Here is a 110,397-nt window from a genome sequence, read left to right as displayed (position 1 = left end):
TAAAGCGAGAAAAACCCCGGGACCGCCGGCGCCACGTGGTAAACCGGCAGGCACCTGTACCCTGAGTGCCTGCCGCCATGCCCCGCCCGCTCTATCGCCCCCTCGCTTCATCACCGCCGACCCGGCGTCACCTGCGACGAGTGCTCAAGCTCGGGCTGGCGTTTGCTCTGGTTTCGGGACTGGGGCTTGTTTCGGGGCTGTCTTCGGGACTGCTTTCGGGGCGTGTTTCAGGACTGGGGCCCGCTCTCGCCCTGCCCCTGGGCATCGCGCCAGCCCTGGCGGCACGCCCTACCTGCGACACCGTACGCCCGCCCGGTACCTGCGGCCTCTACAGCACCGGCATGTCCTACCCCTCGACCTTGTCCGGCACCACGCCGGAAGGCAACACCGCGGGGATAGCCTCCTTCCACACCACCTACGCCTGCCAGACCGGCAGCGACGGCCGCGTCTATATCCTGCTCGATACCCAGGGTTCCTACGACAGCGCCACCGGTGACGCCAAAAGCGCAATACCGGGCTTCTACTTCGACAAGGCCGACACCAGCATGGGCGGCCATCACCACCAGACCCTGGTCGCTTCCCTGCGCACCGCCAACCATGCATCTGGCTGTGTCTCCGGCAGCGTCACGAAGGAGATACCGATCGTACGCCATGGCGACACCGAACCGGGCAACTACGAACAGTTTACCTACTGGCCTCATACCCACGTGGCGACCAGCACCGGCGCCAGCGACAACTATACCGGTACGGTAGTCGGAGTTGGCGGCGCTTACGTCACCGTGATCGAGAGCACCTGCAAGATGTGGACCCCCTACATCATCCTGCCCGATATCGACCTCAGCGAGCTGCCGGGAGCAGGATCTCGGGGCGGTACCACCACCGCCTACCTGAGCTTCAACGACTGCGATGAGGTCAACATGGCGGATCTGTCCATACGCTCGGGCGGCGCCAGCGTCATCAACGCCCGCCAAGGCATCCTCGGCAACGCCGACACCTCAGGCGGCGGCGCCAAGGGCATCGGGCTGGCGCTGGAAATCGACGCTTTTTCAGCCCACGACTTCGACCCCGTGGACCTGTCTGGCTCGCGAGCGGTTGGCCTGATGGGGGAGGCGCCCAAGGTTCCGTTACGCGTCAGCTACTACCGCTATGCCGAGCAGGCATCCGGTGGGCGCGTCAAGGGACTGCTGGAGGTCACCGCTACGTACAAGTAGCCGGCGGGCTCGTCAGGCTGGCTAGGGCTCGTCAGGCTGGCTAGCCTTCGTGCGCAAGCCAGCCGTCCAGGCGCCGATGGGCCTCGTCGACGCCCTGGCGCTTGAGCGCCGAGAAAAGCTGCACGCTGACCAGGTCCTCCCACTCACGCAGCCGCGAGCGCACCTGCTGCAGGGCATTCTTGGCCGCGCCCTGCTTCAGCTTGTCGGCCTTGGTCAGCAGGATATGCACCGGCAGGTCGCGCTCATCGGCCACATCCAGCAGCGCCAGGTCGAACTCGGTCAATGGGTGACGCACGTCCATCACCAGCACCAGCCCCTTGAGCGAAGCTCGCTTCTGGAGGTATTCGGCCAGGTGGCGCTGCCACTCCAATTTGACCTTTTCGGGCACCTTGGCGTAGCCATAGCCGGGCAGGTCCACCAGCCGGCGCTCGCTGTCCTCGCCCAGCGAAAAGACGTTGATAAGCTGGGTGCGACCCGGCGTCTTGGAGGTACGAGCGAGCGCCTTCTGTTGGGTGATGGTGTTGATCGCGCTGGACTTTCCGGCATTGGAACGTCCGGCAAAGGCGACCTCGACACCAATGTCTTCGGGGCATCGGGCCAGCGTCGGCGCACTGGTGAGGAATCGGGCCAAGGAGTAGTTGAAAGCCATGAGATGGAAGAAATCCTGACGGTGATCAAAGGTAGGGTCGAGGGCCCTGGCATTCCCGCCCCCGGGGTGTTTGGTTATAGTAAGCTTTGAGGCGGCTGCGACCCGGGGAATCATCATAACATTGTGCCGCTGTCGCCAGCGACCGGCCTCAGCGCGGGCGCTTCCCCCTGCAGTGAAGGCCACGCCTTCCGCGGGACCGTGAAAACATTAAAAACGGCATAAGTGAACTAGCGATGAGACAGTTACTGGCAAGCCTGGCAATCTCCATCGGCGTCGTCGGCGCCGCCCATGCCGACCTCCAGAGTGACGCAGACGCCGCCGCAGGACGCGACAAGGCCACCGCCTGCGCCGCCTGTCACGGCCAGACCGGCGCCAGTATCGCGCCGACCTTCCCCAACCTGGCCGGCCAGCAGGCCTCCTACCTGGCCAAGCAGATCATCGACATCCGTGACGGCACCCGTCCGGTGCCGCAGATGGCGGGGCAGGTGGACAACTTCAGCGACCAGGACGCCTGGGACGTGGCCGCCTTCTTCGCCGGCCAGGACCCGGTGGTGGGGCAGGCCAAGGATGACGAGGCGTTGCTCGAGCGCGGCGAGGCGCTCTACCGCGCTGGCGACCTGGCCAAGGGCATCCCGGCCTGCAGCGCCTGCCATGGCCCGACCGGCAGCGGCATCGGCTCGGCGGTCTATCCGGGGCTTTCCGGCCAGCACGCCGGCTATGTGGTCAGCACCCTCCAGGCATTCGCCTCCGGCGCCCGCGCCAACAGCCCCGGTGGCGTGATGGCCGACATCGCCGCCAAGATGAGCGATGCCGACATGGAAGCCGTGGCCAACTACGTCCAGGGCCTGCACTGATCGATTCACCTTTCGATGCGTCCCGCGGGGCGGCCCTTGTGGCCGCCCCGTTGCGTTTACCAGCAAAGATAGACATGCGACGTCTGCCCAATCGGGATATTCGGGAACCCTTCGAACGTTGTAGACTCAAAACAGCGTTCGCTTTGCGGCTCCAGGTTCGTCGCGCCCTCGCGCCGCCATGGCATGCCCGCCTCAATCAAGGAGAAAACATTCTATGCTGAAGTCACTGATGATGGGCCTCGCTGGCCTTAGCCTGTCGACCATGGCGGTCGCCGCCTCGATCACCGAGGGCGAGGACTACACCGTCGCCCCCAATCAGGTCGAGCTGGGCAGCGACGATGGCAAGATCAACGTGACCGAAGTGTTCTGGTATGGCTGCCCGCACTGCTACTCGCTGGAAGATCCGCTCAATGCCTGGGTCGCCGAGCTGCCCGATGACGTCGAGTTCGAACGCATGCCGGCAACCCTGGGCGAGACCTGGGTCAAGCACGCCAAGGCCTTCTATGCCGCCCAGCAGCTCGAGATCCTCGACGAGGTGCACGAGGACTTCTTCGACGCCATCCACCAGGAAGGCGAGCAGCTTACCGAGCCAGCAGACATCGCCGCCTTCTTCAGCGACTACGGTGTCAGCGAAGAGCAGGCGCTCAAGGCGCTGGATGGCTTCGGCGTGAAGTCCCAGATCAATCGCGCCAGCGCCACCATGCGCAACCTCGAACTGATGGGCGTCCCCGCGCTGATCGTCGATGGTCGCTACATCGTCTCGCCGAGCACCGCCGGCAGCCTCGACAACATGCCGCGCATCGCCGAGGCGCTGGTGGAGCAGATCCGCAGCGAACAGGAGTCTGGAGCCCAATGACGTCACTGGCCGAGGAACGCCACCCCACGCTGGACAGAGGCCACCTGAGGCTGGTGACCTTCAACCTGCAGGTGGGTATCCAGACCTCGGCCTACCACCACTACCTCACCCGTAGCTGGCAGCACCTGTTGCCTCACCCGCGTCGGCAACGACGTCTGGACATGATCGCCGAGGTGCTGTCGCACTTCGACATGGTGGGGCTACAGGAGGTGGACGGCGGCAGCTTTCGCTCGAACCAGGTCAATCAGCTCGAGTACCTGGCCATGCAAGGCGGCTTCCCCCACCACTATCAGCAGCTCAACCGCAACCTCGGTCGACTTGCCCAGCACAGCAATGGCCTGCTCTCCCGGCTGGCACCCAGCCGCATCGAGGAGCACCGCCTGCCGGGAACCCTGCCCGGCCGGGGCGCCATCCATGCGCGCTTCGGCCAGGGCCCCGAGGCCCTGCACCTGTTCGTCGCCCACCTGGCGCTGGGCCAGCGCACCCAGAACCTGCAGCTCGACTACCTCAGCGAGCTGATCCAGCCACTCAAGCACGTGGTGGTGATGGGGGACCTGAACTGCACCCCGGACCGCCTGCACGCCCACGACCGCTTCTGCGCCTCGTTGCCGCTGCATCCGGTGCGACCGGCACTGAGCTACCCGTCCTGGCGCCCCAGCCGAGCGCTGGACCATATCCTGCTGTCGTCGTCGCTGGAGGCCGATGAGGCCGAAGTCCTCGACCGACTGTTTTCGGACCACCTGCCGGTGGCCGTCGATATTCGCCTGCCCCAGCCCTGCCTCGCCGCCATCCAGGCCGATCAGCCCGAGCAACCTGCCTGAACCGCTCACCTGAATTTCCCACCTGACCTTCCCACCTGAGCTTCCCGTCTGAGCTACCCGCCTGAGCCACACGCCCGACCCACCCGCCTGAGCCATCCTGTCGGCGGCGGCGGACGCCACGCCAGCGGACCTCGACTTTTGGTGTCATGACAGTGCTACCTCGACTGCCGTATAGTCAGCGTTGACGTGCACCGAGATTCGCTAATGTCTCCGCGTGCCACACTATCCATGACGCCAGGTCCCCCCGGCAAGCCGACGTCCTGCCCTGGCGACGGCGTGCCCGGGCGCCAGCCTGGACAATGATCGCCCTGACACCACCAGCGAGTTCCTAATGTCTACATCTTCCGGCTTGCCGGGGCCACTGGCGGCCCTGGACGCCTTCTCCGAACGCCTTGGCAGGGGCCTTTCCTGGCTGATCCTGGCGATGATGATCATCCAGTTCCTGATCGTGGTGCTGCGCTATGCCTTCAGCGTCAACAGCATCCCCATGCAGGAATCGGTGATGTACATGCACGCCGCCGTGTTCATGCTGGCGGCGGCCTACACCCTGAAGCACGGCGGACACGTGCGCGTCGACATCTTCTATCGAGCGATGTCGCCCAGGCGCAAGGCGCTGGTCGACCTGCTCGGCACCCTGCTGCTGCTGCTGCCGGTGATGGGCTTCGTGATCGCCACCAGCCTCGGCTACGTCGGCAAGTCCTGGGCCATCTTCGAGGGCTCACCCGACGCCGGTGGCATCCCCGGGGTGTTCCTGCTGAAGACGCTGATACCGGCCTTCGCCGTGCTGATGATTGTCCAGGGTATCGTCGAGATCTACCGCAATATCCTGATTTTAAAGGGACGTCTCGACCCCAACGCCCTTCCCCATGACGCCGACGAGGAGCACCTGTAAATGCTGGAGTTCATGCCCCTGGTGCTGTTCGGTGTCATCTGTACGGTATTGATGTTCGGTTTTCCGGTCGCGCTGTCGCTGGCCGGTACCGCCCTGGCCTTTGCCGGGCTCGGCTACGGCCTGGAGTCCCTCGGCATCGATGCCAACTTCGACGGCAGCTACCTCAACGCCTTCCCCAATCGCCTCTACGGCATCATGACCAACACCACCCTGCTGGCGGTGCCCTTGTTCGTGCTGATGGGCGTGCTGCTCGAGAAGTCCAAGGTCGCCGAAACCCTGCTCGACGCCATGGCCCTGCTGTTCGGCTCGCTGCGCGGCGGACTCGGCATCTCGGTGACCCTGGTCGGCATGATGCTGGCCGCTTCCACCGGCATCGTCGGCGCCACCGTGGTCACCATGGGTCTGATGTCGCTGCCGACCATGCTCAAGCGCGGCTACAGCCAGTCGCTGGCCACCGGCACCATCTGCGCCACCGGCACCCTGGGTCAGATCATCCCGCCGTCCATCGCTCTGGTGCTGCTTGGTGACGTGCTGTCCAGCGCCTACCAGCAGGCCCAGCTGTCCATGGGCATCTTCAGCCCCAAGACGGTGTCGGTGGGTGATCTGTTCATGGGGGCGCTGGTCCCGGGCCTGATCCTGGTGCTGGTGTATATCGTCTACGTCAGCCTGGTGGCGCTGTTCAAGCCCAGCGCCGCCCCTGCCGCCGATCGCCAGGAACTGATGGCCGAGCTGGGCCACACCTCGGGCATCGGCCTGTTGCTGCTCAAGGGCCTGGTGCCGCCCATCGTGCTGATCGTCGCGGTGCTCGGCTCGATCCTGGCCGGACTGGCCACCCCCACCGAGGCTTCCGCGGTGGGTGCCTTCGGCGCCCTGGTGCTGGCCCTGGCCTATCGTCGCCTCGATCTGGCCACGCTCAAGGACGTGCTGCGCTCCACCACCCACGTCACCACCATGGTGTTCCTGATCCTGATCGGCGCGGCGCTGTTCTCGCTGGTGTTCCGCGCCTACGGCGGTGAAGAGCTGGTCACCCATCTGTTCGAGAACATGCCCGGCGGGGTAGTCGGCGCCACCATCATCGTGATGCTGGTGATCTTCCTGCTCGGCTTTATCCTCGACTTCATCGAGATCACCTTCGTGGTGGTGCCGATCGTCGGTCCGATTCTGCTGGCCATGGGCCTGGATCCAATCTGGCTGGGCATCATGATCGCGATCAACCTGCAGACCTCCTTCCTGACGCCTCCCTTCGGCTTCGCCCTGTTCTATCTGCGCGGGGTGGCCCCGGAGTCGGTACCGACGTCCGCGATCTACCGAGGCGTCATTCCGTTCATCGTGCTGCAGCTCGGCATGCTGCTGGCCCTGTCATTCTTCCCGCAGCTCGCCACCTGGCTGCCGGAGCAGTTCTGATGCCGTAAACCTCAACGCCGGGCCCTGTCACTCTCGACGCTGGCCCGCAGCTCGCCACCTGGCTGCCGGAGCCGTTCTGATCCGGCGCGTTGGCGATGCGTGGACGGCAGCCCACGCCGGGGGGCGCCCCCGGCGTCTATAGTTGCCCGACGAGCCATCGCCCGCTTCACGGCGTCTCGGGCCATCCCGCGAGACGCCAACTACCCGCCGGCCCTACCCTGGCCGGCAGGTCCCGACAACGCCAATACCATACAAAGGGGACTTACATGCAACGCAGCTCAATCGCCAAGGCCATTACCCTCGCCGGTGCCTCCGGTCTACTGCTGGTCGGAGCCCAGGCCCAGGCCCAGGACACCTTCGAGTGGAAGCTGGTCACCTCCTGGCCGAAGAACTTCCCCGGTGTCGGCCAGGGTCCCGAGCGTCTGGCCAAGCTGGTCGAGGAAATGTCCGACGGCCGCCTGACGATCGAGGTGTTCGGTGCCGGCCAGCTGGTACCGGGCTTCGAGGTCTTCGACGCCGTCGCCGAAGGCACCGCCCAGATGGGCCACTCTGCCTCCTACTACTGGAAGGGCAAGGCGCCCGCCGCCCAGTTCTTCGCCGCCGTGCCCTTCGGCATGAACGCCCAGGAAATGAACGCCTGGCTGCACTATGGTGGCGGCCTGGAGCTGTGGAACGAGCTCTACGATGACTTCGGCGTCGAGGTCATGACTGCCGGCGCCTCCGGCGTACAGATGGGCGGCTGGTACAACCAGGAAATCAATTCTGTCGACGACCTGGACGGCCTCAAGATGCGCATGCCAGGCCTCGGTGGTGAGGTCATGAACCGCATGGGCGTGGCCATCGTCAATATGCCCGGCGGCGAGATCTTCACCTCGCTGCAGTCCGGCGCCATCGATGCCACCGAGTGGATCGGTCCGTACAACGACCTGGCCTTCGGCCTGCACCAGGCCGCCGAGTACTACTACTACCCGGGCTGGCATGAGCCGACGGTGATGTTCGAGGCCATCGTCAACGATGAGGCCCTGGCCGAGCTGCCCGCCGACCTTCAGGCGATCCTGCGCACCGCGGTACGCGACGTGAACCAGGACGTGCTGGACGAGTACACCGCGCGCAACAACGATGCCCTGGCCACCCTGATCAACGAACACGACGTCCAGCTGCGCAAGCTGCCCGACGACGTGCTCGCCCAGGCTCAGGAGATCTCCGCCGAGGTGGTGCAGGAACTGGCCGACTCCAGCGATATCGCCGGTCGCATCTACGAGTCGTACCGCGACTTCCAGGACAAGGTGGTGAACTACCACGCCATCTCCGAGCAGGCCTACTACAACGCCCGCAACCCGGACGGCGGCACTGACTTCGGCCAGGAGTAACCCATCCAGAAGGTGTCGAGCATTGCCGACACAAGCACCCAGGGGCCGCCTCGCGCGGCCCCTGTCCGTTTTCGGGGCACGGGCGGACATCGTGTCGAATCTCGAGCCTTGCTCGAAGCGCTCGCTCTCGAGCAGTGATCAGCCGCAGCTGAAATAGCGTTCGGCAAACCACAGCAGCACCGCGTAGCGCCCGCCCTTGCTGACGACGATCCACAGCGTGGCACGCCACCACGGCAGCCGGGCGATTCCCGCGAGTACCGTCAGCGGATCCCCTACCACCGGCAGCCAGGCCAGCAGCAGACTCGCTTCTCCGCCCTTGCGATACCAGCGCTGGGCTCGTGCCAGTCCCGCCCGGGAGGCGGGAAACCAGCGCCGATCCACATACTGGATGGCGTAGCGGCCCAGGGCGACATTGACCAGACTGCCCAGGGTATTGCCCAGGGTGGCAACCAGCCACAGCGCCAGCGGCGCTTCGCCCCGGCACCACAGCCCAGCCAGCCATAGCTCGGACCCTCCGGGCAGCAGGGTGGCGCTGGCAAACGCCATGACAAACAGACTCAGCATGATGCGCTCGACATTGGCTCTCTCAGCGCCGCCTCTTGTATTCTGTGTCTTCTGCTGACTTTCGGGTGTCTTTCATGTCCCACGCCGTATCCATCCCTCACACGCTGACCATCGCCGGCTCCGACCCTTCTGGCGGCGCCGGCCTCCAGGGCGACCTCAAGACGCTGTCTGCCCTGGGCACCTATGCCACCAACGTCATCACCGCGGTGATCGCGCAGAATACCTGTGGGGTACGCGAGGTGCACCCGGTGGCTGCAGAGAGCATCCGGGTGCAGCTCGATCACCTGCTCGACGACGTGCGCATCGACGCGGTGAAGATCGGCATGGTCGCCAGCCGCGAGGTCGCCGAGACCCTGCGTGAAGCGCTCGAGGCCAGGCGTCCCCGCTGGATCGTGCTCGACCCGGTGATGGTGGCCAAGAGCGGCGACATCCTGGTCGATGAGGCCGGGATCAGTGCGGTACGCGATGTGCTGGTGCCGCTGGCCGACGTGATCACCCCCAACCTGCCCGAGGCAGCGGTACTGCTGGGGGTCGAGCCGCCCACCAGCGCCGATGCCATGGAGGCGATGCTGCCGGCGCTCAAGCAACTGTCCGCCCCCTATGTGCTGCTCAAGGGTGGCCATCTCGATGGTGATAGCTGTCCCGACCTGCTGGCCTCGCCCGGTGGCGATCGCTGGCTGCCGGCGCCGCGCATCGATACCCAGAACCTGCATGGTACCGGTTGTGCCCTGTCCTCGGCGATCGCCGCCAAGCTGGCCCATCTGTCCCAGGACGCCGACGAGTCGCAGGTCATCGACGCCATCGGCGACGCCAAGCGCTGGCTGCACCAGGCGCTCGACGCAAGCCGGCGGCTGTCGGTGGGCAAGGGGCGCGGCCCGGTGCATCACTTCCACGCCTGGTGGTAGCGGCAGGAGCAGTGGCGGGCGATGGCGGGCCGTGAAAGCCACGACACGCCGAGTCTGATCTGATCCGAGCGCAGGACGGGCGCTATCGTGCACTGACAGGGACTGACGACGCCGTTGCTTGCGCGAATCGGCACGTCCGCCCATGCTGAAGGTTCACCCACTGGCGTCGTGAGGGCAGAGCCATGACTCGCACCCTGCTGTTTGCCTGTGACCTGTCGGCAGAAAATCGTTCCGCCTTCGGCCGCGCCATCCGCCTGGCCAACGAGATGGGCGCCCGTCTCGACGTACTGCACGTGCTGGATCCCTATCTGCCCCACCGGGTGCTGCGCGACCTGGAAGGTGCGGTAGTAGATGACATCCACGCCATCGCCACCGACCTGCGCGAGGACTACGCACTGGCCGAACCGCCGCTGCTGGTGCAGACGGTGACCGGCGCCCCCTACGCCGAGATCATCCGTGAAGCCCACGATCGCAACGCCGAGATGATCATCCTCGGCACCCATCGCAAGCGCGGACACCCTGACCTGATCGGCGGCACCACCCTGGCCCGGGTGCTGTTGAGCGCCCCCTGTCCGGTGCTGACCGTCAGCCAGCCCCCCGCAGAGCCGTGGAACGACATTCTGGTTCCGGTGGACTTCTCCCTGACCTGCCGTCGCACCCTGCGCGAGACCCTGCGACACTTTCCGGAATCCCGCCTCGAACTGCTCCACGCCTGGGACGTGCCGGGCGAGCGCGAACTCGGCTCCGATACCGACTTTGCTCAGTGGCGCGATCGTGAGGTCATCCGACTTAGACAGCAGCTCGAACAGGAGATCGACCACCTGATGGCGGAATTCGATCGGGTGCCGGAACTGGAGCTGGTGCTGGAACAGGGCGACCCCCTGGACGTGTTGATCGCCCATCTGCGCCGTCAGCCTCCCGATCTGCTGGCGCTGGGCAACCGCAGTCAGGCGGGCAGACGCAGTCAGATTACCAAGCGTCTTCTGGCGGAGCCCCGTTGCGACATCATGCTGTGCCGCGCCTGGTAGTCACGGGAAGAACGCTCTACAAAAACTGTACATAAGTCATATCTCGCGCCATGATGTGTACAACATCATGTCACGGGAGTTTCATCATGCCTTCGCGACAACCCCGACAGCACCCGCTGGTTCGGCTGCTTGCCGCCGTCAGCCTGATCACCTGTCTGACCCTGACCATGGCCGCGCCCCCCGAGGCCAACGCCCAGACGTCGACGCAGCAGGTCAGCGTCAAGAGCGCTAGCTTTGCCACCCAGATCGACGACGGCCGGCGCTACGAGATGATCGGCCACGGGCTCTTCACCTATCTGGTGTGGGACGCCTACGCCGGCGCCTACTACCAGGCCGCGGGGTACCCCCGCCCCGCTCCCGAATCCGACGTCCCGCGCCGGCTGGTGCTGCACTACTTCCATGCCATCGAGGCCGATGACTTCGCCAGCACCACCCTCGAGACCGTGCGCGCGCAGGTCGGCGCCGTGGACTTTCCGTCGATTCGCCGCCCGCTGACCGCGCTGGTCGACAGCTATCGCTCCGTCGCGCCGGGCGACCGCTATTCGCTGACCTGGGATGGCGAGAGCCTGATCCTCGCGCTCAATGGCGCCCCGCTGTACCGCTCCAACGACAAGGCGCTTGCCAACGCCATGTTCGCCATCTGGCTCGGTGAAGATCCCCTGGACCGCGACTTCCGCGACGCTCTGCTGGGGCGCTGACGCCGGCGCCTCCCTGGCCAGGCAGGCCCGTGCTAGGCTAGCGGGCCCTGCTGTGTGCAATCCCCCACCCGTTGCCAGAGGAAGCCCTGCATGAAAGCCCTGATCCAACGCGTCCGCCGTGCCAGTGTCGAGGTCGAGGATCGCACCGTCGGCGCCATCGACCACGGCCTGCTGGCCCTGGTCGGGGTGGAAAAATGCGATGACGAGGCCTCGGCCGACCGCCTGTTGCACAAGCTGCTGCACTATCGCGTGTTCGCCGACGACCAGGACAAGATGAATCTCAATGTTCAGCAGGCCGGTGGAGGCCTCTTGCTGGTGTCCCAGTTCACCCTGGCCGCGGATACCCGCAAGGGGCTGCGTCCCAGCTTCTCCAGCGCGGCGCCGCCGGCCGAAGGCGATCGTCTGTTTCACTACCTGCTCGACCAGGCCCGCCAGCGCCATGCGCCGGTGGCCAGCGGCGAGTTCGGCGCCAATATGCAGGTGGCACTAATCAACGACGGGCCGGTGACCTTTCTGCTGGAGAGCTGAGAGCCCCCTCCTGGCGCCGAGCGCCAACATGCAGCGAACGCGGCGTCCTGCCACCTTTGTGATCTTCAAAAGCCCGATCGCAACGCGATGTCGGCGGGGCGGTAAACCAGGCTGTCTCGTCTCGCCCCGTCTCGCCTTGATGTTTATGGAAACATTTACCACAATCGCCTGTATACAAAAACAATCGGTGATCGTATCCATGAACAACGCCCGCTACCCCGTCAGCGTCTCGGTCTTCGACTTCCACGGCCGGCCACCACTGAGCCGTGCCCTGCCACTGTCGCTGCAACACATCCTCGCCATGATCATGGGTACCATCACGGTGCCGATCATCGTCTCCGGTGCCATCGGCGCCTCCACCGCCGAAACCCTGCTGCTGATCCAGATCTCGCTGGTGGCCTCGGCGCTGTCGACGCTGATCCAGCTGTTCGGCGTCTGGCGCTTCGGTGCCCGCCTGCCGACCATCTTCGGTGTCGGCTTTGCCTACGTGCCCACCCTGACCGCCGTGGGCGCCCAGTATGGCCTCGGCGGCATCCTCGGCGCCCAGTTGATCGGCGGCACGGCGATGCTGCTGGTCGGGTTCGGTATACGCCCGCTGCGTCACCTGTTTCCGCCGGTGGTGGCGGGGGTGGTGGTGCTGGTGATCGGCCTGTCGCTCTACGACATCGCCATCCACTACATGGCCGGGGGCAAGGGCAGCGCTGGCTACGGTGGCGGCAGGCAGTGGCTGGTGGCACTGGTCACTCTGGCCGTGGTGCTGGCGATTTCCCAGTTCGGGCGGGGCTTCATCAAGCTCGCCGCGATCATCTGCGGCATCGTGGTGGGCTACGCGCTGGCACTCGCGCTGGGCATGGTGGACTTCACTGCGGTGCATCAGGCTGCCTGGTTCAGTGCGCCGCGCCCGCTCCCCGTGACGCTCGAATTCGCGCCGGTGGCGATCCTGTCCATGGTGATCATCTGCGTGGTCAATTCGGTGCAGACCATCGGTGATCTATCCGCTACCACCATCGGTGGCATGAATCGCGAGCTGGGCCATCGGGAGCTGTCCGGGGGCTTGCTGGGCAACGGCCTGTGCACTCTGGTCGGTGCCCTGTTCGCGGCTCTGCCGACGGCGTCGTTCAGCCAGAACGTCGGTATCGTCGCCATGACCAAGGTCATCAGTCGTTCGGTGCTGGCACTGGCGGCGCTGTTTCTGCTGGCGGCGGGACTGATGCCGAAGTTCGGCGCGCTGATGACCACCATTCCCTATCCGGTGCTCGGTGGCGCCACCATCACGGTGTTCGGCATGATCACCATGACCGGTATCCAGCTGCTGACCCGCGACGAGCTGTCCGGGCGCAACATGACCATCGCCAGCCTGGCGCTGGCGCTGGGCCTCGGGCTCGCCGCGGCGCCGCAGGCCATCGCCGCGCTGCCGGACACGATCGAGATGGCGATCGGTGGATCACCCGTGGTGGTGGCGGCGCTCACCGCCGTGCTGCTCAATCTGCTGCTGCCTCACAAGAGCCTGGCCGACGAGCAGGCCGAGCGCGAGCGACTGGCCGCGCGCATGGAAGCCAGCGACACGGCTCCCGCAAGCGTGCCCGCCTCATCCCGGTGCGACTCGCAATAGCCGTTCGCCACGCCCACTCGCCCCGGCTATCGGGCGACCCAGCGACCCGAGGCGCTATCGAACCGAGCGTGGCTCAGCCCGACAGCGCCTCGTTCATTTCCTCGAGCGCCTCTTCGGCGGCGAGCCAGTCGGCCTCCAGCTCCTCGAGGCGCGCCTTGAGCTCGCCCTGGCGCGCCAGACAGTCGGTCAGTTCCTGCTTGCGCGCCGCGTCAGTGTAGAGCTCAGCGTCGCCGAGCTGCGCTTCCACCTCGCCGAGTTCAGCCTGGACCTTCTCCATGGCCTTTTCGGCCTTGTCCCGCTCGCGCTTCAAGGGCCTGAGCTTCTCGCGCAGCTCGGCGGCGGCGCGGCGCGAGGCCTTGCGATCCTCCCGCGGGGCGGCCTGGCCAGCCTCGGCCCTGTCGGCCTTGTCTTCCCTGGCCGCGCGACGATCGCTTTCCAGGCGTGACTTGAGCCAGGCCCGGTAATCCTCCAGGTCGCCATCGAAGGGTTCGACCCGATGGTCGGCGACCTTCCAGAACTCGTCGACGGTGGCCTTGAGCAGGTGGCGGTCGTGGGATACCACGATCACCGTCCCTTCGAACGACGCCAACGCCTCGGTCAGCGCCTCGCGCATCTCCAGGTCCAGGTGGTTGGTCGGCTCGTCGAGGAGCAGCAGGTTGGGCTTCTGCCAGGCAATCAGGGCCAGCGCCAGGCGTGCCTTCTCGCCGCCGGAGAACAGCTCGACCCGGGCAAACACGTCGTCTCCCGGAAAGCCGAAGCCACCCAGGAAGTTGCGGATATCGCTGTCGGCGGCCTGGGGCGACAGGCGCTGCACGTGGGTGAAGGGGGTCGCCTTGAGATCGAGCCCTTCGAGCTGGTGCTGGGCGAAGTAGCCCACCGCCAGGTGCTCGCCGGGCACCCGACGGCCAGAGAGCAACGGCAGATCGCCGGTCAGCGACTTGATCAGGGTCGACTTGCCCGCGCCATTGGGACCGAGCAGACCGATGCGCTGTCCCGGCAGCAGAGTCAGCTTCACGTCGGACAGCTGGGTGCGCTCGCTGCCGTCCTCGCGACGATAGCCCAGGCTGGCGTCATCGATCACCAGCAGCGGATGAGACGTCTTGTCCGCCGCCGGCAGGGTAAAGTGAAAGGGGGAATCGACGTGGGCCAGGGCGATGTCGCCCATGCGCTCGAGCATCTTCAGTCGGCTCTGGGCCTGGCGCGCCTTGGTCGCCTTGTAGCGAAAGCGGGCGACAAACTTCTCGATTTCCTCGCGACGCGCCTGCTGCTTCTCGGCCTGGGCCTGCTGCAGCGCCAGCTTCTCGGCCCGGGTCCGCTCGAAGGTGGTGTAGTTGCCCCGATAGAGCACCAGGCTGCGACGATCGAAGTGCACGATGTGGTCACACACCGCATCGAGAAAGTCGCGGTCGTGGGAGATCAGCAACAGGGTGCCGGGATAGCGCGTCAGCCACTGCTCTAGCCACAGCAGGGCGTCCAGGTCCAGGTGGTTGGTCGGCTCGTCGAGCAGCAGCACGTCGGAGGGCATGAACAGGGTACGCGCCAGGTTGGCTCGCATGCGCCAACCACCGGAGAACGCCGACAGCGGCTTGTCCAGATCGTGCTGGGCAAAGCCCAGCCCGACCAGCAACTGGGCCGCGCGGGCTGGCGCGCTGTAGCCGTCCAGCGCCTCGATGGCGCCGTGAAGTTCGGCCTCGCGGTGATGGTCACCGTCGGCCTGGGCAGAGGCGAGGGCAACCTCGGTACGCCTTAGTTCCGCATCCCCGTCGAGCACGTACTCGATGATGGGGCGAGACAGCGCCTCGACTTCCTGCGCCATATGGGCAATACGCTGGCCGCCACTCATCTCGACCGCGCCCTTGTCGGCGCCGATCTCGCCGAGGATCAGGCCAAACAGACTGGACTTGCCGGCGCCATTGGGGCCCACGATACCGGCCTTGTGGCCGGCGTGCAGGGTCAGGTCGGCACCCTCGAACAACGGCTCGGCGCCGCGTTGCAGGGTTACTTGGCGCAGTGCAATCATCACGGCTCCATCGGGATGAGCCCGCCGGGCCGGGCACCCGCGAGCTTCTCTAATAAAAGAAGGATATCGTCTTGGACCCCGATTCTACCGAATTCACCGCTCGCCTGCGCCCTCGCCTGGCGACTTCGCCGCTATGGGACTTCGCCCTGGCAATCTATGCCCGGCCAGGCGTCGAGCAAGCCTGCCTGACGCTGCAGGATGAGCACGGCTGGGACGTGTGTGAACTGTTGTGGCGATGCTGGCTGTATCAACAGGGCGCCCAGGCAGGTGCACTTCCGTCAGAGGTCGCCGCCTGGCAGCGCGAGGTCACCCAGCCTCTGCGCCGACTGCGCAGGGACCTGAAGCCCCAGGCGCAAGCCGACCCGCAGGTGGCGAGCGTTCGCTCGCGGATCAAGCAGGCGGAGCTCGAAGCCGAGCAACAATGCCTGCAGATGCTCATGAAAATTAGCCTGAACGAACTGGCTTTCTCGCCGATACCCGCCAGACTCCAAGGTCTAGAAAATGTGCTGCTTTCTAGCCAACAACGGCAGAAAAAAACGCAACTTATGGCCATAAGAAGCGTGGAAAGCCAGCTTGACCCTCTTCCGGCAGCGCGCTAGCCTGACGTTAACTGCATGAGAATTCCTGCATTTTTTGCATGATCGATCTTGTTCGCGCCAATAGCACAAGGTCCGAGATTCCGAAGCGAGACACGAAGCAATACAACAGGCGAACGCGATCCGCCCATAGCTCCAACACCTGCAGAGGAACCACAAGAATGAAGGCAACACAGCTGCTGACCACCGCCAGCATCGGCGCCCTGATGCTGGGTCTTTCCTCCACCGCCATGGCCGACAACTGGCGCTACGCCCACGAAGAGTACGAGGGCGATGTCCAGGACGTCTTTGCCCAGGCGTTCAAGCAGTACGTCGAGGAGAATTCCGACCATTCCGTCCAGGTCTACCGCTTCGGCGAACTGGGCGAATCCGACGACATCATGGAGCAGACCCAGAACGGCATCCTGCAGTTCGTCAACCAGTCTCCCGGCTTCACCGGCGCGCTGATTCCCGAAGCCCAGATCTTCTTCATTCCCTACCTGCTGCCCACCGACGAAGAAACCGTGCTGAAGTTCTTCGACGAGAGCAAGGCGATCAACGAGATGTTCCCCGAGCTCTACGCCGAGCACGGGCTGAAGCTGATGCAGATGTACCCGGAAGGGGAAATGGTGGTCACCGCCGACGAGCCGATCACCTCGCCGGAGGACTTCGACAACAAGAAGATCCGCACCATGACCAACCCGCTGCTTGCGGAGACCTACGACGCCTTCGGCGCGACCCCCACGCCGCTGCCCTGGGGTGAGGTCTACGGCGGTTTGCAGACCGGCATCATCGACGGTCAGGAAAACCCGATCTTCTGGATCGAGTCCGGCGGTCTGTACGAGGTCTCCCCGAACCTGACCTTCACCGGCCACGGCTGGTTCACCACCGCCATGATGGCCAACCAGGACTTCTATGACGGCCTGTCCGACGAGGACAAGCAACTCGTCCAGGACGCCACCGACTCCGCCTACGACACCACCATCGAGCACATCCAGGGCCTCGCCGAAGAAGCACTCGGCAAGATCCAGGAAGCGTCTGACGAGGTCACCGTGACTCGCCTGGACGACGAACAGATCCAGGCCTTCAAGGATCGCGCTCCGCAGGTCGAGGAGAAGTTCATCGAGATGACCGGTGAAGGCGGTCAGGAACTGCTCGACCAGTTCAAGGCTGACCTGGAAGCGGTTCAGTCCGGCGAGGAGTAATCCTCGTCTGAGCCATCGCTCCCGAAAGGGGCAGCCCTACCCGGCTGCCCCTTTTGTGTTTCCAGAGCCCTGAATAGCGACCCGACAGTCGCCGCCACGCCAGGCGCGCTGCGTGCATCCAGCGTTGACCAGATGGCTGCGAACCGCGACCCAGAGGGCGTACGCTGCGATACAGGTACGTGCGTTTCTCCCGGAATTTCCGACCAAGGATCCCATCATGACCGAAGAAGAATCCGAACAGCACTACCACTCGGGGTTGCCTGGTTTTCTGGGCACCATCGATACGTGGATCAGCAAGCTGGAAGCCATCATTCTTGCCGTGGGCGTGCTGCTGATGGCGGCCAATACCATCGCCAACGTCGTTGGCCGCTTCGTGCTCGGCGAGAGCATCTTCTTCAGCGGCGAGATCAACCGCATTCTGATCATCATGATCACCTTTGCCGGTATCGGCTATGCGGCGCGCCACGGGCGCCATATTCGCATGTCGGCGATCTACGATGCCCTGCCGGTAGGTGGCCGCAAGGCATTGATGATCTTCATCTCCCTGTTTACCTCTCTGGTGATGTTCTTCCTGCTGTACTACTCGGTGATCTACATCGTCGACCTGTATGACAAGGGACGCATTCTGCCCGCCCTTGGCATCCCGATCTTCTGGATCTACCTGTGGGTACCGCTGGGCTTTCTGATCACCGGTATCCAGTACCTGCTCACCGCCATCAAGAACCTGACCTCCCGCGACGTCTACCTGTCGACCGGCGTGCTGGATGGCTACAAGGATACGGAGACCGAAGTATGAGTGACGCGACGGTGGCAGCAGGAGGACAGCCCCAATGACAACCATAATGGTCACCACCATGATCGCCCTGCTGTTGCTGGGCTTCCCCATGATGATCCCGCTGATCACCGCGGCGGTCATCGGTTTCTTCATGATGTTCAACGGCCTGGACCAGATGGACACGCTGATCCAGCAGATGATGGCGGGCATCCGGCCGGCCTCGCTGATCGCCGTGCCGATGTTCATCCTCGCCGCCGACATCATGACCCGCGGCCAGTCGGCAGAGCGCCTGATCAACATGGTCATGGCCTTCATCGGCCACGTGAAGGGCGGCCTGGCGGTATCCACCGCGGCCTCCTGCACCCTGTTCGGCGCCGTGTCCGGCTCGACCCAGGCCACCGTGGTGGCGGTGGGCTCGCCGCTGCGCCCGCGCATGCTCAAGGCCGGCTACTCCGACTCCTTCACCCTGGCGTTGATCATCAACTCGAGTGACATCGCCTTTCTGATCCCGCCCAGCATCGGCATGATCATCTATGGCGTGATCTCGGGCACCTCCATCGGCGAGCTGTTCATCGCCGGCATCGGGCCAGGCCTGCTGATCCTGCTGATGTTCTCCATCTACTGCGTGCTCTACGCGGTGATCCGCGACGTCCCCACCGAGCCCAAGGCGTCCTGGAGCGAGCGTCTCTCCGCGGTGCGTCAGGCGCTGTGGCCGCTGGGCTTCCCGGTGATCATCGTCGGCGGCATCTACGGCGGCATCTTCAGCCCCACCGAGGCCGCCGCGGCCTGCGTGCTGTACGCGGTGCTGCTGGAGTTCGTGGTGTTCCGATCGCTGAAGATGAACGACATCTACGCCATCGCCAAGTCCACCGGCCTGATCACCGCGGTGGTGTTCATCCTGGTCGCCGTGGGCAACGGCTTCTCGTGGATCATCTCCTTCGCCCAGATTCCGCAGGCCATGCTCGAGGCGGCCGGGATCAACGAAGCGGGTCCCACGGGCGTGCTGATCGCCATCTGCATCGCCTTCTTCGTGGCCTGCATGTTCGTCGACCCGATCGTGGTCATCCTGGTGCTGACGCCGATCTTCGCGCCGGCCATCGAGGCCACCGGACTCGACCCGGTGCTGGTGGGTATCCTGATCACCCTGCAAGTGGCCATCGGCTCGGCGACGCCACCCTTCGGCTGCGACATCTTCACCGCCATCGCGATCTTCAAGCGGCCCTATCTGGACGTGATCAAGGGCACACCTCCGTTCGTGTTCCTGCTGATCCTGGCCGCGGCCCTGCTGATCATGTTCCCGCAGATTGCGTTGTTCCTGCGCGACGTCGCCTTCCGCTAGGCGGCGTCTGTCGGATGCGCGGAGACCAAGCTTGAGGAGAGACCGATGTTCAATCGAATCCTGGTGGCGGTGGACGGCTCCAAGGGCGCCCTCAAGGCGCTGGAGAAGGCCGTGGGGCTGCAGTACCTGACCGGCGCCGAGCTCTACATCCTGTGCGTGTTCAAGCACCACAGCCTGCTCGAGGCCTCCCTGTCGATGGTTCGCCCGGACAAGCTGGACCTGCCCGACGATGCCCTCAAGGAGTATGCCTCGGAGATCGCCGTGCACGCCAAGAACCACGCGGTGGAACTGGGGGTACCGCTGGAAAAGGTGCGCGCCTTCGTCAAGGGAGGCCGCCCCTCGCGCACCATCGTGCGCTTCGCCCGCAAGCGCGAGTGCGACCTGATCGTGATCGGCGCCCAGGGCACCAACGGCGACGCCAGCCTGATCCTGGGCAGTGTCGCCCAGCGGGTGTCGGGGTCGGCGCAGTGCCCGACCCTGGTGGTCTAGCGCCACACTCATCACGGCAACCACAGACGTAGCCGCAACCACAGGCCCGGGTCATGCCCGGGCCTGCCTCGTAGGGGGTAACGCACGGCGGGTGCGGAACCCTTTTGCCCCTGTTACAGTCACAACAACGACATTCACACTACGGCCAACGCGCCAGCCAAGGATTTCCATGAAGACACTGCTGACTTCCGCCTCCCTGATCGCCCTGCTGGGCGCCGCTCCCATGGCCTTTTCCGCCCCCGAGAGCGACCAGGAAAAGCTTAGCTACAGCCTGGGTGTGACCCTGGGCCAGAGCATCAAGCAAGACGTGGAAGACCTCGACACGGATGCCTTCAGCGAGGCGATCAAGGACGTGTTCGCCGACGACGGCCTCGACATGACCGACGAGGAGATCGCCGCCGCCCTGACCAAGTTCCAGGAAGAGGCCATGGCCAAGCGTGCTGAAGAACAGCAGCAACGTGCCGAAGAGATGGCCCAGCAGGCGGACGCCAACAAGCAGGAAGGCGAGGCCTACATGGCCGAGAACGCCGACAAGGACGGCGTCACCACTACCGACTCCGGACTGCAGTACAAGGAGCTCGAGGAAGGTGACGGCGCCTCCCCCGAGGCCGGCGACACCGTGCAGGTCAACTACGAAGGCAAGCTGATCGATGGCACCGTGTTCGACAGCTCCTACGAGCGCGGCGAGCCGGTATCCTTCCAGGTGGGCCAGGTCATCGAGGGCTGGCAGGAAGCCCTGAAGATGATGAACGTGGGCGACACCTGGGAAGTCGTGATTCCGCCGGAGCTGGGCTACGGCGCGCGTGGCCAGGGCCCCATCGGCCCCAACGAGACCCTGATCTTCAAGGTCGAGCTGCTTGACGTGAACCCCAGCGACGAAGGCTGAGTCGATGACTCACCTTAGTCGTGCCAACGCCAGCCTCCTCGCGGGGCTGGCGTTTTTCGTGCTGGCACCTCAGGCCACGGCCGACTCCCCCGACGCCCTGCCCGCGCTGGGTCTCTCGAAGGACCGTCTGGCCACCATCGGCGTCTCGTCCGGCGGCTACATGGCCGCGCAGCTGGCGGTGGCCTGGCCCGAGCGCTTCGATGCACTCGGGCTGGTTGCCGCCGGCCCCTGGGGCTGTGCCCGGGGCGAGCTGGGAGTGGCGCTGGGTCAGTGCATGTTCACTCGCCTTGGCGACCCCGACCTGGCGGCGATCGACAGCCGCCTTGCGGACTACCGCGAGCTCGATCGCGCGGGTAGCGCTGAATCGCTCGACGACCTCAAGGTGTATCTCTGGCACGGTGAGGACGATGGCACCATCGATCCCGACGTCGGACACGCCGCCGCTCGACAATGGCGTGACTGGCTCGCCGACGATGAGCAACTGAAGGCGGTGTTTCAGGACGGCGCGGGGCACGGCTGGCCGGCGCTGGACGCCGCTGGCGAGGCGGACCTGGCCGACTGCGAAGAGGGCGGTGCGCCCTTCCTGCTCGACTGCGGCCTGGACCTGGCCGGCGAGGCGCTGGGCTGGTGGTGGGACGATCTGGCGCCTGCCGGCGAGGCCGACGACCAGCGCCTGCTGGCCTTCGACCAGAGCGAGTTCGACGCCAAGGGACTCGCCGACACCGGCTTTGTCTATCTGCCGAAGCAGTGCGAGAGCGGCGACTGCGCACTGGTGGTGGCGCTGCATGGCTGCCAGATGGGCGTGGACGACGATGAAGGCGCAGCGACGCCATTCACCCGGGCAAGCGGCCTGAACCGTTACGCCAAGAGCAACGACCTGGTGGTGCTCTACCCCCAGGCCGAGGCCAGCCTGGCCAATCCCAAGGGATGCTGGGACTGGTGGGGGTTCAGCGAGAGTACCTGGCAGCGCGACCCTTTGCATGACAGCCGGGACGGTCGTCAGGTCAGCGCCCTGATGCAAATGGTCGACAGACTGCAGGAAGCGCCCTGAGGCGTGGCAAGGGATTTGCCAAGCGCGTGGGCAGGTTGAGCGCCCTCGACAGGCTACAGCAGGCGCCCTGAGGCGCCTGCTTGGCTAGAGGCCTAGGCTTGGCAGGAAGTTAGTTCAACGCCCGATCCAGCGCCGCCGAGAGCGGCCCCGGGGTCGGCGCGTGCAATACCCGTTCGATGATTTCGCCGCTGGCGTCCACCAGATAGAGCGAGGCCGAGTGATCCACCAGATACTCCACGGCGGATTCCGGCGTCTCGACCTTGCGCCAGACGACGCCGTAGCGCTCGCCGATATCGACAAGCTCGGCCTGGCTACCGGTGGCGCCGATGAAGTCGTCGCCAAAGGCCTCAAGGTACTCCGACAACCGCTCCAGGGTGTCACGCTCGGGGTCCACCGAAATCATCAACGGCACCACCCGCCGACGCTGGTCTTCGGGCAGTGCCTGGCGCGCCTGGCGCACCACCGCCAGGCTCATGGGGCAGACGTCGGGACACCAGGTGTAGCCGAAGAAGATCACCGCCAGCTGGTCATCATCGAGATCACTCAGCGCAAAGTCGCCCACGGTCGACGCCAGGCGTATCTCACCAGCGACCAGCCCGTCCTGCTGGGCGGGCTGCCAGGGCTTGAAGGTCCACAACAGGGCCGCCGCCAGCATCACCACCGCCGCCAGGACCAGCCCCAGGGTCCGTCGATCGAAGCCCTGTCGTCGTTGCTGCTGTCGTTGCCGTCGGGTCATGGCAGGCTTCGCTCCACGTCCAGATCGAAGGTACTTCCGAGACGCCCGCGCGGCGCATCGAAGCTGACCCGGGCACGCCAGGTCATGCGTTCACGGGTGCAGATGCCGAGCTGTCCCATCCCCTGAAAGCGGCCCGGTTCGCCGCCTTGCACGGCGTCGAGATGGAAGCGATGCTCGCCCATGTCCATGCCGACCCCTTCGAACACCACCCGTACGTTCTGCGCTTCCACGCCGTCGATGCGTACTTCGAGGGGCAACGACTCCAGCGGGCGAATGTCACCCTCCACCGGGATCGCCAGGGTCAGCCGCTCATTCTCCTCGAGGCCGACGCCGCAGGGCCCCTGGTGCAGATCGCAGCCGGGCGCGGCCGGATACCAGGTCGTCTCCTGGTGATCGCCAAGCTCGTAGCGCAGCAGGTACCATAGGGCGATCAGCAAGGTGACCACGGTCACCGTGATCAGCAGGCGAAGCCGAGGACGACGGGCGCCGCGCGAGGCTGGGGACTGGCGCGAATGCATGTCGGAGGGCTGCCTCCAAAGGGAATGGGCGTAGGGTAAGCTTATCAGCAAAACTCCGACGCCCCCTGCGCGACAATGTCGCAGCCGTCAACGCGCGCTTACTCACGCTCGACGGCGCACTATTCTGCCACCGGCCTCGCCCGGACAAGGAACGTACATGGCCTCCATCACTGCGGCCCTGGGCCCGCTTTTTCTGCTTATCCTGCTTGGCGCCGTGCTGGGTGTCGGACGCATCCCAGGCGGGGACTTCTGGGCGCGCATGGAGCGCCTGATCTACTTTCTGCTGTTTCCCGCCATGCTGGTGGCGACCCTGGCCAGGGCGGACATCAGCCAGGTACCGGTGGCCAGGCTCGCCCTGGTGCTGCTGGGCACCATGCTGGTGCTCTCCGCTCTGCTGTGGTGGCTCAAGCCCCGCCTGAATCTCGACGCCGCCGCCTTTACCTCTGTCTTCCAGGGCGCGGTGCGCTTCAACACCTATGTCGGCGTCGCCGGCGCCGCTGCGCTGCACGGTCCCCAGGGCGCCACGGTGGCAGCGGTGGCCCTGGCGCTGATGATTCCCACGGTCAATGTGCTGTGCGTGCTGACCTTTATCGCCGCAGGCACCCTCGGCCGCTCAGGTCTATGGCGCTCACTGCTCGCCCTGGCCCAGAACCCGCTGATCCTCGCCTGCCTGATCGGCATCGGGCTCAATCTCTCGGGGATCGGCCTGCCGGGCTGGTCGGCGGGAACCCTGGAGCTGCTGGGACGAGCGGCGCTGCCGCTGGGGCTGGTGGCCGTAGGGGTGGCACTGCGACCCCAGGCCCTGCTGAGGCGCGATCTTGGCCTGTGGGTCTCGAGCCTGGTCAAGCTGGTGCTGATGCCGGCGCTGGTGCTGGTGCTGGCGTGGCTGCTGGGCCTCGACCCTGTCAGCCAGGATGTGGCGCTGCTGTACGCCGCCCTGCCCACCGCCACCTCCGCCTATATTCTGGCACGCCAGCTGGGGGGGGACGCTGAGCTGATGGCCGGACTGATCACCGCCCAGACCCTGGCGGCGATGATCAGCCTGCCGCTGTGGATGCAGCTGACCTGAGGGGCCAGGCGAGGCTTTATTAAAAAAGATTCTCGTTTGTGTTGATGAAACAAATGAGAATGATTTACACTGAGGTTGTCGGCGTTGATGAGTCGCCGGCGCCAGATACCAGACATTGCCAGTCGCTATCTGGTTTCTCCTCCTCATTGCTAGTCACGGTCCTTGCGCCGCTTCCCTCTGGAAGCGGCTTTTTCATGGCCGCTTGGTTCGGTCCCGCGGCCAGCGCTCCTTCGCCTCGTTGCCCACGACGTCCTGCCACCGCTTGATTCCGCCATCCCGAGCCTCTGCCCGGTTTCGCCTGCTGTCTTGGCCCCGCCCCTCGCATGCGTTCCCCTTGGCAGAAAGCCAGCGAGTGTGAGCGGACACACCGCCTTAATAAAAAATATTCTCGTTACGCTTGACGAAGAAAATGAGAATGATTTACGCTGAGGTTGTCGGCGTTGATGAGTCGCCGGCGCCAGATACCAGACATTGCCAGTCGCTATCTGGTTTCTCCTCCTCATTGCTAGTCACGGTCCTTTCACCGCTCCCCCGGGAGCGGTTTTCTTTTTTCTGGCCATCGAGGCTTCTGGTCAACCTCGCCCCAAGGCATTGGCTCCTGTTCGTCGCACCGCTCCCTGCGTCTCACCGCTCTCGTTCATCTCACCCCAGTGCCAGCGGCCTGGCCTCGCGGCTATTCGCAGCCCAGGGGCCTGCACCGCTCAGACGCTGGCGCAAGAGCCCCGCCAGGGCTTCCACCGCCGGCCAAGAGGCTGCGGCGATGCGCCGGCTGAAGTACAGGCAGGCGTCACTGGTACCCAGGTGGGGCAGGCCCTCGGCCTCATCCAGCACGCGCATGCGCGACGTCAGCCGTTGTCGATCGAGGATGCTCACGGCCAGGCCGACTTCCACGGCCTTTTCCACCGCATGGATGCTGGTACTGGTGAAGACCGCGTACCAGTCGCGCCCCTGACTCTCCAGGGCCTCGACCCCGAGCGAGCGGAATGGGCAGTCCAGCGGATGGAGCGCCAGCGGTAACGGCGCCTCGTCGGCGACGCGAAACTCACGGGACGCCGCCCACACCGGCGAGGTCTGCCACAGCGTTTCGCCATTGGTCAGCTGATGCGGACGGTCCAGCGCCACCGCCAGCGACAGCTCACCGCGCTCCAGGCGCCGGGCCAGCTCTCCGCTGGGCGCCGTGACCGCCTCCAGCAGCACATTGGGGTGGCTGGCCAGAAAGTCAGGCAGCACCTGCTCGACCAGATGCGGGGCGTAGCCCTCCGGCATGCCGAAGCGCACCCGCCCGCTGAGTCCCTGTCCGGTCAGTCGCGCCACCAGGCCGTCGTGCTGGCGCAGCAGCTCACGCGCCTCCTGCAGCAAGGCCTCGCCGGCCGGCGACGGCGACACTCCGCGCGGCCCACGGATCAGCAGGCGCGCATCGAGACGCTGCTCGAGGCGCTTGATCTGCATGCTCAAGGCACTGACGGTGCGGTGTCGCAACTCCGCCGCCGCCGCCAGACTGCCCTGCTGGGCCACCGTCACAAAGCTGCGCAGCGCCTCCAGATCCAGCGCCGCTCCCGTGTTCTCGGTCATCGTTACTCCCCCTATGGCGCCAGACCACCCTACCCGAAGACTTCAATATTATTGAAGTCAGCGTGAAAAACGTTTCGCTACTCGAAAGGCTAGCACCACGGCAGACTGCTCATCCAGCGCTTCGTCTATCCAGCGCTGCCGTCATCCACCCGTGCTCAAGGAGGCCCCATGCAGACGCTGCTACCCCGCCTGATCCCCCTGCTCCACCAGCTTCCCCGGCAACTGGGCAAGCACTCGGGTGCCCTGATCGTCGCCACGGGCTTCGTGGTCTGCTGGAGCAGCGGTTTCGTCGGCAGTCGCATGGCGGTGGACCTGGACGTGCCGGTGATGGGGCTCTATGCCTGGCGCTTTGCCCTGGCGACCCTGCTGGCCTGGATGCTGGTCGTCTGTCGTCTGGGCCATCCGGGGCATCGCCCGAGCTGGCGCCAGGCAGGCCACGAGCTGCTGACCGGTGGTCTGACGGTGGGCGTCTACCTGCTGACGATGCTGGTGGCGGTGGCCGAAGGTGTGAGCGCCTCGGTGGCGGCGCTGATCGGCGCGCTGCAGCCGCTGGCGGCGGCGCTACTGGCACGGCACCTGCTCAAGGAGCGCAGCGACAGCGCGCAATGGTGGGGCATGGGGGTAGCGACGCTCGGCGCCATGGCGATGATCGCTGGCGACATGCGCAGCGTCGGCGGCGCCCCCTGGTGGGCCTACCTGCTGCCGCTGGTCGCAGTCGCCGCGGTATCGATCGGCAGCATCCTGACGCCGCCGGCGACCGCCAGGCCCGGCGAGGAGAATGGCGGTGTGGTGCCGCTGTCACTGATCACCCGCCTGGCGCTGCAGCTGAGCGCGGCAACGCTGGTGTTCATGCTGGCGGCGGTGATGCTCGAACCAGGCCTGCCGGCGCTGCCTCCGGCGACGCTGGACGCCTGGCTGACCATTGGCTGGCTGGTGGTGCTGGCCACCTTCGGTGGCTACGGCTTCTTCGTGGCGTGCCTGGGGCGCTTCGGGGTGACCCCGACCTCGGCGCTGATCGCGCTGACCCCGGCGGTGACGCTGTTGATGACGCTTTCGCTGTTCGGCGAGCGCCCGGATGGGCTGGGCCTGGCGGGACTGGTGCTGTCGCTGGGTGGCGCCCTGTGGGCGCTGGCGGCCGGGCGACGCGGCCAGGGCCGCGCCGCCGATGCCGGCGTCAGTCGACGCGGCGGAAGATCAGGTCCCAGACACCGTGACCGAGCCGTTCGCCCCGCGCCTCGAACTTGGTCAGCGGACGAAAGTCGGGACGCGGCACATAGGGCGCCGTCTCCGGGGTCGCGGTATTGAGGTAGCCCGGGGCTGCCTCCATCACCTCGGCCATCCATTCGGCGTAGGCTTCCCAGTCGGTGGCGATGTGCAGGGTTCCACCGCTGGCCAGGCGAGTCCGCACCAGCTCGACGAACGCCGGCTGGACGATGCGCCGCTTGTGATGCTTCTTCTTCGGCCAGGGGTCGGGGAAGAACAGCTGCAGGGTGGTCAGACTGCCCTCGGGCAGGCACTGCTCCAGCACCGCCAGGGCATCCTCGCGGTAGACCCGCAGGTTGGTCAGCCCACGCTTGTCGGCTTCGTCGAGCAACTTGCCGACGCCCGGGGCGTGTACCTCGATTCCGATGAAGTCGGTGTCCGGATGGGTCTCGGCCTGCTCGATCAGCGACGCTCCCATGCCGAAGCCGATCTCGACCACCCTGGGCGCCTGGCGGCCGAACAGCGCATCGAGGTCCTGGCGCCCCTGGGCGAGGGTCAGTCCCAGCCGCGGCCAGACTTCCTCAAGCCCACGGGTCTGCGCCTGGGTCATGCGCCCGGCCCGCAGCACATAGCTCTTGATACCACGGCGATGCAGCGGTGCGTCCGGTCCTTCCGGGCCGGTGGTCTTGCCCTCGTCGGGGCGATCTTGGTCGGTCATGATGATGTCTGGGGGCGTGGTGAAAGTGTCAGGGCGAGAAAGCAGAGCAGGAGCGGCAGGCCGGGCCTTGCCGCTCCTGCCGGCTTCAGGCGTTGATGCGGCCGGCGAACGGCGATGACGCCTCGGCGCCGCGACGCGGCATGCGACCGGCGAGAAACGCCTGGCGTCCCGCCTGCACGGCATGCTTCATGGCCTCGGCCATCAGCACCGGCTGGCGCGCGTGGGCGATGGCGGAGTTCATCAGCACGCCGTCACAGCCGAGTTCCATGGCCAGGGCTGCCTCGGAGGCGGTACCAATCCCGGCATCGATCAGCACCGGGACCTTGGCCTGCTCGATGATCAGGCGCACATTGTGCGGATTCTGGATGCCGTGGCCGGAGCCGATCAGCGAGCCCAGCGGCATCACCGCGCAGCAGCCGATGGCCTCGAGTTCCCTGGCGACGATGGGGTCATCACTGGTGTAGACCATCACGTCGAAGCCATCGGCGACCAGCGTCTCGGCGGCCTTGAGGGTCTCCACCACATTGGGATAGAGGGTGTTGTCGTCCCCCAGCACCTCGAGCTTGACCAGCTTGTGGCCATCGAGCAGTTCCCGCGCCAGCCGACAGGTGCGCACGGCATCCTTGGCGTTGTAGCAACCGGCGGTATTGGGCAGCAGGGTATAGCGCTCCGGCGGCACCACGTCGAGCAGGTTGGGCTCACCGGCCTCCTGACCCAGGTTGGTGCGACGCACCGCGAAGGTCACGACATCGGCGCCACTGGCGGCGATTGCCTCGCCGGTCTCGTCGAAGTCCTTGTACTTGCCGGTGCCCACCAAGAGACGCGAGGAAAAGGCGTGGTCGGCGACCCGCAGCGGGCTGTCCTGAAAGATGTCGGTCATGCTCAAGTCCTTCTCACGAAACGGAACCAGGCCGCCATCGAGCGGCACCTCTAAAGTCGTCGGTATCTGCTGGCGGGTGGTTCGCCTCAGCCGCCGCCGATGGCATGGACGATCTCGATGCGATCGCCATCCGCCAGGCGGGTCTCGCCGTGCTGGCTGCGCGGCAGGATGTCCTCGTTGAGCTCGACGGCGATGCGGCGCCCGCCCAGACCCAGGGCGTCGATCAACTCCGCCACGGTCTGCTCGCGGTCGAGGGCGTGGGGCTCACCATTTAGCTGAATCTGCATGGCCACCTCATTATCAAGATGTCGCGGGGGCAACATTGTAGCGGCTCGGGCCGCCGCGGGGTACGGTTGAGGGCAGATTCCTCTCTCTCGTCGTCAAGGAGCCTCGATGCCGGATCGTCACTGGTGGATCACCCTCGCCCTGTCCGGCGCCCTGGTGGTGGCGCTCGGCGCCTTCGCCGCCCATGGCCTCGAAGGACGCCTGCCTGAGCGTCTGACCGCCGCCTTTACCACCGGGGTGCGCTACCAGGCCTGGCACACCCTGGCAGGCCTGGCGCTGCTGGCCTGGCGGGCCCAGCAGCCGCTGGCCGCCCAGCTGACGGCACTGAGGCTGTGGTCGGCAGGTATCCTGCTGTTCTCGGGTTCGCTGTACGCCATGGCCCTGGCCGGGCTCTACGGCGTCGGGCTCGGGCCGCTGGGGCTGATCACACCGCTCGGCGGCGTGCTGTTGCTGCTTGGCTGGCTGGCGCTGGCCTGGGGACTATGGCGAGCCCGCGTGTGAGATAGCCTCTCAGTCGTTATCGGGCAGTACGTAGGTCGCCGTCACGTGCGCCACCGGCGCCTCGTCTCCGTCAGAGAACAGCTCCACCTCACCCACCGCCAGGCGGCGTCCCAGCTTGATCAAGCGGGCGTTGGCGATCAGATCGCGATCACCCCGGGCGCGCCGTAGAAAGTGGCAGTTGAGGTTGCTGGTGACCGCCATGGGCTCCGGCCCGATCTGGGCCAGGATGGCCACGTACAGGCAGACGTCCGCCAGTCCCATCATGGTCGGGCCGGAGACGCTGGCGCCGGGCCGCAAGTGTTCATCCTCGATGGCCAGGCTCATGGTGGCCCGCATCTCCGAGACGGCTTCGATGGTGCCCATGCGCTGGGGAAAGACGTCGTCCAGAAAATCCTCGATGGCGGCGGCGGTCATCACGGTCATGGTTCTCTCCCTGAAGGCAATCCGGCTCGTGATAGCTTCACCATAACTCAAGCCCGGATACGACGCCTCAACGCCCTCGCTGCTGTGCGCTTTCCCCTCGACACAACGACACACCCCCGGGGAGGCCCGGGGGTGTGTCCAGGGAACCGCCGTCTGGATCGCGGCGTTTGCTTGGCGTACTCGGTGGCGTCCCGAGTGTGTTACTTCGCCTTGTGGACCTGACGCCAGTGGTGCAGCAGCGGCTCGGTGTAGCCGGCCGGCTGCTCACGCCCCTTGAAGATCAGGTCGCTGGCCGCCTGGAAGGCGGTGGACTTGTCGAAGTCAGGGCTCATCGGGGTGTAGGCCGGGTCGCCTTCGTTCTGACCGTCCACCACCTTGGCCATGCGCTTGAGCGTCTCTTCCACACGCGCCGCGTCGACTACGCCGTGGTACAGCCAGTTGGCGATGTGCTGGCTGGAGATCCGCAGGGTGGCGCGGTCTTCCATCAGACCCACGTCGTGGATGTCAGGCACCTTGGAGGCGCCGACGCCCTGCTCGACCCAGCGCACCACGTAGCCGAGGATACCCTGACAGTTGTTGTCGAGCTCCTGCTGGATCTCGTCGTCGCTCCAGTCGGCGGAGGCGACCACCGGCACGGTCAGCAGCGCCTTGAGCAGATCATCGCGCTGCTCGCTTTCGTCCAGCTCCTCGAGTTCGCGCTGGACCTGGGCCACGTCGATCTGGTGGTAGTGCAGGGCATGTAGCGCTGCAGCGGTGGGAGACGGCACCCAGGCGGTGTTGGCGCCCGACTTGGGATGGCCGATCTTCTGCTCGATCATCGCCGCCATCAGGTCCGGCATGGCCCACATGCCCTTGCCGATCTGGGCGCGTCCGCGCAGGCCACAGGCCAGTCCGACCAGCACGTTGCTGCGCTCGTAGGCCTGAATCCAGTCAGCGCCCTTCATGTCGCCCTTGCGCAGCATGGGGCCCGCCTCCATGGCGGTGTGCATCTCGTCACCGGTGCGATCGAGAAAGCCGGTGTTGATGAACACCACTCGACTGGTGGCCTCGTTGATGCAGGCCTTGAGGTTGACCGAGGTGCGGCGCTCCTCGTCCATGATGCCCATCTTGAGGGTATTGCGGGCCATGCCCAGCAGGTCTTCGACACGCCCGAACAGGGTGTTGGCGAAGGCCACTTCCTTGGGACCGTGCATCTTCGGCTTGACGATATAGACGGAGCCGGTGCGCGAGTTACGCGGCTGATCGTCACCCTTGTTGAGGTCATGCAGGGCGATAAGCGACGTCATGATGGCGTCGAGAATGCCCTCGGGCATTTCGTTGCCGTCGGCGTCGAGCACCGCCGGGTTGGTCATCAGGTGACCCACGTTGCGCACGAACAGCAGCGAGCGTCCCGGCAGGGTCAGCTCGGAACCATCCGGCGTGACGTAGTCGCGATCCGGATTCAGGCGACGGGTGAAGGAACTGCCGCCCTTGGCCACCTCGGCGGTGAGGTCACCCTTCATCAGACCCAGCCAGCTGGCATAGACGCCCACCTTGTCCTCGGCATCCACCGCCGCCACGGAGTCTTCGCAGTCCATGATGGAGGTCAGCGCGGCTTCCACCACCACGTCCTTGACGTGGGCCGGGTCGGTCTTGCCGATGGGGTGGCTGTCATCGACCTGGATTTCCAGATGCAGGCCATGGTGGGACAGCAGCACGGCACTCGGCGCGGAGGCGTCGCCCTGGTAGCCCACCAGCTTGCCCGGCTCCTTCAGGCCGGTCTCGCGGCCGCCGTCCAGAGACACCACCAGGTGGCCATCGCGCAGGAAGTACTTGACCGCGTCACGGTGGGAGCCGGTCGCCAGCGGTGCCGCCTGGTCCAGCACATTGCGGGCGTAAGCCACGACCTTCTCGCCGCGCTTGGGGTTGAAGCTCGAGCCCTTCTCGCAGCCATCCTCTTCGCTGATCACGTCGGTGCCGTACAGAGCGTCGTAGAGGCTACCCCAACGCGCGTTGGCGGCGTTCAGCGAGTAGCGTGCGTTGTTCACCGGCACCACCAGCTGGGGGCCCGCCTGGGAAGCGATCTCGCGATCCACGTTTTCGGTGGTCACCTCGACCTTGGCCGGCGGATCGACCAGGTAGCCGATTTCCTTGAGGAAGGCCTGGTAAGCGGCCATGTCATTGACCGGCCCCGGGTGCTCACTGTGCCAGGCCGAGAGTTTCTGCTGCAGCGCGTCGCGCTCGGCCAGCAGGGCCTGGTTGGTCGGCGTCAGGTCGTGGAAGATGGCATCGACGCCCTTCCAGAAGGCATCGGCATCGATCCCCGTGCCAGGCAGCGCCTGTTCGGTGATGAACTGGTCCAGCTCGGCGGCCACCTGCAGGCGATGGCGAGAAATGCGTTGCGTCATTGGGTCTAGCTCCTCGTTGGGCCTTGGGTGCCCCCCTGGCACCTTCCAGCCGGACAGGGGAAAAGGTGACTGCTCCAGAATGATTTTGTGGAAAATCATTCCATTTGTAAACCGAAAACCCCGCTCTACCGCTCAAGGCTAGACCAAATGATGAGCTGTCGAGGGCCTTGTCGATTGGGAAACAGTGGTGCCGAACTCGATGGGTCGCTAGCATGGAACAGGCAAGGAAGCCCAGACAGGAAGGTGTTGACGTGTGCTGGCGACTCCCTCATCTGACGCCGAAGGCCATACCTCCATGGCACAGGTGAGCAACGACGGCCTCCGGACGGTGTCAGAAGAAGCAGGTGGCCAACGATCGGTCAGGGTGCAACCAGGCGCAGGGTGATGACGCTACCCTCCACGCCATCTGGCCGTCCCAGCACAACCGAGTGCCGAGCAACGCACGCCACCGCCCCTTCCCAGCGGAGGACGCTATGACCGACTACACGCCCCTTGAGACCATCGAACGGCTGACCCCGGTGGCAAGACAAGGCGAAGGCTTGGTGGCGACAGCCGCCCCGGCCATGGCAACGACCCTTGAACGCTATCTGGCGCACTATCGGCTCGATGTCCTGCTCACCGAAGGGGTAACGCTGCACGCGGGTAATATCGAGACGCCACGCTTCCGCCTGTGGACTCAGGTATGGCGCCCGCCCCACCCGCGGGGCACCGCGGTGGTGGTTCACGGCTACTACGACCACCTGGGCCTGTACCGCCACCTGCTCGAGCTGCTGCTGGAACTCGAGCTCACGGTGGTGCTGTGGGATCTGCCGGGACACGGGCTGTCCAGTGGGGATCGTGCCGACATCGACGACTTTGCCGACTACGGCGACTGCCTGCGTACGCTTCAGCAGCACCTGAGCGAAGCCGGCCTGGCCCAGGGACCTTGGGTCGGCGTCGGCCAGAGCACCGGCGGCGCCATCCTGGCCACCGATGCCCTGAGCCGGGGCGATGACGGCCACTGGTCGGCGCTGGTGCTGCTGGCGCCCCTGGTCAGACCCTGGGGCTGGACCCGAGCAGCCTGGGTCCATCGCCTGGTCAGCCCCTTTGTCTCCAGCGTGCCGCGCAAGTTTAGGGCGAACACCAATGATGACGACTTCGCCACCTTTCTGCGCGAACAGGACCCGCTCCAGCCCGTGCGCCTGCCCACCGGCTGGGTCAGCGCCATGCGCCGCTGGATGCCCCGCCTGATGCAGCTGCCCCCGTGCCAGCTACCGACCCTGATCCTGCAAGGCGAGAAGGACCTGACGGTGGACGGGCCTTGGAATCTGGCGGTACTCGGCAAGAAGTTTCCCGGCGCTCACATCTGCTGTCACCCGCAAGCCCGCCACCATCTGGTCAACGAGGCCGAGGCCATCCGTCTGGACCTTTTCGCCGAAGTGCGCCAATTTCTGGAACAACAGCTCAGTGAAGGGCCTCTACCGAAAAGGATGTCATCTCAATGCCCAGACGCTTGACCCGACAGACGGTACACCGCGCCGGCAGCCACGCCTCCTTGCTGCCCTGGCTGGCGCTGGTGCTGCTGGTCTGGCTGGCCGGCTGTGCCAGCGCCCCCGAGCGCCCCGAGACGCTGCGCCAGGCGCTGCTGGGCCTTGGCCAACAGGCGGCCGAGCGGGTCGCCGAGGCGCCGGCCCTGGCAGGGGAAACCCTGGCCGATCAGGTGCTGCTGCTGTCCCCGCCCAAGGTCGACGAAAGGCTGGAGCTCGGCGTCGGCCGTGTCCAGGAGAGCCTGACCCGTGGCCTGCTCGCGATCGACGACGGCCCCCAGGTGCTGGACTGGCAGCCCGGTGATACCCCCGCCGCCGATACCAATCAATGGCTGGTCGATAGCCGACTGATCGCCGATGGCCCACGCCTGACGCTGTCTGACCGCGAGCTTCTGCCCTACCGCTTCGAACTCCGCCTGCGCCGCCCAGGCGACGGTGCCGCGCTGTGGTCCACGGTCATTAGCGGCGCCTTCGACGCCGACGCGCTCTAGGGCTTGCTGAAAAGTGCCTGCGCTCGTCGGCTTCTCGGGCAAGGCCTGGACCCGGGCAGGCGCTATGCCTTGCGAAAACAGGTGCATGGAGCGATCGTGCGGCGCCCGTCAGCCCTTGCGCAACAGCCGATCCAGCTGGCGATAGCCGATGGCCTCGATCAGGTCGTCACGGCACGGACGTTCGCGCCCGGCCAGGTCGGCCAGGGTCAGCGCCACCCGCAGCACCCGGTGGTAGGCCCGGGCGGACAGCCGCAGGCGCTCAAGCGACTGCGCCAGCCAGGTGCGCTCGGCCACCTCCAGGGCGCAGGCGCGCTCCAGCGCGGCGCCGGCGAGCTGGGCGTTGAGCGTCCCCCTCTGCTGCTGACGCTGACGCGCCGCCATCACGCGTCGGCGCACCATCTCGGTGCTTTCCCCCGGCTGATGCGACGTCAACTGTTCCACCGGCAGCGCCGGCACCTCCACCTGCAGGTCGATGCGATCTAGCAGGGGGCCGGACAGGCGCGCCTGATAGCGCTGGATCTGGGACGCGGTGCATACACAGTCCTGACGCGGATCACCCAGATGGCCGCAGGGGCAAGGATTCATTGCGGCAACGAGTTGAAAACGAGCAGGAAATCGTCGTTCGTGGCTGGCCCTGGCAATATGGATCTCGCCGCTTTCCAGCGGCTCGCGCAATACCTCCAGCACCTGGCGACTGAACTCCGGCAACTCGTCGAGAAACAGTACGCCGCGATGGGCCAGCGAGATCTCGCCGGGCCGCGGACGCGAGCCGCCACCGACCAGCGAGACCGCGCTGGCGGTGTGGTGAGGCGAGCGAAACGGACGACGGCCAAAGCCATCGGACAGGGGAAGCGCGCACACCGAGCGAATCGCCGCTACCTCCAGCGCCTCGTCATCGCCAAGCGGCGGCAGAAGCCCGGGCAGTCGGCTGGCCAATAACGTCTTGCCAGTGCCGGGCGGCCCGGCAAACAACAGGTTGTGCCCACCCGCCGCCGCCACCTCCAGCGCTCGCCGGGCCTGATACTGGCCACGCACATCGCACAGATCCAGCGCCGCAGGCCCGTCTTGCGGCGGTGCGGCGGGTAGGTGAGCAGCGAGGGGAATGCGCCCGGCCAGGTGGGCGACGACGTCGAGCAGGTGTGCCGCCGGCAGCACCTCCAGGCCATTGACCAGGGCCGCCTCATCGGCGTTGGCCTCGGGCAGGATCAGGCGCCGCCCGGCCTGACGGGTGGCCATGGCGAAGGGCAGCATGCCGGCTACCGGCCGCAACCGACCATCGAGGGCCAGTTCGCCGGCGCACTCGACACCCTCCAGTGCGGCGGCGGGCAACTGACCGGAAGCCACCAGCAGACCCAGCGCGATGGGCAAATCGAAGCGTCCACCCTCCTTGGGCAGATCGGCGGGAGCAAGATTCAGGGTAATTCGACGTAGCGGGTAGTCGAGGCCGCAGGTGGCAAGGGCGCTGCGCACCCGTTCGCGGCTTTCGCGCACTGCGGTCTCGGGCAGGCCGACCAAGGTCATGCCCGGCAGGCCGTTGGCCAGGTGTACCTCGACCTGCACCTCGGGGGCGTCCAGCCCCAGTCCCGCACGGGTGGCAATGATGGCAAGCGTCATGGGCTCCCTGCCTGACGGAAGGCTCATGACCAGTAGAGCACGCCCACCTCACCGGCGCCGCATGCCGGCCCCCCGCCAGGGCGGGCCGGCATATCTTGTGACGTTCTGCGTCCGAAGCCTCAGGCGGAGGGCTTGTCGGCTGAACCGCTCGACGCCTCGTCCTGCTTGCCCTGTTCCGGCACCGGCGGCACCGGTACCTCGGCGGCTTCCTCGGCCACGGCTGGCGCCGCGGTCGTTTCGCTAGCGGGCGCTGCACGTTCCTCGACCAGGCTCTCCAGCGCCGCTACCTGCTTTTCCAGCGCCTCGACCCGGGAGCGGGTGCGCTGCAACACGTCCATGAGGATGTCGAAATCCTCGCGTGACACCAGTTCGAGACGATCGAAGGCGCCACGCACCACCTGCTGGACCCCCTTCTGGATGTCTTCCGGGGCCTGGGAGGCGCCCTGCAAGCGCTCGCCGATCTGCTGTGCCAAACGGCTGATGCGATCCTGACTGACCATGATGGCTCTCCTTGAAACGTCGATGGGAACTCCGTTGCCGACAGGATACGCAAGCCGGGCGCCCAACGCATGCTTCGTGGCCCTTGCCCAGCGACGCCCGGCGCATTGGCGACTCCCTGATACCAGCACGCGACCCATTGCTCCACCCAGCACAACATGCTCGCCAATGACGCACCACCAATACGCGCCAGCACCAAAACAGTGCATTAACTTTGATGCAGTGCCGCAAACTCGCGGGTGTTTTTCGTCTCTAGCTTTCAAGAACAACCACAAGCCATTGTAAACAAAGCTTTTGCCAAATTTATGGCACGTATATCGCTATGCATAGATATCCATGCACCGAGCGGAAACAAGCCGCCACCTTATGCACGTAGGGAGCCATGCCATGAAACTGATCACCGCCATCATCAAGCCCTTCAAGCTGGACGACGTCCGCGAGGCGCTGGCCGACAACGGCGTCCAGGGCATCACCGTGACCGAGGTCAAGGGCTTCGGCCGCCAGAAGGGCCACACCGAGCTATACCGCGGCGCCGAGTATGTCGTCGACTTTCTGCCCAAGGTGAAAGTCGAGGTTGCGATCGACGAGGCCCGACTGGACAGCGTGCTGGAAGCCATCTGCAACGCGGCCAACAGCGGCAAGATCGGTGACGGCAAGGTGTTCGTCACGCCGCTGGAAGACGTCATCCGCATTCGCACCGGCGAGCGCGGCTCCGACGCGGTCTGATCCCCGTCCCCTGACCCGACTTCCGATAAAAATATAGCGAGACACTTCCATGGTCGATATCAGTGAACTCAGCTACGCGCTGGACACCTTCTACTTCCTTATCTGCGGCGCCCTGGTCATGTGGATGGCCGCCGGTTTTGCCATGCTCGAGGCCGGCCTGGTCCGGGCCAAGAACACCGCCGAGATTCTGACCAAGAACATCGTGCTGTTCGCGGTCGCCTGCACCATGTATCTGCTGGTGGGCTACGCCCTGATGTACTCCTCCGACGCCGGCGGCTTCATCCCCAACCTCGGCTTCTTGATCGGCGCCGAAAACAGCGTCGATGCGGTGCTGGCAGGTGGTGAAGACGCGCCCTACTACTCGGCCCGCGCCGACTTCTTCTTCCAGGTCGTGTTCGTGGCCACCGCCATGTCGATCGTCTCCGGCGCTGTCGCCGAGCGCATGAAACTGTGGGCCTTCCTGGCCTTCGCCGTGGTCATGACCGCCGTGATCTATCCGGTCTCCGGCTACTGGACCTGGGGCGGCGGCTGGTTGTCCGAAGCAGGCTTCTCCGACTACGCAGGTTCCGGCATTGTCCACATGGCGGGTGCCGCTGCAGCCCTGGCCGGTGTGCTGGTGCTCGGTCCGCGCAAGGGCAAGTACGGCAAGAACGGCGCCATCTACGCCATCCCCGGTGCCAACATGCCGCTGGCGACCCTGGGTACCTTCGTCCTGTGGCTGGGCTGGTTCGGCTTCAACGGCGGCTCCGAGCTCAAGCTCTCCGACGTGTCTTCCGCCAACAACATGGCCCAGGTGCTGGTGAACACCAACGCTGCCGCCGCCGGGGGTGTCATCGCCGCGCTGATCCTGGCCAAGATCTGGTTCCGCAAGGCTGACCTGACCATGGCCCTGAACGGCGCCATCGCTGGCCTGGTCTCCATCACCGCCGACCCGCTGTCCTCCACGGCCCTCGGCGCCACCCTGATCGGTGCAGTCGGCGGTATCCTGGTGGTGGTCGCCATCGTGGTCCTCGACAAGCTGCGCCTGGACGATCCGGTCGGTGCCATCTCCGCCCACGGTGTGGCCGGTATCTGGGGTGTCCTGGCGGTCCCGCTGAACAACGCCGACGCCACCTTCGGCGCCCAGATGCTCGGCATCATCGGCATCTTCGCCTGGGTCTTCATCGCTAGCCTGGTCGTGTGGCTGATCATCAAGGCAATCATGGGTGTGCGTGTCAGCGAAGAAGAAGAATACGAAGGCGTCGACCTGGCCGAATGCGGTCTCGAAGCCTACCCCGAGTTTAACGTCGCCAAGAAGTAAGCCTGAGCTTACCCGCGACACCAGTGAGCTGGCGTGCTCCTCCTGGCCCCTTCGGGGGCCTTTTTTATTGCTGTTCGCCAGGGGTATGCTTTGTCACACTAGTCAGGACAGGCGCAACGGCGCGCCGCCAACGGGTTGGCGCCAGGCACGACCGACGCCGCCCCCACACGGACAGGATGAGGAACCCGCCATGAAACTGGTGACCGCGATTATCAAGCCATTCAAGCTCGACGACGTCCGCGAGTCGCTCTCCGAGATCGGTGTTCAGGGCATCACCGTCACTGAAGTGAAGGGCTTTGGCCGTCAGAAGGGCCACACCGAGCTGTACCGGGGAGCCGAGTACGTGGTCGACTTTCTGCCCAAGGTGAAGCTTGAGGTGGCGGTCGACGACGGTATGACCGAGCAGGTCATCGAAGCCATCGTCCAGGTCGCCAACACCGGCAAGATCGGTGATGGCAAGATCTTCGTCACCCCGCTGGAACAGGTCATTCGTATCCGTACCGGCGAGACCGACAAGGACGCTGTCTGACCGACGATGGCAGCTGTCTTCAGCCACCCCCCTCGAGCAGGTCATTCGTATCCGACCCGGCGTGACCGACAAGGATGCTGTCTGACCTCGACCGACAAGGACGCTGTCTGACGACGGCGACCGGTTCTCCCCGCCAGGTGGCGCCGCTCAGCCGCGGCGTCGCAACGGCTCCAGCAGGTCGCTCAGGCCGTTGTGGTCGATCTCGTGCATCAGCGCCAGCAGGCGTCCGATCTCTCCGGGGGGAAACCCGACCCGGGCAAACCACGCCAGGTAAGGCCCGGGCAGATCGGCGATCAAGGTACCTTGATGCTTGCCGAAAGGCATCGGCAAGGTAACCAGGCGTTCCAGGTCCTGAGGATTCATCGCTGCTCCTGAGCGGGTGGGTGAGGGAAAGACGCACAGGGTACTGGCCTGCGGGCGGCGTCGCCATCGATTCGCCTCCCCATTGAAAGTCTCCCCGTTGAAAGTCTTCCCCATCGACGCCATGGTTATTTCCAGGTATCGACAAGGAGGCCGACATGACCACACTCGTGATAGGTGCCAACGGCCAGATCGGCCGCCAGGTCTGCGCCATCGCCCACCGCCAGGGACATCCGATTCGCGCCATGATCCGTAGCGCCGAGCAACGCGACTGGTTCGAGCAACAAGGTATCGAGACGGTCGTCGCCGACCTGGAGGGCGACTTCGCCTCCGCCTTCGAAGGTTGCGATCAGGTGCTGTTCACCGCCGGCTCCGGCCCGAACACCGGGCCCGACAAGACGAGACCGGGGGCAACAACCAGATATCCCGAGCCAACGTGGCCCAGGCCCTGGTCTATCTATTGGGGCAACGAAAGATCCGTAATCACGAGACGGTGCTCCTGGACGGCGAGCGCGAGATCGCCGAGGCTCTCGGCGACTGACCACCGCCACACCGGCAGGCGATTCAATCCGCCAGCACCAACGACGACGCCGATGGCAAGTGGCCATCGGCGTCGTCGTTTGCGGCGTCCTGTCGTGGGGTCTTACTTCTCCACGAAGGCACGCTCGATGACGTAGTCGCCGGGCTCGCCCATGCGCGGAGAAATATTGAAGCCGAGCTCGTCGAGCAGTGCGCTGGTGTCGTCGAGCATGGCCGGGCTGCCGCAGATCATGGCCCGGTCCTGCTTGGGATCGATGGGCGGAAGCCCCTTGTCGTCGGTCAGCTTGCCGGTGCGGATGTGATCGGTCAGGCGGCCCATGGTGTGGAAGTCTTCACGGGTCACGGTGGGGTAGTAGACCAGCTTCTCGCTGATCTCCTCGCCCAGGTACTCGTGCGCCGGCAACTCCTTGGTGATGAAGTCGGCGTAGGCCAGCTCGTTGACGTGGCGCACGCCGTGCACCAGCACTACCTTTTCGAAGCGCTCGTAAACCTCGGGGTCCTGGATCAGGCTGAGGAAGGGCGCCAGACCGGTGCCGGTGGACAGCATGTAGAGATTGCGCCCAGGCAGCAGGTCGTCACATACCAGGGTACCGGTAGGCTTGCGGCTGACCATGATCTGATCACCCACCTGCAGGTGCTGCAGGCGAGAGGTCAGGGGACCATCGGGCACCTTGATGCTGAAGAACTCGAGGTGGTCCTCGTAGTTGGGGCTGGCCACGGAGTAGGCACGCATCAGCGGCTTGCCGTTGACCTCGAGACCGATCATCACGAACTGGCCGTTCTTGAAACGCAGGCTACGCTCACGGGTCGTGCGGAAGGTGAACAGGGAGTCGTTCCAGTGATGAACGCTCAGCACTTCTTCCAGGGCAAACTTGCTCATGCCAACTCCTTAAAATGCGTGGGCTTATTCCTGAAGTGAATAAAGCCCGATATCAAGTCTTGCGGATAATTCTAAGACCGGCCATATTATCTGTTAAATGGATTGTATGGATAACGCTTATCCAATTCATTGATATAGATATCCATCGCCGACGTCTTTACCCCTATCGCGCCGGAGAGCCCGTGCCATGCGCTACACCCTTCGACAGCTGGAAGTCTTTGTTGCGGTCGCCCAGCACGAGAGCGTGTCCAAGGCGGCGCGCGCCCTGGCCCTGTCGCAGTCGGCGGCCAGTACCGCGCTGTCCGAACTCGAGCGCCAGTTCGACTGCCAGCTGCTCGATCGCATCGGCAAGCGCCTCAAGCTCAATGCACTGGGCTTCCAGCTGCTGCCCAAGGCGGTCGCCCTGCTCGATCGGGCCGAAGAAGTGGAAGAACTGCTCAGAGGCCAGCAGGGCATCGGCAATCTGGATGTCGGCGCCACCCTGACCATCGGCAACTATCTGGCGACGCTGTTGATCAGCGACTTCATGCAGCGCCACCCCGGCAGCCGGGTAAGGCTGCAGGTCCGCAACACTCGCTCGATCATCGATGCGGTTCGCCATCACCAGCTCGACCTGGGGCTGATCGAGGGGCAGTGCGAGGAGGACGAGGTCATCACCCAGCCCTGGGTCGAAGACGACCTGGTGGTGTTCTGTTCGCCCCGTCACCCGCTGGCCAACCGCGGGCCGGTGGAGCTCGACCGCCTGCTGCGTGAAGACTGGATCATGCGAGAGGAGGGCTCAGGCACGCGCCTGACCCTCGAACAGGCAGCCCGCCATCGGCGTGGTCGCTTCAATATCCTGCTCGAACTGGAGCATACCGAGGGCATCAAGCGTGCGGTGGAGTCGGGGCTGGGAATCGGCTGTGTCTCACGCCTGGCGCTGCGCGACGCCTTTCGGCGTGGCAGCCTGACCCCACTGCCCACGCCGGAACTGGACCTGAGTCGACAGTTCACCTTTATCTGGCACCGTCACAAGTACCTCACCGCAGGCATGCGCGAATTTCTACGCCAGTGCCGGCAGATGACGGAGGGGATCCAGCGCAGCGACGAGATCGATCTGCCGCAGGTGCCCTGAACGGCAACGACTAGCGCTATGCAGGAGAGAGCCCGCCGCGGACGGCGGGCGGCACAGATCAGCGCAGATCGTCGACGGCGTCGGTGATCTTGTCGCAGTCGGCCTTGGTCAGATCCTTGGAGAGGGAGTGGATGACCAGTTTGGCGGTGGGAGCATCGAGCTTGTCGCGCAGGTGGCCAAGAAAGCGCGGCGGCGCCACCATGATCAGCTTTTCCATGCTGTTGTCGACACGGGCACGATACAGTCGATCGGCTACCTCTCGGGCAAAGATGACTTCATGGTGCTGGGTCGCCACCTCCTCGCCGCCAGCCTGACGCGAGGCGGTAGCACTGGATTCATGTACGTCACCGCCCTTGTCGGTCACCAGATCGCCTTCGTGGAGCCGCCCTTCGGCGTGCACCAGGCTCTCGACTTCATTCAGCTTGCGTCCTGTCCGAGTGAAGATTCGCGCACGCGACGCATCGGCTACCACGATATAAGTCGTCGTCATGGTCGGTCCTCGCCTCCCTGTGTTCAGACTTCCCGGCACAATGACCGGTACAAAGTCACCATGGCAACGGACCCCGGCAGCGTCAACTGGTGGTTATTGGCGACACCGGCGTCGCCCTCCACGGACACTGACGAGCCCTGCCTCCTTTGGGGTAGCATGCAGGCATCTGTTACACGCCCCGGCGGCCTGCGGCCCTGTCCGGTTATCGCCTTTGCCTGCGCCGCACCGCTGATACTCGCGGGCCGCCCATCCTGGCGCCCTGCGAGTTCCCCTGCTGGAGGACCTCAACCATGCGCCAGTTCTTCTTTCCCCGCGCCCCACTGGCCCGGCGCACCCTGCTGAGCTGTCATTTCATTGCACAGCTCGGCGTTCTCGCCGCCGGTCTGTGGTGGCTGATCCCCCGCACCCCCTGGGTCGCCATGACCACCTGGAGTGAGAGCTGGCCTCCCCTGGCGCTGGGCGCCGGCCTCACCCTGCTGACCATGGTCGCACTACGCCTGCTGGCCGAGCTGTGGTTGCTGCCCCATCACCTGGGCAGTCAACGGCCCGGCTTCGCCCCCGGCGCGGTGGTCACCCGCTCCTACGATCGTCGTCCGGCGGTGCATGATGACGACAAGGCCTGGACCTCCCAGGCCCGGCCGCTGGAGGACGACGACGCGGTGGTCGGCGATGCTCGGGTGACGCGCAAGGCCGAACCGCTGAGCAAACGCGGACATCGCGAGCCCGGCCTCGACCTGAACCGTTCGTCTACCGGCGAGCCCGAATCACAAAGGGTCCAGAAGCCGAGTCGCCAGGAGCCAAGTCTCTGACGCGGTCGACGCCTTGACCGGGAAGGCAATCAGCGGCGAGCGCGCTGGCGCCCTCGATGCCACAGCCAGACCGCCCCGACACCGAGCCCCGCACCCATGGGAAGTTGGCGACGACGTCCCAGGCATCGCCGCCGAGTCACTTGGGAAGGCAGTCAGCGGCGAGTTCGCGGAAGGGAATCAGCGGCGAGCGCGCTGGCGCCATTGGCACCACAGCCAGACCGACCCGACACCAAGCCCTGCACCAATGGGAAGTTGGCGACGACGTCCCAGGCATCGCCGTCGAGTCATCCGGGAAGGGAATCAGCGGCGAGCGCGCTGGCGCCCTCGATGCCACAGCCAGACCGCCCCGACACCGAGCCCCGCACCCAGGGTATTGGCGACGATGTCCCAGACATCGCCGCCAAGACGCCCGGGTACCGGGATCTGGGCGAACTCGATGGCGACGCCGTAGGCCACCGCCAGTGCCATGGACAGCCCGCTGCGCCCGCTCGCCAACGCCAGCAGTGTTGCCAGGCCGGCGTAGGCGATCAGATGGTTGGCCTTGTCCCAGGGCAGGTCTTCCGGCAATTCGCTGGCAGGCATCAGACTGCCCCAGGCGATGACCAGGGCGGCGGCGGCGGCGGCCAGCCCCCACCACCACCGCCCGAATACAGACCGCCTGCCCGAGACTTCAGCCTGAGGCGATCTGGGCATGATAGGCCGGGCTCAACTCGTGCAGCGCCTCCATGAAGGCGGTGACGTTGTCGGGGTCGGTGAACTGGCTGATGCCGTGGCCGAGATTGAAGATGTGGCCCGGGCCGTGACCGTAGCTGTCGAGGATACGGCCGACCTCGGCACGAATCGCCGAAGGGTTGGCGAACAGCACATTGGGGTCCATGTTGCCCTGCAGTGCCACCTTGCGGCCCACCCGGCTGCGCGCGCTGGACAGTTCAGTGGTCCAGTCCAGCCCCAGGGCGTCGGCGCCGGTGTCGGCCAGATCCTCGAGCCACTGGCCGCCGTTCTTGGTGAACAGGATCACCGGTACCCGGCGCCCATCCTGTTCGCGAATCAGCCCCGCCACGATCTGTTCCATGTAGCGCAGCGAGAACTCGCGATAGGCCGGCGTGGACAGCGTCCCTCCCCAGGTATCGAAGATCTGTACCGCCTGTGCGCCAGCTCGGATCTGCGCATTGAGGTAGTCGGTCACCGCGGTGGCCAGGGTATCGAGCAGCTGATGCATCACGTCGGGGCTTGAGTAGAGCATGCCCTTGACGTGGCGAAAGTCCTTGCTGGAGGCGCCTTCGACCATATAGGTCGCCAGGGTCCAGGGGCTGCCGGAGAAACCGATCAGCGGCACCCGACCGTTGAGCTCGCGACGGATGGTCGAGACCGCGCGCATCACGTAGTCGAGGTCGCGTTCGGCGTCCGGCGCCGTCAGCGCGGCCACGTCTTCTGCGCTGCGCACTGGCTTGCGGAACTTGGGACCCTCGCCGGTCTCGAAGTACAAGCCCAGCCCCATGGCATCGGGGATGGTCAGAATATCGGAGAACAGGATGGCGGCGTCCAGCGGATAGCGTTCCAGCGGCTGCAGGGTGACCTCACAGGCGCGGGCGGTATCACGACACAGGTCCATGAAGCTTCCCGCCTGGGCGCGCACTTCCTTGTACTCCGGCAGGTAGCGACCGGCCTGGCGCATCATCCAGACCGGAGTGCGATCCACCGGTTGACGCGCGAGAGCGCGCAGAAATCGATCGTTCTTCAGTTCCATGCAGGCGTCATCCAGGGAAAATGTGCGACTCATTGTACCGCAATGACTCCCGAACGCGTGGCCTCCTGCGACCCTGTGTCGTCGGCAAGGTGTCGTGAGCCTTGCACGACTTCCTGATAAACTGGGCGCCCCCTTGACGGCGCTGCCGTTGTTTCGACTCCGAGGTACCCCGTGACGATTCGCTTTATCGCCGCCTCTCGCCTGCCCACCCCCTGGGCGACCTTCACCATGCACGGCTTCGAAGACGAGGCCACGGGCAAGGATCATATCGCCCTGACCCTGGGGGAGATCGACGATGGCGCTCCTGTGCTGGGACGGGTGCACTCTGAATGCCTGACCGGCGACGCCCTGTTCTCGATGCGCTGCGACTGCGGCTATCAGCTTCAGGAAGCGCTCAAGCGTATCGCCAGCGAAGGCCGCGGTGTCATCCTCTACCTGCGTCAGGAAGGCCGCGGCATCGGCCTGCTCAACAAGATTCGCGCCTACCACCTGCAGGACCAGGGGGCCGACACCGTCGAGGCCAACGAACGCCTGGGCTTCGCCGCCGACCTGCGCCGCTATGACCTGTGCGTGCCGATGCTCGAACACCTGGGTGTCGAGGGGCTCAAGCTGATGACCAACAACCCGCGCAAGGTCGACGCCCTGACCCAGGCCGGCGTTCAGGTGGTGGAACGCGTGGCCCTGACCACCGGGCTCAATCCCCACAACGAGCACTACCTGTCCACCAAGGCAGGCAAGCTCGGCCACATGATGGCGCTGGGTGACTTTACCCAGGCTGACGACGTGGATATCGAAAAAAAGTCATAGGCCGCGTAAGGAATCCGGCCCACCCTCGACTCAAGATCAAACGCAACATTACGCTCCATTGATCTTGACCTTCGAGGTGCCGACATGAAACTCAAGCTGCTTTCGATTGCCGCCATTGCCGCCGTGACCACACTTCCGCTGACGGCCCAGGCCGACGCCCGTGCCACCGACCTGGCCCGCGCGCTGAACAGCCAACCCCTGTCCATGCGCGACGCCATGCCCCAGCAGGGCCATGAAGTGATCAATGCCCACATCGCCAGCGACAGCACCGAAGCCCTGCGCAAGGCTCGCCTGCGGCTGCAGTCTCGCCATGTGGAAATGACCGACTTCATGCTCAATCTCGACCTCGGTCGCGCCGCCACCAAGTAACAGCAAGAAAAAAATGCCTTTGTTTTTGCACCGCTACAGGCATACGACCGTTTTAATAGAGCCGCATTATCGAAGCCATAAAAGCGATTACCTGGCACTTTCGATAGAACGCTAACAAAATACACACATCGACAGCGGGTGACGCCACCCGCTGAAACCGGAAGGAGCTTCGACATGAAACCCACCTTGATCCTCGCTGCCCTGATCGTCGCCTCTCTGCCCGCTCTGGCCCAGGCTGCACCACCCAAGTACGCCCTGGCCCTGAACGAATCGCCCTTGACCGACCAGGCCCCGTTGGTCGATGACGTGCTGGGGCAGCAAGTCGCCGATGTCGAGCCTCTGGCTATCGGTGGTCAGCGTATCGGCAACACCGCCGCCTCGACCCATGATGGCAAGACGCTGGCAAACGCCAGGCTGCAACTGCATCGCGACCAGGCCCAGGCCACTCGCTTTCTGCAGCTGGACGGACGGCGTGTCGCGGTGACCATCTAGGCTGCGCTGTGTAAAGGCGACTTAGACCAAGGTCGCATCGGTATTTGACATTCCGTTAGCCTGTTAATATTATTGCCGCAAGTTTTCATGCAGTACCCGTTGGATACATCCTTCGAACGCAGGACAGAGTCAGCAAGGTCCAGGCAGACAAGGATGACAAGCTGCAGAAAAGGCAGGCCCTGAGGGGCCAAAAAATGCCACCAAAATTAAAACGACCGTTTTATTTTGAATCGGTCGAATTCAAGAGAGACAAGGGCCACGAGGCCCAATAGGAGAGACACCATGAAAGCCACTACCAAGATCGCCGCTACTGCCCTGCTCGCCGCTGCCCTGCCGCTGACCGCCCAGGCCGACCGCGCCAGTGACCGTGCCCAGGCGCTCAACGCCGAGCCGCTGTCCAGCCTCAGCGTCGCCGCCCTCGACGCCGCCCATCAGGTCGGCAACGCCCATATCGCCGACAACGGCAGCAATGCGATGGCCAACGCCCGCCTGGAGCTGCTGCGCGAACAGGCCAAGCGTACCGACTTCGCCATGAGCGAGCATGACCTGGACCTGGCCCGTCAGGCCACCACCGGCTAATTTTTGCCGACCAGATTAAAACGACCGTTTGACTTGATGATGACCGGCAACGTCCAAATGACGCCCGGCGTCATCTCCAACAGACGATCGCGAAGGCCAGCAACAAAGGCCCTTCGACAAAGACTGCAAGACGACCGCAGAAACCGACATACGCGATGGCCAAGGGCTCACCCAGAAGCCCATCAGGCCTACAGGAGAGACACCATGAAAGCCACTACCAAGATCGCCGCTACTGCCCTGCTCGCCGCTGCCCTGCCGCTGACCGCCCAGGCCGACCGTGCCACTGACCGCGCCCAAGCGCTCAACGCCGAGCCGTTGGCTCAGGTCAGCGCCAGCGCGCTGGAGGCCGCCCATCAGGTCGGCAACGCCCATATCGCCGACAACGGCAGCAACGCCATGGCCAATGCCCGGCTGGAGCTGCTGCGGGTTCAGGCCAAGCGCACCGACTTCGCCATGAGCGAGCACGACCTGGACCTGGCCCGTCAGGCCACCACCGGCTAAGCGCACCGATCCGATGGGTGCCCGCGGGTAAGGACCCCGGGTACCAACGCAAAGGCCCCGCCGACGTGATGTCGGCGGGGCCTTTTTATGTGCCGGGTCTTTTTGTGCTCGGCCTCTTAGTGCCGGGTCTTTTTATGCTCGGCCTGGGGGAGGGTCTACCGGACACGGGGCCAGGTGCGGGACCAGGCACTCGGCGACCCGGCGACCCGGCCGTCGAGCCTGCGTCAGCGTGTCTGAGGCGCGGAATCGACCTGCCGTGGCTGCCACAGCGCCTTCATCACCAGCGCGATGGTCAATATCACTGCGACACCGCTGATCGCTCCGATCCAGGTGGTACCGGTGACACCGGCCACGAAGAAGGCCACCAGTCCTGCGACACCGGCTGTCACCGCGTAGGGCAGCTGGGTGCGCACATGGTCGATATGGTCACAGCTGGACCCCGCCGAGGACAGAATGGTGGTATCGGAAATCGGCGAGCAATGATCGCCGAAGATGCCGCCGCTCAGCACCGAGGCGATGGCCAGCGCCATGGGCAGGTCCATGGCCGCCGCCACTGGCATGGCGATCGGAATCATGATGGCGAAGGTGCCGTAGGAGGTGCCGGTGGTGAAGGCCACCACGGCGCCGATCAGGAACAGCAGCACCGGTACCAGGCTGGGCGGAATGCTGGCCTCGGTCAGGCTGACCAGGTAGTCGGCGGTGCCAAGCTCGGAGGTGACGCTGCCGATGGACCAGGCCAGCGCCAGGATGATGTAGACCAGGGTCATGCTCTTGATGCCCTCGACCACGATATCCATGGCCTCGCGGAAGTCGAACAGCCGCTGACTCATGCCCATGGCCAGCCCCGTCATCACCGCCACCAGGGTGGCGATCAGGATCGACTGACCGCCGTCGGCGTTGCCCACCGCAGTCACCAGGTCATTTTCCGGGAAGTTGCCGGTCCACAGAAACAGCGGCGGAATCATCGCCAGCAACACCCCGATCGGCACCAGCATGTTGCGCTTGCGAGCGGTATCTCCCGGCGCCTTGAGCTCCATGGCGTCGGTCTCGGAAGGCGGCTTGGCGGTGTCTTCCATCAGCTTGCCGGTCTCCCGGGCGCGACGTTCTGCCCGCGCCATGGGACCGAAGTCCCACTGGGTGACGACGATATAGAAGATCATCCCCAGCGCCAGCCAGGCGTAGAAGTTCAGCGGAATCGAGGACAGGTAGATCAGGTACTCCGAGCCGCTCACCTCCATCTCGCCCAGCTGGGTGCCGATCAGCCCCATGACGAAGACCACCCAGGTGGACACCGGGCCCAGCAGGCACATGGGGGCCGAGGTGGAATCGACGATGTAGGCGAGCTTCTCGCGGGAGACCTTCATGCGATCGGTGATCGGACGCATCACGCTGCCCACGGTGAGGGCGTTGAAATAGTCCTCGAAGAAGATCAGCATGCCAAGGCCAAGCGTGCTGCCCTGGGCGCCACGGGCGCTGGCGACCTTGCGCGAGATGGCGCGGGCGATGGCGTGGGCGCCACCGGTACGCTGCAGCACGCTGATCAGCACCCCGAACAGGCCACAGTAGATCAGCACGGTGGCATTCCACTCGTCGCCGATGCTCGGCACGATAAAGTCAGAAAAACTGTTGTAGAGGCCGGCGGCAGGATTGTAGCCGGCGAGCATGGTCGCCCCGAGCCAGACGCCGCAGAACAGCGCGGGAATGACGTTGCGCGTCGCCAATGCCAGCAGGATGGCCAGCAGCGGCGGCAACAGGGATAAGAGTCCGAAGGACATCGGGAGTCTCCTGGGTTCTTGTCGGTCTTGGCCCGAGGGGATGACGCCGGACGGCGTCGTGCGGGCAGCGGGGCATCCTAGGCGCTTGCGGCACAAACGGCAACCGCGCTGTCACATCCCCGCAACCGCCGTTCCAGAAGTACAAGCCAGCGCCGGCCTGCAGCTAGCTGACCACCCTGAAAATTCCCCTCGGACATCGGGTGACGGCGCCGACAGATACCTCCATCACCCCGCGACCCGCCTCCCCAACACCGACAGCCGACACCCTCTCTGGAGATACACCAGGCAACGTCCCGACGGCCCTCGCCTCAGTCAGGACGCCGGGTCTCCACCTCCACCCCCTTCATGCCCTCTGCCGTGTAGCGCTCGCCGGCAACGACGTCAGGCGCAAACCAGTTCTCGAGACGCTGCCTCTCCGTCGGGCTCAACGACAGCGCCAGTGCGCCAAGATTTTCCTCCAGTCGCGCCAGGCGACGGGTACCCGGTATCGGCACGATGTCGTCGCCCTGGGCCAGCAGCCAGGCCAGCGCGACCTGAGCCGTCGTGACCTGGCGTCCCTGGGCGAAGGCCTCGAGCTTTTCCAGCAAGCGACGGTTGAGCGCCAGGTTATGCTCCGTGAAGCGCGGAGCCTGACGACGAAAGTCGTCCTCACTCATGGCGTCGGTGGTACGGATCTGTCCGCTTAAAAAGCCACGCCCCAGAGGCGAATAAGGCACCAGCGACACCCCCAGGCGACGACAGGCTGGCAGTACCTCGGTCTCGACGCCTCGGCTCCACAACGAGTATTCGCTCTGCACCGCCGCGATGGCATGAACGGCGCAGGCGCGCTCCAGGGTCGACGCCGACACCTCGCACAGACCCAGCGCCCGCACCTTGCCTTCCGCCACCAGTTCGGCCATGGCACCCACGGTGTCCTCGATGGGCACCTGGGGGTCGAGACGATGGGCGTAGTAAAGATCGATGGTCTCGACGCCAAGGCGCTTCAGCGAGGCCTCGCAGGCCAGCTTCACGTAGTCCGGGCGGGTGTTGATGGTCCTGGCGTAGGCACCTGGCTCGCGCACGATTCCGAACTTGGTGGCGATGACGGCGTTCTCGCGACGCCCCAGCAACGCTCTGCCCAGCAAGCTCTCGTTATGGCCCTGGCCATAGGTGTCGGCGCTGTCGAACAGGCTGATCCCGCGCTCCAGCGCCTCTTGGATCAGCCGCTGCGAGGCCTTGTCATCGCTCTGCCCGTAGAACTCGGACATGCCCATGCAGCCAAGCCCGAGCGGGAAGACGCGCAGTCCGCTGCCAAGCCGTCGCAAACTGGTCACGGCGGATGTGGTAACGGGGACGGACGCCGTATCGATGGCGGTTGCGGGGGTCTGGCAAGTGTCATTCGAGGACATGTGGAGCTCCTGATCGCGGATGGCGGATACAGCACCACCATCTTCATCTCGGGTGCCGATCAGGAGAATTGCCGATATTTTGATACTCTGAAAGTATCAATCTTGTCCGCCAGGAGCGCCGCCGTGAACCCTGAATTCAGGAACCACCATCTTCTAGTGAGCTTTCTGGCCGTCGCCGATACCGGGCACTTTCGCGAGGCGGCGGCGAGGCTGCACATCTCGCAGCCACCGCTGACCCGCCGCATCCAGGCGCTGGAGCAGGAACTTGGCGTCTCGCTGTTCACCCGTACCACTCGCCGCGTGGCCCTGACGCCGGCAGGCGAACAACTGGCCCGACGCCTGCGGCCCTGCTTCGACGAAATTGAGGCCGCCTGCCAGGAAGCCCGGATGAGTCGGCAGACCACGGCTCCCATGGTTATCGGCATGACCCCGGCACTGGATGATAGCGTGCTTCCCTCGCGCAGCTGGCTGGAGGCTCAGCTGGGACGCAGCGTCGAGATCGAACGACGCTCTTCGCGGGAACTGCTGACAAGACTGGCCAAACAGGACTACGACGCTGCAATCACCTTGCAACTGGCCCTGATCGGCATGCCGAGCCAGCTGCCGGCGCAGGTGGAAAGTGTGGAGGTGGGACGTGACCCGCTGTGGGTGATCCTGCCCGAGGCAGGGCTGGACGGTAAGGGCAGCTACCAGGCCAGTGCCCAGGCGTCGCCAGTCGAGCTATGCGAGTTGGGCGACACTCCGCTGTTCTGGTTTCCCCGGCGCGACAACCCCGAGTACTTCGATCACTGCGAACGTCTGTTTCAACGCGCTGGCTATCGACCGCCACGACGGGAAGAGCCACAGGACCACCACCGGCTACTGGCCCGTGTGGCCGCCGGCGAAGGCATCGCGCTGGTGCCACAGAGTTTTCTGGCCACGCGCCGAGACGGCGTCATCGCCCGGCCCCTGTCGGCCCGCTGGGCGGAACTGACCACCCGCATCGCCATCGCCTGGCGGCGTGACAATGACGATGCCCGGAACATCGCGCTGCGACTGGCCGAGGCTCTGCAAGAGCACACCCCCGTACAGCAATAGCCCCCGCGAGCCAGGCCAGTGCCACTTGGCCCTGGGGCCGTCAGGCCTGACCGCGGGCCTGGCGAATGCGCTGGTAGGCGTTGCCGATCTCGACGGTGCGGGCCTCGGCGACCTCGCGCATGCTGTCGGGCAGGCCACGACTGGCCAGCTTGTCCGGGTGGTTCTCGCTCATCAGCTTGCGGTAGGCGCGCTTGACCTCGGCGTCACTGGCCTCGTCGCTGACACCGAGCACCTTGTAGGCATCTTCCAGCGGGCTCTGGCTCTCCTGGGTCGCGCCGGCACCGTGGGAGGCGCCGCCCCGCAGCATGGCTTCGATCTGGGCGATCTCGGCCTCGCTGCAGCCAAGCCCGCGAGCCACCCGCATCAGCATGCTGTGCTCGGCCGGGTGCAGCACCCCATCGGCGGCGATGGCGGAAAGCTGCACCTGCAGGAAGATCTGGCGCAGCGCGCTGCGCCCGCGCGTCAGCCGGGCCACCCGTGCGATCTCACCGTCGAGATCGAAGTCACTGGCGCGCCCGCGCTCGAAGGCGGCGCGGGCGCTGGCACGGGTGCTTTCCGGCAGACGCAGACGCACCAGCAATTGCTCCAGCACCTGGCGCTCCTCGCCGCTGACCTGACCATCGGCCTGGCACACCGCCCCCATCACCGCGAAGGTGGAGTCCATGAACTGACGCTGCATCTCGGCCAGGCCCTTGCTGAGCATCAGACCGCCACGCAGGCGCCCGCCCAGCCACCAGCCGATACCGCCGCCGATCAGCATGCCCAGCGGCCCACCGGCCAGGAAGCCCACTACCGCGCCAATCACGATGATGGTCAGCATAAAATCCTCTCTTGTGCGCTACGTCGCCAAGCGGCGGCGCCACGTCTTTTTCTGTTTCGGCCCTGGCCAACCGTCGCGGCGATGCCAGGTCCCGCCAAAGGGGTATGAGCAGGCAGCATACCATCGCCGTCGAGCCGGCGGCGAAGGTCCAGCCTTCGCTGTTTCATCGAATGGTCATCTGCAAGCGCGACACTGCACGCCATTTCAAGCCGCTCGGTTCACACTCCCATGCGACTATCGATCACTCGCCTTGCCATCGTCGGCGCCATCGCTTCCGCCAGCATCAGCGTCAGTCTGGCCTCCAATGCTTCGGTATTCCCCTGGCAGGGCTTGCTGGGAGTGGACACGCCGCCATCTGACACTGCCAGGTCCGTCATCGAACGCCTGGTCGAAAGCGCCAGCCATCGCTGAGCCTGCTCCCATACGCCATCGGCCCCCTGGAGCGGGGGCCGATGGCATGACGGACATACTTGCGCCGTGCGCGACGCAGGCACCCTCGCTCAGCGCTTTCGGTGCTTGTCCAGACGGCGACGAATCGCCGCCTCGATACCCTCGGCATCGAGGCCACAGTCACGCAGCAGCTCCGCTGGCTTGCCGTGTTCGGCAAAGACATCGGGCAGGCCCAGGTTGAGCACCGGCACGGCGACACCCTCGGCCAGCAGCAGTTCGTTGACGCCACTGCCGGCGCCTCCGGCCACCACGTTTTCTTCCAGGGTGACCAGCAGGTCGTGGTTGCGGGCGGCCTCTAGCACGGCGTCACGATCCAGCGGTTTGACGCTGCGCATATTGATGTGAGTGGCGTCTAGCCGCTCGGCCACCACCCCGGCGGGGTCATTGAGGCTACCGAAGGCCAGCAGCGCCACGCCCTTGCCCTGACGCCGCGGCTCGGCCACGCCGATGGGCAGCGGCTCGAGGTCGGCGGGAATGGGCACACCGGGACCGGTACCGCGGGGATAGCGCACCGCCGCTGGCCCCGGATGATGGTAGGCGGCGCTGAGCATGGCGCGACACTCGGCCTCGTCCGCCGGCGCCAGCACCACCATGCCCGGTACGCAGCGCAGGTAGGTCAAATCCAGGGCGCCATGGTGGGTCGGGCCATCCTCACCGACCAGGCCGGCACGATCGATGGCGAAGGTCACGTCCAGCTCCTGCACCGCCACGTCGTGGATCAACTGGTCATAGCCGCGTTGCAGGAAGGTCGAGTAGATCGCCACCACCGGTTTCATCGCCTCGCAGGCCATGCCGGCGGCCAGGGTCACCGAGTGCTGCTCGGCGATGGCCACGTCGTAGTAGCGCTCGGGGTACTCCTTGGAGAAACGGATTAAATCCGACCCCTCACGCATGGCCGGGGTGATACCGATCAGACGTTCGTCGGCGGCGGCCATGTCACAGATCCAGTCGCCGAACACGCTGCAGTACTTCTTCTTCGGCGGCGCATTCGACGCGGTCGCCGGGGGCTTGGCCTTGGCGGCCTCCGGCGTCTCCAGCTTGGTGATGGCGTGGTAGCCGATGGGATCGGACTCCGCCGGCAGGAAGCCCCGGCCCTTGCACGTCTTCACGTGCAGAAACTGAGGTCCGTCCAGCTCACGCATGCTGGTGAGGGCATCGGTCAGGGCGTCGATATCGTGGCCGTCGATGGGACCGACATAGTTGAAGCCCATCTCCTCGAACAGGGTGGCCGGACTGACCATGCCCTTGACGTGCTCCTCGGTACGCCGCGCCAGCTCCAGCGCACCCGGCAGGTGGGACAGCACCCGCTTGCCGTTCTCACGCATGCTCAGATAGGGCTTACTGACCAGAATCCGTGCCAGGTAGCTGGCCACGCCCCCGACGTTCTCGGAGATCGACATCTCGTTGTCATTGAGCACGACCAGCAGGTTGGCGTTGACGTGGCCGGCGTGGGCCAGGGCCTCGAAGGCCATGCCCGCAGTCAGGGCGCCGTCTCCGATGACGGCACAGACGCGCCGCTCCTGCTTCTGCGTGCGCGCCGCCAGGGCCATGCCCAGGGCCGCCGAGATGGAGGTGCTGGAATGGCCGACGCCAAAGGTGTCGTACTCCGACTCGGCACGCCGGGGAAAGGCCGCCAGACCACCGTAGCGGCGAATGCTGGTCATGGCCTCGCGGCGGCCGGTCAGAATCTTGTGGGGATAGGCCTGGTGGCCCACGTCCCACACCAGGCGATCGTGGGGCGTGCGGAAGGCGTGGTGCAGCGCCACGGTCAGCTCGACCACACCAAGGCCGGCGCCGAAGTGGCCGCCGGAAACACCGACGCTATACAGCAGGTAGGCGCGCAGCTCGTCGGCCACGCGCTTGAGCTGCTCTGCGCTCATGGCACGCAGCGCAGCCGGGGTATCCAGAGTATCGAGCAGCGGTGTCGCCGGCCGCTCGGTGGGAATCGTGTCGAACAGCTTCATGTTAGCCCTGTGGTCGTCAGTGATCGCGCTCGATCATGTAGCGGGCAAGCCCGGCCAGAGGCGCCGCCGCCTCGCCCAGCGGGGCGATGGCGTCGAGTGCCTCGTCGATCAGCGCACCGGCCTTGGCTCGGGCGCCGTCAAGCCCGAGCAGGGCGGGATAGGTCGGCTTGTCGCGGGCCGCGTCGGCCCCCGAGGTCTTGCCGAGGGTATCGGTGTCGCCGGTGACGTCCAGCACGTCGTCATGCACCTGAAACGCCAGGCCCATGGCCGCAGCATAGGTGTCCAACGCCCCCAGACGCGAATCGTCCTCGGCCACCGCCACCAGTCCACCGAGGCGAACCGCGGCGCGAATCAGTGCACCGGTCTTGTGGCGGTGCATGGTTTCCAGCATCGCCAGGTCGGGACGTTCGCCCACCACCGCCAGATCCAGCGCCTGGCCGGCGGCCATGCCGTCGCGACCAGACGCCTTGGCCAGGGTCGCCACCAGGGCCCCCAGGCGGGGCGAGGGAGAGCTCGCCAGCAGCTCGAACGCCAGCGTCTGCAGGGCGTCACCGGCGAGAATCGCCGAGGCCTCGTCGAAGGCCTTGTGTACCGTGGGCTGGCCACGTCGCAGGTCGTCGTCGTCCATCGCCGGCAGGTCATCGTGGACCAGCGAGTAGGCGTGGATCAGCTCGATCGCGGCGGCAGGGATATCCAGCTCGTCGTCGTCGGCCCCCAGCGCACGCCCTGCGGCGTAGACCAGGATGGGGCGCAGGCGCTTTCCCCCGACCAGCAGGCCGTGGCGCATCGCCGCCTCGAGCCGGGGTTCGACGACGTGGCGCTGTTCGAACAGTCCCTCGAGGCAGCGGTCTACCCGCGCCCGGTCTGCGGCCAAGCGGGCCAGCATGGTGTCAGCGTTCACCCGGTTCCTCCCCGATATCAAAAGGCGACAGCTGCATGCCACCGTCGGCGTTCTCCGTCAGGCTGCGCACCTTGAGTTCGGCCTCGTCGAGCCGCTTCTGGGCATCTCGCGTCAAGGCCACGCCCTGCTCGAAGGCCTTGAGCGACTCCTCCAGCGTCAGCTCGCCGGACTCCAGGCGCTCGACCAGCGTCTCCAGCTGGGTCATGGCCGAGGCGAAGTCGAGCGACTCGTCATCTTTCTGTGTTGGCTGGCGGTCCTGCGTTGCCATGCGCCCCTCCAGGCGGCGGGTCAAAGGCTGACCCGAGATTGCGAGTTCACGGCCGACGATGGGCCACCCGGGAAACGCAGGCTCGCTGACGACGTCCGGCCTTTCCCCAAAGGGCGACAGTATACACGCTCTCCCCCCGGGGTCGTCTGCCCTGGCCCTTATCCGCGGCCCGCGAAACGCCCCTCGGAAGGACGGCGGCACATGCAGATGGCTCATGCTGCGGTGCAAGGATTTTCAACGTGAAAATGCCGCCCTGTGGTACTCTATGGACCCTGATTTTTCGCCTGCCCCACCACACAGCCGCTGGCTGCCGCCAACTCCAAGAGGTTGATTCGACCATGGCCAAAACGTCCCTGGACAAGAGCAAGATCAAGATCCTGCTGCTCGAGGGCGTCCACCAGAGTGCAGTGGACAATTTTCTCAACGCCGGATACACCAATATCGAGCATATGCCGACCTCGCTCGACGAAGAGTCGCTGATCGAGAAGATCCGTGATGTTCACTTCATCGGCATTCGCTCCCGCACCCAGCTCACCGAGCGGGTGTTCGCGGCGGCCGAGAAGCTGGTGGCGGTCGGTTGCTTCTGCATCGGTACCAATCAGGTCGATCTCACGGCGGCGCTGGTGCGCGGCATTCCGGTGTTCAACGCCCCCTACTCCAACACCCGTTCGGTGGCGGAGCTGGTGCTGGCCGAGGCCATCATGCTGCTGCGCGGGATTCCCGAGAAGAACGCCCGTGCCCACCAGGGCGGCTGGCTGAAGAGCGCCAAGAACAGCCACGAGGCCCGCGGCAAGACCCTCGGCATCGTCGGCTACGGCAGCATCGGCTCGCAATTGTCGGTGCTGGCCGAGGCGCTCGGCTTCGACGTCATCTACTACGACGTCATCACCAAGCTGGCCATGGGCAACTCGCGCCAGGTCGCCAGCCTCGAGGAGCTGCTCGCCCGCTCCGACGTGGTCAGCCTGCACGTGCCCGACCTGCCGTCCACCCGCTGGATGATCGGCGAGGAGCAGATCAGCCTGATGAAGCCCGGCGCCATCCTGATCAACGCCGCCCGCGGCAGCGTGGTAGTGATCGAGGCCCTGGCCGAGGCGATCAAGGAAGGCCGACTCAACGGCGCCGCCATCGACGTCTTCCCGGTGGAGCCCAAGGGCAACGCCGACGAGTTCGAAAGCCCGCTGCGTGGCCTCGAGAATGTCATCCTCACCCCGCACATCGGTGGTTCCACCCTGGAGGCCCAGGAGAACATCGGCGTCGAGGTGTCCGAGAAGCTGGTGACCTTCTCCGACAACGGCACCAGCATCACCTCGGTCAACTTCCCCGAGGTGGCGCTGCCGGCCCACCCGGACAAGCACCGCCTGCTGCACATCCACGAGAACGTGCCCGGCGTGATGTCCGAGATCAACCGGGTGCTGTCGGAAAACGACATCAACATCTCCGGCCAGTACCTGCAGACCAATGAAAAGGTCGGCTACGTGGTCATCGACGTCGACAAGGCCTACGGCGGCCAGGCGCTCGAAGCCCTGCGCGAGGTGAACCACACCCTGCGCACCCGGGTGCTGTACTCCGAGACCAACTACGCCGACTGAGCGGCGGACGTAGCGCCTGCTCGCGGCGAGCTATCCCGCGAGGCAGCTATCGCGCTCGGGATGACGATGAGGCGCCGCTCTCCTTCGGGAGGGTGGCGCCTTTTTACTCGCAGGCCTTTTTACTCGCTGCACGCTCACGGCCCCCGTTCCCGACCATCACAAGCCGACGGCCAAAAGCCTGTGGCGCAGCGAGAAAACGCCTATCCTGAGCGTCTTCCCGATGACCTCTTCAAAGGACGCACGATGCCAACCGGACTGGCCTATCTGATCGTGGTGCTGGTGTGGGCCTCCACCCCGCTGGCCATCAAGTGGAGCGCCGAGGCCGGCGCCCCCATCGGCAGCGTGATGCTGCGCATGGGCCTGGCGCTGATCGCCGGCGCTCTGATCCTGCTGGTACTGAGACGCGGCGTCCGCCTCGATCGCCGCGCCCTTGCCAGCTACGCCGCCGCGGTGCCGGGGGTGTTCGGCGCCATGGCGCTGAGCTACCACGCCTCCCAGTTTCTGCCCTCGGGCCTGCTGTCGGTGATGTTCGGCATGGCGCCGTTGATCTCCGGCTTCATCCTGCAGGTCCTGCCCGGCAGCACCCGGCTCAGGCGTTGGCACTGGATCGGCTGCGGTCTGGGGGTGGCGGGGCTGGCGGTGGTGTTCGCCGACAGCCTGACGCTCGGCGGCGGCGCCCAGGTGCTGGCACTGGCCATGATGCTGTCGGCGGTGACGCTGTTCAGCGCCAGCGGCATCGCCGTGCAGCGGGTGGCCGCCGGGCTCGACCCCTTGCAACAGACCGTGGGGGCGCTGGCCGGCTCCATGCCCTGCTTTCTGGTGTTATGGCTCGCCAGCGGTGAACCGCTGATGATTCCCCTCAGCCCCCGTGGGCTGTGGGCGGTGCTTTACCTTGCGCTGTTCGGCTCGCTGATCGGCTTCCTCTGCTACTACCTGATCCTGTCTCGGCTGCACGCCGCCAGCGTCGCCCTGGTGACCCTGATCACCCCGGTGCTGGCGCTGACCCTCGGCATGCTGCTCAATCAGGAAACCCCTTCGCCTTCGATGCTGCTGGGCGCACTACTGATTCTGGTGGCGCTGGGTGCCTACCTGTTCGGGGACCGACTGAGCCGGCGCCGAGCCGCCCGCGAGGCCGCCAGGCCGTGAAGCAGAGGGGCACTTGACAAGCCCTGACGTCATGGCCATTTTGTACACAATAACGGTCATATATTGCGCACCACAATGGTACACAGGCCGCTCGATATCGGTGCAGCGTGAACCGTGAAATTGATGACGCTCACCGCCCTCGGCGGCTGTTTCTGAAGGCACCTGAACCAGGTATCCGCTACGCGACGAGCCCTCGCCCTCCTTGACCAAGGGACGGCGTCGGGAGCAGGGCACGATGCTTGGGTAACCCTTCGCTCGGCGAAGCCAACCCAGGAGAACTGCATGAGCTCACATCCCCCCGTCACTTGGATCAAGCATCCGCTGGCCGCCAGCGACCCTGACGCGGCCGGTGGTGTCGTCGTTCAGGACGGCCGGATCATCGAAGCCGTGGCCGCCGGCCAGACGCCCCGAACCCGCGTCGAGCAGACCTTCGATGCCTCCCGCCACGTGCTGCTGCCGGGCCTGGTCAACACCCACCACCACTTCTACCAGACCCTGACCCGGGCCTACTCGCCGGCGCTCAACAAGGAGCTGTTTCCCTGGCTCACCACCCTTTACGACGTCTGGGCCAACCTCGACGAGGCCCAACTGGCGCTGGCCAGTGAGCTGGCCATGGTGGAGCTGCTGATGAGCGGCTGTACCACCGTGGCCGACCATCACTACGTGTTCTCCGGCGCGCTCGAGCACGCCATCGACGTCCAGGTGGAGACCGCGCGTCGGCTCGGTGTGCGCGCCGCCCTGACCCGCGGTTCGATGAGCGTGGGGCGCGATCAGGGCGGGCTGCCGCCCCAGTCGGTGGTGCAGGATGAGGCGACCATCCTCGACGAGAGCACCCGTCTGATCGACGCCTACCATCAGCGCGGCGAGGGGGCCATGGTGACCCTGGCGCTGGCGCCCTGCTCGCCCTTCTCGGTCAGCCATGAGCTGATGGTCGACAGCGCTCGCCTGGCCGAGCACAAGGACGTGCGCCTGCACACCCACCTGGCAGAAACCGAGGACGAGACGCAGTACTGTCAGAAGCTGTTCGGGATGCGACCGCTGGACTACCTCGAGGCCACCGGCTGGCTCAGCGATCGCACCTGGCTGGCCCACGGCATCCACTTCAACGACGACGAGGTCGCCCGCCTCGGCCAAGCCGGCACCGGCATCGCCCACTGCCCCTCATCCAACATGGTGCTGGGCTCTGGCATGTGCCGCACCCTGGAACTCGAGGCCGCCGGCTGCCCGGTAGGCCTGGCGGTGGACGGCTCGGCCTCGGCGGATCACTCCAACCTGGCCGAGGAGATGCGCCAGGCGATGCTGATCGGCCGCCTGCGCTACTCGCCCAGCCAGGTACGTCACCAGGACGTCATCCGCTGGGCCACCGAAGGCTCCGCGCGTTGTCTGGGGCGCAGCGACATCGGCGGACTGAAGGTTGGCCAGCAGGCCGATCTGGCGCTGTTCCGGCTGGACGAGCCGCGCTTCTCGGGCGCCGAGAACCCGCTGGCCGCCCTGCTGCTGTGCGGTGCCCACCGTGCCGACCGAGTGATGGTGGCCGGCCAGTGGCGGGTGGCCGACGGCCAGCCGCTCGACGTCGATCTGGGCGAGCTGATGGCCCGCCACAACGCGGCGGCGGTGCGGCTAAGGCGCGCGGTCTAGGAGGCTCGGGGCGAGCCTGGACGCAAACCTTCGAACAGGACGACGGGAAGACAAAAGGCAACAACAGCGAACGACGAACGGATCTCGAGCGCAGCGCGGCACCACGGGCCAGGGCCGACGCTGCCGCCCCCTGACAACGGTCGCCGTGCCACGGCAGTCAGCACAGACGGTCTGACACCTGTCACGGTCTCCGGGGTTTCGCCGCCGACGCTCCGACAAGGACGCCGGTGCTACAACGACAACAGGAGAAAACCCTGCCATGCCCACCCACGACTCCTCCGGGGACACCCTGGAAAGCGCATCTGTGCGCTCGACCCATGACGTCAACGCCATGCCGCCCCTGGGGCGCGCCATTCCGCTGGGCCTGCAACACGTGCTGGCGATGTTCGTCGGCAACGTCACGGTGCCGATCATCATCGCCGGCGCCGCCGACCTGCCGGCGGACCAGACCGCCTTCATGATCCAGGCGGCGATGTTCGTGGCCGGTGTCGCCACCCTGGTGCAGTCGCTGGGGATAGGCCCCATCGGCGCCCGCCTGCCCATCGTCATGGGCACCAGCTTCGGCTTCGTCCCGGTGCTGATTCCCATTGCCGTGGGCATGGGGCTACCGGCGGCCCTTGGCGCGGCCCTGTGTGGCGGGGTCGCCATGGCCCTGGTGGGCATGTTTCTGCCGGTGTTCCGGTTTCTGTTCCCGCCGGTGGTCACCGGCACCTTCGTGGTCATGCTCGGCACCCTGCTGATGCCGGTAGGCTTCGCCTACTGGGGCGGAGGCTTCGGCGCCGCCGACTTCGGCGCCACCCACCACCTGCTGCTGGGGGCGCTGGTACTGGTGGTGACCCTGGGCCTGCACCAGTACGGCCGCGGTATCTGGTCCGAAGCGGCGCCGCTGATCGGCCTGATCACCGGTTACGTGGTGGCCACCATGTTCGGCTACATCGACTTCTCCACCATCGGTGACGCCGACTGGCTGTCACTGCCGGTGCCGCTGACCATCGGGCTTGAATTCCATCTGGCGGCGATCCTGCCGGTGGTGCTGCTGGCGGTGGTCACCTGCGCCGAGTCCATCGGCGACATCGTCGGCACCACCGCCGGCGGCATGGACCGCGAGCCGACCCACAAGGAGCTCTCCGGAGGGGTCATGGCCGACGGCCTGTCCAGTGTGTTCGCCGCGATCTTCAACGCCTTCCCCCAGATCAGCTTCAGCCAGAACGTGGGCATGGTGGCGCTGACCGGTGTGGTCAGCCGCTATGTGGTGGCCATCGGCGGAGCCTTCCTGCTGCTGGCGGGCCTGATCCCCAAGCTGGGTGCCATCGTTTCCAGCATCCCCAATTCGGTGCTGGGCGGGGCGGTACTGATCATGTTCGGCATGATCGCCAGCGCCGGCATCAAGATGCTTTCCCATATCGACTTCAACAAGCGCAACATGGTGATCATCGGGGTCTCGCTGTCCGCCGCGGTGGGCCTGCCGGCCCAGGAAGGGCTCTACGCCAACCTGAGCGACAACCTCCAGGCCATCATCGAGTCAGGGCTGATCCCCGGCGCGCTGTTTGCCATCGTGCTCAATCTGGTGCTGCCCAAGGCCGATCGGGTCTTCCGCGACAGCGTCTGACACGCCACACCGTCCCCTCGAGGACACCATGACGCCACTTTCGGGCCCGCCACGCGGGCCCGCTTCGTTTCCCCTGGACAGGGATGCAGCCCAGGCTCAGCAGCTTCTGACCTCACGGTAGCGGTGACGCCTGTAGACCTTCACTCGCTGGCCCTCGAGCGTGGTCATGCCTTCCCACACGAAGCCCGCGTTCTGTGCCACTCGGCTCGACGGCACATTGGTGGGATCGACCACCGCCACCAGCGACTCGCAGTCGGTGATGGCAAAGGCGTGGGCCACCACCGCCAGGGCCACCTCGGTGGCAAGCCCTCTACCCCAATGATGCACGGCGTAACGATAGCCGATGGCCAACTCCCGCTCGCCGTCGAGGATCTCGTGATCGAAGCCGCAAAAGCCCATCAACGCTCGCGATACCGGGTGCACCACCGCCCAGTAGCCAAAGCCCTTGTCGGCGTAGCTCGCGCGACAGGCATCGAGAAAGCGACGGCTACCCGCCATGTCCTGCACACCGTGGAGCGAGTGACGCATCACCCGGGGATCGGCCAGCAGTCGGCTCAAGCCAGGTAGATCATAGCGCTCGAGCGGGCGCAGCCGGCTACGCGGCGTGGCCAGCACGTCGCCCTGCATCGGCCTGGGCCTCAGCCTGTCGTCCTGCATCATGCGCCTCTCGCGTCGTGGATCGCTTGTGCGAATGTACGCCATCCTCCACGGCCATGACCACGGACGCTGGCCGCCAGCAAGCCGCCCTGTCGCTAGCCTGACGCCGCTCTGGCGCCGCCCTGGCGTCAACCAGGGAGGCCAGGCCACTCTTCCCCTTTGGTCGAAGCAGGCCCCGAAAAGGCGTCATCACGCGCTAGGCTTGCGAAGTTTTCCCTCGTTGGAGCCATGACGATGCCCGCCTCACCTTCCGCCCAGCCTGACACCGGTGACCTCGCCGTGGTGCGTCACGATGATCGTGGGGTCGTCCATCTGACCCTCAACCGCCCGGCAAGCTTCAATGCCCTGTCCCGGGACATGCTCACCGCACTGGATGATGCCTTTGCCGCAATCGACCCTGATCCTTCGTTGCGGGCGGTGGTGATCGCCGCCGAGGGCCGCGCCTTCTGCGCCGGCCATGACCTCAAGGAGATGCGCGAGCTCGGCGACGAGGACGCCTATCGACAGCTCTTCGCCCAGTGCTCCCGGGTCATGCAGCGCCTGCAGGACTGTCCGGTGCCGGTGATCGCTCGAATTCAGGGGCTTGCCACCGCCGCCGGCTGCCAGCTGGCAGCCAGCTGTGACATGGCGGTGGCCGCCCGCTCGGCGCGCTTCGCCGTCTCCGGCATCAAGGTCGGGCTGTTCTGTTCCACCCCAGCGGTGGCGCTGACCCGCAATATCGGTCCCAAGCAGGCCGCCGAGATGCTGTTTACCGGTGAGTTCATCGACGCCGACCAGGCGCTGGAGTGGGGCCTGGTCAACCGGGTCGCCGAGGACGACGCCCTCGACGACAGTCTCGAGGTGCTGCTCGACAGCCTGCGCGCCAAGAGCCAGGTGGCGCTGTTCACCGGCAAGGCCATGCTGGCCCGCCAGCGAGCCCTGCCGCTGGGCCAGGCCTATGCCTACGCAGGCGAGGTGATGGCCGCCAACATGATGGCCGAAGACGTGGCCGAAGGCATCGACGCCTTCGTCGCCAAGCGCGCCCCCCACTGGCGCCATCGCTGAGCGCCGGACCAGGCTCAGCCAAGGCAGGGCCGCTTGTGGAAGCCTTTTCCGCAAACGCGACAAGCGGCCGCGCCAACAGGTATGCTAAGGACTGTGCCAAACGGTTGACCCAGGAGATGCAAGGTGACGGAAAGCAAGCGCAGAACGGCCGGCCGACCGGCCAGCGGCAAGGCCAGCGGAGGCCACAGCCAGTCGCTGGTGCGGGGACTCAACCTGCTGGAATTGCTGGCGATGCACCCGGGCGGCCTGGCGCTGTCCGACATCGCCGAGCAGGCCGATCTGGCACCGTCCACGACCCATCGCCTGCTGCAGGCCCTGCTGAGCCAGGGCTTCATCACCCAGGATGAGGAACTCGGCGTCTGGCGCATCGACGTCAAGACCTTTCGCATCGGCAACAGCTTTCTCGAGGCACGCGACTTCGTAGCCACCAGCCGTCCTTACCTGCGCCGACTGACCCGTGAGACCGGCGAGACCGCAAATCTAGGCGTGCGTGAAGGCACCACGGCGGTGTTCCTGGCGCAGAGCGAATCGCCCCAGATGATGCGCATGATCACCCGTCTGGGCTCACGTGCCCCGCTGCACGCCTCGGGCGTAGGCAAGGCGCTGATGGCCTGGCTGCCCGACGATGACCTGGAGCGGGTACTGGCCGAACGCGGTCTGGACCGCGTCACCGTCAACACCCTGTCGAGTCCATCCGAGCTGCGTCGCGCCATGGCCGAGATCCGTGAACGCGGCTACGCCTGCGACCGCGAAGAGCATGCCATCGGCCTGCACTGCGTGGCTGCCTGCATCCACGATGAACTGGGCACGCCGCTGGCGGCCATCTCGGTCTCCGGGCCGGTGGCGCGCATCCCCGACGAACGCCTGTCCCAGCTCGGTGAGCTGGTGCGCGTTACCGCCGCCGAGATCACTGCCCAGCTAGGCGGACGCATCCCCGCCGCCGAGGACTTCAAGCCCTAAGGCCGGGGATCACCGGCTCCCCAAAGAGATCCCCCGATGACCGACGCCTGGCGCAAGTACAAGAGCGCACCGCCGCCCGGGACCGCCGTGCTGGAATCGATCAGCCTGGCCCCGGGCGAGAGCCGCTGCCTCAATCTCGAAAGCGACAACGGCCGCTTCCCGCTGATCCTCGCCCGCCACGCCGATGGCCATGTGCACGCCTACGTCAACGCCTGCCCCCATCAGTACCTGCCGCTGGACGGCCGCGGCAGCAACATCCTCAGCCGCGACGGCGAGCTGTTGATCTGTACCCATCACCAGGCCTGCTTCCGTCTCGACAGCGGCGAAGGCATCTCCGGCCCCGCCCAGGGCGAGGCGCTGGACCCGGTACCGGTGGAAGAGGTCGATGGCTGGTGGGTAATCGGGGAGTGAGGTAGACGTCTCAATTTAAACAACTAGTGCAACACCTAACAGGCGATAGACAGAAGGGGGAACCAGCCCCCCTTCTGTCTTTTGCTACCACGTCAAAGGGTCCAAACCGGACGTTCAGCCATTCAAGCGCTGCGCCAGCACGCCGACATCGTCGAGTTCCAGCACCTTCCACACGTCGGCGATCAGGTCGCTCTGAGCCTGCTCATCGAGAACGCCGTCACAGCAGGAACGCACCTTCAGTTCGACTTCTTCATCGCTCAGCGGATTTTCCGGGCCGCCACGATAACGCTCGTCAGCCCAGCCGCTGACGTCTTCGCGCCCCTTCAGGCGCAGGGTGATGCGCGAGCGCATCTTGTCGAAGCCCTGGGCCTCGATCTGTTCATCGAACTCGGTGCGGATGCGCCGCTGCATGTCCTGCATGGCACTGGAGGCAACAAACTCGTCTGAGAACTCGACCTTGCCCGCCTGACGGTTGAGCGCAATCATCGCCAGTGCAGCGGGCAGCGAGAACTTGGCCTGGAGGTGATTGGCGGCGATCGGGTAGCGGATAGGATTGAGAATGTTGGAGCCGGCGTGGACGATCACCTCCTCGATATCGTCAGCACTGGCGTCGGCCTCGAGCACCAGGCGTAGCATCAAGTCGATGGTCGGGTGGGTCAGCACGCCGCAGGGGTAAGGCTTGATCGACACCCCAGGCTCGACGATGGACCAGGTCTTGCCGAAGCCCTGGGTCAGCTTGTCCTCGCTGGCACCGCCGCCCTGCACCGCCATGAAGCCCCAGGGGCCGTCCAGCGCCTCGGGGTCGGCGGTAAAGCCACGACTTGCCAGCAGTGCCGCAGTCACGCCATTTTCCGCCGCGCGGCCTACGTGCAGCGGCTTGGTCATGGTGCCGAAGTTACAGCGGATACCAGCGGCCAGGCTCGCCGCGATACCCAGGCCATGGCGCAAGGTTTCGCCACTAAGCCCCATCAGCTTGGCCGCACTGGCGAAGGCGCCAAAGGTGCCCACGGTGCCACTTGAGTGCATGCCCTGCATGTAGTGCTGGGGCAACATCCACTCGGATATTTTGCTTTCCACCTCGAAGCCGGTGAGGAAGGCTTCCATGAAGCGCTTGCCATCGACCCCGCCGAGCCGCTGGCTGACCACCAGGCTGGCGCTCAGCGGCGGAATGGTAGGGTGGGTCAACAGTCCATAGATGTGGGCCGGGTCCTTGCTGACCTGGCTATCGTCCCAGTCATGGGCGTGACCGGCGGTGCCAAGGACGCGGGCGGCCTGGGCGACCGGCGCTCGGGCATCTCCTTGTCCCAGAACCAGGGCATCGGCGCGACCGCCGGACTCCACAGCCTCCTCGGCCAGGATCTGGACCGAATGCTCCTCCGAGCCGGCGACAAACAGGCCCACTCCATCCAGTACGCAGCGGGTCCCGATGCGCAGCGCTTCCTCGGGAATCTCCTCGAAGCGGACCGATTCGATGAATTCGGCAGCCTCGGCGGTAATGCGGGTGTTGGTGGGCATCTTGGCAAAGACGTTGGTTGCGACAGACATGACGCAGTCTCCTTATCAGGATCGTCGTGAGCATGAGCTCGAGGATTCGTGAAACAAAGGCAGGCGTGACAAGCGAGCCCACAAGGGCCCTGCGAAAAGGTTTACCGACAGGGCGCGGATGGCATGAAAGCCCGCCACCAGGGCGGCGTTCTGGCCCAGGGCCTGGGCGGTCAGGGTCATCTCGGCCATACCCCCCACGGAAAAGCCGAGCACCAGGGTCTGCCGGCTCTCCTCCGAGCCCGACATCCCGGCCACCAGCAGCGCCGCCACCGCCGCCATCAGACCGATCAGCAGGAGGATCGGAATGCCGCTGGCGATAGCCCTCGGCAGGGCCAGCAAGCTGGCCCGCTGGAACTTGGCTCCCAGGCCAAATCCCACCACTACCTGGGCGGCGATCAGCACCCCCTGGGGCAGATGCAGCACCTGCGGCGGAGACACAGGCAGCAGCTCGGCGCCGGACAACACGCCGGCGACCACCAGCGGCGTCAGGAACCAGGCCGAGGGCATGCCCAGACGCGCGGTCCCCCAACTGGCCAGGGCACACAGCGCCAGCATTCCGATCAGCCACCACGGCCCAAGCTGGACGCCCGAGCCGAACACCTGAGCCACCGGCTGACCGTTGCCGCTTGTCAGCAGCAGTACCGCCGGCAGCAGGGTGACGATCAGCCCGACGCGAATGGCGTGCAAGGCGGCGATCGCCGCCCGGTTGGCGCGGTAGCCCTCACCGATCTCGGCCATCTCGATCACCCCGCCGGGCAGCAGGCAGAAATAGGCGGTGGCCTTGTCGAGCCCGGCCAGACGTGCGAAAAGCGGTGTGGACAGGATCGCCAGGATGACCCCCAGGGCCGCAGAGGCCAGCATCATTGGCAACCAGCCAACCAACTGGCGGGCCACCTCCGGTGTCACCCACAAGCCGACGCTTGCCCCTACCACCATCAGGCCGGCGCGCTGGATCGGTCTGGGAGCCCGGGCCGGCAGGCCCAGCCCCGCCCAGATGCCGATGGCGATGGCCGCCCCCAGCAACCAGCCCAGCGGCAGACCGAGAGCGCTCCAGCTACCGCCACCGATGACGGCAACCATCGCCGGCAGCAGGAAACTGCGCCACCAGTGGGCCATTCGGCCCTGGTCGGGTTCGGGTTTCAGGTAGATGGTCATGGCTTAACCGAGGTAGCTGCCGCCGTTGAGATGGAAGGTCTGGCCGGTGCTGTAGCGCCCCGCCGGCCCGACCAGATGACACACCAGCGCGGCCACCTCCTCGGGCTTGCCCAGTCGGCCAACCAGCGGCCCCTTGCCGCCACTCAACCTGGGCGGCGGCGAGCCTGCCGCCCGTTCGGTATCGATCTGTCCCGGTACGATGCAGTTGGCGGTGACGCCGCGCTCGCCGTATTCCACCGCCAGCGCCCGAGTTAGCCCCACCACACCCATCTTCGAGGCGATCACGTTGGCCCGTTCGGCGGCACCCAGATGAGCGCTGACGCCACCAAAGGTGACAATGGCGGCCTGGTCGGAGGCCAGCAGCAGCGGCAGGCAGGCCCTGGCGGCAAGAAAAGGCCCGTCAAGGTTGACCGCCATGACCCGACGCCAGTCATCGAAGGTCAGCTCGGCGAAGGGTTTATGGGGACGAATGGCGGCGCAGCACACCAGGCTATCGAGCCGGCCGAAGCGCTCACCGACGCTTGCCACGGCGGCATCGACGGCTTCGGGGTCGGCAATATCGGCGGCCAAACCCAGTCCCTGACGTCCCAGTGCCTCGATCTCGGCAAGGGTGTCATCCATCGCCTGGCCGTGATGACTGGCGATGATCACCACATCGGCACCCTGCTCGGCGAGTCCCAGTGCCACCGCACGACCGATATTCCGGCTGCCGCCGGTAACCAGCGCTACACGTCCCGACAAGGGTTCTGTCCTGGGCCCGGTCATGTCATTCACCTCCCGGGGTCGTACTCGGGCCACTGCGTACACGACGCACTGCACCGGACAATGGCTTGTAGAAGATGCTCAGTGCGGCCAGCACGAAGAACAGCAGGGCCACCGGACGCTCGAGGAAGCGGCTTGCGTCCTGATCGAAGATGATCAGCGACTGGGCCAGAGAGTTCTCCACCAGCGAGCCCAGCACCACACCCATGATGATCGGCGCCGCGCCGAAGCCGTAGCGCTTGAGCCAGAAGCCGATGAAGCCGGCAATCAGCATGATGGTGACATCGACCAGGCTCTGGTTGACGCCGTAGGCGCCCACCACACACAGCGCAAACACCGCCGGCCACAGGAAGGTGCGCGGGATCAGCGAAATGCGGGAGAACAGCTTGGCGCCGGCCAGCCCGAAGACCAGAAAGACCAGGTTGGCCACCAGCATGGCGGCAAAGATCGAGTACAGCAGGTGGGGCTGGTTCTCGAACAGATAGCTGCCCGGGCGAATGCCGTGAATCTGCAGGCCACCGAGAATCACCGCCGCCGTGGCTGAGCCAGGGATGCCAAGCGCCAGGGTAGGCACCATGGAGCCACCGGTGGCGGCGTTGTTGGCCGCCTCCGGGCCTGCGATGCCTTCGATCTCGCCGGTACCGAACTTGTCGCCGTTCTTCGACCAGCGGCGCGCCTCGTTGTAGCCGATCATGGCCGCCATGGTGCTGCCCTCCGCCGGCAGGATACCGATGAAGGTGCCGATACCGGACGAGCGCAGAATGGTCTTCCACACCCGCTTGAAGTCTTCCCGGGACGGCAGTTTGATGGCGGTGAGCGAGATGCGCTCCTTGGCCCGGTCGATGATGTCGGACTGGGACAACAGCTCCGACACCGCGAACAGGCCAATCAGGATAGGAATGAAGCTGATGCCTTCGTAGAGCTCCGGCACGCCGAAGGTAAAGCGCTCGACGCCGGTGGTCAGGTCTACCCCGACGGTGGCGATCAACAGCCCCAGAGCCCCGCCGATCAGGTTCTTGACCGGCGACTTGCCGCTGATCGAGGCCAGCATCGACAGCCCGAAGATTGCCAGCGCGAAGTACTCAGGTGGGCCGAAGGAGTGGGCGATTCGGGCCAGCGCCGGGGCCGCCAGCACCATCACGATCAAGGAGATGATGCCGCCGATGACGCTGGATACCGCCGCCATGCCAAGTGCGCGACCGGCCTCGCCCCGCTGCGCCATGGGAAAACCGTCAAAGGCGGTGGCGGCGGCAGGCGGAGCGCCGGGGGCGTTGATCAGAATAGCGGTGATGGAACCACCGAAGGTACCGGCGCAGTAGAGCGCCGCCAGCATCGATATCGCCGGTACTGGCTCCAGATAGATGGTGAAGGGCAGCAGCAGGGCCACCGCCATCGATGAGCTCAATCCCGGCAGCGCTCCTACCAGCACACCGATGATGGTGCCAAGCAGGATGACACCGAGTGAGACCGGGTCGGTGAGGATGCCAAGCCCCGTTAGAATAGGATCCATGGTCGTCTCCTTGTTCAGGACAGCCAGGGGCTCAGCACGCCCTGGGGCAATCTGAGCTGCAAGGCGTGGGTAAACAGCAGGTAGATGCACGCCGGCACGCCGATGGCGTAGATCGCCACGGCCAACCGACGCCGCTCACCCCACAGCAACGGGATGGCCAGGCAGGTCAGCACGGTGGTCAGGGTCAGGCCGAGCACACCGAACAGGAATACCGATACCAGCAGCACCAGCGCAGTGGTCCACATGCGCCAGGAGATGACCGGCTTGGTTTCTTCCTCGTGGCCCCGCCCCTGGATGATCATCACCAACGCAAGCACGGCGATCACTCCCAGGATCAGCTGTGGCATGTCTGCCGCCTGCATGCCTTGGGCGAAGGACGGAGGTACGCTGTCGAAGTCGGTAGTGATCAGGTACAGCCCGCCGGCCAGTACCAGCAGGGCGCACCCGGGAAGCAGATCTCGCCAGTGACGAATCATGTGCGACTCCTTCTTGATGTTGATGCCCCGTGGGCCTGGACCGAAGCCGGGCCTGGGGAAACGACCCCATCGATGGCAGCCGAGACGCTCCCTGTCTCATGCCCTGTTTTCAGCCCTGGTTTCAGCCCTGCCCCGCGTCCAGCCTGACGATTCACTGGAGCAGCCCCAGGTCAGTCATGGTGACCTTGCCCGCCTCGTACATGCGGCGGATCTGCTGGTCCCAGGCCTCGCTACCGGCGACGCTGGCGCTATCCAGGCCAATGCCGTCGAGATACTCCTGATAGCGCTCGCTCTGCATGCCATCGAGCATGGCCTGTTCCAGCGCGTCGACGCGCTCCTGGGGGGTGTCCTTGAGCACCACGTAGCCGCGAACGGTGGAGAAGGACACGTCCATGCCGTTTTCGGCCAAGGTCGGCACCTCCGGCAGGGCCCCCATGCGCTCGTCGGCCATCACCGCCAGAGGACGGAATTCTCCATCGGCAATCTGGTCCTGGGTTTCCGAGATATTGAGACCGGCGGCGTCGATATCACCGCGAGACAGGGCGGCGGCAAACTCCGCACCACTATCGAACGGTACGTAGGAAACCCTGATGTCGGCCTCGTTGGCGAAGCTCATGGCGGCGATATGGTCGACACCGCCAATCTGGGTTCCGCCCCACTTGATCGTGCCGGACCGCCCAGCCTCGATCAGATCATCGATGGAGGCGTAATCGCTGTCGCCGCGAACCATGACGATGATCGGGTCGTCGGTCGCCCGAACTACGCCACGAATGTCATCGATACCGATCGGGGCATTGCCGCGCAGCATGGTGAACAGATGGGTCGGAGTGATGGCCATGAGGGTATAGCCGTCTGCTGGCTTGCCACTGACATAGCTCATCGCCACGGAGCCTCCGCCGCCCTTCTTGTTCTGGACGAAGACATTGCTGTCGAGTTGCTCCTGGGTCGACAGGGCCACCATTCTGGCAGTGGTATCGGTGCCGCCACCGGGCGAGGTGTGTACGGCAATCTCTATCGGATCGACAGGGAAGTCGTCCGCCGCCAAGGCGGAGGCGGAGAGCATGGCGAGGGGGCTCGTGGCGATGCCTACCGCCAGCATGCGGATCGTGAACCAATGGCGCATGGTGGTTCTCCTTTGGAGTCGTTGTTGAGAAGTCACTGCATGACCTGCTGCGTCTGGAGGTACATTGTAAACTGTTAACAGTTTACAGCCTGTAAACTAGCAGAGCGGATCACGTCCCATTAAGTAGACGTTGGTCTACTGCTTATGCGGATTGGTGGGTAAAGGAGCATCGACTCAGCGAGCCCCGCTGGTCGAAGCGATGCCACCTGCGCCTTTGACGCACGCATCACTCGGACCGAGGCGTGAAGCTAGACACCACGAAGCGCTGTCTGCGTGTCGTACTGGCAGATGGCGTTGGTCAGACGTTCCAATCGCGACGCCACTGACTCGCTGGCGATACGCCAATCAGAAGGAACAAGAACGAAAAGGGGCCGATCGACGTCTCAGGCGTCAAGCCTGTCGATCGTCGTCCGGGGCCGCAGCGAGCGCCTGCTCCATCCGGCGCCATCCGGCCATCACGTGATCACGCAGTGCCCTGGACGCCTTATCGGCGTCACGTGCCGAGATCGCCCTGACGATCGTCACGTGCTCGGCGTTCGAAGCCTTCAGGTTGCCGCGTTGCACCAATCCGCGACGACGGAACAGGTGCAGCTGCTTGATCGTGTCGTCATAGTAACGAGCCAGAGCACTATTGCCAGTGTGGGTCATCATGGCGTCGTGGAAACGCAAGTTGAGCTGGTAATAATCATCGAGATCCTCGCGCTCGGCGGCCTCGCCCATCCTGTCCACCAGAACCTCCAGTTCTTCGATCACCTCCTGGGTGGCCCGCTCGACCAGCAGCTCCCCTACCAGAGCGGTCAAGGCACGCCGCACCTCGTACAGTTCGCGGGCTTCGTCCAGACTCATTTCGCGTACGTAGGCGCCGTGATTGGCGACATTGCGGATCAGGCCAGCGTACTCGAGACTGCGGCAAGCCTCGCGAATCGGTCCGCGACTGATATCAAACCTGGCGGCCAACGCACTCTCGTTGATACGGTCGCCGGCGGACAGCTCGCCAGAAATGATCAACTGCTCGATGGCATCGCGGGCAATGGACGTCAGCGTACTGGAGCGTCGCTGGCCAATCCGATCCTTGGTCGAGTCCATATCGGTCTCCGTGCACTCAGTATCGTCAACTGTTAACAGTATCATGTCATCCCAGCCCCGCAAGCTCCGGCTGCCCCTCCTTCGAGGGTTGCTCGTCATGAGGTCAAACGTGAGATATCTCAGCACCGCGCTGACAGCCGAAGTTACTTGAGAACAGTCAGCATCGCCGCCAGCCAGTTGGCGGTGGCGGCATGTCGAGGCGCAAACAGGTATCGAACCGATTGCTGACGTGATGCCCGCCGACAGATCTAGAGGGTATCCATCCACCCGGATGTCATTGAGGTCGGTACCGGGCAAATCTGAAGGGCATCGACTGGGTCGGACGTCGGGGAGTATCTTGTCGACGAGCGCCATTGTATATCGTCGAATGACGGCTGCCAGGGAAAACGGAGCGCCGAGGAGCTCGCGAGAAGACGGTGGAGCGGGGAGCTGCGCCGCTCGTCACGTTAGTGTTTAAGCAGACCTTACACCGACTTACCAAGCTAAAAAGATATTACGCATCTTACAGAGTTCGATGATGGCGAAGACGTGTCCGAAGCCCTCGGCCCGTCCAGGGCTCGGCGCCCCAATCAGTCACAAGGACGGGTCAACGTCGACTTTCCTGTGTGGATGATCGAGTCTCTCGACAAGGAAGCCAGCCGCCCGGGAGTGACTCGCCAATCGATCATCGAGGTGTGGCTGGCCGAGCGCCTGGAGCAGTGCGCGAACTGGCCCTAGGCTCTGTCCGAAAAGTCGGCGAGCGAAGGTTAGACAAGGCAAAAATCGGTGAGACAGCGCAGTTTACGGGGTGTAAATGAGCATGTTGATCCGATTTTTAACGCCGTATTACCGAGCGTAGGCACTTTTCAGACAAGCCCTAGCGATCCTGATCGAGCTCGGGAGAACCCGGTGTCTCCATGGGATCGCCGGAGCGGTCCTGGGACCAGGGGCCACTGCCCTGCTCCAGCCGGTCGAGCTGGCGCTCGAGCTTGCCCATCACGCTCATCAGGTCGCGATACTCGCCGACGGAGAGGGTCGCGACCACATCGGCCTCCCACTGCTGGGCCTCGGGGACCAGTTCGGCCAGCAGGACTTGTCCTGCCTCGGTAAGCCGCAGATCCTGCACACGCTGGTCGCGGCTGGAAGGGGTCCGCTGGATCAGTCCGCGTTCCTCCAGGGACTGTACCGCCCGGGAGATTCGCGCCTTGTCCATGCGGGTGGCCTGGGCGATCTGCTTGGCCGACAGCTCATCCAGGTGCGACAGCCACGCCAGCACCCGCCACTGGGCAATATTGAGCTGATAGCGCTCGGCGTACATGCGCGCCAGCGCCTGACTCAGGCGGTCCGCCAGGCTGTTCAGCCGGTACGGCAGAAACTGCTGGAGATCCAGCTCCGCCTTGGCGGTGGTGGTCGGTGTTTCTCGCTGTCGCGAGCCCATGGCGTCTTCCCCGTCGACGATTCGATCAACGCTCGTCTTTCCAGAATGCATCGATCACCCCGGCCGAGCGGCTGTCAGCTCAGAAACGGCCAATACAGCCACCGTCAGTAGAGCAACCTCGGCAAGAACAGCACAATACCGGGGAATACGAGTACCAGCAACGCACGCACCATGCCCGCCACCCAGAAGGGTGTGACGCCTCGAAAGATGGTGCCGGTGGTCACGTCGGGCAACACCGCCCTGAGCACGAAGACGTTCATGCCCACCGGCGGCGTGATCAGGCTGATCTCGATGACGATGACCACCAGTATGCCGAACCACACCAGATCGAAACCCAGGCCCGCTACCACCGGGAAGAATACCGGCACCGTCAGCAGCAGCATCGACATGCTCTCGAACACGCAACCCAGTGCCACATAGATGGCCAGGATCACCAGAATCACCAGAAAGGGCGACAGCTGGAGACCGTTGACGAAGGCCAGCAGGTCATTGGGCAGTCCCGCCCGGTTGATGAAATTGGCGAAGATCAGCGCAGTCAGCACCACGGCGAACAGCATGGCGGTGGTGCGCACGGTGTCACGCAGCACCTCGAGCAGTAGCGAAAAGGTCAGGGCGCGGCGCAACAGGGCGATAACAAAAGCCCCCATGGCCCCGATACCGGCGGCCTCGGTGGGGGTGAACACGCCCAGATAGATGCCGCCGATGACCAGCACGAACAGCGCAAGGGTGCTGCCCACGCTCTTCAGTGCCGCCCAGCGCTCGCGCCAGGGCACCATCTCCCCTGCAGGCCCGGCGCTGGGGTCACGCCACATGACCCATTTTACCGCCGCCAGGTATAGAAGGATGCCGAGCATCCCCGGAATGAAGCCGGCGGCGAAAAGCTCACGGATACTAGTCTCGGTGAGGATGCCGTAGATCACCAGCATCACGCTCGGCGGGATCAGGATGCCCAGGGTTCCACCGGCGGCGATGGAGGCGCTGGCCAGGGAGTCCTTGTAGCCATACTTGCGCATCTGCGGCATCGCCACTCGCCCCATGGTGGCGGCGGTGGCCAGGCTAGAGCCGCAGATCGCGCTGAAACCGCCACAGGCAACGATGGTGGCCATGGCCTGGCCGCCCTTGCGATGTCCGAGAAAGCCGTTGGAGGCTCTGAACAGGGCATCGGATAGCCCCGCGTGTGAGACGAAGTTGCCCATCAGAATGAACAGCGGGATCACCGACAGGCCGTAGTCCATGGCAGTGTCCACCACCCGTCGCGCGGCCATGGACTCCGCCGCCATGGGATTGCCGGTCAGAAAGTAGAAGCCCAGGGTGCCGACGATGCCCATAGCGAAGGCCAGCGGTACCCGCAAAAAAGCCAGCGCCAGCAGGGCGGCAAAACCATAGAGGGATTCAATCATGATCGGCGCCCTCCTGTTCCCTGGCGCTAGCACCGATGTCAGCGGAAGCGCTCAGCGGCCCGCCCCGATCTATCACCCCGATGCCCTCCAGCAGATAGGCAAGAGCACGCAGCAGCGTCAGCCCGGCCGAGACAAACAGCATCACCGCGATCAAGCAGGTGAGGTAACCGATCGGAATGCGCAGAAACTCGGTGACGTCGCCCCACTCCAGCGAACGCAGGCCCAGCGCCCAGACGCGGCCTGCCACCAGCCACAGCGCCGCCGTCATCAAGAGATTGACGATCAGTTGACGGATCCATACCAGCCTCGCCGGAAAGACACCATCGAGCAGGTCGACGCTGACGTGCTCCTCTCGCCAGCACACCACCGGCATCGCCAGAAAGACCACCGCAGCCAGCATCAGCTGGGTCAGCTCGACGCTGCCGGTCAAGGGCGTATTGAAGAAGTAGCGCCCAACCACATCCACCGTGGTCACACACATCAACACGAACAGGGTGGCCCCCGCCAGCGTCTCGAGACCTCTCTCGAGCGCTGTCGACAGCCACTGTCCCGGAGCATTCGACATGGACATGGTGGGACTCAGCCTTCGGTCGTGACGACGCGATCGACGATGCCAGCCTCGGCGTCGACCTGACCAAGCTGGTCACGGAAGAACTCGAGCGCCTCTCGGGCGTCCAGCTCACCACTCGACACCTTGTCGGCCCACTCGTCGATCAGCCCATCGCTGACCTCCCTGAGCATGGCGATGTCCTCTGCCGTTGCCTCGGTGAAGGTGTGTCCAAGTTCCTCGGCAAAGGCCACGCCTCGCTCGTCGGAAACATCCATCATGTAGCCGAACAGACGCGACAGTGACTCGCCGGAGACATCCTCGATAGCGGCCTTGTCCTCGGCCGAAATCCGATCCCAGAAGTAGGGGTTGACGACGATCGCGAAGCTACCGCGATAGAAGCCACCATCCACCGTCAGGGTGTAGGGCGCGACCTCGGCCACCCGGAAGCTGCGCAGCCCCTCCAGGGTCAGCATGGCGCCGTCGATCACGCCCTGGGACGCCGATTCATAGACGCCGGTGGGCGGTAACGCTACCCCGGTGACACCCATGGCACTGGCCAGGTCACTCATCACCCCGCCTCCGACACGTAGCCGCCGGCCTTCGAGATCGGCGAAGGACTCGGCCTTGTCGGCGGTGAAGATCTGCCCCGGGCCGTGTACCCCCACGGCGAGCACGTCGACGCCGCGATGCTCGCCCTGCTCGGCTAGATAGGTCTCGTAGGTGCGCCAGTAGGCGGCGGAAGCGATTTCCGACGAGAAGTCCTCGAAGGTCGGAAATTCGGGCAGGCGAGTCAGCTCGAAGCGCCCCGCCATATGGCCATGGAAGATCCAGCTGGCATCCGCTACCCCATCGGCTACCAGCGCCATCTGCGCCGCCGGCGGTCCCATATCGTGGACGACGTCCAGCGTCACCCGACCTTCCGTGGCCTCCTCGATCCAGGCCTTCCAGGTCGGCCAGACGATGGTATTGATGCCGTGGTTGGGACCGCCCCAGGAGCTGACGGTCAGAGTCTCGGCGGCGATGGCGGGACCGGCCAGGGCCACACTGGCCAGGCCGGCCGCCAACAGGGAGGTAGGAGCTTTCATGGGGTGTCTCCGTCGTCACGGGTGCCATTGTTGTCGTTGGACGCCACACCCGGAACGTGGAAGAGCTTTTCCTTCCCTGCCAGGCAAGCGTGGTACTCACCTTGCCCGGCATTTAGTATCTACAGCAACTAAACCATCATAAAAACCGGATTAGACATAGGTCGCACAAATTATTTGTCTATTGTTTTTAAATCATTTTTTATCCAAGCAACCAAGCAGGGCACTTGATCTGGCGCAGTGCATCCTGGGAATTTCGTTTCTACTTCAACTATCATGAGAACACATCACGATCTCCCGTGTCGGACATCACCCTGGCCAAAAGCGGTAGGGTCCCTCGCCCCCGCTTGACGCTGCCCCCCACGGCGTGGCGACTTCTGTGCTGGCGACTTCGGCGCGCCCGTTACAGCCAAGGCACCACTGATCGCCGCCCTTCCCATTCAATCGCTGCGCTCAGCTTCCTGAATTCAGGTTTTCCGGCGGCGGCGAGGCCGGATCACTGAGCGGCGAACTCATCAGTACCCCCGCGCAATTGCTGACCGATTCCTCGCACACCACCACTCGGTCCCTGCCTTGACGCTTGCCGGCATAGAGCGCCTCATCGGCGCGTTTGATCAGGGCCTCCAGATCGGCGTCCTCAGGCCGCGCCTCGACGATACCGATAGTGACGGTCAGCGCCAGCGTCTGTCCCTCATCCTGTGGGGGCAGCGCCGCGACCGCGCGCTGCAGGCGTTCGGCCACCGCTCGGGCATCGTCGAGACGGGTGTCGGGCAACACTCCCACGAACTCTTCCCCTCCGAAGCGTCCGATCAGGTCGCTTGGCCGCAGCGACGCCACACAGACCTCGGCGATATCGATCAAGACGCGATCCCCCTGGCTATGGCCCCAGGTGTCGTTGATAGTCTTGAAATGATCGACGTCCAGCATGAAAAGACAAAACGGCGCCTCTTCCACCCGCGCCCGATGGAGCATCACCCGTGCCCGCTTCATGAAGTGGCGCCGATTGGCCAATCCTGTCAGGGCATCGCGCTCAGCCAGCTCGCGCAACTGGATTTCCAGCGACTGACGGTGAGCCATCTCCTTGAGCAGTCGGCGATTGTGGCCGCGCTCCTCATGCAGCAAAGCGAACTGCTTGCGCTGCAAAAGCTCCACTCTCAGCAAGGCAAAGAAACCCACCAGATTGGCCATGACCAACAGCAGGCCAATGCGTAGGGCAACCACCACTGAAATATCGGAGAACACCACCGCGGCAGCCAGAAAGCCGAAGCTCAGGTAGAGGCTAGCCGCCGCCACCACCGTCAGCAGGTTGGGGATTAGCAGGTAGAAGGCCATGATCGCCACGATAACCGCTACCAGTTGCGTCGAAAGGGACTCCGGACGCAGTGGAACGATCAGGATGATCCCCGTGGCCAGCACCCACAGCGGCAATGCATGCAGCCAGGGCCTGCGGGAGTAACAGCCCAGACGGCCTATCGTCAGGGCCAGCAGCAAACAGCTGACGACCACCACGATGCGCATCGTCAAAAGGTAGTAAAACTCTCGGGTCAGTCCGACGTAGAAGTAATCCGACAGCGTGAACATGCCGAAAATCATGGCAGACAGCATAATTGCCAGCCGCGACTCGAGGCGCACTCTACGCTTGATCGTCCTGCGGTATACGGCCTCTCGATCACGCTCGCGAAACTGTCCCGTCATCCAGTGCATCTGACTCGGTGTCTTGACCATCGAAAACATGTGTTCTCCCTGTATAGGTCCCCCGGAGGATACCGATGGGTAACCAGAGGCCAGCTGTTCTCGGTGGCTATCTTCTGAGGGGCGCCGATCCAACGCATCTCAAGGCTCTCTCGCCTTGGAGAACTTATTATTATCATTGAAATAAATATCTACCACGAATCTTTACGTTACCGGCGAAAACCAGATCACTATATTAGAAAATAACAAAATACAGAAATTCTCTGCGCTTCCACTTCGCGACACAGAGACTGCTGGTACAGCTCGATACGCTTGTGCTCGGAGTCCTCGATATCCTTGGCCGGCATGTCCACAGTACGCTGGCCCGGGTCCAGGCGAAGGCGGCATCAACCTCGATACGCACAAGTGATAGTGGCCTGCCCTGCTCCAGGCTCACAAGACGGGCCAGTTCATCGGTTTCTTCCTCGATTCTGCCGGCAACGCGTTCGAGAACGCTGGTGCTCGACATGGGAGATCGCCTGCCGGTCACTGCCAGGAGGCAACACGGGCACAGGCTGGTTACACGGCGCTGAGGGATTCGGCGAAAAAGCACAACGGCGGCTGACACATGACCCCGGAACCCGACAGACAATTAGTCTCCAATGAAACCATGAAGTGAAACAGAGACAGGTAGACCTATGTCTAAAACAACGATAAATCAATGAAATTCCGTCACTAAAACTCCGGAAAGGGCCCCGACATGCTGACATAGGTCAAGACGTGCTGGACTTTTAGTTTCATCAGAAACTATTCTCCTGACACACCGTCCCCATCCCGACAGGGGCGGACCACCGATGACCCCGGAGGACCCATGACCAAGAAGTTCGCCTCACACGCCGACACCGAAGAAAAGCAGGTCAGCTTCGTCAAGCTGGCCGAAGGCCTCTACGCCTACACCGCGGAAGGGGACCCCAATACCGGAGTGGTCATCGGCGACGACAGCGTCATGGTGATCGACACCCAGGCCACACCGATCATGGCCGAGGATGTCATCCGTCGAATCCGCGAAGTCACCGACAAGCCGATCAAGCACGTGGTGATGACCCACTACCACGCGGTGCGCGTGCTCGGCGCCTCGGCCTACAACGCCGAACACATCTACGCCAGCCAGAATACCTACGAGCTGATTCAGGAGCGTGGCCAGCAGGATTACGAGTCCGAGGTCGGTCGCTTCCCGCGCCTGTTCAAGGGCGTCGATTCGGTCCCGGGCCTGACCTGGCCGACCATCGTCTTCGACCGCAAGCTGACGCTGTACATGGGCAAGCGCGAAGTACAACTGCTGCACGTCGGTCGCGGCCACACCAAGGGCGACACCATCGTCTGGCTGCCCGAGGAAAAGGTGATGTTTGCCGGCGACCTGGTCGAGTATGGCGCCACCCCCTACACCGGCGATGCCTACCACGAACACTGGCCGACCACCCTCGACGCCCTGCTCGAGTTCGCGCCCGAAAAACTGGTGCCGGGTCGCGGCGAGGCGCTGGCCACCCCCGAGCAGTGCCGCGAGGGCATCGAAGGCACACGCCACTTCCTGGCCGACATGTACGAGTCGGTGAAGGCCGGCAAGGCAGCCGGCAAGTCGCTGGCCGAGTGCTATTCAGAGACCTACGCCAAGCTCAAGCCCAAGTACGGTCACTGGGTCATCTTCGAACATTGCCTGCCCTTCGATATCACTCGCTGCTACGACGAGGCCGGCGGCGAGCATCCGGATCCCCGCATCTGGACCGCCGAGCGCGACACCGAGATGTGGCACTCGCTGCAGGACGTGGTCGCCGCCCAGTAACCCTCGTCGCCGGACTGGGGAAGCCGCACCCGCGGCTTCCCGGGAGATACTCATGCCCACCACCTACAACAATCCCGTCTACCCCTATCGCCGCGCCAGGGAGCTCGACGCAGGGGCGCCCCGTCACTGCCCGGTGGTCATCGTCGGCGGCGGCCCCAGCGGCCTTGCCGCGGCGGTTGACCTGGCCCAGCAGGGCGTGGCCAGCGTGGTGCTCGACGACAACAACACCGTCAGCGTCGGCTCCCGCGCCATCTGTTTCGCCAAGCGCACCCTGGAGATCATGGATCGGCTGGGCTGCGCCCAGCCGATGCTCGACAAGGGCGTCACCTGGCAGGTCGGCAAGGTGTTCTTTCAGCAGCGCCAGGTCTACGAATTCAACTTGCTGCCCGAGACCGGCCACCGGGTGCCGGCCTTCATCAACCTGCAGCAGTACTACTTCGAGGAGTACCTGGTCGATCGCGCCATGCAGCTCGACGACCTGATCGACCTGCGCTGGATGCACAAGGTCACCGCGGTCGAGAGCCATGACGACCACAGCCTGATCACCGTCACCACCGAAGACGGCGACTATCGACTGCGCTGCGATCACCTGCTGGTGGCCGATGGTGCCAACTCGAAGATTCGCGACATGCTCGGGCTCGAGAGCAAGGGCCAGGTCTTCCAGGACCGCTTTCTGATCGCCGACGTGATCATGCAGGCCGACTTCCCCACCGAACGCTGGTTCTGGTTCGACCCGCCCTTCCATCCTGAGCAGTCGGTGCTGCTGCACAAGCAGCCGGACAATGTCTGGCGCATCGACTTCCAGCTGGGCTGGGACGCCGATCCCGAGGAAGAGAAAAAGGAAGAGAACATCCGCCCCCGCGTCCAGGCCATGCTCGGTGAGGACGTCGAGTTCGAGCTGGAGTGGGCCAGCGTCTACACCTTTCGCTGCCGCAAGATGGATGACTTCATCCATCGCCGGGTCTACTTCATCGGCGATTCGGCCCATCAGGTCTCACCCTTCGGCGCCCGCGGCGCCAATGGCGCCATCCAGAGCGTCGAGAACCTGACCTGGAAGCTGGCCCGGGTGGTCAAGGGTGAAGCGCCGCTGGAGCTGATCGCTACCTACAATCAGGAACGCCAGTACGGGGCGGCAGAGAACATCCTCAACTCCACCCGCGCTACCGACTTCATCACCCCCAAGAGTCGGGTCAGCCGACTGTTCCGCGATACCACCCTGGAGCTGGCAGAAGAGTTCGACTTTGCCCGCAGCCTGGTCAACTCCGGTCGTCTGTCACTGCCCTGCCGCTACAACGACTCGCCGCTCAACGGTGACGATGACTCGAGCTTGCCGCGGGACCGTGCTCCGGGCAGCTGCGCCAGCGACGCGCCGGTCCGCCTTGGCGGCAGGCCGGCCTGGCTGCTCAACCAGCTTGGTGGCGACTTCGTGCTGATGCTCGATGCCCGGCAAACTCAGTCACTGGGCGGCCTGCGCGACCTGCTCGAGCGGCGCGACGATCTGCGTCTGCTGGTCGTGTCCGCGCCGGAGGTCGCGCCGAGCGAGGCGCTAGCCTCGATGCCCCGGACCACCCTGGTCGAGGACTGCGATGGCCTGGTGGCCAGCCGCTATGGTCTCACCAGCGACGGCGCCTACCTGTGGCGCCCGGACCAGCACGTCAGCGCCCGCTGGCGCCGGCTCGATGCCGACCGCGTCGAGGCCTGTCTCGAGCGCGCCCTGGGGCAGTCCCTGTCGATGCCGGAGGTACGTCATGCCAGCGCTTGAACTCGGCCCCAACTTCACCGACGCGGACCGTTTCTACGCCGCGCTCACCGAGCTGCATCGTGACGTCAGCGAGCAGGACAGCGAACGCATCAATGCCCGCCTGATCCTGCTGCTGGCCAACCATATCGGCGACCAGAACGTGCTCGACGAGGCGCTGCGCCTTGCCGGCGAGCTGCCCCGACACGACACCTCATCATCCTGAGCGGAGGATTTCCCGATGTCCCAACGTCTCGACCAGACACCGCTTGCGTATCAAAGCGGTTTTCGTAATCACTTCGCCAACGAAGCGCTACCCGGCGCCCTGCCCCAGGGGCAGAACTCGCCCCAGCGCTGCGCCTACGGGCTCTACGCCGAGCAGCTCACCGGCTCGGCCTTCACCGCGCCGCGCAGCCATAACCTGAGAAGCTGGCTTTACCGCATCCGCCCCTCGGTGGCCCAGAGCGCCTACCGCCCGCTGGAGCACGGCGGTCTCGCCACCGCGCCGCTGTCACGTCCTGCCGCGGACCCCAACCAGATGCGCTGGGACCCGGCTCCCCTGCCCGAGGCGGCCACCGACTTCATCGATGGTCTTGCCACCATCGCGGTCAATGGCGACGCCGGCACCCAGGCCGGCTGCGGTGTCCATGTCTATGCCTGCAACCAGGACATGACCGAACGCTTCTTCTACAACGCCGACGGCGAACTGTTGATCGTGCCTCAGCTGGGCACCCTGCGCCTGCGCACAGAGTTCGGCGCGCTCGAGGTGGGCAACGGCGAGATCGCGGTGATCCCGCGCGGGGTCAAGTTCCAGGTCCGCATCAGTGAGGGCGACCAGGCCCGGGGCTACGTCTGCGAAAACTACGGCAGTCCCCTGGAGCTGCCGGGGCTCGGCCCTATCGGCGCCAACGGCCTGGCCAACCCGCGCGACTTCCAGTCGCCGGTGGCCGCCTACGAGGACCTCGAGGGCGACTTCGAACTGGTGGCCAAGTTCTCCGGGGCACTGTGGGCGACCCGGCTGGACCACTCGCCGCTGGACGTGGTCGCCTGGCACGGCAACGTGGCGCCCTACAAGTACGACCTGGCCAACTTCAACACCATCAATACCGTCAGCTTCGACCACCCGGATCCTTCGATCTTCACCGTGCTGACGTCGGCGTCGGACACCGAGGGCATGGCCAACATCGACTTCGTGATCTTTCCGCCGCGCTGGATGGTGGCCGACAACACCTTCCGCCCGCCCTACTTCCATCGCAACCTGATGAGCGAGTTCATGGGCCTGATCCACGGCGAGTACGACGCCAAGGCCGAAGGTTTCCTGCCCGGCGGCGCCAGCCTGCACAACTGCATGTCGCCCCACGGCCCCGACGCCGAGACCTTCGAGAAGGCCTCCGACGCCAGCCTCGAGCCTCAGTATCAAGGGGCGACCCTGGCCTTCATGTTCGAGAGCCGCTACGTCTTCCAGCCTACCGAAAAGGCGCTGGCCGCCGATTTCCGCCAGCGCGACTACGTGGATGTGTGGAAGGGACTCAAGTCCCACTTCGATCCGACGCGGCCCTGACCGACCTCTGCTTTGACCACAAGGAACCCTCTGATGAAACTGGCCACCCTCAAGAGCGGACGCGACGGCGAGCTGATCGTCGTCTCCCGCGACCTGACCCACGCCGTACGCGTGCCGCAGATTGCCACCACCCTGCAACAGCTCGTCGAAGACTGGGACGAGCTGGCCCCGCGCCTTGAAGATATCTACCAGCGCCTCAACGACGGCGCCGCCGAGGAGGCCTTCGAGCTCGATCTTCAAGCGCTGCACTCGCCGCTGCCGCGTACCTATCACTGGGCCGACGGCTCGGCCTATCTCAACCATGTGCAACTGGTGCGCCAGGCGCGCAACGCCGAGATGCCGGAGACCTTCTGGACCGACCCGCTGATGTACCAGGGCGGCGGCGACAGCTTCATCGGTCCCTATGACGGTATCGAGGCGGTCAGCGAAGACCACGGCATCGACTTCGAGGGCGAGATCGCGGTGATCACCGACGACGTGCCGATGGCGGTGAGCCCCGAACAGGCAGCCGGCCACATCAAGCTGCTGATGCTGGTCAACGACGTCAGTCTGCGCGGCCTGATCCCCGGGGAGCTGGCCAAGGGCTTCGGCTTCTTCCAGGCCAAGCCGGCCTCGAGCTTCTCGCCGATCTGCGTCACCCCGGACGAGCTGGGCGAGGCGTGGAAGGATGGCCGCGTGCACCTGCCGCTGACGGTCCATCTGAACGGCGACAAGTTCGGCGAGCCCGAGTCCGGCCCGGACATGATCTTCAACTTCCCGCAACTGGTGGCCCACGCCGCCCGCACCCGCTACCTGGGCGCCGGCGCGGTGGTCGGCTCCGGCACCGTGTCCAATCCGGACCCGGATGGCGGCCCCGGAAAGCCGGTGGCCGACGGCGGCGTCGGCTACAGCTGCCTGGCTGAGGTGCGTATGGTCGAGAAGATCCTGCACGGCGACAGCAAGACGCCCTTCCTGCGCTTTGGTGACCGGGTGCGCATCGAGATGTTCGACAAGGCCGGCCAGAGCATCTTCGGCGCCATCGACCAGCGGGTGGTGAAGTACCAACCCAAGGACTGAGCCAGCCCCCTTGAGTCCTGGGGCGGACGTCCACCACCGTCGACGCCTCGGCCCTCGACGCCCGCCGTCCCCGGCGGGCGTCCCGCCACCGCTCGGGCCGCCACACGAGCATCGGGCCCGCCCCCGCCAATTTCTGGAACCTGCCATGCAACTCTACGGTTACTTTCGCTCTTCGGCGGCCTATCGCGTGCGCATCGTCGCCAATCTCAAGGGCATCACCCTCGACCATCACCCGGTCAATCTGGTCAAGGGCGAGCAGCGTGATGCCGACAATCTGGCGCGCAATCCCCAGGGCCTGGTGCCGACCCTGGTCACCGACCAGGGACAGGCGCTGACCCAATCCCTGGCGCTGTGCGAATACCTCGACGAGCGCTACCCCGAACCACCGCTGCTGCCCGGCTCCGCCGAGCATCGGGCGCAGATCCGGGCGCTGGCCCAGGTCGTCGCCTGCGAGATCCACCCGCTGAACAATCTGCGGGTGCTCAAGCACCTGACCGGCGAGCTCGGGCTATCGGATGACGCCAGACTGGCCTGGTACCGCCACTGGGTAGCAACGGGGCTGGCCGCCGTCGAGGCGATGCTTGAGCACACCATGGGCGACTTCTGCGTCGGCAACGGGCCGACCCTTGCCGACGTCTGCCTGGTGCCCCAGGTGTTCAACGCCGAGCGCTTCGAGTGTGACCTCGCGCCCTTTGCGCGAGTGCGCGCGGTATCGGAACAGGCGCGGGCGCTGCCGGCCTTCGCCAGGGCGGCACCGGGTGTTCAGCCAGACGCTACCTGAGATCGGCTACAATAAGCCGACTAAGGAAACACTGACGGAACGATGTCTGCCTCCAAGCAGCAGCATCGACACCGCGAAGGGAGCGCGAAAAGCGCTCCCTTCGCTTTCCCTGACCCGACCGTCACCGTACCTGACACCAAGGAGTTGCGTGTGCTGAACCCGACCTCCCGCGCCACCGTGGCCCTGCTGGCGGCGCTGACCGCCCTGGGCCCCCTGGCCACCGACATGTACCTGCCGGCCATGCCCGCCATGCGCGAGGCGCTGGGCACCGGAGCCGATCAGATCCAGCTGACCCTGTCGCTGTATCTGATCGGCTTCGCCATGGCGCAGCTACTGTGCGGTCCGCTGTCCGATCGCTTCGGACGCAAGCCGGTGCTGGCACTCGGGATGGGGGTCTTTCTGCTGGCGAGCCTGGTCTGCGCCTTCGCGCCGAATATCGAGACGCTGCTGGTGGCACGCTTCTTCCAGGCGCTGGGAGGCTCGGCGGGGCCGGTGCTGGGCCGCGCCGCGGTGCGCGACATCCACGGCCCCTTCGAGGCCAGCCGCATCCTCTCCTACATGGCCAGCGTCATGGCGCTGGCCCCGGCACTGGCCCCGGTGGTCGGGGCAGGGCTGCTGGTGTGGTTCGGCTGGGACGCCATCTTCCTGCTGCTGGCGCTCTACGCCGCCGCCATGCTGGGGCTGATCGCGATGATGCCCGAGCCGCTGCCGCGGGACCGACGCCAGTCGATCAAGCCCTCGGCGCTGGCCATCACCTTCCGCTCGCTGCTCGGCCAGCGCGACTTCGTCGGTTATACCCTGGCCAACGCGGCCGCCTTCTCCGGCCTGTTCGCCTTTCTGTCGGGTTCGTCGTTTGTGCTGATCGACTACATGGGGGTCAGCCCCGACGCGTACGGCTACCTGTTCGCCGCCATCGTGCTCGGTTTCTTCATCGGCTCGCTGACCAGCGCCAAGCTCAGCCGTCGCCGCAGCCGCCACCAGCTGCTGGTCGCCGCCAGCCTGATCGCCGCCCTCGGCGGCAGCACCATGGCGCTGCTCGCGCTGGCCGGGGTGCATACCCCCTGGGCGGTCATCGGCCCCCACATGGCCTACATGATCGGCTTCGGCATCATCATGCCACAGACCATGGGCGGCGCCCTGGCACCCAACCCCCACTGCGCCGGCTCGGCCTCGGCACTGTTCGGCTTTATCCAGATGAGCATCGCCGCCGGAGTCGGCGCCCTGGTCGGCCAGTTCCACGACGGCACCTCGCACAGCATGGCCATCGCCATCGGCCTGTCCGGTGTGCTGGCGCTGGTCTGCTACCACTTTATCGTCACCGACAAGGGTGACCTGGAAGCGCTGGCAGCATCGGCCGAGGACTCGAGTCAGGGCAGGACCTCGGCCTGACATCGAAAAAACCGTGGTAAGTAAAAGGGCTGTCAGGCGGACATGCCAGACCGATACCGTCAAGACCACGCGAAGGAGCCTCCAGCAGGCCTCGCCAAGACTCGCTATAGTCGATCCATCCAGCTGCAATGCGCAGCGTCGTTACCTGGATCCATTTCGTCCCTGACAGGCCAGAGCCGATGCGACATTTCGATCCCCAATCCCTGGCACTGTTCATCGCCGTGTGCGACCAGGGCAGCATCGCCGCCGCCGCCGAGCAGATGGCCATCGTCCCCTCGGCCATCAGCAAGCGCATGACGGCACTGGAGGATCAGGTGGGGGTCCGCCTGCTGATCCGCCGCAAGCGCGGTGTGGTGGTGACACCGGCCGGTGAGGTGATGCTGCGTGCAGCTCGCGAGACGCTCTCTTCGATGGAGCGCCTGCAGGCGGAATTAAGTGAATTCAGCCATGGCCTGCAGGGCAACCTTCGTATCCTCGCCAGCCTGTCGGCGGTGTGCCAGTTTCTGCCGAGCCAGATCAGTCAGTTCATGAAAGAGCACCCCCGGGTTCAGGTGAATCTGGAGGAAAAGATCAGCGCGCTGATCACCCGTGGCATCGAGGAAGGCCGAGCCGATATCGGCCTGTGCTGGGAAAACGCTCGCACCCATCACCTGCACCATCGCCACTACCACACCGACCAGCTCGGTCTGGTGGTCAAGCCGGACCACCCTCTGGCCGAGCGACATCAGCTGCGCTTCGAGGAAACACTCGCCTACGACCATGTAGAGATTCTGCCCGGCAGCCTGGTCAGTCTGACCCTGCAGCGCGAGGCGACGCTGTTGGGTCGGGCGATTCGCTTTCGCGTCCATGTCACCACCTTCGACGCGACCTTTCGCATCGTCGATTCGGGTCTGGCGGTGGCGGTGGTGCCCATGGACGCCGCCGGTCTCTACGCCAAGGCCATGGACATTCGTGCGATTCCCCTGGTCGACGAATGGGCCACCCGACGCTTCGTCGCCTTCGTCCGCGACCTCGACGCCCTGAGCGCCCCCGCCCGCCACCTGTTCGACTACCTGACCGAGTCAGCCTCGTCGTCGCCTTGATGCTGACCAGCAATCGATGCCGCGTGTCTCCGGCTCAAGGCCCCAGGTCCAGCATGGTCCCGGGCAACCACAGCGCCAGGCCTGGAAAGACCATCACCAGAGCCAGGCCCAGCAGCATCAACACCACGAAGGGCAGCGAGCCGCGGATGATCTGACCGATCGGCGCCTCGGTCACCGCCTTGATGGTGAAGAGGTTCATGCCCACCGGCGGGGTGATCATGGCCAACTCCAGGTTGATCACCAGCATGACGCCGTACCAGATGGGGCTGATATCAAGCAGCGTCAGCGCCGGTAGCACCACCGGTGAGGTGATCAGGATGATGGCGATGGACTCGAGAAACATACCGAGCACGAAGATCAGTGCCATCATCGCCAGCAGGAAGCCGAAGGTCCCCATCTCCAAGGTCGACACCAGACCCACGATCTGTTGAGGAATCATCAGCTTGGTCAGGGCATGGCTGAAGACTGCGGCGCCGGCCAGAATCATGAACAGCATGGCCGAGGTACGGCTGGCGTCGATGGCCGACGCCCAGATCTGCCGGAGCCCGACGGTGCGGTAGATCAGGCTGCCGACCGCCAGCGCCAGCAGCGCCCCCACCGCCGCCGCTTCAGTGGCCGTGAACACGCCCACGTACATGCCGCCGAGCACCAGGGTCGGCAAGGCCAGCGCCCAGCCGGAACCACGAATGGCGACCAGCGCCTCCTTGAGGCTGGCTCTGGGTTCGCGCTGACGGTGGCGCTGCTGAAAGGCGGTGGACAGCATGAAGATCAGCGCCAGCATCAGCCCCGGGATCAGTCCGGCCATGAACAGCCCACCGATCGAGGTATCGGTGGCCACGCCGTAGATGATCATCGGCCCCGATGGCGGAATCAGGATGCCCAGGGTGCCCCCGGCGGCCACGAGCCCGTAGGCGACCTTGGGGTCGTAGCCGAAACGGATCATCTGCGGTATCGCCACGGCGCCGATGGTCAGCGCCGTAGCCACGCTCGACCCGGAAATCGCAGAGAAGATCATGCAGGCCAGGATGGTGGCGATACCGACGCCTCCCGGCATATGCCGCGTCAGGGTATAGGCCGTGTTGTAGAGGTCATCGATGATCCGTGCACGAATCATGATATGGGCCATATAGGCGAACAGGGGGATGGCCAGCAGCACGTAGAGGCTGATCTTGTGAAAGATGACCTCGGAAACCCCGACCACCCCGGCCCCGGAGCCAATCAGCAGCCCGCCACCGAACAGCGACAGCCCCGCGAAGATGGGTAGCCCGGTGAACAGCAGCAGCACCAGACCCAGCAGGATGGCAGCGACCGACATCATGAGCGCACCTCCCTGGCATGGCTGTGGTCAGCGTCCACGACGACGAAGGCCTGTCCTCCTCCGGCCAGGCGCAGCAGCGACTCCAGCGCTACCATGGCAAGCATTACTCCACCGAAGGGGATCATCAACTGCAGCAGGTACAGCGGCACCTGCACGTAGCCGATGGTGGTCATGCCCAGCATTTTCGAGAACATCGCCGTCTGCCAGCCGTCGATGATCAGAAACAGCGCGACCACCAGCACCGCCACCATCGACCAGGCCTGAACCCAGCGTCGGCGTCCCTGTCCCAGGCGTTCGGTCATCAAGTCGACGCTGAGGTGCCGTCCCTCGCGCAGCGCCGAGGCGGTAGCGCACATGACGATCCCCACCAGCACGAAGGTGACCACGTCATCGATCCATAGCGAAGGACTTCCCAACAGATAGCGGGCGATGACCGAATAGCCGATCAGCAGCATGGCGACCAGGACGCCCAGCGCCGATACCGCCATGAACAGGCTGGTCAAAGCCGCGACCACCGGCGATAGACGGCGGCAAAGGCGCGCCGCTCGATTGTCGAAACAGGGCTCGGTGGAGCCGGTTGATGTCTCGATAGGCATGTCACTCTCCTTTCCGGCGGTGGGCGTCTGCCTCGCCGAAGGCCGTGTCAGCGTTGTTCGATCAGGTCCAACAGTTCCTGCCCGCGAGGAGTTGTCTCGAGGAAGGCAGCGACAACCGCCGGTCGCATAGCTTCTCCCAGAACCCGCTGCTGCGCGTCGTCGAGCAGCGTGATCTGCATGCCGCTGTCTTCCAGCCGCGTGATCTGTTCCGAGGAGATGCCTTCGGAGCGCGGCAGCAATTGTTGCTCGGCCCGCTCCAGCGCCGCCGTCACCACGCCCTTCAGCTCATCCGGCAGCTCGCTCCACCAGCGCGGGTTGACGATGATGTTCTGGTACACGGTGATCAGGTTGGTGCCCACGCCATAGGCCTGCACCTCGAAATAGCGGCGAGCGTAGACGGCACTAGCGCTGCTCATGGCGGCGTCGATGACCCCTGTCTGGAGCCCCTGATAGACCTCAGAACCAGGCATGGTCGACGGAGAGGCGCCCATGGCGATAAGACCGGCGTCGAAGACCTTGCTGAGGCCACGAATCTTGATGCCCTGAAAATCGTCAGGCTCCACCAGCGGCGCCTGAGCCGAGGTGTAGACAAGATTGTTGGCGTCCACCAGCCAGGCGAGATTGGTCACGCCCTTTTCAGCCAGACGTTGATCGAGCCAGGCGGCGGCCTCGGAGTCGGCGAAGTTCTCCAGGTCCTGCGGATGAGTGATCAGGTAGGGAATGTTGAATACCTGCATCTCGGGGATGGTCCCTCCCCACAGCAGGTTGAGCATCGATGCGGCCTCGATCTGTCCGCGAGCCACCGCAGCGTGGAACTGGGTCGGCCCATACAGTTGGGCCCCGCCGAAGATCTCGACATCGAGGCGCCCGTCGCTGCCTGCCTCGACCTCACTGGCGAAGGACTCGAGGGCCTGGGCGACATGATGGGATGCCGGCAACTGATGGGCGAGACGCAAGGTGTAGTCGGCCGCCAGCGACGCATCGGAAGCCCCGAGCAAGGCGATGGCAGCGGCCAGGGTGGTCAGGCGTAGACGATGGATAGTCATGGCTGGGCTCTCTTTGTTGTGGTTTAGCCTTGTCTTGCTGTGCTTCGTGCGTAATCGGCTGATTCGCTGAAAGACCTCGCGGCAGGTAAACAACCGCAGGCAGATCACAGCGATCGGTCGGTAGCGAGGCCGAGCTTTCCCAGCACCTCCTGGGTATGCTCACCGATACGGGCCAGCGGCATCCGCACCTGGGGGCGCTTGCCGCCCATCAGCAGCGGCAGCAGCACGGTCTGGGTAGTTCCCCCCTCGTCGTTGGCAAGTGGCACAAGCCCACCGCTGGCCCTGAGGTGGGGGTCATCGAGCAGCTCGTCGGGCCGGGTGATCGGTGCGTAGGGCAGACCGGCCTGATCCAGCCGGCGGCTGACATCTTCGATTTCCAGTTGCGCCAGGGTCTCGCCGAGGGCATCGAGCAGATCGCGGCGTACCGGCAGTCGCTGCTCGTTGGTGGCCAGCGCCGGATCATCCCGCAGGTCTTCCCGACCCAGCACTTCACACAGCTGAACCCACTGCTTGTCGCTGACCGCACCGATGAAAAGCTGTTCGCCCCTGGCCAGCGTAAAGACGTCGTAAACGGTCCATGGCGACACCCTGGACGGCATCGGCGGAGGCACCTCTCCCGACATCGCGGCCTGCTGCATATGCGAAGCACTGAGAAAGACGCAATTCTCGAAGAGCGCGCTCTGAATTTCCTGGCCGCGCCGAGTGTGGCTTCGCTCCATCAAGGCAGCCAAGACACCGATGGCGCCAAACATGCCGCCCATGATGTCGTTGACCGAGGCGCCGGCCCGAAGCGGGCGACCCTCCGGGCCCGTCATGTACGCCAGGCCCCCCATCATCTGCACCACCTCGTCGAGAGCCAGGCGGTTGTCGTAGGGGCCTGGGAGAAAGCCCTTGTGAGACACGTAGATCAGCTCGGGATAGCGCGCCGAAAGGCTGGCGTAGCCGAATCCGAGTCGCTCCATCAGGCCTGGACGAAAGTTTTCGATCATCACATCGGCGTCTTCCAGCAAGGCATGCAACGCCTCCCGGCCGGCATCCGACTTGATGTCCAGCACCACGCTCTTCTTGTTGCGGTTGTAGGTGCGAAAGAACCCCATGCCCACACCACTCATCCTGCGGGTCTTGTCGCCGCAAGGTGGTTCGATCTTGATGACCTCGGCGCCGAGATCGGCAAGGATCAAGCCACAGGTCGGGCCCATCACCATATGGCTGAATTCGATAACCTTGATGCCCGATAGCGGCAGGCGAGCGTCGGTAGCAGTTGTCATGTCGAGGTCCTTGGCGACGCCCTGCGAAAGCAGAACGAGTGGAAGAATGGAGATCGCAGCACAACGGCGAGGAAGGCTAGGCCAGCGACGACGAAGCGGAGCAAAAGGTTCTTGGCAAGCCCGCCCGCCAAAGGGTTCCATGGGTGGTTTCACCGTCCAGCCAGCCGACGAGATCGGCGCGCAGGTCAAGCAGCCTGTCGATGTCGACACCGGTAGCCAGCCCCATGGCTTCGAGCATGAAGACCAGGTCTTCGGTGGTGGTATTGCCACTGGCACCTGGGGCGTGGGGGCAACCGCCGATGCCGGCCAGCGAGGCATCGAAACGGGTGATGCCGGCGTCGAGAGCGGCCGTGGTGTTGGCCAGGGCAAGGCCCCGGGTATCGTGAAAATGGGCTCGCCAGAGCGCATCGCCGGCCAGTTCTCGAGCCGCGACAAACAATTCTCGAACCCCGCGTGGGTCGGCATAGCCCACCGTGTCGGCCAGACTGACCCGCTCGGCACCTGCCGCCAGCGCGGCTTCCATCAGCCGGAGCACTTCATCTCGCGGGACGTCCCCCTGCAGGGTGCAGCCAAAAGCGGTACCGATCCCCACTTCGATCAGGATGTCGCTCGCCGCTGCGTCGCGCGCTTCACGGATCCGCGCCACTTCCTCGATCATCGCATCCGGCGTCTTGCGCACATTGGCCAGGCTGTGGGCATGGCTGGCCGATAGCGGCAGCAACATCAAATCCGCGCCACTGGCGATGGCCAACTCAGCGCCCTTCAGGTTTGGCACCAGCACCGTGACGAACAGCGCCTCCAGCGTCCTGGCGAACGCCACCAGCTCAGCGGTATCGGCCAACTGGGGCATCAGCCGAGGAGGCACGAAGGAGCCCACCTCGATTTCTCTCAGTCCAGCGTCGTAGGCAGCCTGAATCCAGACGAGCTTGCGCTCGGTGGGCAGCGTCATGGAGAGGCTTTGCAGGCCATCACGCAGGCCAACCTCACTGATGATGGCAGGGCGGTTCGAAGAGGAAGACATGAGAATCTCCGGGAAGTCGTCGTGTTACAGCGACTCTAGGAGCCTCCTCAGACAGGCAACAGTGCACGATCCTCAAGCGAAACATTCCCAAAAGGAACGCATTTTTAATAAATCCTGTTTTTTCAACAAACAAGACGTCAATAAGTCCGCCTCTTGGTGGCTTTTCAGCTACGACTTTCGTCGCTCACCCTTAGACCAATGGCTCACCCACTTCTCCCACCATGGGCCATGTACGCCGCGATAAAGGGCGCTAACCTGCGCCGGAACCTGAAGACGTTTTCGTCCCTTTTTACTGTCACCGTTCCTGTGTGGAACGGCATATCTGAGGACAACGACAGCGTACCTTTTCGAGACATGACCGCGATGTGCCAGGTCGGTGTCCACCCAGGCCAGGCGCCCCATCCTGCGATCCTCGGCATACAACACCGCCACCTGTCACCGATCTAGGTCGTCAGTCCCCGCTGTCTCGGCGAAGGCGGTCAGGGCATCCACTACTTAAACCACGAATGCCTCAAGCTGAAACTAAAAGGCCTGAGCCCCGCACAGTACAGGACTCAGGCCTTGGGCATCGGCTGAATGAACTGTCCAACTATTGGGGGTCAGTCCAGTCTTCAGACGGGGCCGCTGGCGATCCAGCAGGGCGTATCTACTGACGCCAGGCGCGCACGAACATCCAGGTGCCGAGGCCCCAGGCGCCGTTGACCAGAAAGCCGATGGGGAAGATCGCCGGGTCGATGCCGCGCCCCTTGAGCGGGAACACCACCAGCATGGCCATCAGGGTCAGGGCGATGCCGCCGAACAACCCGGCCTTCCACCAGCCACCCTGATCGATCCGCCTGAGCGCGAACACCAGCATCATCACAAGGCCCCAGACGCCGCCCCAGAAGCTTGCCGAGAACCAGGCCGGCACGCCCAGGGGGGCAGCGGGTGAGGTGGAATAGGGGGCAAAGGGGATCACCCCGTAGGCGTGCAACAGCCCCACTACCGGCTGGTGGAAACACAGTACGGCGAGAAAGCCGGCAACGAAGGCCAGGACCAGATGACGGGTCATGCAAGACTCCAGAAAGTGCAGTGACTGGGTGGTAAAGGCACGAGCTTCGGTGACGCCTCGATCACCAAGGACGATGCCTCAGTCACGAGGATAGAGACCGCCCTCGCCCATCAGCACCGCCTGCCCCGCGATCTCGACGGTGACCTTGTCCTTGTCGTCGCGGGTGGCGCGGGCGTGGATCTGGCTTGGGCGGTGCATCGCCTCGCCCTGGTGGATGCGCCAGTTGTTGCCCTGGCTCTTCGACTGCTGTCCCAGAAAGCCCGCCAGCGCCGCCGCCGCGCTGCCGGTGGCGGGGTCCTCGACAAAGCTGCCGGCGTGGCGCGAGAACATACGTGCGTGAATCTCGCCGGATTCCTTGGCCTCGCGCACATAGAAGTAGACCTGCTCCACGGCGCTGGGTGACACATGCCGCTGCCAGGCTTCGCCATCGAGCGCCAGCCGCGCCAGCGCCTGGACGTTGACCAGTTCGACCAGGTGAAACGGCAGTCCGCAGGAGGCCTGGACCGGGTCCGCGGCGACGTCATCGAGCTCGAGCCCGGCCAGCTCCGCTGCGCTGGACTGGCCCAGCGTGCTGGTGCCGACCTCCGGCGCGCGCGCCATCTTGAAGCGTGCCAGGTCGCCCTCGTAGGTCACCTTGAGCGGCCCGCCAGCCAGATCCAGGATGACCGGGCTATCGGCGCTGACCTCGCCAGCATGCACCAGCCCCTGGGCGGCGATCAGATGGGCCACGCCAATACTCGGATGGCCGGCAAACGGCAGCTCGCGGTGAGGAGTGAAGATACGTACCGGAAAATGCCGGCTCGCCTGGGCCCGCCCGACGAAGGCCGTCTCGGCCAGGTTCAGCTCGTTGGCGATGGCCTGCATGCGCTCCCCCGCGATACCGTCGGCGTCGAGAAACACCGCCAGTGGATTCCCGGCGAACGGTTGGTCGGTGAACACATCCAGCAGGTAGTAGCGGGTCAGGGACGGCAGCATAGGCGGCTCCACTTGGACTTGGTAGACCAGGGCCAGGCAACAGGCGCCCGACACCGGTGGCGCCTTCCAGCATAGAGGCCCCGGCGTCCACCTTGCCAGCGCGCGAACGAGCAAACCCCTCTACGGCAAAGTCAACGCAGTGATGTCGAGCCGTCGTCGGCGCCCGCGACGCCAGCACCATTCACCCTTCCGGGCCCACTCATGCCTCCGGCGGAAGGGCCACCTCGGGAATCTCCATGCCCTGCTCGCGGTAGTAGCGCAGAGCGCCGGGGTGCAAGGGAGTGTTGATGTCGAGAAAGGCATCCTCGAGGCGAATGTTCTTGAGTACCGGGATCTGTCCCGCGCGTTCATCGAGCCCTTCCCAGAAAGCCTTGGTCATGCGGTAGATCGCCTCCTCGGGCATATCTTCGCGGGTGACCAGCCCCACCGTCACCCCCACGGTACGGATATCGCCCTTGGCGAGTTGATTGGGGCCATAGGTGCCTTCCGGGATGACGCCCAGCCGGAAGCCGGGACGTTCGAGCACCGGCGCCATCGCCGGATCCTCGAGCTTGTCATCGGGTATCCCCAGCAACCGCACCTGCTGCGTCAACGTCAACTGGGTAATCACCGGACTCGGCGGCAGGGTCGGGTTGAAATAGACATCGATGTGGCCGTCCTGAAAGCTCTGGGCCGCCGCATCCCAACCCAGGCTCACCACATCGTAGTCGTCCTCGGGCGAAAGCCCAGCCATGCCTTCGATGAACATGCGTGAGGTCTGGTAGGCAGCCCCGCCGGGCGGACCCAGAAACACCTTCTTGCCGGCCAGATCGGCAAAGGATTCGATGCCATCGTCGGCATGGGTCACCACGTGGTAGTAGCCCATGGGAAAATTGAACACCGTACGCAGCTTGTCGGCGAACTGCCCCACCCCGGCAACGCTTCGGTAGGGTCCGGTCTCGGTGGCCAGCATGTGAAACAGGTTGGGGGAAGACATGAAGAAGTCCGAACGCCCCTGGGCGGTTTCCACCGCATGTCGAGTGGCAGCACCGGTGGCATTGACCTGTACCTGATACCCCTCCACCTGCTCGTTGACCAGGGTGGCAAAGGTGTTCATGACGATATAGGGCGAGGTGCCGGGCCCCAGCGTGGAAAGGCGCAGATTTTCAGCGGCCAGGGCACTGGAGGACAGCACCAGCGCCGCTCCGAGCGGAGCAAGTAGCGAGAGACGAGACAGCGACATGGGAGACTCCTCGACAGCACGGGTAAAAACGCCCGCATCGCGCGGGCTGAGACGATGAACCAGAGCCCCTCGGCTCATGGTGCGATACGCGGCGGGCTACGGCGGATCAGTCGACGCGGCAGTTCACACGCCAGCAGCGCCGCCGCCACCGCCAGCTGAAGCCAGAACCAGGGCAGCACCAGAACCACCGCACCGACCACCGCGGCGGCGGCCCACCAGACGCCACGGCCAATCATCACCGCCAGCATCCACATCGCGATGCCCAGACGCACCAGCACCCAGCACAGCTCGAGCAGGGAGAACTCGGTGATCAGCAGCAGCGAGGGGCTGTAGGCAAAGGCGAAGGGCACCAGGAAGCCCATCAGGGCCAGGCGTACCGCGCTGACGCTGATACCCATCGGATTGGCGCCGGCGATCGGTGACGCGGCGTAGGCGGCCAGCGCCACCGGTGGGGTGATCGATGACATCACGGCGAAGTAGACGACAAACAGATGAGCGGCCACCGTCGGCACGCCAAGGGCCTGCACCGCAGGTCCCATGACCAGGATGATGATCAGGTAGGCGGGGACCGTCGGCATGCCCATGCCCAGCACCAGGCAGGCCAGCGCCATGACCAGCAATGACAGCAGCAGCGATCCCTCGGACAGCGCCTGGGCCGCCGAGGCAAAGCGCAGCCCCAGCCCGGTCAGGTTCATTACCCCGACCACCACACCGACCGCCGCCACGGCGACCAGAATCTTGGCACTGGCGGTGGCGGCACCCGACAAGGCTTCACCAAAGGTCGACAGCCTGCGTGCCTGGGGGTTGGCAAGGAGCCCCAGCGGCACGGCGACGACCACCGCCCAGAACCCGGCCATGGCCGGTGAGCTACCCGCGATCAACATGACGATGATCAACCCCAGCGGCAACAGGAACACCGCCAGCATGCCGAGGTCGGATCGCCCCATGCGCGGCAACTCGTCGCTGGCCAGGGGAGGAATACCGGCACGCCGGGCTTCGACAGAGATGCACGCAAACAGGCTGAGATAGTAAAGCAGCGCCGGCAGCAGCGCGGCGATACAGATATACAGATAGGGAATACCGGTCAGGTCCGCCATGATGAAGGCCACCGCGCCCATGATCGGCGGCATGATCTGCCCCCCGCTGGACGCCGCGGCCTCCACCGCCCCGGCGAAGCGGGCGGAAAAACCCAGTCGCTTGATCATCGGAATGGTGACCACGCCGGTGCCGACCACATTGGCCACCGCGCTGCCGGAAACCGAGCCGAACAGCGCACTGGCGAGCACCGCAGCGTGGGCCGCGCCTCCTCTGATCCGGCCCAGCCCACGCATGGCCAGCTTGAGCAGCACATCCCCCGCCCCCAGCGCCTCGAGCAGCACGCCAAAGATGATGAACACCACGATGGTCCCGACCACCACCGCAAGCGGCCGGCCGAAGACCCCATCAAAGCTGTACCACAACGTCAGCATCAGCCCACTGAGGTCGACCCCGGCGTGGCCGATGGCGCCTCCCAGCCAATCGCCGGCCAGGGCATAGCCGATGGCCACCAGGCATACCAGCACCAGCGGCAGACCCACCGCGCGCCTGGCCATCTCGAGCAGCACCAGCATCGCGCCGCCCCCCAGCACGACATCGATGGGCACCAGAAAGTAGAGGCCGAATTCAAGCTCGGGAGCGATCATCGCGTAGCGCACCAGCGCAGCGCTGAAGATTGCCGTCAACAGCAGGTCGAACAGCAACCGTGGCAGGGTTCGGTCGGCACCGGGACGAGTCAGCAGCAGCAGGATGCCGAGCCCGAGCCCGCCGACCCGGGAAAGCGTCTCGTTGTAGATGCCGAAGCGCGCGGTATAGAGCGCACCGCCAACCAGCGCGAGGGCAAAGACGAAAAACAGAAAGGCTCTGAGGCGGCCTGCCAGGGGCAGGGCCGTCGAGTGGCGTGCAACAGTCATGGGCTCTCCTGGGACGTATCCCGGGTCATTATCGTTATGCCCTCGACTCTAGCCGCCCGACGACCCCCGTCACAGCCGGTCTTTTCACTGGGTGAAAATTTCGACCAACGTATAATTAGGCGCGACCTCGCCACTCAATAGAGCTGGTGCTCGTAAAATAGCTGGGCCAGTTCCTCGGCGGCGGGCTTCAGCCGCTGTGCATACTGTACCTCGGTCTCCGGCGCCCACTGGGCGGTAGCCAGCCACACAAGGTTCAGGGTGGCTTGCACCTCGCCCAGCACCACGATCGGTACCGCAATGGCACGAAACTCGTCATCCACATCTTCGGCCGCGGTGGCGATGGAAGGGTCCCTGACCGCGAAGCCACGCCGGCGCACCTCCGACAGCGTCCGGGTCACGTAGTCACCATCGGCGGCCAGCACCGCGTCTTCACCGCCCTGCTGGCGCAGACCGGCCAGAATGCTCTCCAGCCGCCTAGGCTCGCAGTAAGCCAGATAGGCGCGCCCCATGGCCGACTTGAGCATACCCGGGCGGTAGCCCACGACTTCTCGATTGACCACCAGCACGCTGCGACGCCGCGACGTCTCGATGATGGTCATGCCACCTCGATGGTAGACGCCGACATCCGACGGCCAGTGCAGGTCGCACTGCAAGCGATCCAGTACCGGCGCGGCCACTTCAGCGATGGCGTCGTGCACGCTGACGCCAATGCCCATGTCGTGCAGCTTGTAGGTCAGTCGATAACATCGATCCCCCATTCCCCGATAGACCCAGCCGGCCTGGGCCAGGGTGGCGAGGATACGCAGCAAGGTCGCTCGATCGATGTCGGTCGCCCGGTGCAGCTCCCCTAGGGACAGCGGCGTCCCGGCGTCATGAATGGCCTGGACCACTTCCAGCCCGCGGGAGAGAGCACGAATCTGCTTGGTCATGACAAGGGGTCCGGCGTCAGCGTTGGATTTCACCTGGTGAAAAGCGAAATTGCACGCGGCGTGATTCAGAGTCAACAGTAGAGCCATGCCCTTCCACTCTATCGCGAGCCTGCCCATGCGTTCACGACCCAACCTGCTTTTCATCATGGCCGACCAGTTGCGCGCCGACTATCTGGGCTGCAATGGTCATCCGAGCATCAGAACCCCCAACATCGATGCCCTGGCAAGGCAAGGCGTCAACTTCACCCGTGCCTACTGTCAGGCTCCGGTGTGTGGTCCTTCTCGCATGTCGTTCTATACCGGCCGTTATGCCAGCAGCCATGGCGCCAGCTACAACAACGTGCCCCTGCGGGTCGACGAACATACCCTGGGCGACTACCTGCGGCCGCTGGACTACCGGGTCGCACTGATCGGCAAGACCCATATGCGGCGCGACGACGAAGGCATGCGCCGCCTGGGACTGGACCCGCAATCTTCCCGAGGCGTCCTGATCAGTGAATGCGGGTTCGAACCCTATGAACGCGACGACGGCCTGCACCCCGACCAGTCGGCGGATCCCGACCTGCCCTACAACGTCTACCTGAGGCGCAACGGCTACGCCGGCGACAATCCCTGGCATGACGCCGCCAACTCCGCCGAGGGAGAGGACGGCGAGCCCCTCAGCGGCTGGTACATGCGCCACTGTCATCTGCCCGCCCGGGTCAAGGAAGAACACTCGGAAACCGCCTATACCACCGATCGCGCCATGGCATTCATTGCCGAGGCGTCGGACCAGCCCTGGTGCCTTCATCTCAGCTACATCAAGCCCCATTGGCCCTATATGGCACCGGCGCCCTACCATGCCCTTTACTCCCCCGAGGACATGCTCCCGGCGGTCCGCGCCGAGCACGAGCGCCAGCAGCCACACCCGGTGCTGGAGGCCTTCATGCAGCATTCGGAGTCCCAGGCATTCGCCCGGGACGAGGTCCGCCAAGGCGTGGTGCCGACCTACATGGGCCTGGTGACCCAGCTCGATGATCACATCGGTCGGCTGATGCGTTTTCTGGACGAACGCGGCGAGCGCGACAATACCGTGATCGTGCTGACGTCGGATCACGGCGACTATCTTGGCGACCACTGGCTGGGCGAGAAGGAGATGTTCCATGAGCCCAGCGCGCGCATCCCGATGATCGTGGTCGACCCCCGCCCACAGGCAGACGGCGGACGCGGTCAAACCTGTGAACGACTGGTCGAGGCCATCGACCTGGTGCCCAGTTTCATCGACTTTGCCGGTGGCGACAGCCGCACCTTCGATCATCGCCTGGAGGGGCGCTCGCTGGCCCCGCTGGTACAGGGCCAGACACCGGCCGACTGGCGCCACTACGCCTTCAGCGAGGCAGACTTCGCCTGGCGACCGGCCAGACGCTCGCTGGCGCTGGAACCAGACCAGGCCCGCGCCTTCATGGTGACCGATGGCCGCTGGAAGTACATTCACTACGCCCACCACCGGCCTCAGCTGTTCGACCTTGCCCAGGACCCGCAGGAGCTCGACGATCTGGGCACGGTAGAGCACCTGCACGAAGTGCGCGAGCAGTTGCACAGGGCGCTGGGAGACTGGGCCAGGCAACGACGTGGTCGTGTCACCGTCAGCAACCAGCTGGTGGAAGAGCGCACCGGCATGGCCCATCAGCGGGGCTATCTGTTCGGCCTGTGGTGATGACGCGAGAACGGGGTCGGGGTCATGAAGTTGGCGACGGGAGGGCGGCCAAGGCTGAACTCAGTGTGCACCAGCGGTACACTAGCGCCCGTTCCCACTGCCGAGGCCGCCGTGATGTCCCACCTGCTCTCCATCGACTCCCTGTCCCGCGACGATATCGATCACCTGATGCGGGTGGCGGCCACCATGGAACCCGTCGCCCAGCGACGCAAGGTCACCCGGGTGCTGGAAGGCGCGGTGCTCGGCAACCTGTTCTTCGAGGCCAGCACCCGTACCCGCGTCAGCTTCCACACCGCCTTCTCGCGGCTCGGCGGCAGCGTCTGCGACACCACCGGCTTCACCTTCTCGTCGATGGCCAAGGGCGAATCGCTCTACGACACCAGCCGCGTGATGGCCGGCTACTGCGACGCCATCGTCATGCGCCACCCGGACCAGGGCTCGGTGGCCGAGTTCGCCAGCGCCACCCACGTGCCGGTGATCAACGCCGGTGACGGCCCCGGCGAGCACCCGAGCCAGGCGCTGCTGGACTTCTACACCATCGACAAGGAATTCAGCCGCCAGGGCAAGACCCTCAAGGGTGCCCACGTGCTGATGACCGGCGATCTGAAGTACGGCCGTACGGTGCACTCGTTGATCAAGCTGCTGGCGCTCTACGCGCCCATGCGCGTGACCCTGGTGGCGCCGCCGGGGCTCGAGATGCCCAACCACCTGATCGAGCGGGTCAGCCGCCAGGGCCTGGACGTGGAGGTACGCGAGAGCCTGGCCGGTGACTTCTCCGATGTCGACGTGGTCTACACCACCCGCATCCAGAAGGAGCGCTTCACCGCCGAGATGAGCGAAGGCTTCAACCTGTCGCGGGACTTCACCGTCCACCGCGCCTTCATGGACAGCCGCTGCAACCCGTCCACCATCATCATGCACCCGCTGCCCCGGGACAGCCGCCCGGAGGCCAATGATCTGGACGTCGACCTCAACGGCGACCCGCGCCTGGCGATCTTCCGCCAGACCGACAACGGCATTCCGGTGCGCATGGCGATCTTCGCCACCCTGCTCAAGGTCGAGCACCTGATCGAGCGCGACCTGCGCGACGTGCCCTGGTTTGTGCCGGGTAGCGTCGGTGTCGACGACGCCAAGTTCTAGCTGCGGCGGTGCCAGGCGGGAGCCTGGCGCCGGCGCCACAGGTTCAGGGGCGCTCCTGCCAGAAGCGCGAGAACAGCTCGGCCTGGGTGTTGATCCCGAGCTTGGCGTACAGGTGCTTCTTGTGGACCCTGACGGTCTCCACCGAGATGGACAGGCGTCGGGCGATCTCCTTTGTCGACCCGCCGCCCAGCATCAGCTGGCTCACCTCGCGCTCGCGATCGGTCAGCCCGAAGCGGGTCGCCGTCTCTTCGACGCCACCTCGGTGCGGATGCCAGGGATGGGGGCCGGGCGTCTCGCCGCAGCGCTCGAAGTGCATGCGCAGTCGCATCAGCTCACCGAGCCAGGGCTCGACCAGATGCAGCAGGCCGATTTCGCTGTGCAGGAAGGTTCGGGTGGAACCCAGCGACAGGCACAGGGTACGACCAGCGCCCAGTGACCGATTGATCTGCACCTCGTCACTGACGATATTGCGCCGGAAGTAACGCCGGTAGTACTCGGTCGCGGTGAACCGTGCCGGGGCCACGTCATCCAGCGTTACCAGGCCATCGAGGCCATTGTCACGGGCGGCGACATAGAAGGGATCCAGCAGATACAGGCCGCGCTGGTAGTCCTCGAACAGGCCTTCATCGGCGCCGTCGTCCTCGTCGCTTTCGGCCAGGATGGTCGGCGGCTGGTCGGCGTGGAAGACCAGCGCCACCCAGGTGTTGTAGACGATGTGGCGCGCCAGGGTGCGGCTGACGGCCTCCCAGAAGTCTTCACTTTCCAGGCGTGCCAGCAGGCGCGCGAAGTCGCGATGCCAGCCCATCGCCTCGAGCATTCCCGTGGTTCCTTCCTCACTGTTCTGCGACATCTGACGGCGCCTCACCCTATGGGGGTAACCCTGCCATGGAATAGGCAGCCTCGGTGAATAGAGGATACTGACATTCTATAAAACGCCAACCGACAACAACGGCTGTGGAGTCTTCCATGCAGATAGCCCTGGCACAACTTCCCGGCATCGAGGGAAACATCGAGGCCAACCTGGACGCCGCCCTGAGCACCCTGGAACGCCACGGCGACCAGGTGAAGCTGGTGGTCTTTCCCGAAACGCATCTCAGCGGCTTCGCCGAACAAGACCACGTCGACGATCGTGCCCTGGCGCTCGATGGCCCGGAGGTGGCGCGTCTGATCCAGGCCAGCCGTGACCACGACTGCGCCCTGGCCATCGGCCTGCTCGAGCGGGCCGCCGATGGTGTCTACAACACCACGCTACTGATCACCCCGGAAGATGGCATCGCCCTCACCTATCGCAAGACCCACCTGTGGCCCGATGAGCGGGAGCTGGTCGGCCTGGGCCAGCGCATCGGTGTCACCCGCTGGCGCGGGCTGACCCTGGGGCTGATGATCTGCTACGACATCGAATTCCCCGAGACCGCACGGGCCCTGGGCGCGCTGGGCACCGACCTGATGCTGGTGACCAACGGCAACATGGACCCCTACGGGCCGGTACACGCCCGCGCCGCCCAGGCCCGCGCCCAGGACAACCAGTGCTTTGTCGCCATGGCCAACCGCTGCGGTGAGGGCGCCGGCCTGACCTTCGCCGGCCACAGCGCGGCGTATTCGCCGCTTGGCGAGACCCTGTTCGAGGCCGATCGCGACGCGGGGGTTCACCGGGTATCGCTCGACCTCGAGCTATTGAATCGTGCCCGGCGGGACTATGACTACCTGGCCGATCGACGCGTCTCGCTGGACCTTCAGCGCGACGACGACTCACGAGGCCCCGGTTTCCGCCTCATCTGACCCGGCCCTCCTGACCATGGTTGCCTGACCCGACTGTCCATCACCAATAACCATAACGCGAGCCCCAAGATGTCTCACTCCAAGCCCCAACTCGGCCTGTGGCAGGTCGTTCTATTCGGCCTTGCCTACATGACACCGATCATCGTCCTCGGCACCTTCGGCGTGCTGGCGGTGGTCTCCGAAGGCGCGGTATCCGGCGCCTACGCGGCGGCACTGATCGCCATGCTGTTCACCGCCCACAGCTATGGCCGCATGGCCAGCGCCTACCCGGTGGCCGGCTCCGCCTACGCCTATGTGCGCCACGCCATCAACGATCGACTGGGTTTCATGGCCGGCTGGGCCATCCTGCTGGACTACCTGTTTTTGCCCATGGTGATCTGGCTGATCGGTGCCGCCTATCTGCACTCGGCCTTTCCGTCCGTGCCGGTGCCGGTGTGGCTGATCGCCTTTATCGCGGTCACCACCTTCATCAACATCATCGGCCTCAAACTAGCAAGCCTGGTCAACAGCGTGCTGATGCTGGTTCAGGTGCTGGTGATCGCCGCCTTCGTCGCCCTGGCGGTGCACTACGTGCTCGGGGACCCCAGCCAGCCGCTGTGGAGCCTGACGCCCTTCCTCGGCAGCGCCGACAGCCCCCAGATGCCACTGCTGATGGCGGGCGCCGCCGTCGCCTGTTACTCCTTTCTCGGCTTTGACGCGGTGACCACCCTGACCGAGGAGACCCGCGACGCCGAGCGGACCCTGCCCCGCGCCATCCTGCTGATCACCCTGCTGGGCGGCCTGATCTTCATCCTGGTGTCCTACTTCGTGCAGCTCGCCGCGCCGGGCTACCAGTTCGCCAATGCCGACGCCGCCGCCTACGAGATCGCCCGCAATATCGGCGGAGACGTCTTCGTCTCGATCTTTCTGATCGGCCTGGTCGTCGGCCAGTTTGCCTCCGGCATCGCGGCCCAGGCCAGCGGCTCGCGACTGCTTTACGCCATGGGCCGCGACGGCGTCCTGTCGACCCGCCTGCTTGGGCGCCTGGGACGCTTCGGCACGCCTACCGGTGGCCTGATACTCAGCGGCGTGGTGGCGCTGCTGGCGTTGACCATGGACGTGCTCTCGGCGGCTTCCTTCATCAACTTCGGGGCCTTCCTGGCCTTCGCCCTGGTCAACCTGTCGGTGATCGCCCACTACTACATCAAGCAGGGCCGACGCGGCCTGGCCGACAGCCTGTACTTCCTCGTCGCGCCGACCATCGGTCTGCTGGCGATCCTGTGGCTGATGGCCAGCCTGGACCGCTCCGCGCTGATGCTGGGCGGGATCTGGCTGGCCTTCGGCCTGGCGTGGCTGGCCTGGCTGACCCGCGGCTTCCGCCAGGCGACACCGGAGCTAAGCCTGGAGGGTTGAACCTGCCTGGGTCGATTGCCCCGAAAAAAGCCCGAGGCCAAGGCCTCGGGCTTTTTGGATGCTTCACAAGTTCGGTGCAACAGTGGCGACCTCAGCGGCTCGGCAACCCTTCCTCCCGGGCAAAGAAACCTTCCAGGATCAGCACCGCAGCGATGCCATCGACGCTTTCCTTGCGCGTCAGACAGGTTCCGCCGGCCCTTGGCGGCTCGGCAACCCTTCCTCCCGGGCAAAGAAGCCTTCCAGGATCAGCACCGCGGCGATGCCATCGACGCTTTCCTTGCGGTAATTTCCCCCGTGTCCCTGCTCCCGGGCGATGGCCTTGGCCTCCCGGGTGGTGCCGCGCTCGTCGAACATCTCGCACTCGACCCCGTAGCGGCCAAACAGCCGCTTGCCGAACTTGCGCGCGCGGGTGCTCATCTCGCTCTCGCTGCCGTCCATGTTGAGCGGCAGGCCGACCACAAAACGGTCGGGCTGCCACTCCTCGACCAGCGCGCTCACCCGTTGCCAATCGGGAATGCCATCCCGGGCCGGCAGCGGCTCGAGCTCCCTGGCGCTGCGCAACAGCTCGTTGCCCACCGATACGCCGATGCGCCGGGTGCCGAAGTCGAAGGCCAGGATCAGGCGCTCGCCCGGCTCACGCTTGCGACTGGCCATCAGCCGTGCCCGGCCTCGCGGGTCATCAGGTTCAAGTCGATCCCGAGGATCCCGGCGCTGGCCGACAGGCGCTGCTCCGGCGGCGTCTCGAACAGCACGTTGGCGCGGCCTTCCACGGTCAGCCAGGCGTTGTCCATCAGCTCGTTCTCGAGCTGACCGGACTCCCAGCCGGCGCAGCCCAGGCACACCAGAAAGCGCTCGGGGCCCTCGCCCTTGGCCAGCGCCTGGAGCATGTCCATGGAGGTGGTCAGGGCGATATCGTCGGTCACCTGGATGCTCGAATCCCAGGGTTCGGCGGAGCCCGAGTGCAGGATAAAGCCACGATCCTTGTGCACCGGGCCACCGTAGTACACCGGGGCCTGGGCGTTGGCCGCTTCTTCCACGCTGATCTCGAGCTGTTCGAACAGGGCGTCGAGGGTCAGATCGGTGGGCTTGTTGACGATCACGCCCATGGTGCCGTTCTCGTCGTGGTCGCACAGGTAGCTGAGCGTCCCGGCGAAGTTCGGGTCTTCCAGATGGGGCATGGCCATCAGGAAATGGTTCTTCAAGCTTTGCATGTGACTCCCAGGCGGTCTTGCGCGCCGTCCAGATGCGTGGCCAGGCCTCAGGGCGAGTCGTCGCCCCGACGGCCCGGCAGGATGCCCCCAGTGTACCATCCGGGGGCATGGCGCTCAGTGACTGTGGGGAAAACTCGACGTGATCGACGGTCTAGCCGCGCGCCGCCAGGCGACGCTCGATAGCGTCCATCAGCAGGCCGGCGATGTCTGTGCCGCGCTGGTCATCAATCTCGCGCACGCAAGTCGGGCTGGTGACATTGATCTCGGTGATGTAGTCACCGATCACGTCGAGCCCGACGAACATCAGGCCCTTCTCCTTGATCACCGGCTTGACCTGCTCGACCAGCCAGTAGTCGCGATCGGTCAGCTCGCGGCTGACGCCGCGACCGCCGGCGGCCAGGTTGCCGCGGGTCTCGCCGGCGGACGGAATCCGCGCCAGACCAAAGGGCACCGGTTCGCCGTCCACCAGCAGGATGCGGGTGTCGCCGTCCTTGATCTCGGGAAGGAAACGCTGAGCCATGATCTGGCGACGGCCGCGTTCGGTCAGGGTCTCGATCACCGCCCCCAGGTTCCGCCCCTCGGGGCCGATGTGGAAGATGCCGCTGCCACCCATGCCATCCAGCGGCTTCAAGATGACGTCGCCGTGCTCGGCCTGGAAGGCGCGGATCTCGCTGTCGCGACAGGACACCAGGGTCGGTGTGCAGCACTGCGGGAACTGCTGGGCGAACAGCTTTTCGTTGCACTCGAACAGCGGCCGGGTCGGGTTGACCACCAGCACGCCCTCGCGCTCGGCGAAGGCCAGCAGATGCACGGCGTTGAGGAAGTGGCCATCCACCGGCGGGTCCTTGCGCATCAGGATGACGTCGAGCTCCGCCAGCGGCCGCGACTCGACCTCACCCAGGTCGAACCAGTGCTGTGGGTCGCGGTGGACCTGCAGCGGGCGCTGGTGGGCATAGGCGCGGCCTTCCTTGAGGAACAGGTCTTCCTGTTCCATGTAGCAAAGCGACCAGCCGCGATCCTGAGCGGACCACAGCATGGCGAGACTGGTGTCTTTCTTGTAGGTCAGCTGGTCGATGGGGTCCATCACCACGCCGACACGAAGGGGGCGATTGGTCATTCGGGGGTCGTCCGCTAGCGGTAGATGCCGTCAAGTATGCCCGACACCCCAGGCACCACCAAGGTCAGTCGCTGTCGGCCGCTTGCCTACACCCGGCGACACGCCGATTCAGACTCACTTCAGTCGCCGTCGCCGTCGCTGGTCGCGGTGGCGCCTGAGTCCCTGGGCGCCAGGCGCACCCCGCTGTCCTCGATGATGATCAAGCGTCGCTTGTAGAGCCGACCGATGGCCTGCTTGTAGGCATTCTTGCTGACGCCCAGGCGCGCCTTGATCTCGGCGGCCTGACTCTTGTCCGACAGCGGCAGGTAGCCGCCAGCGTCGCGCAGTGCCTTGAGCACCTGTTCGCCGACCACGTCCAGACGGGCCGAGCCCGGCGGCAGTAGCGACAGGTCCAGCCGGCCATCCTCGCGCACCCGCTTGACGTAGCCTGTCAGGCGCTGGCCGCGGCGCAGCGGGCGGCTGATCTCATCGTGATAGATCAGCCCCCAGCAGCGGTGATCGACCACCGCCTTGACCCCCAGGTCGGTGGTGTCGGCGATAACCAAGGCGACCTCATCGCCGGCACGATGGTCATCGCTGTGATCGGTGATGTAGCGCTCGAGACGCTGGGAGGCCACCGGCCGCCCGCTGCGGTCCTCGCTGACCTTGACCAGTACACGCCGGCCCACGGCCGGCGTCAGGCGCTGTTCGCTGAGTGGCAGCAGCAGGTCACGCTCGTGGCCCCAGTCGAGAAAGGCGCCGAAGTCGGTGACCTGCACCACCCGCAGATCCGCCACCTCACCCATGGCGACCTTGGGTGAGCCGTGGCCCTGACGAGATCGTCCCGACGAGGTCGACCGCGAGGACTTGCCGGCAGCACTTCGAGAGCGGCTGTTCGCAGGGTCGTTCGAGGCGCTGTTCGAAGAGCGATGCGAAGACGGCTTGTCATTGCTGGAGCGCGGTGGTGTACCACGACGGCGGGAATCTGACATGGGGAGGGGTTCCACAAGAATGTGCAGCCCCATTATGGCGACTGCCGCGGGCATATGATACCGCCCGCGGCACTTGCCTTGCTGACACCTGCAAGCTGACGCCTGCAAGCTCACACCCGCAAGCTCGCACCTACAAGGTCAGGTCCACAGACGGCCTGTACCCTGCCTTTGAGACGAACGCCTGTGCAACGACGCTCAGGTCGGCCAGCTGGGCCCTCGCTTGCTCAACCGCCGGGTGTTGGAGGATGTCTTGCGCCCCAACGGTTTGATCGCCGCCGTCAGCACCTGGTCGGGGCTGCGGCCACTGATCGCCGCCCGCTGGGCGGCCATGGCGGCCTGGGTAAAGGCCGTCATCTTCTCGGTGACCATGCGCAGGTCCTCGCCGGGAGCCACCGACCAGAACCCTTTCATCCCCATCAGTCGCATGCCGATCACCATCTGGGCCTCGACCAGCATCTGGGTCATCTTCATCCCCATCATCCAGTAGCCAAGGGGCGTACCCCATTGAGCCATCGGGGAGGCTGCACGACGTCTCGCCATCATCCTTCTCCTTCATCAGCGGGCAGGAATACCCATTTCAGGGTAGTTGGGTAGACGCTATCCCTTACAAGCTACTCGATCCGGGCGCCCAGCGCTCACCTCAATGACGGTGATTTTCTTCATCGACAGCGACTGATGGGAAAGGCTCAGCTCTCGCGCTTGCCATCCACCAGGCGGCTGACGTTCAGCGGGTTGCCGTCCTTGAGCGCCTGCGGCAGCAGGGCATCCGGCAGATTCTGATAGCACACCGGGCGAAGGAAGCGGTGGATGGCGGCGCTGCCGACCGAGGTGGTGCGCGAGTCAGAGGTGGCCGGATAGGGGCCACCGTGGACCATGGCGTGGCACACCTCGACCCCGGTGGGCCAGCCGTTGGCCATCACCCGACCGGCACGCCGCTCGAGGATCGGCAAAAGGCCACGGGCCGCGTCGATGTCGCCGTCGTCCATCTGCAGGGTCGCGGTCAGCTGGCCCTCGAGGCCCTCGGCCAGTGCCTTGACCTCGTCCAGGTCGGCACACTCGACCACCAGCGAGGTCGAACCGAATACCTCGGCCTGCAGCGCCTCATCATTGAGGAAGTCGCTGGCCTTGGCCACGAACAGGCCGGCCTGGCACTGGTTGGGTCCGTCGCCCTGGGGGCCGCGCGCCACTTCACGGGCCTTGTCGCTGCCGCCCAGGGTGTTGACGCCCTGGGTGTAGGCGTCGTGGATGCCCGGCGTCAGCATGGTCTGTGCACCGGCACCCTTGACCGCTTCGGCGGCGGCCTCGACGAAGCCGTCGAGCGCCTCGCCCTTGACCGCGATCACCAGCCCCGGGTTGGTGCAGAACTGGCCGGCCCCCATGGTCAGCGAGCCGACGAAGG

The 110,397-nt window shown here is 65.2% G+C and carries 110 protein-coding genes and 3 pseudogenes (1 of these 113 only partly in view); 59 read left to right on the top strand and 54 right to left on the bottom strand.

From position 1 onward, the window contains the following. Positions 1-3: the end of an HAD family hydrolase gene (locus tag C9F12_RS15705; RefSeq protein WP_240184269.1), read on the top strand. 756 nt of this gene lie to the left of the window's left edge; only the last 3 of its 759 coding nucleotides appear in the window; its start codon lies beyond the left edge, outside the window; its stop codon occupies positions 1-3. A 74-nt stretch (positions 4-77) separates the two neighbouring features. Then, a complete protein-coding gene (locus C9F12_RS15700) occupies positions 78-1,211 on the top strand; it encodes a hypothetical protein (RefSeq protein ID WP_162816506.1) in 1,134 nt (377 codons plus the stop codon). Positions 1,212-1,251: 40 nt separating this feature from the next. On the opposite strand, the gene yihA is transcribed toward C9F12_RS15700, so the two are convergent. Further along, a complete protein-coding gene (yihA, locus tag C9F12_RS15695) occupies positions 1,252-1,860 on the bottom strand; it encodes a ribosome biogenesis GTP-binding protein YihA/YsxC (RefSeq protein ID WP_108449490.1) in 609 nt (202 codons plus the stop codon). Positions 1,861-2,093: 233 nt separating this feature from the next. Between yihA and C9F12_RS15690 the strand changes: the two genes are divergently transcribed. From C9F12_RS15690 to C9F12_RS15665, 6 genes are all read left to right on the top strand, one after another. After that, positions 2,094-2,714, top strand: a complete 621-nt coding sequence (locus C9F12_RS15690; protein ID WP_045993937.1) for a c-type cytochrome — start codon at positions 2,094-2,096, stop codon at positions 2,712-2,714. Between the two features lie 214 nt (positions 2,715-2,928). Next, positions 2,929-3,570: a thiol:disulfide interchange protein DsbA/DsbL gene (locus tag C9F12_RS15685; protein WP_045993936.1), complete on the top strand. Its 642-nt coding sequence runs from the start codon at positions 2,929-2,931 to the stop codon at positions 3,568-3,570. After that, positions 3,567-4,391: an endonuclease/exonuclease/phosphatase family protein gene (locus C9F12_RS15680; protein ID WP_045993935.1), complete on the top strand. Its 825-nt coding sequence runs from the start codon at positions 3,567-3,569 to the stop codon at positions 4,389-4,391. Before C9F12_RS15685 ends, C9F12_RS15680 begins: the two co-directional genes overlap by 4 nt. A gap of 331 nt (positions 4,392-4,722) precedes the next feature. Continuing rightward, a complete protein-coding gene (locus C9F12_RS15675) occupies positions 4,723-5,283 on the top strand; it encodes a TRAP transporter small permease subunit (RefSeq protein ID WP_108131868.1) in 561 nt (186 codons plus the stop codon). After that, a complete protein-coding gene (locus C9F12_RS15670) occupies positions 5,284-6,687 on the top strand; it encodes a TRAP transporter large permease subunit (RefSeq protein ID WP_108449489.1) in 1,404 nt (467 codons plus the stop codon). It begins immediately after the preceding gene. Between the two features lie 266 nt (positions 6,688-6,953). Further along, complete coding sequence (locus C9F12_RS15665; protein ID WP_045993932.1) at positions 6,954-8,057, top strand: TRAP transporter substrate-binding protein; 1,104 nt, start codon at positions 6,954-6,956, stop codon at positions 8,055-8,057. Between the two features lie 138 nt (positions 8,058-8,195). Here the strand turns inward: C9F12_RS15665 and C9F12_RS15660 are convergent, their stop codons facing one another. After that, positions 8,196-8,621, bottom strand: coding sequence for a YqaA family protein (locus tag C9F12_RS15660; protein WP_108449488.1), 426 nt, complete (start codon positions 8,619-8,621; stop codon positions 8,196-8,198). Between the two features lie 74 nt (positions 8,622-8,695). Between C9F12_RS15660 and thiD the strand changes: the two genes are divergently transcribed. The 5 genes from thiD to C9F12_RS15635 all read left to right on the top strand — a co-directional run bounded on the left by thiD (position 8,696) and on the right by C9F12_RS15635 (position 13,392). Then, on the top strand, positions 8,696-9,526 hold the full coding sequence (thiD, locus tag C9F12_RS15655; RefSeq protein WP_108449487.1) for a bifunctional hydroxymethylpyrimidine kinase/phosphomethylpyrimidine kinase: 831 nt from the start codon (positions 8,696-8,698) through the stop codon (positions 9,524-9,526). A 182-nt stretch (positions 9,527-9,708) separates the two neighbouring features. Then, a complete protein-coding gene (locus C9F12_RS15650) occupies positions 9,709-10,554 on the top strand; it encodes a universal stress protein (protein WP_045993929.1) in 846 nt (281 codons plus the stop codon). Between the two features lie 86 nt (positions 10,555-10,640). Further along, on the top strand, positions 10,641-11,252 hold the full coding sequence (locus tag C9F12_RS15645; protein ID WP_240184268.1) for a chalcone isomerase family protein: 612 nt from the start codon (positions 10,641-10,643) through the stop codon (positions 11,250-11,252). Positions 11,253-11,342: 90 nt separating this feature from the next. After that, positions 11,343-11,780: a D-aminoacyl-tRNA deacylase gene (gene dtd / locus C9F12_RS15640; RefSeq protein WP_108449486.1), complete on the top strand. Its 438-nt coding sequence runs from the start codon at positions 11,343-11,345 to the stop codon at positions 11,778-11,780. Positions 11,781-11,979: 199 nt separating this feature from the next. Then, positions 11,980-13,392, top strand: a complete 1,413-nt coding sequence (locus tag C9F12_RS15635) for a solute carrier family 23 protein (RefSeq protein WP_108449485.1) — start codon at positions 11,980-11,982, stop codon at positions 13,390-13,392. A gap of 73 nt (positions 13,393-13,465) precedes the next feature. Here C9F12_RS15635 and C9F12_RS15630 read toward each other — a convergent pair whose 3' ends face one another. Next, entirely contained in the window at positions 13,466-15,412 is a 1,947-nt protein-coding gene (locus C9F12_RS15630; protein ID WP_108449484.1) for an ATP-binding cassette domain-containing protein, read from the bottom strand. A 71-nt stretch (positions 15,413-15,483) separates the two neighbouring features. On the opposite strand from C9F12_RS15630, the gene C9F12_RS15625 reads away from it, so the two are divergent. The 7 genes from C9F12_RS15625 to C9F12_RS15595 all read left to right on the top strand — a co-directional run bounded on the left by C9F12_RS15625 (position 15,484) and on the right by C9F12_RS15595 (position 21,732). Next, positions 15,484-16,011: a TIGR02444 family protein gene (locus tag C9F12_RS15625; protein ID WP_240184267.1), complete on the top strand. Its 528-nt coding sequence runs from the start codon at positions 15,484-15,486 to the stop codon at positions 16,009-16,011. 158 nt (positions 16,012-16,169) lie between these two features. Then, the gene (gene dctP, locus C9F12_RS15620) at positions 16,170-17,192 is read left to right on the top strand and encodes a TRAP transporter substrate-binding protein DctP (RefSeq protein ID WP_108131873.1); all 1,023 of its coding nucleotides are present in this window, start codon (positions 16,170-16,172) and stop codon (positions 17,190-17,192) included. Between the two features lie 217 nt (positions 17,193-17,409). Continuing rightward, positions 17,410-17,988 carry a TRAP transporter small permease gene (locus C9F12_RS15615; RefSeq protein WP_045993924.1) on the top strand — a complete coding sequence of 193 codons (579 nt, stop codon included), beginning with the start codon at positions 17,410-17,412 and terminating at the stop codon, positions 17,986-17,988. Positions 17,989-18,022: 34 nt separating this feature from the next. Next, positions 18,023-19,306: a TRAP transporter large permease gene (locus C9F12_RS15610; protein ID WP_045993923.1), complete on the top strand. Its 1,284-nt coding sequence runs from the start codon at positions 18,023-18,025 to the stop codon at positions 19,304-19,306. Between the two features lie 45 nt (positions 19,307-19,351). Further along, a complete protein-coding gene (locus tag C9F12_RS15605) occupies positions 19,352-19,795 on the top strand; it encodes a universal stress protein (RefSeq protein WP_045993922.1) in 444 nt (147 codons plus the stop codon). A gap of 169 nt (positions 19,796-19,964) precedes the next feature. Further along, positions 19,965-20,681 (top strand): FKBP-type peptidyl-prolyl cis-trans isomerase, encoded by a 717-nt coding sequence (locus C9F12_RS15600; RefSeq protein ID WP_045993921.1) that lies wholly within the window; start codon positions 19,965-19,967, stop codon positions 20,679-20,681. A 4-nt stretch (positions 20,682-20,685) separates the two neighbouring features. Continuing rightward, positions 20,686-21,732 carry a PHB depolymerase family esterase gene (locus C9F12_RS15595; protein WP_108449483.1) on the top strand — a complete coding sequence of 349 codons (1,047 nt, stop codon included), beginning with the start codon at positions 20,686-20,688 and terminating at the stop codon, positions 21,730-21,732. A gap of 109 nt (positions 21,733-21,841) precedes the next feature. Here the strand turns inward: C9F12_RS15595 and C9F12_RS15590 are convergent, their stop codons facing one another. Together C9F12_RS15590 and C9F12_RS15585 are read right to left on the bottom strand one after the other, a co-directional pair. Then, the gene (locus C9F12_RS15590; RefSeq protein ID WP_240184266.1) at positions 21,842-22,468 is read right to left on the bottom strand and encodes an SCO family protein; all 627 of its coding nucleotides are present in this window, start codon (positions 22,466-22,468) and stop codon (positions 21,842-21,844) included. Further along, on the bottom strand, positions 22,465-22,986 hold the full coding sequence (locus tag C9F12_RS15585) for a hypothetical protein (protein WP_108449482.1): 522 nt from the start codon (positions 22,984-22,986) through the stop codon (positions 22,465-22,467). The genes C9F12_RS15590 and C9F12_RS15585 overlap by 4 nt, the downstream gene beginning before the upstream one ends. Positions 22,987-23,143: 157 nt before the next feature. On the opposite strand from C9F12_RS15585, the gene C9F12_RS15580 reads away from it, so the two are divergent. After that, on the top strand, positions 23,144-24,055 hold the full coding sequence (locus tag C9F12_RS15580) for an AEC family transporter (protein ID WP_108131876.1): 912 nt from the start codon (positions 23,144-23,146) through the stop codon (positions 24,053-24,055). Positions 24,056-24,697: 642 nt separating this feature from the next. Here C9F12_RS15580 and C9F12_RS15575 read toward each other — a convergent pair. After that, positions 24,698-25,627 carry a LysR substrate-binding domain-containing protein gene (locus tag C9F12_RS15575; RefSeq protein ID WP_108449481.1) on the bottom strand — a complete coding sequence of 310 codons (930 nt, stop codon included), beginning with the start codon at positions 25,625-25,627 and terminating at the stop codon, positions 24,698-24,700. A gap of 168 nt (positions 25,628-25,795) precedes the next feature. Here C9F12_RS15575 and C9F12_RS15570 point away from each other — a divergent pair. Beyond that, a pseudogene (locus C9F12_RS15570) lies at positions 25,796-26,743 on the top strand (DMT family transporter); the annotation flags it as partial. Positions 26,744-26,801: 58 nt separating this feature from the next. Here C9F12_RS15570 and trmB read toward each other — a convergent pair. The 3 genes from trmB to thiS all read right to left on the bottom strand — a co-directional run bounded on the left by trmB (position 26,802) and on the right by thiS (position 28,715). Next, complete coding sequence (gene trmB / locus C9F12_RS15565) at positions 26,802-27,548, bottom strand: tRNA (guanosine(46)-N7)-methyltransferase TrmB (protein WP_108449480.1); 747 nt, start codon at positions 27,546-27,548, stop codon at positions 26,802-26,804. Between the two features lie 85 nt (positions 27,549-27,633). After that, complete coding sequence (locus C9F12_RS15560) at positions 27,634-28,428, bottom strand: thiazole synthase (protein WP_045993915.1); 795 nt, start codon at positions 28,426-28,428, stop codon at positions 27,634-27,636. An 86-nt stretch (positions 28,429-28,514) separates the two neighbouring features. Continuing rightward, positions 28,515-28,715: a sulfur carrier protein ThiS gene (gene thiS / locus C9F12_RS15555; protein WP_181248714.1), complete on the bottom strand. Its 201-nt coding sequence runs from the start codon at positions 28,713-28,715 to the stop codon at positions 28,515-28,517. A 106-nt stretch (positions 28,716-28,821) separates the two neighbouring features. Here thiS and C9F12_RS15550 point away from each other — a divergent pair, with 106 nt between their 5' ends. Further along, positions 28,822-29,214: a DUF423 domain-containing protein gene (locus C9F12_RS15550; protein WP_108449479.1), complete on the top strand. Its 393-nt coding sequence runs from the start codon at positions 28,822-28,824 to the stop codon at positions 29,212-29,214. Between the two features lie 9 nt (positions 29,215-29,223). On the opposite strand, the gene C9F12_RS15545 is transcribed toward C9F12_RS15550, so the two are convergent. Beyond that, complete coding sequence (locus C9F12_RS15545; RefSeq protein WP_045993913.1) at positions 29,224-29,637, bottom strand: PaaI family thioesterase; 414 nt, start codon at positions 29,635-29,637, stop codon at positions 29,224-29,226. 200 nt (positions 29,638-29,837) lie between these two features. Beyond that, on the bottom strand, positions 29,838-32,024 hold the full coding sequence (locus C9F12_RS15540; RefSeq protein ID WP_045993912.1) for a malate synthase G: 2,187 nt from the start codon (positions 32,022-32,024) through the stop codon (positions 29,838-29,840). A gap of 473 nt (positions 32,025-32,497) precedes the next feature. Here C9F12_RS15540 and C9F12_RS15535 point away from each other — a divergent pair, with 473 nt between their 5' ends. Beyond that, entirely contained in the window at positions 32,498-33,520 is a 1,023-nt protein-coding gene (locus tag C9F12_RS15535; RefSeq protein ID WP_108449478.1) for an alpha/beta hydrolase, read from the top strand. Beyond that, complete coding sequence (locus C9F12_RS15530) at positions 33,505-34,041, top strand: hypothetical protein (protein WP_240184265.1); 537 nt, start codon at positions 33,505-33,507, stop codon at positions 34,039-34,041. Before C9F12_RS15535 ends, C9F12_RS15530 begins: the two co-directional genes overlap by 16 nt. Positions 34,042-34,149: 108 nt before the next feature. Here the strand turns inward: C9F12_RS15530 and C9F12_RS15525 are convergent, their stop codons facing one another. Both C9F12_RS15525 and C9F12_RS15520 read right to left on the bottom strand, forming a co-directional pair. Further along, positions 34,150-35,655 carry a YifB family Mg chelatase-like AAA ATPase gene (locus C9F12_RS15525; RefSeq protein WP_108449477.1) on the bottom strand — a complete coding sequence of 502 codons (1,506 nt, stop codon included), beginning with the start codon at positions 35,653-35,655 and terminating at the stop codon, positions 34,150-34,152. 119 nt (positions 35,656-35,774) lie between these two features. Beyond that, entirely contained in the window at positions 35,775-36,155 is a 381-nt protein-coding gene (locus C9F12_RS15520) for an accessory factor UbiK family protein (RefSeq protein ID WP_108449476.1), read from the bottom strand. A gap of 385 nt (positions 36,156-36,540) precedes the next feature. On the opposite strand from C9F12_RS15520, the gene C9F12_RS15515 reads away from it, so the two are divergent. The 3 genes from C9F12_RS15515 (at position 36,541) to glnK (ending at position 38,708) form a co-directional block, all read left to right on the top strand. Beyond that, a complete protein-coding gene (locus tag C9F12_RS15515) occupies positions 36,541-36,879 on the top strand; it encodes a P-II family nitrogen regulator (RefSeq protein WP_045993909.1) in 339 nt (112 codons plus the stop codon). A 49-nt stretch (positions 36,880-36,928) separates the two neighbouring features. Further along, positions 36,929-38,179 (top strand): ammonium transporter, encoded by a 1,251-nt coding sequence (locus tag C9F12_RS15510; protein ID WP_045993908.1) that lies wholly within the window; start codon positions 36,929-36,931, stop codon positions 38,177-38,179. A 190-nt stretch (positions 38,180-38,369) separates the two neighbouring features. After that, positions 38,370-38,708, top strand: a complete 339-nt coding sequence (gene glnK, locus C9F12_RS15505; protein ID WP_045993907.1) for a P-II family nitrogen regulator — start codon at positions 38,370-38,372, stop codon at positions 38,706-38,708. A gap of 147 nt (positions 38,709-38,855) precedes the next feature. On the opposite strand, the gene C9F12_RS15500 is transcribed toward glnK, so the two are convergent. Then, positions 38,856-39,071 (bottom strand): DUF3820 family protein, encoded by a 216-nt coding sequence (locus C9F12_RS15500; RefSeq protein ID WP_045993906.1) that lies wholly within the window; start codon positions 39,069-39,071, stop codon positions 38,856-38,858. Between the two features lie 155 nt (positions 39,072-39,226). On the opposite strand from C9F12_RS15500, the gene C9F12_RS15495 reads away from it, so the two are divergent. Then, positions 39,227-39,745 (top strand): NAD(P)H-binding protein, encoded by a 519-nt coding sequence (locus C9F12_RS15495; protein ID WP_345840319.1) that lies wholly within the window; start codon positions 39,227-39,229, stop codon positions 39,743-39,745. On the opposite strand, the gene C9F12_RS15490 is transcribed toward C9F12_RS15495, so the two are convergent. Beyond that, positions 39,712-40,488 carry a ferredoxin--NADP reductase gene (locus C9F12_RS15490; RefSeq protein ID WP_045993904.1) on the bottom strand — a complete coding sequence of 259 codons (777 nt, stop codon included), beginning with the start codon at positions 40,486-40,488 and terminating at the stop codon, positions 39,712-39,714. The two genes, C9F12_RS15495 and C9F12_RS15490, sit on opposite strands and share 34 nt — an antisense overlap. A 187-nt stretch (positions 40,489-40,675) precedes the next feature. Here C9F12_RS15490 and C9F12_RS15485 point away from each other — a divergent pair, with 187 nt between their 5' ends. Continuing rightward, the gene (locus C9F12_RS15485) at positions 40,676-41,602 is read left to right on the top strand and encodes a LysR family transcriptional regulator (RefSeq protein WP_045993903.1); all 927 of its coding nucleotides are present in this window, start codon (positions 40,676-40,678) and stop codon (positions 41,600-41,602) included. A gap of 58 nt (positions 41,603-41,660) precedes the next feature. On the opposite strand, the gene C9F12_RS15480 is transcribed toward C9F12_RS15485, so the two are convergent. After that, positions 41,661-42,092, bottom strand: coding sequence for a host attachment protein (locus C9F12_RS15480; RefSeq protein WP_045993902.1), 432 nt, complete (start codon positions 42,090-42,092; stop codon positions 41,661-41,663). Between the two features lie 290 nt (positions 42,093-42,382). Here C9F12_RS15480 and C9F12_RS15475 point away from each other — a divergent pair, with 290 nt between their 5' ends. After that, positions 42,383-42,901 carry a hypothetical protein gene (locus C9F12_RS15475; protein ID WP_045993901.1) on the top strand — a complete coding sequence of 173 codons (519 nt, stop codon included), beginning with the start codon at positions 42,383-42,385 and terminating at the stop codon, positions 42,899-42,901. Positions 42,902-43,201: 300 nt separating this feature from the next. On the opposite strand, the gene C9F12_RS15470 is transcribed toward C9F12_RS15475, so the two are convergent. Both C9F12_RS15470 and hemE read right to left on the bottom strand, forming a co-directional pair. Next, positions 43,202-43,594 (bottom strand): VanZ family protein, encoded by a 393-nt coding sequence (locus C9F12_RS15470; protein ID WP_108449475.1) that lies wholly within the window; start codon positions 43,592-43,594, stop codon positions 43,202-43,204. Then, on the bottom strand, positions 43,572-44,648 hold the full coding sequence (gene hemE, locus C9F12_RS15465; RefSeq protein ID WP_108131917.1) for a uroporphyrinogen decarboxylase: 1,077 nt from the start codon (positions 44,646-44,648) through the stop codon (positions 43,572-43,574). Before hemE ends, C9F12_RS15470 begins: the two co-directional genes overlap by 23 nt. A 171-nt stretch (positions 44,649-44,819) precedes the next feature. On the opposite strand from hemE, the gene ribA reads away from it, so the two are divergent. The 5 genes from ribA to C9F12_RS15440 all read left to right on the top strand — a co-directional run bounded on the left by ribA (position 44,820) and on the right by C9F12_RS15440 (position 47,396). Next, positions 44,820-45,455 carry a GTP cyclohydrolase II gene (gene ribA, locus C9F12_RS15460; RefSeq protein WP_045993900.1) on the top strand — a complete coding sequence of 212 codons (636 nt, stop codon included), beginning with the start codon at positions 44,820-44,822 and terminating at the stop codon, positions 45,453-45,455. Positions 45,456-45,539: 84 nt separating this feature from the next. Then, positions 45,540-45,824: a hypothetical protein gene (locus C9F12_RS15455; RefSeq protein WP_045993899.1), complete on the top strand. Its 285-nt coding sequence runs from the start codon at positions 45,540-45,542 to the stop codon at positions 45,822-45,824. Positions 45,825-45,998: 174 nt separating this feature from the next. Then, entirely contained in the window at positions 45,999-46,316 is a 318-nt protein-coding gene (locus tag C9F12_RS15450) for a hypothetical protein (protein WP_108449474.1), read from the top strand. 282 nt (positions 46,317-46,598) lie between these two features. Beyond that, the gene (locus C9F12_RS15445) at positions 46,599-46,895 is read left to right on the top strand and encodes a hypothetical protein (RefSeq protein WP_108131883.1); all 297 of its coding nucleotides are present in this window, start codon (positions 46,599-46,601) and stop codon (positions 46,893-46,895) included. Between the two features lie 204 nt (positions 46,896-47,099). Next, complete coding sequence (locus C9F12_RS15440) at positions 47,100-47,396, top strand: hypothetical protein (RefSeq protein ID WP_045993896.1); 297 nt, start codon at positions 47,100-47,102, stop codon at positions 47,394-47,396. A 224-nt stretch (positions 47,397-47,620) separates the two neighbouring features. Here the strand turns inward: C9F12_RS15440 and C9F12_RS15435 are convergent, their stop codons facing one another. Continuing rightward, positions 47,621-49,171 (bottom strand): Na+/H+ antiporter NhaC family protein, encoded by a 1,551-nt coding sequence (locus tag C9F12_RS15435; RefSeq protein WP_108449473.1) that lies wholly within the window; start codon positions 49,169-49,171, stop codon positions 47,621-47,623. Between the two features lie 308 nt (positions 49,172-49,479). Beyond that, the gene (locus C9F12_RS15430; RefSeq protein WP_108449472.1) at positions 49,480-50,559 is read right to left on the bottom strand and encodes an aldo/keto reductase; all 1,080 of its coding nucleotides are present in this window, start codon (positions 50,557-50,559) and stop codon (positions 49,480-49,482) included. A 123-nt stretch (positions 50,560-50,682) separates the two neighbouring features. Between C9F12_RS15430 and C9F12_RS15420 the strand changes: the two genes are divergently transcribed. Further along, positions 50,683-51,636, top strand: coding sequence for a LysR family transcriptional regulator (locus C9F12_RS15420; protein ID WP_162816505.1), 954 nt, complete (start codon positions 50,683-50,685; stop codon positions 51,634-51,636). Positions 51,637-51,676: 40 nt separating this feature from the next. Here the strand turns inward: C9F12_RS15420 and djlA are convergent, their stop codons facing one another. Further along, the gene (gene djlA / locus C9F12_RS15415; RefSeq protein ID WP_045993894.1) at positions 51,677-52,456 is read right to left on the bottom strand and encodes a co-chaperone DjlA; all 780 of its coding nucleotides are present in this window, start codon (positions 52,454-52,456) and stop codon (positions 51,677-51,679) included. A gap of 228 nt (positions 52,457-52,684) precedes the next feature. Between djlA and C9F12_RS15410 the strand changes: the two genes are divergently transcribed. After that, on the top strand, positions 52,685-52,867 hold the full coding sequence (locus C9F12_RS15410; protein ID WP_108131886.1) for a hypothetical protein: 183 nt from the start codon (positions 52,685-52,687) through the stop codon (positions 52,865-52,867). 89 nt (positions 52,868-52,956) lie between these two features. Here the strand turns inward: C9F12_RS15410 and dxs are convergent, their stop codons facing one another. The 3 genes from dxs to C9F12_RS15395 are packed head-to-tail and all read right to left on the bottom strand — an operon-like array spanning position 52,957 to position 56,039. After that, on the bottom strand, positions 52,957-54,870 hold the full coding sequence (dxs, locus tag C9F12_RS15405; RefSeq protein ID WP_108449471.1) for a 1-deoxy-D-xylulose-5-phosphate synthase: 1,914 nt from the start codon (positions 54,868-54,870) through the stop codon (positions 52,957-52,959). Positions 54,871-54,886: 16 nt separating this feature from the next. Further along, complete coding sequence (ispA, locus tag C9F12_RS15400; protein ID WP_108449534.1) at positions 54,887-55,756, bottom strand: (2E,6E)-farnesyl diphosphate synthase; 870 nt, start codon at positions 55,754-55,756, stop codon at positions 54,887-54,889. Positions 55,757-55,760: 4 nt separating this feature from the next. Beyond that, entirely contained in the window at positions 55,761-56,039 is a 279-nt protein-coding gene (locus tag C9F12_RS15395) for an exodeoxyribonuclease VII small subunit (protein WP_045993891.1), read from the bottom strand. Between the two features lie 338 nt (positions 56,040-56,377). On the opposite strand from C9F12_RS15395, the gene serA reads away from it, so the two are divergent. From serA to C9F12_RS15375, 4 genes are all read left to right on the top strand, one after another. After that, on the top strand, positions 56,378-57,628 hold the full coding sequence (serA, locus tag C9F12_RS15390) for a phosphoglycerate dehydrogenase (RefSeq protein WP_108449470.1): 1,251 nt from the start codon (positions 56,378-56,380) through the stop codon (positions 57,626-57,628). Between the two features lie 243 nt (positions 57,629-57,871). Beyond that, positions 57,872-58,774, top strand: coding sequence for a DMT family transporter (locus C9F12_RS15385; RefSeq protein WP_108449469.1), 903 nt, complete (start codon positions 57,872-57,874; stop codon positions 58,772-58,774). A gap of 282 nt (positions 58,775-59,056) precedes the next feature. Further along, positions 59,057-60,412 carry an 8-oxoguanine deaminase gene (locus C9F12_RS15380; protein ID WP_108449468.1) on the top strand — a complete coding sequence of 452 codons (1,356 nt, stop codon included), beginning with the start codon at positions 59,057-59,059 and terminating at the stop codon, positions 60,410-60,412. A gap of 259 nt (positions 60,413-60,671) precedes the next feature. Then, positions 60,672-62,021 (top strand): nucleobase:cation symporter-2 family protein, encoded by a 1,350-nt coding sequence (locus tag C9F12_RS15375; protein ID WP_052704445.1) that lies wholly within the window; start codon positions 60,672-60,674, stop codon positions 62,019-62,021. Positions 62,022-62,117: 96 nt separating this feature from the next. Here C9F12_RS15375 and C9F12_RS15370 read toward each other — a convergent pair whose 3' ends face one another. Continuing rightward, positions 62,118-62,681, bottom strand: a complete 564-nt coding sequence (locus C9F12_RS15370) for a GNAT family N-acetyltransferase (protein WP_162816504.1) — start codon at positions 62,679-62,681, stop codon at positions 62,118-62,120. Between the two features lie 231 nt (positions 62,682-62,912). Here C9F12_RS15370 and C9F12_RS15365 point away from each other — a divergent pair, with 231 nt between their 5' ends. From C9F12_RS15365 to C9F12_RS15355, 3 genes are all read left to right on the top strand, one after another. Continuing rightward, positions 62,913-63,722: an enoyl-CoA hydratase gene (locus C9F12_RS15365; protein WP_045993886.1), complete on the top strand. Its 810-nt coding sequence runs from the start codon at positions 62,913-62,915 to the stop codon at positions 63,720-63,722. A 123-nt stretch (positions 63,723-63,845) separates the two neighbouring features. Then, positions 63,846-64,682, top strand: coding sequence for an IclR family transcriptional regulator (locus tag C9F12_RS15360; RefSeq protein ID WP_108449466.1), 837 nt, complete (start codon positions 63,846-63,848; stop codon positions 64,680-64,682). 36 nt (positions 64,683-64,718) lie between these two features. Next, positions 64,719-65,093, top strand: coding sequence for a Rieske 2Fe-2S domain-containing protein (locus C9F12_RS15355; protein ID WP_108449465.1), 375 nt, complete (start codon positions 64,719-64,721; stop codon positions 65,091-65,093). A 114-nt stretch (positions 65,094-65,207) separates the two neighbouring features. Here the strand turns inward: C9F12_RS15355 and C9F12_RS15350 are convergent, their stop codons facing one another. From C9F12_RS15350 to C9F12_RS15320, 7 genes are all read right to left on the bottom strand, one after another. Then, positions 65,208-66,638: an MmgE/PrpD family protein gene (locus C9F12_RS15350; RefSeq protein ID WP_108449464.1), complete on the bottom strand. Its 1,431-nt coding sequence runs from the start codon at positions 66,636-66,638 to the stop codon at positions 65,208-65,210. Between the two features lie 15 nt (positions 66,639-66,653). Continuing rightward, positions 66,654-67,793 carry an AbrB family transcriptional regulator gene (locus tag C9F12_RS15345; RefSeq protein WP_108449463.1) on the bottom strand — a complete coding sequence of 380 codons (1,140 nt, stop codon included), beginning with the start codon at positions 67,791-67,793 and terminating at the stop codon, positions 66,654-66,656. Between the two features lie 3 nt (positions 67,794-67,796). Continuing rightward, positions 67,797-68,534 (bottom strand): SDR family NAD(P)-dependent oxidoreductase, encoded by a 738-nt coding sequence (locus C9F12_RS15340; protein WP_205254708.1) that lies wholly within the window; start codon positions 68,532-68,534, stop codon positions 67,797-67,799. Between the two features lie 25 nt (positions 68,535-68,559). Further along, positions 68,560-70,065, bottom strand: coding sequence for a tripartite tricarboxylate transporter permease (locus C9F12_RS15335; RefSeq protein WP_108449461.1), 1,506 nt, complete (start codon positions 70,063-70,065; stop codon positions 68,560-68,562). Between the two features lie 14 nt (positions 70,066-70,079). Further along, positions 70,080-70,541 carry a tripartite tricarboxylate transporter TctB family protein gene (locus C9F12_RS15330; RefSeq protein WP_108449460.1) on the bottom strand — a complete coding sequence of 154 codons (462 nt, stop codon included), beginning with the start codon at positions 70,539-70,541 and terminating at the stop codon, positions 70,080-70,082. 151 nt (positions 70,542-70,692) lie between these two features. Continuing rightward, positions 70,693-71,664: a tripartite tricarboxylate transporter substrate binding protein gene (locus C9F12_RS15325; protein ID WP_108449459.1), complete on the bottom strand. Its 972-nt coding sequence runs from the start codon at positions 71,662-71,664 to the stop codon at positions 70,693-70,695. Positions 71,665-72,054: 390 nt separating this feature from the next. Continuing rightward, positions 72,055-72,750 carry a GntR family transcriptional regulator gene (locus C9F12_RS15320; RefSeq protein ID WP_162816503.1) on the bottom strand — a complete coding sequence of 232 codons (696 nt, stop codon included), beginning with the start codon at positions 72,748-72,750 and terminating at the stop codon, positions 72,055-72,057. Positions 72,751-73,278: 528 nt separating this feature from the next. Here C9F12_RS15320 and C9F12_RS15315 point away from each other — a divergent pair. Continuing rightward, a complete protein-coding gene (locus C9F12_RS15315) occupies positions 73,279-73,467 on the top strand; it encodes a CopG family transcriptional regulator (protein WP_240184264.1) in 189 nt (62 codons plus the stop codon). Positions 73,468-73,606: 139 nt separating this feature from the next. Here the strand turns inward: C9F12_RS15315 and C9F12_RS15310 are convergent, their stop codons facing one another. The 5 genes from C9F12_RS15310 to C9F12_RS15290 form a co-directional block, all read right to left on the bottom strand. Beyond that, positions 73,607-74,167, bottom strand: coding sequence for a MarR family winged helix-turn-helix transcriptional regulator (locus tag C9F12_RS15310; RefSeq protein ID WP_240184263.1), 561 nt, complete (start codon positions 74,165-74,167; stop codon positions 73,607-73,609). A 104-nt stretch (positions 74,168-74,271) separates the two neighbouring features. After that, a complete protein-coding gene (locus C9F12_RS15305; protein WP_108449455.1) occupies positions 74,272-75,567 on the bottom strand; it encodes a TRAP transporter large permease in 1,296 nt (431 codons plus the stop codon). Beyond that, positions 75,560-76,138: a TRAP transporter small permease gene (locus C9F12_RS15300; RefSeq protein WP_108449454.1), complete on the bottom strand. Its 579-nt coding sequence runs from the start codon at positions 76,136-76,138 to the stop codon at positions 75,560-75,562. The genes C9F12_RS15305 and C9F12_RS15300 overlap by 8 nt, the downstream gene beginning before the upstream one ends. An 8-nt stretch (positions 76,139-76,146) precedes the next feature. Next, positions 76,147-77,202 carry a TRAP transporter substrate-binding protein gene (locus C9F12_RS15295; RefSeq protein WP_108449453.1) on the bottom strand — a complete coding sequence of 352 codons (1,056 nt, stop codon included), beginning with the start codon at positions 77,200-77,202 and terminating at the stop codon, positions 76,147-76,149. 450 nt (positions 77,203-77,652) lie between these two features. Continuing rightward, positions 77,653-78,933 carry a diguanylate cyclase gene (locus C9F12_RS15290; RefSeq protein WP_240184262.1) on the bottom strand — a complete coding sequence of 427 codons (1,281 nt, stop codon included), beginning with the start codon at positions 78,931-78,933 and terminating at the stop codon, positions 77,653-77,655. An 808-nt stretch (positions 78,934-79,741) separates the two neighbouring features. On the opposite strand from C9F12_RS15290, the gene C9F12_RS15285 reads away from it, so the two are divergent. From C9F12_RS15285 to C9F12_RS15250, 8 genes are all read left to right on the top strand, one after another. Beyond that, positions 79,742-80,710 (top strand): MBL fold metallo-hydrolase, encoded by a 969-nt coding sequence (locus tag C9F12_RS15285; protein ID WP_108449452.1) that lies wholly within the window; start codon positions 79,742-79,744, stop codon positions 80,708-80,710. Positions 80,711-80,762: 52 nt separating this feature from the next. Beyond that, entirely contained in the window at positions 80,763-82,472 is a 1,710-nt protein-coding gene (locus tag C9F12_RS15280; protein WP_108449451.1) for an FAD-dependent oxidoreductase, read from the top strand. Beyond that, the gene (locus C9F12_RS15275) at positions 82,459-82,674 is read left to right on the top strand and encodes a DUF2783 domain-containing protein (RefSeq protein WP_108449450.1); all 216 of its coding nucleotides are present in this window, start codon (positions 82,459-82,461) and stop codon (positions 82,672-82,674) included. Before C9F12_RS15280 ends, C9F12_RS15275 begins: the two co-directional genes overlap by 14 nt. Positions 82,675-82,689: 15 nt before the next feature. Further along, entirely contained in the window at positions 82,690-84,009 is a 1,320-nt protein-coding gene (hmgA, locus tag C9F12_RS15270) for a homogentisate 1,2-dioxygenase (RefSeq protein ID WP_108449449.1), read from the top strand. A 33-nt stretch (positions 84,010-84,042) separates the two neighbouring features. Beyond that, positions 84,043-85,065, top strand: coding sequence for a fumarylacetoacetate hydrolase family protein (locus C9F12_RS15265; protein WP_108449448.1), 1,023 nt, complete (start codon positions 84,043-84,045; stop codon positions 85,063-85,065). A gap of 145 nt (positions 85,066-85,210) precedes the next feature. Then, positions 85,211-85,846 carry a maleylacetoacetate isomerase gene (gene maiA, locus C9F12_RS15260; protein WP_108449447.1) on the top strand — a complete coding sequence of 212 codons (636 nt, stop codon included), beginning with the start codon at positions 85,211-85,213 and terminating at the stop codon, positions 85,844-85,846. A gap of 150 nt (positions 85,847-85,996) precedes the next feature. Then, the gene (locus C9F12_RS15255; RefSeq protein WP_108449446.1) at positions 85,997-87,235 is read left to right on the top strand and encodes a multidrug effflux MFS transporter; all 1,239 of its coding nucleotides are present in this window, start codon (positions 85,997-85,999) and stop codon (positions 87,233-87,235) included. Between the two features lie 179 nt (positions 87,236-87,414). Further along, complete coding sequence (locus C9F12_RS15250) at positions 87,415-88,317, top strand: LysR substrate-binding domain-containing protein (RefSeq protein ID WP_045993878.1); 903 nt, start codon at positions 87,415-87,417, stop codon at positions 88,315-88,317. A 34-nt stretch (positions 88,318-88,351) separates the two neighbouring features. Here the strand turns inward: C9F12_RS15250 and C9F12_RS15245 are convergent, their stop codons facing one another. The 5 genes from C9F12_RS15245 to C9F12_RS15225 all read right to left on the bottom strand — a co-directional run bounded on the left by C9F12_RS15245 (position 88,352) and on the right by C9F12_RS15225 (position 93,566). After that, positions 88,352-89,635, bottom strand: a complete 1,284-nt coding sequence (locus C9F12_RS15245) for a TRAP transporter large permease (RefSeq protein ID WP_205254707.1) — start codon at positions 89,633-89,635, stop codon at positions 88,352-88,354. After that, positions 89,632-90,231, bottom strand: coding sequence for a TRAP transporter small permease (locus C9F12_RS15240; protein ID WP_108449444.1), 600 nt, complete (start codon positions 90,229-90,231; stop codon positions 89,632-89,634). Before C9F12_RS15240 ends, C9F12_RS15245 begins: the two co-directional genes overlap by 4 nt. Before the next feature lie 47 nt (positions 90,232-90,278). Further along, positions 90,279-91,277: a TRAP transporter substrate-binding protein DctP gene (dctP, locus tag C9F12_RS15235; protein ID WP_108449443.1), complete on the bottom strand. Its 999-nt coding sequence runs from the start codon at positions 91,275-91,277 to the stop codon at positions 90,279-90,281. A 104-nt stretch (positions 91,278-91,381) separates the two neighbouring features. Then, complete coding sequence (locus tag C9F12_RS15230) at positions 91,382-92,545, bottom strand: CaiB/BaiF CoA-transferase family protein (RefSeq protein WP_108449442.1); 1,164 nt, start codon at positions 92,543-92,545, stop codon at positions 91,382-91,384. Between the two features lie 76 nt (positions 92,546-92,621). After that, positions 92,622-93,566: a hydroxymethylglutaryl-CoA lyase gene (locus C9F12_RS15225; RefSeq protein ID WP_108449441.1), complete on the bottom strand. Its 945-nt coding sequence runs from the start codon at positions 93,564-93,566 to the stop codon at positions 92,622-92,624. A gap of 486 nt (positions 93,567-94,052) precedes the next feature. Here C9F12_RS15225 and C9F12_RS23110 point away from each other — a divergent pair. Beyond that, positions 94,053-94,142, top strand: a pseudogene (locus tag C9F12_RS23110) (IS3 family transposase); the annotation flags it as partial. Positions 94,143-94,212: 70 nt separating this feature from the next. Here C9F12_RS23110 and C9F12_RS15220 read toward each other — a convergent pair. The 5 genes from C9F12_RS15220 to C9F12_RS15200 all read right to left on the bottom strand — a co-directional run bounded on the left by C9F12_RS15220 (position 94,213) and on the right by C9F12_RS15200 (position 99,692). Then, entirely contained in the window at positions 94,213-94,617 is a 405-nt protein-coding gene (locus C9F12_RS15220) for a hypothetical protein (protein ID WP_108449440.1), read from the bottom strand. Between the two features lie 78 nt (positions 94,618-94,695). Then, the gene (locus C9F12_RS15215) at positions 94,696-95,592 is read right to left on the bottom strand and encodes a PhzF family phenazine biosynthesis protein (protein ID WP_205254706.1); all 897 of its coding nucleotides are present in this window, start codon (positions 95,590-95,592) and stop codon (positions 94,696-94,698) included. Between the two features lie 199 nt (positions 95,593-95,791). Then, positions 95,792-96,814, bottom strand: a complete 1,023-nt coding sequence (locus tag C9F12_RS15210; protein WP_108449439.1) for a TAXI family TRAP transporter solute-binding subunit — start codon at positions 96,812-96,814, stop codon at positions 95,792-95,794. Positions 96,815-96,888: 74 nt separating this feature from the next. Next, complete coding sequence (locus tag C9F12_RS15205; RefSeq protein ID WP_108449438.1) at positions 96,889-98,763, bottom strand: TRAP transporter fused permease subunit; 1,875 nt, start codon at positions 98,761-98,763, stop codon at positions 96,889-96,891. Between the two features lie 134 nt (positions 98,764-98,897). Beyond that, positions 98,898-99,692, bottom strand: coding sequence for a helix-turn-helix domain-containing protein (locus tag C9F12_RS15200; RefSeq protein ID WP_162816502.1), 795 nt, complete (start codon positions 99,690-99,692; stop codon positions 98,898-98,900). Between the two features lie 115 nt (positions 99,693-99,807). Here C9F12_RS15200 and C9F12_RS15190 point away from each other — a divergent pair, with 115 nt between their 5' ends. Together C9F12_RS15190 and pyrB are read left to right on the top strand one after the other, a co-directional pair. Beyond that, the gene (locus C9F12_RS15190; protein WP_108449437.1) at positions 99,808-101,388 is read left to right on the top strand and encodes a sulfatase-like hydrolase/transferase; all 1,581 of its coding nucleotides are present in this window, start codon (positions 99,808-99,810) and stop codon (positions 101,386-101,388) included. A gap of 111 nt (positions 101,389-101,499) precedes the next feature. Continuing rightward, the gene (gene pyrB / locus C9F12_RS15185; protein WP_108449436.1) at positions 101,500-102,528 is read left to right on the top strand and encodes an aspartate carbamoyltransferase; all 1,029 of its coding nucleotides are present in this window, start codon (positions 101,500-101,502) and stop codon (positions 102,526-102,528) included. Between the two features lie 43 nt (positions 102,529-102,571). On the opposite strand, the gene C9F12_RS15180 is transcribed toward pyrB, so the two are convergent. Next, the gene (locus C9F12_RS15180) at positions 102,572-103,378 is read right to left on the bottom strand and encodes a helix-turn-helix transcriptional regulator (RefSeq protein WP_108449435.1); all 807 of its coding nucleotides are present in this window, start codon (positions 103,376-103,378) and stop codon (positions 102,572-102,574) included. A gap of 116 nt (positions 103,379-103,494) precedes the next feature. On the opposite strand from C9F12_RS15180, the gene C9F12_RS15175 reads away from it, so the two are divergent. Both C9F12_RS15175 and C9F12_RS15170 read left to right on the top strand, forming a co-directional pair. After that, a complete protein-coding gene (locus C9F12_RS15175) occupies positions 103,495-104,307 on the top strand; it encodes a carbon-nitrogen hydrolase family protein (protein ID WP_108449434.1) in 813 nt (270 codons plus the stop codon). Between the two features lie 69 nt (positions 104,308-104,376). Continuing rightward, positions 104,377-105,699: an APC family permease gene (locus tag C9F12_RS15170; protein WP_108449433.1), complete on the top strand. Its 1,323-nt coding sequence runs from the start codon at positions 104,377-104,379 to the stop codon at positions 105,697-105,699. A gap of 177 nt (positions 105,700-105,876) precedes the next feature. Here C9F12_RS15170 and ruvX read toward each other — a convergent pair whose 3' ends face one another. The 6 genes and pseudogenes from ruvX to C9F12_RS15135 all read right to left on the bottom strand — a co-directional run. Beyond that, positions 105,877-106,353, bottom strand: a complete 477-nt coding sequence (gene ruvX / locus C9F12_RS15160; protein WP_108449432.1) for a Holliday junction resolvase RuvX — start codon at positions 106,351-106,353, stop codon at positions 105,877-105,879. Beyond that, entirely contained in the window at positions 106,353-106,910 is a 558-nt protein-coding gene (locus C9F12_RS15155; protein ID WP_045993847.1) for a YqgE/AlgH family protein, read from the bottom strand. The genes ruvX and C9F12_RS15155 overlap by 1 nt, the downstream gene beginning before the upstream one ends. 151 nt (positions 106,911-107,061) lie before the next feature. Beyond that, positions 107,062-108,027 (bottom strand): glutathione synthase, encoded by a 966-nt coding sequence (gene gshB, locus C9F12_RS15150; RefSeq protein ID WP_108131902.1) that lies wholly within the window; start codon positions 108,025-108,027, stop codon positions 107,062-107,064. A 119-nt stretch (positions 108,028-108,146) separates the two neighbouring features. Continuing rightward, positions 108,147-108,812 (bottom strand): S1-like domain-containing RNA-binding protein, encoded by a 666-nt coding sequence (locus C9F12_RS15145; protein WP_240184275.1) that lies wholly within the window; start codon positions 108,810-108,812, stop codon positions 108,147-108,149. Positions 108,813-109,193: 381 nt separating this feature from the next. Further along, the gene (locus C9F12_RS15140; protein ID WP_083970522.1) at positions 109,194-109,538 is read right to left on the bottom strand and encodes a hypothetical protein; all 345 of its coding nucleotides are present in this window, start codon (positions 109,536-109,538) and stop codon (positions 109,194-109,196) included. 146 nt (positions 109,539-109,684) lie between these two features. Further along, positions 109,685-110,397 (bottom strand): annotated as a pseudogene (locus C9F12_RS15135) (aldehyde dehydrogenase family protein); the annotation flags it as partial.

Source organism: Halomonas sp. BN3-1 (genome assembly GCF_003056325.1).
Classification (GTDB): Bacteria; Pseudomonadota; Gammaproteobacteria; order Pseudomonadales; family Halomonadaceae; genus Halomonas; species Halomonas litopenaei.
The sequence above is the reverse complement of the archived record's forward strand: the minus strand, read 5'-3'. Positions and strand labels throughout refer to the sequence as shown.

Excerpts from the sequence above, each read along its gene's own strand:
- C9F12_RS15700 (WP_162816506.1), top strand. The coding sequence starts at position 78 with ATGCCCCGCCCGCTCTATCGCCCCCTCGCTTCATCACCGCCGACCCGG.
- yihA (WP_108449490.1), bottom strand. The coding sequence starts at position 1,860 with ATGGCTTTCAACTACTCCTTGGCCCGATTCCTCACCAGTGCGCCGACG.
- C9F12_RS15690 (WP_045993937.1), top strand. The coding sequence starts at position 2,094 with ATGAGACAGTTACTGGCAAGCCTGGCAATCTCCATCGGCGTCGTCGGC.
- C9F12_RS15685 (WP_045993936.1), top strand. The coding sequence starts at position 2,929 with ATGCTGAAGTCACTGATGATGGGCCTCGCTGGCCTTAGCCTGTCGACC.
- C9F12_RS15680 (WP_045993935.1), top strand. The coding sequence starts at position 3,567 with ATGACGTCACTGGCCGAGGAACGCCACCCCACGCTGGACAGAGGCCAC.
- C9F12_RS15675 (WP_108131868.1), top strand. The coding sequence starts at position 4,723 with ATGTCTACATCTTCCGGCTTGCCGGGGCCACTGGCGGCCCTGGACGCC.
- C9F12_RS15670 (WP_108449489.1), top strand. The coding sequence starts at position 5,284 with ATGCTGGAGTTCATGCCCCTGGTGCTGTTCGGTGTCATCTGTACGGTA.
- C9F12_RS15665 (WP_045993932.1), top strand. The coding sequence starts at position 6,954 with ATGCAACGCAGCTCAATCGCCAAGGCCATTACCCTCGCCGGTGCCTCC.
- C9F12_RS15660 (WP_108449488.1), bottom strand. The coding sequence starts at position 8,621 with ATGCTGAGTCTGTTTGTCATGGCGTTTGCCAGCGCCACCCTGCTGCCC.
- thiD (WP_108449487.1), top strand. The coding sequence starts at position 8,696 with ATGTCCCACGCCGTATCCATCCCTCACACGCTGACCATCGCCGGCTCC.
- C9F12_RS15650 (WP_045993929.1), top strand. The coding sequence starts at position 9,709 with ATGACTCGCACCCTGCTGTTTGCCTGTGACCTGTCGGCAGAAAATCGT.
- C9F12_RS15645 (WP_240184268.1), top strand. The coding sequence starts at position 10,641 with ATGCCTTCGCGACAACCCCGACAGCACCCGCTGGTTCGGCTGCTTGCC.
- dtd (WP_108449486.1), top strand. The coding sequence starts at position 11,343 with ATGAAAGCCCTGATCCAACGCGTCCGCCGTGCCAGTGTCGAGGTCGAG.
- C9F12_RS15635 (WP_108449485.1), top strand. The coding sequence starts at position 11,980 with ATGAACAACGCCCGCTACCCCGTCAGCGTCTCGGTCTTCGACTTCCAC.
- C9F12_RS15630 (WP_108449484.1), bottom strand. The coding sequence starts at position 15,412 with ATGATTGCACTGCGCCAAGTAACCCTGCAACGCGGCGCCGAGCCGTTG.
- dctP (WP_108131873.1), top strand. The coding sequence starts at position 16,170 with ATGAAGGCAACACAGCTGCTGACCACCGCCAGCATCGGCGCCCTGATG.
- C9F12_RS15615 (WP_045993924.1), top strand. The coding sequence starts at position 17,410 with ATGACCGAAGAAGAATCCGAACAGCACTACCACTCGGGGTTGCCTGGT.
- C9F12_RS15610 (WP_045993923.1), top strand. The coding sequence starts at position 18,023 with ATGACAACCATAATGGTCACCACCATGATCGCCCTGCTGTTGCTGGGC.
- C9F12_RS15605 (WP_045993922.1), top strand. The coding sequence starts at position 19,352 with ATGTTCAATCGAATCCTGGTGGCGGTGGACGGCTCCAAGGGCGCCCTC.
- C9F12_RS15600 (WP_045993921.1), top strand. The coding sequence starts at position 19,965 with ATGAAGACACTGCTGACTTCCGCCTCCCTGATCGCCCTGCTGGGCGCC.
- C9F12_RS15595 (WP_108449483.1), top strand. The coding sequence starts at position 20,686 with ATGACTCACCTTAGTCGTGCCAACGCCAGCCTCCTCGCGGGGCTGGCG.
- C9F12_RS15590 (WP_240184266.1), bottom strand. The coding sequence starts at position 22,468 with ATGACCCGACGGCAACGACAGCAGCAACGACGACAGGGCTTCGATCGA.
- C9F12_RS15585 (WP_108449482.1), bottom strand. The coding sequence starts at position 22,986 with ATGCATTCGCGCCAGTCCCCAGCCTCGCGCGGCGCCCGTCGTCCTCGG.
- C9F12_RS15580 (WP_108131876.1), top strand. The coding sequence starts at position 23,144 with ATGGCCTCCATCACTGCGGCCCTGGGCCCGCTTTTTCTGCTTATCCTG.
- C9F12_RS15575 (WP_108449481.1), bottom strand. The coding sequence starts at position 25,627 with ATGACCGAGAACACGGGAGCGGCGCTGGATCTGGAGGCGCTGCGCAGC.
- trmB (WP_108449480.1), bottom strand. The coding sequence starts at position 27,548 with ATGACCGACCAAGATCGCCCCGACGAGGGCAAGACCACCGGCCCGGAA.
- C9F12_RS15560 (WP_045993915.1), bottom strand. The coding sequence starts at position 28,428 with ATGACCGACATCTTTCAGGACAGCCCGCTGCGGGTCGCCGACCACGCC.
- thiS (WP_181248714.1), bottom strand. The coding sequence starts at position 28,715 with ATGCAGATTCAGCTAAATGGTGAGCCCCACGCCCTCGACCGCGAGCAG.
- C9F12_RS15550 (WP_108449479.1), top strand. The coding sequence starts at position 28,822 with ATGCCGGATCGTCACTGGTGGATCACCCTCGCCCTGTCCGGCGCCCTG.
- C9F12_RS15545 (WP_045993913.1), bottom strand. The coding sequence starts at position 29,637 with ATGACCGTGATGACCGCCGCCGCCATCGAGGATTTTCTGGACGACGTC.
- C9F12_RS15540 (WP_045993912.1), bottom strand. The coding sequence starts at position 32,024 with ATGACGCAACGCATTTCTCGCCATCGCCTGCAGGTGGCCGCCGAGCTG.
- C9F12_RS15535 (WP_108449478.1), top strand. The coding sequence starts at position 32,498 with ATGACCGACTACACGCCCCTTGAGACCATCGAACGGCTGACCCCGGTG.
- C9F12_RS15530 (WP_240184265.1), top strand. The coding sequence starts at position 33,505 with ATGCCCAGACGCTTGACCCGACAGACGGTACACCGCGCCGGCAGCCAC.
- C9F12_RS15525 (WP_108449477.1), bottom strand. The coding sequence starts at position 35,655 with ATGACGCTTGCCATCATTGCCACCCGTGCGGGACTGGGGCTGGACGCC.
- C9F12_RS15520 (WP_108449476.1), bottom strand. The coding sequence starts at position 36,155 with ATGGTCAGTCAGGATCGCATCAGCCGTTTGGCACAGCAGATCGGCGAG.
- C9F12_RS15515 (WP_045993909.1), top strand. The coding sequence starts at position 36,541 with ATGAAACTGATCACCGCCATCATCAAGCCCTTCAAGCTGGACGACGTC.
- C9F12_RS15510 (WP_045993908.1), top strand. The coding sequence starts at position 36,929 with ATGGTCGATATCAGTGAACTCAGCTACGCGCTGGACACCTTCTACTTC.
- glnK (WP_045993907.1), top strand. The coding sequence starts at position 38,370 with ATGAAACTGGTGACCGCGATTATCAAGCCATTCAAGCTCGACGACGTC.
- C9F12_RS15500 (WP_045993906.1), bottom strand. The coding sequence starts at position 39,071 with ATGAATCCTCAGGACCTGGAACGCCTGGTTACCTTGCCGATGCCTTTC.
- C9F12_RS15495 (WP_345840319.1), top strand. The coding sequence starts at position 39,227 with ATGACCACACTCGTGATAGGTGCCAACGGCCAGATCGGCCGCCAGGTC.
- C9F12_RS15490 (WP_045993904.1), bottom strand. The coding sequence starts at position 40,488 with ATGAGCAAGTTTGCCCTGGAAGAAGTGCTGAGCGTTCATCACTGGAAC.
- C9F12_RS15485 (WP_045993903.1), top strand. The coding sequence starts at position 40,676 with ATGCGCTACACCCTTCGACAGCTGGAAGTCTTTGTTGCGGTCGCCCAG.
- C9F12_RS15480 (WP_045993902.1), bottom strand. The coding sequence starts at position 42,092 with ATGACGACGACTTATATCGTGGTAGCCGATGCGTCGCGTGCGCGAATC.
- C9F12_RS15475 (WP_045993901.1), top strand. The coding sequence starts at position 42,383 with ATGCGCCAGTTCTTCTTTCCCCGCGCCCCACTGGCCCGGCGCACCCTG.
- C9F12_RS15470 (WP_108449475.1), bottom strand. The coding sequence starts at position 43,594 with ATGCCCAGATCGCCTCAGGCTGAAGTCTCGGGCAGGCGGTCTGTATTC.
- hemE (WP_108131917.1), bottom strand. The coding sequence starts at position 44,648 with ATGGAACTGAAGAACGATCGATTTCTGCGCGCTCTCGCGCGTCAACCG.
- C9F12_RS15455 (WP_045993899.1), top strand. The coding sequence starts at position 45,540 with ATGAAACTCAAGCTGCTTTCGATTGCCGCCATTGCCGCCGTGACCACA.
- C9F12_RS15450 (WP_108449474.1), top strand. The coding sequence starts at position 45,999 with ATGAAACCCACCTTGATCCTCGCTGCCCTGATCGTCGCCTCTCTGCCC.
- C9F12_RS15445 (WP_108131883.1), top strand. The coding sequence starts at position 46,599 with ATGAAAGCCACTACCAAGATCGCCGCTACTGCCCTGCTCGCCGCTGCC.
- C9F12_RS15440 (WP_045993896.1), top strand. The coding sequence starts at position 47,100 with ATGAAAGCCACTACCAAGATCGCCGCTACTGCCCTGCTCGCCGCTGCC.
- C9F12_RS15435 (WP_108449473.1), bottom strand. The coding sequence starts at position 49,171 with ATGTCCTTCGGACTCTTATCCCTGTTGCCGCCGCTGCTGGCCATCCTG.
- C9F12_RS15430 (WP_108449472.1), bottom strand. The coding sequence starts at position 50,559 with ATGTCCTCGAATGACACTTGCCAGACCCCCGCAACCGCCATCGATACG.
- djlA (WP_045993894.1), bottom strand. The coding sequence starts at position 52,456 with ATGCTGACCATCATCGTGATTGGCGCGGTAGTGGGCTTCCTGGCCGGT.
- C9F12_RS15410 (WP_108131886.1), top strand. The coding sequence starts at position 52,685 with ATGCGACTATCGATCACTCGCCTTGCCATCGTCGGCGCCATCGCTTCC.
- dxs (WP_108449471.1), bottom strand. The coding sequence starts at position 54,870 with ATGAAGCTGTTCGACACGATTCCCACCGAGCGGCCGGCGACACCGCTG.
- ispA (WP_108449534.1), bottom strand. The coding sequence starts at position 55,756 with ATGCTGGCCCGCTTGGCCGCAGACCGGGCGCGGGTAGACCGCTGCCTC.
- C9F12_RS15395 (WP_045993891.1), bottom strand. The coding sequence starts at position 56,039 with ATGGCAACGCAGGACCGCCAGCCAACACAGAAAGATGACGAGTCGCTC.
- serA (WP_108449470.1), top strand. The coding sequence starts at position 56,378 with ATGGCCAAAACGTCCCTGGACAAGAGCAAGATCAAGATCCTGCTGCTC.
- C9F12_RS15385 (WP_108449469.1), top strand. The coding sequence starts at position 57,872 with ATGCCAACCGGACTGGCCTATCTGATCGTGGTGCTGGTGTGGGCCTCC.
- C9F12_RS15380 (WP_108449468.1), top strand. The coding sequence starts at position 59,057 with ATGAGCTCACATCCCCCCGTCACTTGGATCAAGCATCCGCTGGCCGCC.
- C9F12_RS15375 (WP_052704445.1), top strand. The coding sequence starts at position 60,672 with ATGCCCACCCACGACTCCTCCGGGGACACCCTGGAAAGCGCATCTGTG.
- C9F12_RS15370 (WP_162816504.1), bottom strand. The coding sequence starts at position 62,681 with ATGATGCAGGACGACAGGCTGAGGCCCAGGCCGATGCAGGGCGACGTG.
- C9F12_RS15365 (WP_045993886.1), top strand. The coding sequence starts at position 62,913 with ATGCCCGCCTCACCTTCCGCCCAGCCTGACACCGGTGACCTCGCCGTG.
- C9F12_RS15355 (WP_108449465.1), top strand. The coding sequence starts at position 64,719 with ATGACCGACGCCTGGCGCAAGTACAAGAGCGCACCGCCGCCCGGGACC.
- C9F12_RS15350 (WP_108449464.1), bottom strand. The coding sequence starts at position 66,638 with ATGTCTGTCGCAACCAACGTCTTTGCCAAGATGCCCACCAACACCCGC.
- C9F12_RS15345 (WP_108449463.1), bottom strand. The coding sequence starts at position 67,793 with ATGACCATCTACCTGAAACCCGAACCCGACCAGGGCCGAATGGCCCAC.
- C9F12_RS15335 (WP_108449461.1), bottom strand. The coding sequence starts at position 70,065 with ATGGATCCTATTCTAACGGGGCTTGGCATCCTCACCGACCCGGTCTCA.
- C9F12_RS15330 (WP_108449460.1), bottom strand. The coding sequence starts at position 70,541 with ATGATTCGTCACTGGCGAGATCTGCTTCCCGGGTGCGCCCTGCTGGTA.
- C9F12_RS15325 (WP_108449459.1), bottom strand. The coding sequence starts at position 71,664 with ATGCGCCATTGGTTCACGATCCGCATGCTGGCGGTAGGCATCGCCACG.
- C9F12_RS15320 (WP_162816503.1), bottom strand. The coding sequence starts at position 72,750 with ATGGACTCGACCAAGGATCGGATTGGCCAGCGACGCTCCAGTACGCTG.
- C9F12_RS15310 (WP_240184263.1), bottom strand. The coding sequence starts at position 74,167 with ATGGGCTCGCGACAGCGAGAAACACCGACCACCACCGCCAAGGCGGAG.
- C9F12_RS15305 (WP_108449455.1), bottom strand. The coding sequence starts at position 75,567 with ATGATTGAATCCCTCTATGGTTTTGCCGCCCTGCTGGCGCTGGCTTTT.
- C9F12_RS15300 (WP_108449454.1), bottom strand. The coding sequence starts at position 76,138 with ATGTCCATGTCGAATGCTCCGGGACAGTGGCTGTCGACAGCGCTCGAG.
- C9F12_RS15295 (WP_108449453.1), bottom strand. The coding sequence starts at position 77,202 with ATGAAAGCTCCTACCTCCCTGTTGGCGGCCGGCCTGGCCAGTGTGGCC.
- C9F12_RS15290 (WP_240184262.1), bottom strand. The coding sequence starts at position 78,933 with ATGTTTTCGATGGTCAAGACACCGAGTCAGATGCACTGGATGACGGGA.
- C9F12_RS15285 (WP_108449452.1), top strand. The coding sequence starts at position 79,742 with ATGACCAAGAAGTTCGCCTCACACGCCGACACCGAAGAAAAGCAGGTC.
- C9F12_RS15280 (WP_108449451.1), top strand. The coding sequence starts at position 80,763 with ATGCCCACCACCTACAACAATCCCGTCTACCCCTATCGCCGCGCCAGG.
- C9F12_RS15275 (WP_108449450.1), top strand. The coding sequence starts at position 82,459 with ATGCCAGCGCTTGAACTCGGCCCCAACTTCACCGACGCGGACCGTTTC.
- hmgA (WP_108449449.1), top strand. The coding sequence starts at position 82,690 with ATGTCCCAACGTCTCGACCAGACACCGCTTGCGTATCAAAGCGGTTTT.
- C9F12_RS15265 (WP_108449448.1), top strand. The coding sequence starts at position 84,043 with ATGAAACTGGCCACCCTCAAGAGCGGACGCGACGGCGAGCTGATCGTC.
- maiA (WP_108449447.1), top strand. The coding sequence starts at position 85,211 with ATGCAACTCTACGGTTACTTTCGCTCTTCGGCGGCCTATCGCGTGCGC.
- C9F12_RS15250 (WP_045993878.1), top strand. The coding sequence starts at position 87,415 with ATGCGACATTTCGATCCCCAATCCCTGGCACTGTTCATCGCCGTGTGC.
- C9F12_RS15245 (WP_205254707.1), bottom strand. The coding sequence starts at position 89,635 with ATGATGTCGGTCGCTGCCATCCTGCTGGGTCTGGTGCTGCTGCTGTTC.
- C9F12_RS15240 (WP_108449444.1), bottom strand. The coding sequence starts at position 90,231 with ATGCCTATCGAGACATCAACCGGCTCCACCGAGCCCTGTTTCGACAAT.
- dctP (WP_108449443.1), bottom strand. The coding sequence starts at position 91,277 with ATGACTATCCATCGTCTACGCCTGACCACCCTGGCCGCTGCCATCGCC.
- C9F12_RS15230 (WP_108449442.1), bottom strand. The coding sequence starts at position 92,545 with ATGACAACTGCTACCGACGCTCGCCTGCCGCTATCGGGCATCAAGGTT.
- C9F12_RS15225 (WP_108449441.1), bottom strand. The coding sequence starts at position 93,566 with ATGTCTTCCTCTTCGAACCGCCCTGCCATCATCAGTGAGGTTGGCCTG.
- C9F12_RS15220 (WP_108449440.1), bottom strand. The coding sequence starts at position 94,617 with ATGACCCGTCATCTGGTCCTGGCCTTCGTTGCCGGCTTTCTCGCCGTA.
- C9F12_RS15215 (WP_205254706.1), bottom strand. The coding sequence starts at position 95,592 with ATGCTGCCGTCCCTGACCCGCTACTACCTGCTGGATGTGTTCACCGAC.
- C9F12_RS15210 (WP_108449439.1), bottom strand. The coding sequence starts at position 96,814 with ATGTCGCTGTCTCGTCTCTCGCTACTTGCTCCGCTCGGAGCGGCGCTG.
- C9F12_RS15205 (WP_108449438.1), bottom strand. The coding sequence starts at position 98,763 with ATGACTGTTGCACGCCACTCGACGGCCCTGCCCCTGGCAGGCCGCCTC.
- C9F12_RS15200 (WP_162816502.1), bottom strand. The coding sequence starts at position 99,692 with ATGACCAAGCAGATTCGTGCTCTCTCCCGCGGGCTGGAAGTGGTCCAG.
- C9F12_RS15190 (WP_108449437.1), top strand. The coding sequence starts at position 99,808 with ATGCGTTCACGACCCAACCTGCTTTTCATCATGGCCGACCAGTTGCGC.
- C9F12_RS15180 (WP_108449435.1), bottom strand. The coding sequence starts at position 103,378 with ATGTCGCAGAACAGTGAGGAAGGAACCACGGGAATGCTCGAGGCGATG.
- C9F12_RS15175 (WP_108449434.1), top strand. The coding sequence starts at position 103,495 with ATGCAGATAGCCCTGGCACAACTTCCCGGCATCGAGGGAAACATCGAG.
- C9F12_RS15170 (WP_108449433.1), top strand. The coding sequence starts at position 104,377 with ATGTCTCACTCCAAGCCCCAACTCGGCCTGTGGCAGGTCGTTCTATTC.
- ruvX (WP_108449432.1), bottom strand. The coding sequence starts at position 106,353 with ATGGCCAGTCGCAAGCGTGAGCCGGGCGAGCGCCTGATCCTGGCCTTC.
- C9F12_RS15155 (WP_045993847.1), bottom strand. The coding sequence starts at position 106,910 with ATGCAAAGCTTGAAGAACCATTTCCTGATGGCCATGCCCCATCTGGAA.
- gshB (WP_108131902.1), bottom strand. The coding sequence starts at position 108,027 with ATGACCAATCGCCCCCTTCGTGTCGGCGTGGTGATGGACCCCATCGAC.
- C9F12_RS15145 (WP_240184275.1), bottom strand. The coding sequence starts at position 108,812 with ATGGGTGAGGTGGCGGATCTGCGGGTGGTGCAGGTCACCGACTTCGGC.
- C9F12_RS15140 (WP_083970522.1), bottom strand. The coding sequence starts at position 109,538 with ATGGCGAGACGTCGTGCAGCCTCCCCGATGGCTCAATGGGGTACGCCC.